The sequence below is a fragment of the Mycobacterium paraseoulense genome (genome assembly GCF_010731655.1).
GTDB classification, from domain to species: Bacteria; Actinomycetota; Actinomycetes; order Mycobacteriales; family Mycobacteriaceae; genus Mycobacterium; species Mycobacterium paraseoulense.
Genome location: NZ_AP022619.1, coordinates 4,918,714 through 5,030,417, shown reverse-complemented (window position 1 = coordinate 5,030,417; position 111,704 = coordinate 4,918,714). Strand labels below are relative to the sequence as shown.

At 68.3% G+C, this 111,704-nt stretch carries 118 protein-coding genes, 3 tRNA genes and 4 pseudogenes (1 of these 125 running past the window's edge); 33 read left to right on the top strand and 92 right to left on the bottom strand.

Annotated features, from left to right (window positions below; all coding sequences use genetic code 11):
- Positions 1-80 precede the first annotated feature (80 nt).
- Entirely contained in the window at positions 81-2,480 is a 2,400-nt protein-coding gene (locus G6N51_RS23500) for an ABC transporter permease (RefSeq protein ID WP_232078584.1), read from the top strand.
- Here G6N51_RS23500 and G6N51_RS23495 read toward each other — a convergent pair.
- From G6N51_RS23495 to secY, 8 genes are all read right to left on the bottom strand, one after another.
- Positions 2,467-3,093, bottom strand: coding sequence for a class I SAM-dependent methyltransferase (locus tag G6N51_RS23495; RefSeq protein WP_083174645.1), 627 nt, complete (start codon positions 3,091-3,093; stop codon positions 2,467-2,469). The genes G6N51_RS23500 and G6N51_RS23495 overlap by 14 nt on opposite strands.
- Positions 3,090-3,656: a DUF4389 domain-containing protein gene (locus tag G6N51_RS23490; RefSeq protein WP_083174743.1), complete on the bottom strand. Its 567-nt coding sequence runs from the start codon at positions 3,654-3,656 to the stop codon at positions 3,090-3,092. Before G6N51_RS23490 ends, G6N51_RS23495 begins: the two co-directional genes overlap by 4 nt.
- 23 nt (positions 3,657-3,679) lie before the next feature.
- On the bottom strand, positions 3,680-4,882 hold the full coding sequence (locus G6N51_RS23485; RefSeq protein WP_083174648.1) for an FAD-dependent oxidoreductase: 1,203 nt from the start codon (positions 4,880-4,882) through the stop codon (positions 3,680-3,682).
- A 9-nt stretch (positions 4,883-4,891) separates the two neighbouring features.
- Complete coding sequence (locus G6N51_RS23480; protein WP_083174746.1) at positions 4,892-5,611, bottom strand: anti-sigma factor family protein; 720 nt, start codon at positions 5,609-5,611, stop codon at positions 4,892-4,894.
- A gap of 40 nt (positions 5,612-5,651) precedes the next feature.
- The gene (locus G6N51_RS23475; RefSeq protein ID WP_083174651.1) at positions 5,652-6,197 is read right to left on the bottom strand and encodes a sigma-70 family RNA polymerase sigma factor; all 546 of its coding nucleotides are present in this window, start codon (positions 6,195-6,197) and stop codon (positions 5,652-5,654) included.
- Between the two features lie 213 nt (positions 6,198-6,410).
- A complete protein-coding gene (map, locus tag G6N51_RS23470) occupies positions 6,411-7,211 on the bottom strand; it encodes a type I methionyl aminopeptidase (protein ID WP_083174658.1) in 801 nt (266 codons plus the stop codon).
- Between the two features lie 2 nt (positions 7,212-7,213).
- Complete coding sequence (locus G6N51_RS23465; protein WP_083174662.1) at positions 7,214-7,759, bottom strand: adenylate kinase; 546 nt, start codon at positions 7,757-7,759, stop codon at positions 7,214-7,216.
- Positions 7,756-9,081, bottom strand: coding sequence for a preprotein translocase subunit SecY (secY, locus tag G6N51_RS23460; RefSeq protein WP_083174664.1), 1,326 nt, complete (start codon positions 9,079-9,081; stop codon positions 7,756-7,758). Before secY ends, G6N51_RS23465 begins: the two co-directional genes overlap by 4 nt.
- A gap of 221 nt (positions 9,082-9,302) precedes the next feature.
- Here secY and G6N51_RS23455 point away from each other — a divergent pair, with 221 nt between their 5' ends.
- Complete coding sequence (locus tag G6N51_RS23455) at positions 9,303-10,208, top strand: SAM-dependent methyltransferase (protein WP_083174667.1); 906 nt, start codon at positions 9,303-9,305, stop codon at positions 10,206-10,208.
- Between the two features lie 41 nt (positions 10,209-10,249).
- Here G6N51_RS23455 and G6N51_RS23450 read toward each other — a convergent pair whose 3' ends face one another.
- Together G6N51_RS23450 and G6N51_RS23445 are read right to left on the bottom strand one after the other, a co-directional pair.
- On the bottom strand, positions 10,250-10,915 hold the full coding sequence (locus tag G6N51_RS23450) for a GNAT family N-acetyltransferase (protein ID WP_083174670.1): 666 nt from the start codon (positions 10,913-10,915) through the stop codon (positions 10,250-10,252).
- Positions 10,912-12,282, bottom strand: coding sequence for a xylulokinase (locus G6N51_RS23445; protein ID WP_083174749.1), 1,371 nt, complete (start codon positions 12,280-12,282; stop codon positions 10,912-10,914). The genes G6N51_RS23450 and G6N51_RS23445 overlap by 4 nt, the downstream gene beginning before the upstream one ends.
- Positions 12,283-12,312: 30 nt before the next feature.
- On the opposite strand from G6N51_RS23445, the gene G6N51_RS23440 reads away from it, so the two are divergent.
- The 3 genes from G6N51_RS23440 to G6N51_RS23430 are packed head-to-tail and all read left to right on the top strand — an operon-like array spanning position 12,313 to position 14,827.
- Entirely contained in the window at positions 12,313-13,293 is a 981-nt protein-coding gene (locus G6N51_RS23440) for an NAD(P)-dependent oxidoreductase (protein ID WP_083174672.1), read from the top strand.
- The gene (locus tag G6N51_RS23435; protein WP_083174675.1) at positions 13,290-13,943 is read left to right on the top strand and encodes an L-fuculose-phosphate aldolase; all 654 of its coding nucleotides are present in this window, start codon (positions 13,290-13,292) and stop codon (positions 13,941-13,943) included. The genes G6N51_RS23440 and G6N51_RS23435 overlap by 4 nt, the downstream gene beginning before the upstream one ends.
- Entirely contained in the window at positions 13,943-14,827 is an 885-nt protein-coding gene (locus G6N51_RS23430; RefSeq protein WP_083174678.1) for an MBL fold metallo-hydrolase, read from the top strand. The genes G6N51_RS23435 and G6N51_RS23430 overlap by 1 nt, the downstream gene beginning before the upstream one ends.
- On the opposite strand, the gene G6N51_RS23425 is transcribed toward G6N51_RS23430, so the two are convergent.
- Positions 14,824-15,687 (bottom strand): helix-turn-helix transcriptional regulator, encoded by an 864-nt coding sequence (locus G6N51_RS23425; RefSeq protein WP_083174681.1) that lies wholly within the window; start codon positions 15,685-15,687, stop codon positions 14,824-14,826. The two genes, G6N51_RS23430 and G6N51_RS23425, sit on opposite strands and share 4 nt — an antisense overlap.
- 75 nt (positions 15,688-15,762) lie before the next feature.
- On the opposite strand from G6N51_RS23425, the gene G6N51_RS23420 reads away from it, so the two are divergent.
- Positions 15,763-16,401 carry a class I SAM-dependent methyltransferase gene (locus G6N51_RS23420; protein WP_372510091.1) on the top strand — a complete coding sequence of 213 codons (639 nt, stop codon included), beginning with the start codon at positions 15,763-15,765 and terminating at the stop codon, positions 16,399-16,401.
- Here the strand turns inward: G6N51_RS23420 and G6N51_RS23415 are convergent.
- Both G6N51_RS23415 and G6N51_RS23410 read right to left on the bottom strand, forming a co-directional pair.
- On the bottom strand, positions 16,398-17,630 hold the full coding sequence (locus G6N51_RS23415; RefSeq protein ID WP_083174687.1) for a cytochrome P450: 1,233 nt from the start codon (positions 17,628-17,630) through the stop codon (positions 16,398-16,400). The two genes, G6N51_RS23420 and G6N51_RS23415, sit on opposite strands and share 4 nt — an antisense overlap.
- Positions 17,631-18,203, bottom strand: a complete 573-nt coding sequence (locus tag G6N51_RS23410) for a TetR/AcrR family transcriptional regulator (protein WP_232078461.1) — start codon at positions 18,201-18,203, stop codon at positions 17,631-17,633. It abuts the gene before it with no gap.
- Positions 18,204-18,312: 109 nt separating this feature from the next.
- Between G6N51_RS23410 and G6N51_RS23405 the strand changes: the two genes are divergently transcribed.
- Positions 18,313-19,347 (top strand): NAD(P)H-dependent amine dehydrogenase family protein, encoded by a 1,035-nt coding sequence (locus G6N51_RS23405; protein WP_083174692.1) that lies wholly within the window; start codon positions 18,313-18,315, stop codon positions 19,345-19,347.
- On the opposite strand, the gene G6N51_RS23400 is transcribed toward G6N51_RS23405, so the two are convergent.
- Positions 19,344-20,588 (bottom strand): zinc-dependent alcohol dehydrogenase, encoded by a 1,245-nt coding sequence (locus G6N51_RS23400; RefSeq protein ID WP_083174695.1) that lies wholly within the window; start codon positions 20,586-20,588, stop codon positions 19,344-19,346. The two genes, G6N51_RS23405 and G6N51_RS23400, sit on opposite strands and share 4 nt — an antisense overlap.
- Positions 20,585-21,361, bottom strand: coding sequence for an SDR family NAD(P)-dependent oxidoreductase (locus G6N51_RS23395; RefSeq protein WP_083174698.1), 777 nt, complete (start codon positions 21,359-21,361; stop codon positions 20,585-20,587). The genes G6N51_RS23400 and G6N51_RS23395 overlap by 4 nt, the downstream gene beginning before the upstream one ends.
- A gap of 96 nt (positions 21,362-21,457) precedes the next feature.
- Between G6N51_RS23395 and G6N51_RS23390 the strand changes: the two genes are divergently transcribed.
- From G6N51_RS23390 to G6N51_RS23380, 3 genes are read left to right on the top strand one after another with little or no spacing between them, the layout of a single operon-like run.
- Complete coding sequence (locus G6N51_RS23390; RefSeq protein ID WP_083174701.1) at positions 21,458-22,408, top strand: class I SAM-dependent methyltransferase; 951 nt, start codon at positions 21,458-21,460, stop codon at positions 22,406-22,408.
- Between the two features lie 10 nt (positions 22,409-22,418).
- Positions 22,419-23,333: a class I SAM-dependent methyltransferase gene (locus G6N51_RS23385; protein WP_083174704.1), complete on the top strand. Its 915-nt coding sequence runs from the start codon at positions 22,419-22,421 to the stop codon at positions 23,331-23,333.
- 22 nt (positions 23,334-23,355) lie between these two features.
- The gene (locus G6N51_RS23380; RefSeq protein WP_083174707.1) at positions 23,356-24,270 is read left to right on the top strand and encodes a class I SAM-dependent methyltransferase; all 915 of its coding nucleotides are present in this window, start codon (positions 23,356-23,358) and stop codon (positions 24,268-24,270) included.
- A gap of 4 nt (positions 24,271-24,274) precedes the next feature.
- Here the strand turns inward: G6N51_RS23380 and sppA are convergent, their stop codons facing one another.
- Positions 24,275-26,044 (bottom strand): signal peptide peptidase SppA, encoded by a 1,770-nt coding sequence (sppA, locus tag G6N51_RS23375; protein ID WP_083174710.1) that lies wholly within the window; start codon positions 26,042-26,044, stop codon positions 24,275-24,277.
- Positions 26,045-26,083: 39 nt separating this feature from the next.
- Here sppA and G6N51_RS23370 point away from each other — a divergent pair, with 39 nt between their 5' ends.
- Entirely contained in the window at positions 26,084-27,010 is a 927-nt protein-coding gene (locus G6N51_RS23370; RefSeq protein ID WP_083174714.1) for an LLM class flavin-dependent oxidoreductase, read from the top strand.
- Here G6N51_RS23370 and rplO read toward each other — a convergent pair whose 3' ends face one another.
- The 14 genes and pseudogenes from rplO to G6N51_RS23300 all read right to left on the bottom strand — a co-directional run bounded on the left by rplO (position 27,011) and on the right by G6N51_RS23300 (position 33,596).
- Positions 27,011-27,451, bottom strand: coding sequence for a 50S ribosomal protein L15 (rplO, locus tag G6N51_RS23365; protein WP_083174717.1), 441 nt, complete (start codon positions 27,449-27,451; stop codon positions 27,011-27,013). It lies immediately after the preceding gene.
- On the bottom strand, positions 27,448-27,630 hold the full coding sequence (rpmD, locus tag G6N51_RS23360) for a 50S ribosomal protein L30 (protein WP_083174720.1): 183 nt from the start codon (positions 27,628-27,630) through the stop codon (positions 27,448-27,450). The genes rplO and rpmD overlap by 4 nt, the downstream gene beginning before the upstream one ends.
- Entirely contained in the window at positions 27,627-28,298 is a 672-nt protein-coding gene (gene rpsE / locus G6N51_RS23355; protein WP_083174723.1) for a 30S ribosomal protein S5, read from the bottom strand. Before rpsE ends, rpmD begins: the two co-directional genes overlap by 4 nt.
- A 41-nt stretch (positions 28,299-28,339) precedes the next feature.
- Complete coding sequence (gene rplR / locus G6N51_RS23350) at positions 28,340-28,708, bottom strand: 50S ribosomal protein L18 (RefSeq protein ID WP_083174752.1); 369 nt, start codon at positions 28,706-28,708, stop codon at positions 28,340-28,342.
- Between the two features lie 41 nt (positions 28,709-28,749).
- Positions 28,750-29,289, bottom strand: a complete 540-nt coding sequence (rplF, locus tag G6N51_RS23345; RefSeq protein WP_083174725.1) for a 50S ribosomal protein L6 — start codon at positions 29,287-29,289, stop codon at positions 28,750-28,752.
- Between the two features lie 21 nt (positions 29,290-29,310).
- Entirely contained in the window at positions 29,311-29,709 is a 399-nt protein-coding gene (rpsH, locus tag G6N51_RS23340; RefSeq protein WP_055401845.1) for a 30S ribosomal protein S8, read from the bottom strand.
- A gap of 67 nt (positions 29,710-29,776) precedes the next feature.
- Positions 29,777-29,962, bottom strand: coding sequence for a type Z 30S ribosomal protein S14 (locus G6N51_RS23335; protein ID WP_007167851.1), 186 nt, complete (start codon positions 29,960-29,962; stop codon positions 29,777-29,779).
- Between the two features lie 4 nt (positions 29,963-29,966).
- On the bottom strand, positions 29,967-30,530 hold the full coding sequence (gene rplE / locus G6N51_RS23330; protein WP_083174728.1) for a 50S ribosomal protein L5: 564 nt from the start codon (positions 30,528-30,530) through the stop codon (positions 29,967-29,969).
- 1 nt (position 30,531) lies between these two features.
- Positions 30,532-30,849, bottom strand: coding sequence for a 50S ribosomal protein L24 (gene rplX, locus G6N51_RS23325; protein WP_083174731.1), 318 nt, complete (start codon positions 30,847-30,849; stop codon positions 30,532-30,534).
- Entirely contained in the window at positions 30,850-31,218 is a 369-nt protein-coding gene (rplN, locus tag G6N51_RS23320) for a 50S ribosomal protein L14 (RefSeq protein WP_003403649.1), read from the bottom strand.
- A 189-nt stretch (positions 31,219-31,407) separates the two neighbouring features.
- The gene (locus G6N51_RS23315; protein ID WP_083174734.1) at positions 31,408-31,944 is read right to left on the bottom strand and encodes a DinB family protein; all 537 of its coding nucleotides are present in this window, start codon (positions 31,942-31,944) and stop codon (positions 31,408-31,410) included.
- Between the two features lie 54 nt (positions 31,945-31,998).
- Positions 31,999-32,319, bottom strand: coding sequence for a hypothetical protein (locus tag G6N51_RS23310; protein WP_083174737.1), 321 nt, complete (start codon positions 32,317-32,319; stop codon positions 31,999-32,001).
- A gap of 163 nt (positions 32,320-32,482) precedes the next feature.
- Positions 32,483-32,839, bottom strand: a pseudogene (locus tag G6N51_RS23305) (hypothetical protein); the annotation flags it as partial.
- A 73-nt stretch (positions 32,840-32,912) separates the two neighbouring features.
- A complete protein-coding gene (locus G6N51_RS23300) occupies positions 32,913-33,596 on the bottom strand; it encodes a TetR family transcriptional regulator (RefSeq protein WP_083171565.1) in 684 nt (227 codons plus the stop codon).
- 299 nt (positions 33,597-33,895) lie between these two features.
- On the opposite strand from G6N51_RS23300, the gene G6N51_RS23295 reads away from it, so the two are divergent.
- Positions 33,896-35,098, top strand: coding sequence for a cytochrome P450 (locus G6N51_RS23295; protein WP_083171566.1), 1,203 nt, complete (start codon positions 33,896-33,898; stop codon positions 35,096-35,098).
- A 1-nt stretch (position 35,099) separates the two neighbouring features.
- Here the strand turns inward: G6N51_RS23295 and G6N51_RS29310 are convergent, their stop codons facing one another.
- Positions 35,100-35,231, bottom strand: coding sequence for a cytochrome P450 (locus tag G6N51_RS29310; protein ID WP_232078460.1), 132 nt, complete (start codon positions 35,229-35,231; stop codon positions 35,100-35,102).
- 339 nt (positions 35,232-35,570) lie between these two features.
- Here G6N51_RS29310 and G6N51_RS23290 point away from each other — a divergent pair.
- Positions 35,571-35,969, top strand: a pseudogene (locus G6N51_RS23290) (enoyl-CoA hydratase-related protein); the annotation flags it as partial.
- On the opposite strand, the pseudogene G6N51_RS29305 reads toward G6N51_RS23290, so the two are convergent.
- From G6N51_RS29305 to G6N51_RS23275, 3 genes and pseudogenes are all read right to left on the bottom strand, one after another.
- Positions 35,959-36,219, bottom strand: a pseudogene (locus tag G6N51_RS29305) (hypothetical protein); the annotation flags it as partial. The pseudogenes G6N51_RS23290 and G6N51_RS29305 sit on opposite strands and share 11 nt — an antisense overlap.
- Before the next feature lie 106 nt (positions 36,220-36,325).
- A complete protein-coding gene (locus tag G6N51_RS23280; RefSeq protein WP_083171568.1) occupies positions 36,326-37,303 on the bottom strand; it encodes a DUF4436 domain-containing protein in 978 nt (325 codons plus the stop codon).
- Between the two features lie 228 nt (positions 37,304-37,531).
- Positions 37,532-38,422: a formylglycine-generating enzyme family protein gene (locus tag G6N51_RS23275; protein WP_083171705.1), complete on the bottom strand. Its 891-nt coding sequence runs from the start codon at positions 38,420-38,422 to the stop codon at positions 37,532-37,534.
- A gap of 291 nt (positions 38,423-38,713) precedes the next feature.
- Here G6N51_RS23275 and pstS point away from each other — a divergent pair, with 291 nt between their 5' ends.
- Entirely contained in the window at positions 38,714-39,841 is a 1,128-nt protein-coding gene (gene pstS, locus G6N51_RS23270; RefSeq protein WP_083171569.1) for a phosphate ABC transporter substrate-binding protein PstS, read from the top strand.
- Positions 39,842-39,854: 13 nt separating this feature from the next.
- Here the strand turns inward: pstS and G6N51_RS23265 are convergent, their stop codons facing one another.
- The 15 genes from G6N51_RS23265 to G6N51_RS23195 form a co-directional block, all read right to left on the bottom strand.
- Positions 39,855-40,790: a DUF4436 domain-containing protein gene (locus tag G6N51_RS23265; protein WP_083171570.1), complete on the bottom strand. Its 936-nt coding sequence runs from the start codon at positions 40,788-40,790 to the stop codon at positions 39,855-39,857.
- Between the two features lie 43 nt (positions 40,791-40,833).
- Positions 40,834-41,463 (bottom strand): hypothetical protein, encoded by a 630-nt coding sequence (locus G6N51_RS28920; RefSeq protein ID WP_232078459.1) that lies wholly within the window; start codon positions 41,461-41,463, stop codon positions 40,834-40,836.
- A 19-nt stretch (positions 41,464-41,482) separates the two neighbouring features.
- Complete coding sequence (locus G6N51_RS23255; RefSeq protein WP_083171571.1) at positions 41,483-43,843, bottom strand: arylsulfatase; 2,361 nt, start codon at positions 43,841-43,843, stop codon at positions 41,483-41,485.
- 116 nt (positions 43,844-43,959) lie between these two features.
- On the bottom strand, positions 43,960-44,307 hold the full coding sequence (rpsQ, locus tag G6N51_RS23250) for a 30S ribosomal protein S17 (protein ID WP_163750803.1): 348 nt from the start codon (positions 44,305-44,307) through the stop codon (positions 43,960-43,962).
- Positions 44,307-44,540 (bottom strand): 50S ribosomal protein L29, encoded by a 234-nt coding sequence (rpmC, locus tag G6N51_RS23245; RefSeq protein WP_067274850.1) that lies wholly within the window; start codon positions 44,538-44,540, stop codon positions 44,307-44,309. The genes rpsQ and rpmC overlap by 1 nt, the downstream gene beginning before the upstream one ends.
- On the bottom strand, positions 44,540-44,956 hold the full coding sequence (gene rplP / locus G6N51_RS23240; protein ID WP_007167840.1) for a 50S ribosomal protein L16: 417 nt from the start codon (positions 44,954-44,956) through the stop codon (positions 44,540-44,542). The genes rpmC and rplP overlap by 1 nt, the downstream gene beginning before the upstream one ends.
- A 3-nt stretch (positions 44,957-44,959) precedes the next feature.
- On the bottom strand, positions 44,960-45,799 hold the full coding sequence (gene rpsC / locus G6N51_RS23235; protein ID WP_083171572.1) for a 30S ribosomal protein S3: 840 nt from the start codon (positions 45,797-45,799) through the stop codon (positions 44,960-44,962).
- Positions 45,799-46,365, bottom strand: a complete 567-nt coding sequence (gene rplV / locus G6N51_RS23230) for a 50S ribosomal protein L22 (RefSeq protein WP_083171573.1) — start codon at positions 46,363-46,365, stop codon at positions 45,799-45,801. Before rplV ends, rpsC begins: the two co-directional genes overlap by 1 nt.
- Positions 46,362-46,643 carry a 30S ribosomal protein S19 gene (rpsS, locus tag G6N51_RS23225; RefSeq protein WP_010908582.1) on the bottom strand — a complete coding sequence of 94 codons (282 nt, stop codon included), beginning with the start codon at positions 46,641-46,643 and terminating at the stop codon, positions 46,362-46,364. Before rpsS ends, rplV begins: the two co-directional genes overlap by 4 nt.
- Positions 46,644-46,664: 21 nt before the next feature.
- Positions 46,665-47,507, bottom strand: a complete 843-nt coding sequence (gene rplB / locus G6N51_RS23220; protein ID WP_083171574.1) for a 50S ribosomal protein L2 — start codon at positions 47,505-47,507, stop codon at positions 46,665-46,667.
- Between the two features lie 29 nt (positions 47,508-47,536).
- Positions 47,537-47,839: a 50S ribosomal protein L23 gene (gene rplW / locus G6N51_RS23215; protein ID WP_065441075.1), complete on the bottom strand. Its 303-nt coding sequence runs from the start codon at positions 47,837-47,839 to the stop codon at positions 47,537-47,539.
- Positions 47,840-48,493 (bottom strand): 50S ribosomal protein L4, encoded by a 654-nt coding sequence (gene rplD, locus G6N51_RS23210; protein ID WP_083171575.1) that lies wholly within the window; start codon positions 48,491-48,493, stop codon positions 47,840-47,842. It lies immediately after the preceding gene.
- Positions 48,493-49,146: a 50S ribosomal protein L3 gene (gene rplC, locus G6N51_RS23205; RefSeq protein ID WP_083171576.1), complete on the bottom strand. Its 654-nt coding sequence runs from the start codon at positions 49,144-49,146 to the stop codon at positions 48,493-48,495. Before rplC ends, rplD begins: the two co-directional genes overlap by 1 nt.
- Positions 49,147-49,161: 15 nt before the next feature.
- Positions 49,162-49,467, bottom strand: a complete 306-nt coding sequence (gene rpsJ / locus G6N51_RS23200; protein ID WP_003873519.1) for a 30S ribosomal protein S10 — start codon at positions 49,465-49,467, stop codon at positions 49,162-49,164.
- Between the two features lie 366 nt (positions 49,468-49,833).
- Positions 49,834-50,490, bottom strand: coding sequence for a TetR/AcrR family transcriptional regulator (locus tag G6N51_RS23195; RefSeq protein WP_083171577.1), 657 nt, complete (start codon positions 50,488-50,490; stop codon positions 49,834-49,836).
- Between the two features lie 98 nt (positions 50,491-50,588).
- Here G6N51_RS23195 and G6N51_RS23190 point away from each other — a divergent pair, with 98 nt between their 5' ends.
- Entirely contained in the window at positions 50,589-52,184 is a 1,596-nt protein-coding gene (locus G6N51_RS23190) for an MFS transporter (protein ID WP_083171578.1), read from the top strand.
- A gap of 501 nt (positions 52,185-52,685) precedes the next feature.
- Here G6N51_RS23190 and mftG read toward each other — a convergent pair.
- From mftG to mftA, 7 genes are all read right to left on the bottom strand, one after another.
- Entirely contained in the window at positions 52,686-54,122 is a 1,437-nt protein-coding gene (gene mftG, locus G6N51_RS23185) for a mycofactocin dehydrogenase MftG (RefSeq protein WP_083171579.1), read from the bottom strand.
- 22 nt (positions 54,123-54,144) lie between these two features.
- Positions 54,145-55,557: a mycofactocin biosynthesis glycosyltransferase MftF gene (gene mftF / locus G6N51_RS23180; protein ID WP_142274931.1), complete on the bottom strand. Its 1,413-nt coding sequence runs from the start codon at positions 55,555-55,557 to the stop codon at positions 54,145-54,147.
- Positions 55,558-55,571: 14 nt separating this feature from the next.
- On the bottom strand, positions 55,572-56,303 hold the full coding sequence (gene mftE / locus G6N51_RS23175; protein ID WP_083171580.1) for a mycofactocin biosynthesis peptidyl-dipeptidase MftE: 732 nt from the start codon (positions 56,301-56,303) through the stop codon (positions 55,572-55,574).
- Positions 56,304-56,467: 164 nt separating this feature from the next.
- Positions 56,468-57,658, bottom strand: coding sequence for a pre-mycofactocin synthase MftD (gene mftD, locus G6N51_RS23170; protein ID WP_083171581.1), 1,191 nt, complete (start codon positions 57,656-57,658; stop codon positions 56,468-56,470).
- Positions 57,659-57,661: 3 nt separating this feature from the next.
- The gene (gene mftC / locus G6N51_RS23165) at positions 57,662-58,858 is read right to left on the bottom strand and encodes a mycofactocin radical SAM maturase (protein ID WP_083171582.1); all 1,197 of its coding nucleotides are present in this window, start codon (positions 58,856-58,858) and stop codon (positions 57,662-57,664) included.
- On the bottom strand, positions 58,855-59,148 hold the full coding sequence (gene mftB / locus G6N51_RS23160; protein ID WP_142274923.1) for a mycofactocin biosynthesis chaperone MftB: 294 nt from the start codon (positions 59,146-59,148) through the stop codon (positions 58,855-58,857). The genes mftC and mftB overlap by 4 nt, the downstream gene beginning before the upstream one ends.
- A complete protein-coding gene (gene mftA / locus G6N51_RS23155; RefSeq protein WP_040621348.1) occupies positions 59,133-59,222 on the bottom strand; it encodes a mycofactocin precursor MftA in 90 nt (29 codons plus the stop codon). The genes mftB and mftA overlap by 16 nt, the downstream gene beginning before the upstream one ends.
- A gap of 99 nt (positions 59,223-59,321) precedes the next feature.
- Here mftA and mftR point away from each other — a divergent pair, with 99 nt between their 5' ends.
- Both mftR and G6N51_RS23145 read left to right on the top strand, forming a co-directional pair.
- Positions 59,322-59,918, top strand: a complete 597-nt coding sequence (gene mftR / locus G6N51_RS23150) for a mycofactocin system transcriptional regulator (RefSeq protein ID WP_083171584.1) — start codon at positions 59,322-59,324, stop codon at positions 59,916-59,918.
- A complete protein-coding gene (locus tag G6N51_RS23145) occupies positions 59,915-60,961 on the top strand; it encodes a DUF2332 domain-containing protein (protein WP_083171585.1) in 1,047 nt (348 codons plus the stop codon). The genes mftR and G6N51_RS23145 overlap by 4 nt, the downstream gene beginning before the upstream one ends.
- Positions 60,962-60,964: 3 nt before the next feature.
- Here G6N51_RS23145 and G6N51_RS23140 read toward each other — a convergent pair whose 3' ends face one another.
- From G6N51_RS23140 to rpsL, 8 genes are all read right to left on the bottom strand, one after another.
- On the bottom strand, positions 60,965-62,140 hold the full coding sequence (locus G6N51_RS23140) for an NAD(P)/FAD-dependent oxidoreductase (protein ID WP_083171586.1): 1,176 nt from the start codon (positions 62,138-62,140) through the stop codon (positions 60,965-60,967).
- Positions 62,141-62,165: 25 nt separating this feature from the next.
- On the bottom strand, positions 62,166-62,984 hold the full coding sequence (locus tag G6N51_RS23135) for a mycofactocin-coupled SDR family oxidoreductase (RefSeq protein ID WP_083171587.1): 819 nt from the start codon (positions 62,982-62,984) through the stop codon (positions 62,166-62,168).
- A gap of 49 nt (positions 62,985-63,033) precedes the next feature.
- Positions 63,034-63,864 (bottom strand): SHOCT domain-containing protein, encoded by an 831-nt coding sequence (locus G6N51_RS23130; RefSeq protein ID WP_083171588.1) that lies wholly within the window; start codon positions 63,862-63,864, stop codon positions 63,034-63,036.
- Between the two features lie 89 nt (positions 63,865-63,953).
- Positions 63,954-64,706, bottom strand: a complete 753-nt coding sequence (locus tag G6N51_RS23125) for a PE family protein (protein WP_083171589.1) — start codon at positions 64,704-64,706, stop codon at positions 63,954-63,956.
- A 134-nt stretch (positions 64,707-64,840) separates the two neighbouring features.
- On the bottom strand, positions 64,841-66,031 hold the full coding sequence (tuf, locus tag G6N51_RS23120) for an elongation factor Tu (protein WP_083171590.1): 1,191 nt from the start codon (positions 66,029-66,031) through the stop codon (positions 64,841-64,843).
- Positions 66,032-66,197: 166 nt separating this feature from the next.
- Positions 66,198-68,303 (bottom strand): elongation factor G, encoded by a 2,106-nt coding sequence (fusA, locus tag G6N51_RS23115; RefSeq protein WP_083171591.1) that lies wholly within the window; start codon positions 68,301-68,303, stop codon positions 66,198-66,200.
- An 81-nt stretch (positions 68,304-68,384) separates the two neighbouring features.
- The gene (rpsG, locus tag G6N51_RS23110) at positions 68,385-68,855 is read right to left on the bottom strand and encodes a 30S ribosomal protein S7 (RefSeq protein WP_007167813.1); all 471 of its coding nucleotides are present in this window, start codon (positions 68,853-68,855) and stop codon (positions 68,385-68,387) included.
- Entirely contained in the window at positions 68,855-69,229 is a 375-nt protein-coding gene (rpsL, locus tag G6N51_RS23105; RefSeq protein ID WP_007167812.1) for a 30S ribosomal protein S12, read from the bottom strand. Before rpsL ends, rpsG begins: the two co-directional genes overlap by 1 nt.
- Positions 69,230-69,474: 245 nt before the next feature.
- Here rpsL and G6N51_RS29725 point away from each other — a divergent pair.
- Positions 69,475-69,574: pseudogene (locus tag G6N51_RS29725) on the top strand (hypothetical protein); the annotation flags it as partial.
- A gap of 117 nt (positions 69,575-69,691) precedes the next feature.
- Here the strand turns inward: G6N51_RS29725 and G6N51_RS23095 are convergent.
- The gene (locus tag G6N51_RS23095) at positions 69,692-70,336 is read right to left on the bottom strand and encodes a TetR/AcrR family transcriptional regulator (RefSeq protein WP_083171592.1); all 645 of its coding nucleotides are present in this window, start codon (positions 70,334-70,336) and stop codon (positions 69,692-69,694) included.
- Positions 70,337-70,473: 137 nt separating this feature from the next.
- Between G6N51_RS23095 and G6N51_RS23090 the strand changes: the two genes are divergently transcribed.
- From G6N51_RS23090 to G6N51_RS23080, 3 genes are all read left to right on the top strand, one after another.
- Positions 70,474-70,842 carry a DUF3060 domain-containing protein gene (locus G6N51_RS23090; RefSeq protein ID WP_083171593.1) on the top strand — a complete coding sequence of 123 codons (369 nt, stop codon included), beginning with the start codon at positions 70,474-70,476 and terminating at the stop codon, positions 70,840-70,842.
- A gap of 44 nt (positions 70,843-70,886) precedes the next feature.
- A complete protein-coding gene (locus G6N51_RS23085) occupies positions 70,887-71,366 on the top strand; it encodes a DUF3060 domain-containing protein (protein ID WP_083171594.1) in 480 nt (159 codons plus the stop codon).
- Positions 71,367-71,479: 113 nt separating this feature from the next.
- Positions 71,480-72,214 carry a DUF732 domain-containing protein gene (locus G6N51_RS23080; protein ID WP_083171595.1) on the top strand — a complete coding sequence of 245 codons (735 nt, stop codon included), beginning with the start codon at positions 71,480-71,482 and terminating at the stop codon, positions 72,212-72,214.
- Between the two features lie 21 nt (positions 72,215-72,235).
- Here G6N51_RS23080 and G6N51_RS23075 read toward each other — a convergent pair whose 3' ends face one another.
- The 10 genes from G6N51_RS23075 to G6N51_RS23030 all read right to left on the bottom strand — a co-directional run bounded on the left by G6N51_RS23075 (position 72,236) and on the right by G6N51_RS23030 (position 88,631).
- Positions 72,236-73,003 (bottom strand): crotonase/enoyl-CoA hydratase family protein, encoded by a 768-nt coding sequence (locus G6N51_RS23075; RefSeq protein ID WP_083171596.1) that lies wholly within the window; start codon positions 73,001-73,003, stop codon positions 72,236-72,238.
- Positions 73,000-73,719 carry a PaaX family transcriptional regulator C-terminal domain-containing protein gene (locus G6N51_RS23070; protein WP_083171597.1) on the bottom strand — a complete coding sequence of 240 codons (720 nt, stop codon included), beginning with the start codon at positions 73,717-73,719 and terminating at the stop codon, positions 73,000-73,002. Before G6N51_RS23070 ends, G6N51_RS23075 begins: the two co-directional genes overlap by 4 nt.
- 3 nt (positions 73,720-73,722) lie before the next feature.
- Positions 73,723-74,661 (bottom strand): crotonase/enoyl-CoA hydratase family protein, encoded by a 939-nt coding sequence (locus G6N51_RS23065; RefSeq protein ID WP_083171598.1) that lies wholly within the window; start codon positions 74,659-74,661, stop codon positions 73,723-73,725.
- A gap of 4 nt (positions 74,662-74,665) precedes the next feature.
- Entirely contained in the window at positions 74,666-76,294 is a 1,629-nt protein-coding gene (locus tag G6N51_RS23060; RefSeq protein WP_083171599.1) for an acyl-CoA dehydrogenase family protein, read from the bottom strand.
- 54 nt (positions 76,295-76,348) lie between these two features.
- Positions 76,349-77,182, bottom strand: a complete 834-nt coding sequence (locus G6N51_RS23055; protein ID WP_083171600.1) for an alpha/beta hydrolase family esterase — start codon at positions 77,180-77,182, stop codon at positions 76,349-76,351.
- A gap of 9 nt (positions 77,183-77,191) precedes the next feature.
- Entirely contained in the window at positions 77,192-77,947 is a 756-nt protein-coding gene (locus tag G6N51_RS23050) for a deoxyribonuclease IV (protein ID WP_083171601.1), read from the bottom strand.
- Between the two features lie 113 nt (positions 77,948-78,060).
- Positions 78,061-82,011 (bottom strand): DNA-directed RNA polymerase subunit beta', encoded by a 3,951-nt coding sequence (locus G6N51_RS23045; protein ID WP_083171602.1) that lies wholly within the window; start codon positions 82,009-82,011, stop codon positions 78,061-78,063.
- A gap of 41 nt (positions 82,012-82,052) precedes the next feature.
- Entirely contained in the window at positions 82,053-85,574 is a 3,522-nt protein-coding gene (rpoB, locus tag G6N51_RS23040; RefSeq protein ID WP_142274924.1) for a DNA-directed RNA polymerase subunit beta, read from the bottom strand.
- 395 nt (positions 85,575-85,969) lie between these two features.
- A complete protein-coding gene (locus G6N51_RS23035) occupies positions 85,970-86,980 on the bottom strand; it encodes an ABC transporter ATP-binding protein (RefSeq protein WP_083171604.1) in 1,011 nt (336 codons plus the stop codon).
- A 169-nt stretch (positions 86,981-87,149) separates the two neighbouring features.
- Positions 87,150-88,631, bottom strand: a complete 1,482-nt coding sequence (locus G6N51_RS23030) for a carotenoid oxygenase family protein (RefSeq protein WP_083171605.1) — start codon at positions 88,629-88,631, stop codon at positions 87,150-87,152.
- A 62-nt stretch (positions 88,632-88,693) separates the two neighbouring features.
- Between G6N51_RS23030 and G6N51_RS23025 the strand changes: the two genes are divergently transcribed.
- A complete protein-coding gene (locus tag G6N51_RS23025) occupies positions 88,694-89,401 on the top strand; it encodes a TetR/AcrR family transcriptional regulator (RefSeq protein ID WP_372510084.1) in 708 nt (235 codons plus the stop codon).
- Between the two features lie 55 nt (positions 89,402-89,456).
- Here the strand turns inward: G6N51_RS23025 and rplL are convergent, their stop codons facing one another.
- From rplL to G6N51_RS23000, 5 genes are all read right to left on the bottom strand, one after another.
- Positions 89,457-89,849 carry a 50S ribosomal protein L7/L12 gene (gene rplL, locus G6N51_RS23020; protein WP_007167798.1) on the bottom strand — a complete coding sequence of 131 codons (393 nt, stop codon included), beginning with the start codon at positions 89,847-89,849 and terminating at the stop codon, positions 89,457-89,459.
- Between the two features lie 35 nt (positions 89,850-89,884).
- Positions 89,885-90,505, bottom strand: coding sequence for a 50S ribosomal protein L10 (gene rplJ, locus G6N51_RS23015; RefSeq protein WP_083171606.1), 621 nt, complete (start codon positions 90,503-90,505; stop codon positions 89,885-89,887).
- A 288-nt stretch (positions 90,506-90,793) separates the two neighbouring features.
- A complete protein-coding gene (locus G6N51_RS23010) occupies positions 90,794-91,702 on the bottom strand; it encodes an ROK family protein (protein WP_083171607.1) in 909 nt (302 codons plus the stop codon).
- A 5-nt stretch (positions 91,703-91,707) separates the two neighbouring features.
- Positions 91,708-92,316: a DUF7158 domain-containing protein gene (locus G6N51_RS23005; RefSeq protein ID WP_083171608.1), complete on the bottom strand. Its 609-nt coding sequence runs from the start codon at positions 92,314-92,316 to the stop codon at positions 91,708-91,710.
- Entirely contained in the window at positions 92,313-96,485 is a 4,173-nt protein-coding gene (locus tag G6N51_RS23000) for a glycoside hydrolase family 38 N-terminal domain-containing protein (protein ID WP_083171609.1), read from the bottom strand. The genes G6N51_RS23005 and G6N51_RS23000 overlap by 4 nt, the downstream gene beginning before the upstream one ends.
- A gap of 59 nt (positions 96,486-96,544) precedes the next feature.
- Here G6N51_RS23000 and G6N51_RS22995 point away from each other — a divergent pair, with 59 nt between their 5' ends.
- From G6N51_RS22995 to G6N51_RS22960, 8 genes are all read left to right on the top strand, one after another.
- Positions 96,545-97,129 carry a DinB family protein gene (locus G6N51_RS22995; RefSeq protein WP_083171610.1) on the top strand — a complete coding sequence of 195 codons (585 nt, stop codon included), beginning with the start codon at positions 96,545-96,547 and terminating at the stop codon, positions 97,127-97,129.
- Between the two features lie 54 nt (positions 97,130-97,183).
- Positions 97,184-98,530, top strand: a complete 1,347-nt coding sequence (locus G6N51_RS22990; protein WP_083171611.1) for an ABC1 kinase family protein — start codon at positions 97,184-97,186, stop codon at positions 98,528-98,530.
- Between the two features lie 8 nt (positions 98,531-98,538).
- Complete coding sequence (locus G6N51_RS22985) at positions 98,539-99,456, top strand: alpha/beta fold hydrolase (protein WP_083171612.1); 918 nt, start codon at positions 98,539-98,541, stop codon at positions 99,454-99,456.
- A gap of 87 nt (positions 99,457-99,543) precedes the next feature.
- Entirely contained in the window at positions 99,544-100,404 is an 861-nt protein-coding gene (locus G6N51_RS22980) for a cyclopropane mycolic acid synthase family methyltransferase (protein WP_083171613.1), read from the top strand.
- 144 nt (positions 100,405-100,548) lie between these two features.
- A complete protein-coding gene (locus G6N51_RS22975) occupies positions 100,549-101,430 on the top strand; it encodes a cyclopropane mycolic acid synthase family methyltransferase (protein ID WP_083171614.1) in 882 nt (293 codons plus the stop codon).
- 84 nt (positions 101,431-101,514) lie between these two features.
- Positions 101,515-102,411, top strand: coding sequence for a hydroxymycolate synthase MmaA4 (mmaA4, locus tag G6N51_RS22970; RefSeq protein ID WP_083171710.1), 897 nt, complete (start codon positions 101,515-101,517; stop codon positions 102,409-102,411).
- A gap of 92 nt (positions 102,412-102,503) precedes the next feature.
- Positions 102,504-103,202, top strand: coding sequence for a YciI family protein (locus tag G6N51_RS22965; RefSeq protein ID WP_083171709.1), 699 nt, complete (start codon positions 102,504-102,506; stop codon positions 103,200-103,202).
- A gap of 9 nt (positions 103,203-103,211) precedes the next feature.
- Positions 103,212-104,429, top strand: coding sequence for an RNA polymerase sigma factor (locus G6N51_RS22960; protein WP_083171615.1), 1,218 nt, complete (start codon positions 103,212-103,214; stop codon positions 104,427-104,429).
- 15 nt (positions 104,430-104,444) lie between these two features.
- On the opposite strand, the gene rplA is transcribed toward G6N51_RS22960, so the two are convergent.
- The 12 genes from rplA to G6N51_RS22900 form a co-directional block, all read right to left on the bottom strand.
- Positions 104,445-105,152 carry a 50S ribosomal protein L1 gene (gene rplA, locus G6N51_RS22955; protein WP_083171616.1) on the bottom strand — a complete coding sequence of 236 codons (708 nt, stop codon included), beginning with the start codon at positions 105,150-105,152 and terminating at the stop codon, positions 104,445-104,447.
- Between the two features lie 84 nt (positions 105,153-105,236).
- On the bottom strand, positions 105,237-105,665 hold the full coding sequence (gene rplK, locus G6N51_RS22950) for a 50S ribosomal protein L11 (protein ID WP_068087268.1): 429 nt from the start codon (positions 105,663-105,665) through the stop codon (positions 105,237-105,239).
- Between the two features lie 42 nt (positions 105,666-105,707).
- The gene (gene nusG, locus G6N51_RS22945) at positions 105,708-106,469 is read right to left on the bottom strand and encodes a transcription termination/antitermination protein NusG (protein ID WP_083171617.1); all 762 of its coding nucleotides are present in this window, start codon (positions 106,467-106,469) and stop codon (positions 105,708-105,710) included.
- A gap of 26 nt (positions 106,470-106,495) precedes the next feature.
- Positions 106,496-106,951 (bottom strand): preprotein translocase subunit SecE, encoded by a 456-nt coding sequence (secE, locus tag G6N51_RS22940; protein ID WP_083171618.1) that lies wholly within the window; start codon positions 106,949-106,951, stop codon positions 106,496-106,498.
- A 93-nt stretch (positions 106,952-107,044) separates the two neighbouring features.
- A tRNA-Trp gene (locus G6N51_RS22935) sits at positions 107,045-107,117 on the bottom strand.
- 149 nt (positions 107,118-107,266) lie between these two features.
- Positions 107,267-107,767 carry a (3R)-hydroxyacyl-ACP dehydratase subunit HadC gene (hadC, locus tag G6N51_RS22930; RefSeq protein ID WP_083171619.1) on the bottom strand — a complete coding sequence of 167 codons (501 nt, stop codon included), beginning with the start codon at positions 107,765-107,767 and terminating at the stop codon, positions 107,267-107,269.
- Between the two features lie 3 nt (positions 107,768-107,770).
- Entirely contained in the window at positions 107,771-108,199 is a 429-nt protein-coding gene (hadB, locus tag G6N51_RS22925) for a (3R)-hydroxyacyl-ACP dehydratase subunit HadB (RefSeq protein WP_083171620.1), read from the bottom strand.
- Positions 108,186-108,665 carry a (3R)-hydroxyacyl-ACP dehydratase subunit HadA gene (gene hadA, locus G6N51_RS22920; RefSeq protein ID WP_083171621.1) on the bottom strand — a complete coding sequence of 160 codons (480 nt, stop codon included), beginning with the start codon at positions 108,663-108,665 and terminating at the stop codon, positions 108,186-108,188. The genes hadB and hadA overlap by 14 nt, the downstream gene beginning before the upstream one ends.
- Before the next feature lie 48 nt (positions 108,666-108,713).
- Positions 108,714-108,881 carry a 50S ribosomal protein L33 gene (gene rpmG, locus G6N51_RS22915; protein WP_007167776.1) on the bottom strand — a complete coding sequence of 56 codons (168 nt, stop codon included), beginning with the start codon at positions 108,879-108,881 and terminating at the stop codon, positions 108,714-108,716.
- Positions 108,882-108,925: 44 nt separating this feature from the next.
- A tRNA-Met gene (locus tag G6N51_RS22910) sits at positions 108,926-108,999 on the bottom strand.
- A 52-nt stretch (positions 109,000-109,051) separates the two neighbouring features.
- A tRNA-Thr gene (locus G6N51_RS22905) sits at positions 109,052-109,124 on the bottom strand.
- A gap of 76 nt (positions 109,125-109,200) precedes the next feature.
- Complete coding sequence (locus G6N51_RS22900; protein ID WP_083171622.1) at positions 109,201-109,410, bottom strand: type II toxin-antitoxin system VapB family antitoxin; 210 nt, start codon at positions 109,408-109,410, stop codon at positions 109,201-109,203.
- A gap of 110 nt (positions 109,411-109,520) precedes the next feature.
- Here G6N51_RS22900 and G6N51_RS22895 point away from each other — a divergent pair, with 110 nt between their 5' ends.
- From G6N51_RS22895 to G6N51_RS22885, 3 genes are all read left to right on the top strand, one after another.
- A complete protein-coding gene (locus tag G6N51_RS22895) occupies positions 109,521-110,234 on the top strand; it encodes an MBL fold metallo-hydrolase (RefSeq protein WP_083171623.1) in 714 nt (237 codons plus the stop codon).
- Positions 110,235-110,304: 70 nt separating this feature from the next.
- Positions 110,305-111,162, top strand: coding sequence for a hypothetical protein (locus G6N51_RS22890; protein ID WP_083171624.1), 858 nt, complete (start codon positions 110,305-110,307; stop codon positions 111,160-111,162).
- Positions 111,159-111,704, top strand: partial view of a crotonase/enoyl-CoA hydratase family protein gene (locus tag G6N51_RS22885; RefSeq protein WP_083171625.1) — the 5' portion only. The gene runs 150 nt beyond the window's last position; the window shows 546 of its 696 coding nt (coding positions 1-546); it begins with the start codon at positions 111,159-111,161; its stop codon lies off the right edge, out of view. Before G6N51_RS22890 ends, G6N51_RS22885 begins: the two co-directional genes overlap by 4 nt.

The window sequence follows — 111,704 nt, the reverse complement described above, 5'->3', positions numbered from 1 at the left end:
CGGCGGCGAGCCGACTGCGCGTGTTCAGCCTGCGTGAGCTCGCCGTGCATCGCCGCCGGACGCTCGCGTCGATCGCCGTGATGGCCGTCTCCGCAACGTATCTGGTCGCAATATTCGGCATCTTCGGCTCGATCACCGGATCGGTCGACCGGCTGGCCGACGGGATAGCCGGCGTGGCGGCGCTGGAGGTGTCGGGCATCACCGACGCCGGATTCCCCGACACGATCCTGTCGGACGTCGCCGCGGTTCCCGGCGTCGCCACCGCGGCGCCGATGATCCGGACCTCGGCATCCACGCCGACGGGGCCGGTGCTGCTGCTCGGCGCGGATGCGAGCACCGCCGCGCTGGGCGGCGTGCTGAAGGACGCGGTCACCCGGCCGGTGCAGGCGCTGTCCTCGACGCCCAACGATGTCCAGGTCGGGCCGAAGGTCGGCTTTGCGAAAGGCCAGACGCTGCAACTGGGCTCGGGTTCGGTCACGGTCGGCGAGGTGCTGGCGGGCAAGCAGTTCGCCGGCCTCAACGGCGGGCATTACGTCCTTGCCCCGCTTGCGCTGGCGCAGACCGTCACCGGGCGCCCCGGTCAACTCGACTCGATACTGATCACCACCAAACCGGGCGCCGACCAAGCCGCCGTCCGGGCCGCCGTCACCGCCGCGGTGAACGGCCGCGCGATCGTCGCCGCTCCCAGTCTGCGGGCGGCCCGGGCCGGCGATGGCGTCAAGCTGATGAACTACATGGCCCTGCTGGGCGCGGCGGTCGCGATGGTGGTCGGCGCGTTTCTGATCTACACCACGACGACCATGGCGATCACGCAGCGACGGCCGGTCATCTCCATGCTGCGTGCGATCGGCGGCCGGCGCGTCACCATCGTCGGCGACGTGCTCGGCGAGGCGGCGATCCTGGGACTTGTCGGCGGGGCCATCGGGTCGGGCATCGGAATCCTCGCGGGGCGCATGGCGATTGGCCGGCTGCCCCCGGCGATGACCCAGGGCCTCGAGGCACGCATCGAGTACGGGCTGCCCGGCTACGCCATCCCCGTGGCCCTCGCGGCCACGGCGCTCACCACCGTGGCCGCGGCGGCGATGGCCGCGCGGCAGGTGTACAAGGTCGCGCCGATCGAGGCGCTGGCACCGGTCGGGGCCTCGGCGGCGGACTCCGTGCCGCGATGGCTGCGGGTCGCCGCCGGGGTGGGGGCCGTCGCGGTATTCGCGGTGTCGACCTGGGTGGTCATCGGCCAACGCGGCACCTTCGCCTTCGTCGCGATGGCCGCCCTCCTGAGCGCCGAGATCGCGCTGGGCTTCGCGCTCACCGCACCCATCGTCAAGGCCACGGCCGCGACGGCGCGCTTGTTCGGCTCTTGCGGGGCACTTGCGGCCGCCACCATTCGACGTGCGCCGCGACGAGTCTGGGCCACAGTGATGACCGTGCTGATCGGGGTGGTCACCACCGTGGTGATCACCGGAACCAACGCCGACATGATCCGGTCGGCCCGTGCCATCTTCTCCCCCGCCGCCGAGGCCGACGTGTGGGTGAGCGCGGATCCCCCGGACAGCTATCCCACCGACGTTCTGCCGCAAGGACTTTCCGAACGCGTGGCGGCGGTGCCCGGCGTGGCTCGGGTTACCGAGGGCGCATTCGGGTTCGCCGTCATCGGCGGCACGCGCGTGCTGCTCGACGGCTTCTCCGCCGGAACCCACGACTCACTGTTCCGCGCGCTCGACGAGCACCTGCGCGCCGACGTCCTGGCCGGCCGCGGCGTGGTGCTGACGCAGAACCTAGGCGCCACTCTGCATGTCCGCGCCGGCGATCGGCTGCAGCTGCAGACGCCACACGGTCCCCGCCAGACCACCGTGCTGGCCCTGGTGCCGTTCTTCTCCACCGTCATCGGCACGGTCGGAATCGATCTCGACCACCTGCGGGCGTGGTTCGATCGCCCGGCGGCGACAACCCTGCAGATCGCCGCCGCCCCCGGGACGGATCCGAAACGCCTGCTGGCAGAGATCCGCAGGGTGGTGCCGGCGCCGAACCACGTATACGACGGCCGCGCGGCGCTGGCCGGGCTCGAAGCCCCGCTGCATCAGAGCATGTTCATCGCCAACGCGGTGTGGATCATCGTCGTGGCCGTGGCGGCGGTCGCGCTGCTCAACACGCTCACGCTCTCGGTGCTGGAGCGCCGCCGGGAGATCGGTGTGCTGCGCGCCATGGGATCCAGTCGCCTGTTCATCCTGCGGATGGTCCTGGCCGAGGCCGCCGGAATCGGTTTCGTCGGAGGACTTTTGGGACTGTTGTTCGGCCTGACCGACCAGTGGCTGTTCAGCCTCATCAGCGGGGACATGATGAATTTCCAGGTCGGCTTCCGCCTGAGTCCGATGGCCCTGGCGTTCACCGCGGGGGCGCTCGCGGTCTGCCTGCTCGGCTCGCTGCCGCCCGCGCGGCGGGCGGCGCGGCTGAACATCATCGAGGCCGTCAGCGTGGAATGAGGACGGCGAACCCTTGCAGGTGGGGCTTGCACGGGAACGGCACCGGAGTGCGCGGGATGCTACGAAGCGCGGTGGTGTCGAATCCGGCCGCGGCGATGGAATCCAGGGTTCGCCGGTTCGGCTCACAACCGGCGGCCAGCCAGGACCACGGCTTGGAGACCAGATCCTGCAGCCGGCCCGTCGCGCCCGCCCCGCGCACATGCTCGAGGACGACCAGCCTGCCTCCGGGCGTGAGGACGCGCCGGATCTCGCCGAGGGTGGCGGCCACGTCGTCGACCGAGCACAACACCAGGCCGATGTGCACCGAGTCGAAGCTGTTGTCCGGGAAGGGAATCGACTCACCTGTCCCCTCGACGATGTCGACGGCGATGCCGTGCCGATCGGCAAGCCGGGACGCCATCCGACGAAACGGGGCCTCGGGCTCCACGGCGGCGACCGACGTCACCGCGGGGGGCAGGAACCGCAAGTCGGTGCCGGGCCCCAGGCCGAGCATCAGCAGCCGGCCGGTCGCGTTGCTCAGCGCCGCACGCCGATACCGGTGATAGAACAGCCGGTCGAAGATCGGCTGACCGAACCGATACACATACGGGAACAAGGGATTCCGACGCGTCACCGGCTACCCAGATCCATTCGGAACGGCGGGTATTCGTCGCGCATCAGTGACACGTACACGGCCACCCGGTAGCGCCAGCGGACGATGCCCAGCAGGAGATCGAACATACCCGCCGGGATGGTCCCGGTGCACAACAACGACACCGCGGCGATCACGCACAGCACCTGCAGCAGGGGCTCCATCGACCAGCACAACAGGATGTGCGGGACGGCGAGCAGCCACTTCACCAGCACGGCCCAGTTCCTCAGCCGCTGCGGATACTCGACCTGCAGGTCACCGGGGTAGTCGGGCCGCGACGCGAGGGTGAAAGGCGGATAGGCGTCCGTGCTGTTCATCGGGAACCGGAAATTCATCACCCGCCACGACCAGCGCAGTACGCCGACGTTGAAGTCGAAGATGGGCCGCGGATACCGCCCGCTGCACAAGATGACCACGCCGGCGACCACGGTCGACAAGGGATAGACCAGATAGAGCCCGATCAATATCGGGTAGTGCGGAACGGCCAGCACGCACCACTTCACCAGCCAGCGCCACCGCGAGGGCGCGTCGAAATCACCCCGCACCGTGACGAATTCGCCCGAGGCGTTCATGGACTGGCTCGACCGGCCGTCGCTGCCCCCACTTCTCGGCTGATCTCCCCCGACATCCGGCGGTGACTCGTCCAACGCAGAAACAGTGTCAGCGCGCGAGCCTGCAGCCGGTCGGGAATCAGCGCCGCCGGTCGCAGGACGACCTCTCCGTGCGAGACGGGCAGCGACGCCACCCGGGACACGGCCATCACCTTGCGCCGGCGGGTCTTCTCATACCAGCGCAGGGCACTCGCGACGTCGCCGTCGCCGTACAGATCCGACAGCGCCTTGCACAGCACCATCGTGTCGAGCAGAGCCTGGTTGGCGCCCTGCGCCAGGGTGGGCGGCATCGTATGTGCGGCATCCCCGAGCAACGTGACCGAACCCCGGCCCGCCGGGGCCCTCGGATGCCGGAAATGCGGGTACGGCGACGGTGCCAGATCGTCGTCGGTCAATGCCGCCAACACCCGATCGACGGCGTCCGACCAGCCGGTGAAATGGGACCGGAGCGTCTGGATCGGGCGTTGCGGCCGCACGAAGTCGCACGACCACGGCAGGTCGAACCACCACTGCACCTCGGAGCTACCAGCCGGCCACAGGCCGAGGTTTCCGCGCTCGCCGATGACCATGAGCGCGGTGTCCTTGTCCGGGATCTCGGCAAGTGTGGAGAGCCCCTGCCAACTGCACCAGCCGGTGGGCTTCGCCGCCGGCCCGCCGACGCTGCCCCGGACCATCGAGTGCAGGCCGTCGGCTCCGATCAACAGATCCCCCTCGGCCGAGCTGCCGTCGCCGAACTCGACCCGCACCCCGTCGGGCGTGGGCGCCAACGCGATCGCGTGGGAGTCGCACCGGATGCGGTCGGCCGGAAGCCCGTCCAGCAACCGTTCCAGCAGGACCCGGCGCGGCACCATGCGAACGGGCGCGCCCAGCCGATCCGCGATCGCGGACACGTCCAGCGTGGCGAGCGGGCGCCCCGTGGACGTCAGCGCCCGCACGGTGGACAGCAGCTGACCGGCCCCGTCCATCTCCACGCCGAGTTGCCGAAGCACCATTTCGCCGTTGGACCAGATCGTCACGGCGCCGCCGGGCGCCCGCACCTGCGGTCGCCGCTCGAAGACGGTGACGTCATGCCCGTCGCGCAACAACCCCCGGGCCACCGAAATGCCGCCGACCCCGGCGCCCACCACCAAGGCCCGGAGCGGACGCTGGTGGCCGGACATCTCAGTGGCCTATAGCGAACGCTGCAGCAGAACCTGGCCGCTGTCGGCGGCCACCACCTGCACGGCGGCGATCTGTTCGACGGGCGTCGAGATGCTGCCCGCGGGCGTCGCGGTGTGGCCGGGTACGGCCACCCAGGTGGCCAGCCGGGTCTGGCTGCCGTCGCGGCCCACCACGACCATTGCCAGCGTGTCGTGGTGCGCGTTGAGCGGGGCCAGGCACACGCACCGCAGGTTGATTGACGTCCCCCAATGCTCGCTGGACAGCTGCACCGTCGAGGCCAGCAGGGTGGTGCCCACCTGCGCCATCGGCGCCGACGACGCGGCCACCTGCGGCGCCGGGGACGACAGGTACCCCTGCACGCCGACGAACACGCCGACGGCGAGCACCACGGCGGCCGCCGACGAGGCCACCCAGGTCACTATCCGGGTGCGGCGACGACGCCAGCTCACCTTGGCCAGCAACGACGGCAACAGCTGCGGCGACAGCTCCGGCGTCACCGATCCGGGGCCGGACTCGGCTATCGCGGCCACCTCGTAGCGGCCGAGCTGCGACAGCAGGGCCGGCACCCCACTCAGGTCGGCGACGGCCTCCCGGCAGGCCGGGCAGTGCGCCAGATGCGCCTCGAATTCGCGTCGCTCGGCGGCCGACAACGAGCCCAACACGTATGCGGCATCCCACATCACGTAGGGATCGTCCGGCGGGCCGAGGGCCCGCAGCGGCGTCTTCATGTCATCCATTTCCTTCGCACCCTTCAAGCATTTGAGGCCCTCAACGGGTGACCCCAAGTTCCTGCAGAGTGAGCCGCAGCGCCCGCACGGCGTAGTGTAATCGCGACTTCACGGTCCCCTCGGCGATCCCGAGGTCAGCAGCAGTTTGCGCGGTGGTCCATCCGCGGTAGTAGGAGCGGTCGATCACGGCCCGGTGCTCGTCGGACAGTTGCACCATCGCCTCCGCGATCAACAGCCTGTCCAGCGCGGCGTTCACCTCGTCCGGCGTGGACCGTTCCGGCGCGCCCGCCTCGTCCGTCGAACCGACGACGTTGCGGAACCGCGCGCTGCGCCGGTCGTCGATGATCATGTTGCGGGCAACGGTGAACAGCCAGGCCCGCGCCGAACGCTCAGTGTCCCCGACGACCTCCGGATGCTGCCAGGCCCGCAGCAATGTCTCCTGCACGACGTCCTCGGACTGGCTCGCGTCCCCGGTCAACCGGAGCGCGTAACGCCACAAGACCGCCGCGTGCTCGTCGTAGAGCGCCTTCATCAGGGCGGCTTCGGCAGCCCCGGACGCCCTCGAAGCACCTGCCACACGGGCCACTCGATCACCTCCGATTACTGAAACGAGTGGAAGGGGTGCTGGGTTCAATTTCCACGACCCGCCACGCCCGGCTCCGCCGCGCTCGCGATCGCGGCCGGTTCAATTTCCACGACCCGCCACGCCCGGCTCCGCCGCGCTCGCGATCGCGGCCGGTTCAATTTCCACGACCCGCCACGCCCGGCTCCGCCGCGCTCGCGATCGCGGCCGGTTCACCTAAGGCAGGGTCAGAATGCGCGGTCCTGCCTCGGTGACCGCGACCGTGTGTTCCCAGTGTGCCGCCCGGGATCCGTCGGCGGTGGTGACGGTCCACTCGTCGTCGAGCACCACGGTCTTGCCCGTCCCGAGGGTCAGCATCGGTTCGATGGCCAGCACCGACCCGGGGGCCAGCAGCGGGCCCCGCCCGGGCGAACCTTCGTTGGGCAGGAACGGGTCCATGTGCATGTGCCGGCCGATGCCGTGGCCGCCGTAGCCCTCCACGATCCCGAACCCGCGCCCGTGCCGGTCCGCGGCCGCTCGCGTTCCAGTCTCGATGGCGTGCGAGACGTCGGTCAGCCGGTTGCCCGGGACCATCGCCGCGATACCGGCTTCCAGCGATTCCCTGGTGGCGTCGCAGAGCGCCTGGTCGGCGGGGTCGAGGGTGCCGATGCCGAACGTGACCGCGGCGTCGCCGTGCCAGCCGTCGAGCACCGCTCCGCAGTCGATGGACACCAGGTCACCGGGCGCCAGGATCTCTGCGGCCGAGGGGATCCCGTGCACCACCCGCTCGTTGACCGACGCGCAGATCGACGCGGGGTATCCGTGATAGCCCAGGAACGACGGGATCGCGCCCGCCTCCCGAATTACCGACTCGGCGATGTGGTCGAGGCCCAGCGTCGAGACCCCGGGAACCGCGGCCGCCCGTACGGCCTGTAGCGCGGCCGCGACCACGGCGCCCGCCGCCGCCATCGCGTCCAGTTCCTCGGCGGTGCGCTGCGGCACGACTTTGCGACTCCGCAGCCGCGCCAGCGGATTCACGGTTACCTGCCCAGCGCTCGCAGGGCACGGGCGAACACTTCGTCCATCGTGCCGACCGCGTCAACCGTCTTCAGCTCGTCCCGGTAGTACTCCAGCAGCGGCGCCGTCTCGTCGCGGTAGATCTTCATCCGGTTCAAGATGACCTCGTCGGTGTCGTCGGCGCGGCCGCGCGACTTGAGCCGCTCCAGCAACTCCTCCTGCGAGACGCGGAACTCCAAAACGGCGTCGATGTCGGTGCCGCGGTTCTCGAGCATCTGGTGCAGCGCTTTGGCCTGCTCCGTCGACCGCGGATAGCCGTCCAGGATGAAGCCGTTGGCCGCATCGGGATCGCTCAGGCGGTCGTCGACGAGTTGGTTGGTCAGTTCCGAGGGCACCAGGTCGCCGGCGTCCAGGTAGCGCTTGGCCTCCAGGCCGAGTTTGGTCCCGTTCTCGATATTGCTGCGGAACAGCTCACCGGTGGAGATCTGCGGGATCCCGAGCTTCTCGGAGAGCTTCTGGGCCTGCGTCCCCTTACCCGCCCCCGGCGGTCCCAGCAAAACGACTCTCACTTGAGGAACCCTTCATAGTTGCGCTGCATCAGCTGGCTCTCGATCTGCTTGACCGTATCCAAGCCGACGCCAATCATGATCAAAACCGCGGTACCGCCGAACGGCAAATTCTGAACCGCTCCGCCATTGCCTATCTGCAAGAACAGGTTGGGCAGCACCGAGATCGCGCCGAGGTAGATCGAGCCCGGCAGGGTGATCCGGCTCAGCACATAACGCAGGTAGTCGGCGGTGGGCTTGCCCGGCCGAATACCGGGGATGAACCCGCCGAACTTCTTCATCTCGTCGGCGCGCTCGTCGGGGTTGAACGTGATCGACACGTAGAAGTACGTGAAGAAGATGATGAGGCCGAAGTAGATGCTGATGTAGATCGGGTCGCTCGGATCGGACAGGTAACTGCCGACGAACTTGTCCCACCAGCTGTTGCCCACACCACCGCTGCCGCTGCGGATCAGCTGCGTGATCAGGTGCGGGATGTAGATGAGCGACGACGCGAAGATGACCGGGATGACGCCGGCCTGGTTGACCTTCAGGGGCAGGTAGGTCGACGTCCCGCCGTACATCCGCCGGCCCACCATGCGCTTGGCGTACTGCACGGGGATGCGGCGCTGGCCCTGCTCGACGAACACCACGCCGACGATGATGGCCAGGGCGGCGACGCAGACGGCGGCGAAGATGGCCCCGCCGCGGCTGTCCAGGATGGTCTTGCCCTCGGACGGGATGCGGGCCGCGATGCCGACGAAGATCAGCAGCGACATGCCGTTGCCGATGCCGCGCTCGGTGATCAGCTCACCCATCCACATCACCAGCGCCGCGCCGGCCGTCATCACCATCACGATGACCACCAGCGTGAAGATGCTCTGGTCGGCGATGATGTCCAGCGAGCAGCCCTGGAGCAGCCCGCCGTTGGCCGCCAGCGCCACGATGCTGGTCGCCTGCAGGACGGCCAGGGCGATGGCCAGGTACCGGGTGTACTGCGTCATCTTGGCCTGGCCGGATTGACCTTCCTTGCGCAGCTCCTCGAACCGCGGGATGACCACCGTGAGCAGCTGCACGATGATGCTGGCGGTGATGTAGGGCATCACCCCGACCGCGAACACCGTCAACTTCAGCAGCGCACCGCCGGAGAACAGGTTGATCAGCGAATAGATCTGCCCGGCCGCGCCGCCGCTGGCCTCCTTGATGCACTGCTGGACGTTCGGGAAGTTGACGCCGGGGGACGGCAAAGCGGCGCCCAGCCGATAGAGAACGACGATGCCCAGCGTGAAGAGGATCTTCCGTCTCAGGTCGACTGTCCGCAGCGATGAGATGAAAGCCGAAAGCACTCTTCCTCCTGCGAGCCGGGGGTCTCCTGCATTACGCGCCCAACACCCCGCAGGCCAGGACGTACGGCGTCGCGCGTCAAACCGTGTACGAGACTAACAGCTGATCGGGGTCAGCCGGTCCAGGGCCGTCATCCGACGACCGATAAACGCACAGGAAGCCGTCAGCGGTGGCGCGTAGAGTGCCCTTGACTCGTTGCATTTGCTAAGTAAATGGGAGCACCATGACACGCAGTGAGCAAGACAGCTGGGACCTGGCCTCCAGCGTCGGCGCGACGGCCACGATGGTCGCCGCGGCGCGCGCGCTGGCCAGCGCGGGCGCCGACCCGATCATCGACGACCCGTTCGCGGCGCCTCTGGTGCGGGCCGTCGGCCTGGAATTCTTCCGCCGCCTGGTCGACGGCGAGGTGGCCCCCGGTGATGCGCAGGAGGGCGAACGGGACCTGCAGCTGGAAACGGATTCGATCGCCGTGCGCACCCGATTCTTCGACGACTTCTTTCTCAACGCCGCCCGGGACGGAATCCGCCAGTCGGTGATCCTGGCCGCCGGCCTCGACGCCCGCGCCTACCGGCTGAGCTGGCCGCCCGGGAGCGTGGTCTACGAGGTCGATCAGCCCAGGGTCGTCGAGTTCAAGACCGCCGCGATGGCGCAGCTGGGCGCCACCCCCACCGCCGACCGGCGCACCGTCAGCGTCGACCTGCGCGACGACTGGCCGGAAGCGTTGTGGCGCAGCGGCTTCGACCCGACGCGGCCGACATCGTGGAGCGCCGAGGGCCTGCTGATGTACCTGCCGCCCGAAGCCCAGGACCGGCTCTTCGACAACATCACCGAGCTCAGCGCGCCCGCAAGCTTGCTGGCCACCGAATTCCACGGCGACTCCGGGCGGACGATGACCGAACGCGCGCAGCAGTTCAACGAGCGGTGGGCCAACGTGGGCTGCGACATCGACCTCTCGGGATTGTTCTTCGACGGCGAGCGCAGCAATGTCGTGGACTACCTGACCGGTCGGGGCTGGCACGTGACCAGGCGGGAACGGAGGGAGTACTTCGCCGACTACGGGCTCGTCTTCCCCGACGACGAGACATCGCAGCTGCGCAACATCGTCGCCGTCACCGCGACGCTCAGTTAGCAGCCGCGAGAGCCTCACGCCGCCAACGGCTTTGCCCTTGCTCAGGCGGGCCTGGCGGACGGTGCGCGCACCACCATCGGCACGGCCGGGAAGCACCACGCCATCTCGGTGCGCGACTTGCGCAGCGCGGCGGTGCCGTAACCCTTCTTGCGGTGCTCGGGGTGAATCCAGATCCGCACGTTCACCTCGCCGCCGAGCAACTCGCCGAAGACCATCCCCACCTTCTCACCCGAGTCGACGGCCACGAACCAGGCGGCCTCCTCGTCGTCGAGGCGTCCGAGCGCGGCGCTGATCTCGTCGTCGACGTTGCCGGCCGGCCCGCCGGAGCCGTCCCCGGCGGCGCCCATGTCCTCGGTGCGGGCGGCGAAGATGTCGCGGTCCTTCTCGGCGGAGAAGGGCCGCAGCTCGAGGGTCTCCCCCGAGCTGGCCGGGCGCTCGCCGAGGGTGAAGCTGAGCTGCTTGTTGAGGTCCTCGAGTTCGGCCAGGATCTTGCGGCGCGAGTCGATGGTGAGCTGATCGAACGACATCCCCATGACCGCCTCGGCGGCCACGTGCGAGGTGTCGAGCAGGCGGACGATCGCCTCGACCGCGGCCGCCTTGTTCTCGGAGTCCACCACGACATCGGCGATTTCATGCCGCCGCTCAAGGGCTTTCAACAAGGCATCGGCGATCTCGCGGCGGGCGGCTTTACGGTCGTGGTCGGTCATTGCACCAGCCTAGAAGCCGGGGGTGGCAGCGCGCTACAACGGCGGTTTCCCAGTTCCAGGAATCGCTGGTAGCGGTCCTGGACCGCGACCGCCCAGCCGGGGTCCGGTTCGACGACGCGTTCGGTGCAGGCCCAGCGGGCGGCGTCGGCGATCGAGGTCTCCAATCCGGCGGCCATGCGCGCGAGGAAGGCCGCACCCAGCGCCGCGCCCTCGGGCACACCGGACACCTCGACGGGCCGCCCGGTGGCGTCGGCGATGGCCTGCATCCACGGCCCGACGCGGGTGCCGCCGCCGGTGGCGACGATGCGCGCCACCGGCGCCCCGCTGAGCTCGATCAGCTGGCGGACCACGAAGCCCGATGCCTCGTAGGCGGCGCGGCGCAGGGCGGCCGCGTCATGGGTGAGGTCCAGGGCGTCGAGCACCGCGCGGCGATGCGGGTCGTGGAACGGGGTGCGCTCCCCGCGGATGTAGGGCGACCACACCGGCACCCGTCCGGGCTGCGCTGCTGCTGGGTCGCCAGGCGCCACCACGCGGTCCACCCAGCCGAGGAACAGGCCGCCGGCATTGCTGGCCCCGCCGATCAGGCTCTTGCCCGCGGCCGTGTGCGGGATGGTCCACAGGCCCGGCACCTGCCGGGCCTCTCCGATGGTGGTCCACACGATCAAGGTGGTGCCGCACAGCACGAGCACGTCGCCGTCGCGGTCGGCGCCGGCCACGATCTGCTCGCAGAGCGCGTCGATCGCGCCGATCGCCAGCGCTGCGCCGCTGTCGCGCACCTGCCCCACCGCGGCTCCCATGCTCTCCACGCGCGGCATCTGGTCGGGCCGCGCGCCGCGTTCGGTGCACGCCTCGGGGTTCCAGCCGGTCCCGTCGAACAAGGGGTACGCGGTCGCGGCGGTGGCGAGGTCGATCACCGCCTCCCCCGCCAGCGCGTGGTTGGCCACCGCCGGTGCCGGCCAGTACCCGGAGGCGCCAGGCGCCGCCGCCGCCGTCCAGCGCAGAAACTCGGCGGCCTCACCCAGGGCCGGCAGTGGCTGCGCGTGCGGTTCCGCGGTGCGGCCCCGTTCGTCGCCGTACAGCAGCCCCGGTGTCACCGGCACACCGGCGGCGTCGACGGCCGTGAGCGAGGGCACCATCGCCGAGACGGCCACCGCCCTCGCGTCGGGGCGGTCCAGCCGCGCAAGCGCCGCCACGGGGCCCCGCCGCCACGCCTCGTCGGCGTCGTGCTCGAGCCGCTCGGGCGTCGGCACCCGCAACTGGTGCGGGATCCGCGTCCGCGCAGTCACCCGGCCGTCGGCGTCGGCGGCGACCGCCTTGACCGCGGTGCTGCCGACGTCGATGCCGATTGTGACGTCTTCGCGTGACACGGGCGTCACCGTACGCCAGCATTGACCTTCGTGACGTCAAGACCGCGCGCCTTGGTGACCGCCCCGCTGCGGGGGCCGGGTTTCGCCAAGCTCCGGGAACTGGCCGACGTGGTCTACGACCCCTGGATCGAGCAGACCCCGCTGCGGATCTACAGCGCCGAGCAACTGGCCGACCGCATCGCGACCGAGACCGCCGATGTCCTTGTGGTGGAAGGCGACTCGGTGGCCGGGCCGGTGCTCGAGCAGCGGCTGCGCGCGATCGCGTCCACCCGCGGTGACCCCAACAACGTCGACATCGCCGCGGCCACCGCGGCCGGTGTCCCGGTGCTGAACACCCCGGGCCGCAACGCCGACGCCGTCGCCGAGATGACGGTGGCACTGCTGCTGGCCGCCACCCGCCAGCTGCTGCCCGCGGACGCGGATGTCCGCAGCGGCAACATCTTCCGCGACGGCAGCATCCCGTATCAGCGATTCCGCGCCTGGGAGATCGCCGGGCGCACCGCCGGGTTGGTCGGCCTCGGCGCCGTCGGCCGCGCCACCCGGTGGCGGCTGGCCGGGCTGGGCATGCGGGTCATCGCCCACGACCCGTATAACGACGAGGCGCGGCACGAACTCGACGAGCTGCTGGCCGAGGCGGACGTCGTCTCGGTGCACGCACCCGTCACCGACGACACGGTCGGCATGATCGCGACACCGCAGTTCGCCGCCATGCGCGACGGCGTGGTCTTCCTCAACACCGCGCGCGCCCAGCTGCACGACACCGACGCGCTCGTCGACGCGCTGCGCGGCGGCAAGGTGGCGGCCGCCGGCCTGGACCACTTCGCCGGCGAATGGCTGCCCACCGACCACCCGCTGGTCGGCATGCCCAATGTCGTGCTGACGCCGCACATCGGCGGCGCCACATGGAACACTGAGGCTCGGCAGGCGCAAATGGTGGCCGACGACCTCGAGGCGCTGCTGTCCGGCCAAACGCCCGCCCACATCGTCAACCCGGAGGTGCTGGCGTCATGAAATTTGTGGACAACCCGGAGAACGCGGTGCTGGACGCGGCCAAGGACATGTTGCGGAGGGGCCTGGTCGAGGGAACCGCCGGCAACATCTCCGCGCGGCGCCCCGACGGCAACATCGTCATCACGCCGTCGTCGGTCGACTACCGCGACATGCAGCTCGACGACCTCGTCCTGATCGACCCGGACGGCGCCGTGCTGCGCGCCGCCGACGGCCGCTCGCCGTCGTCGGAGCTGCAGCTGCACCTGGCCTGCTACCGCGCGTTCGACGACATCGGCAGCGTCATCCACAGCCATCCGGTGTGGGCGACGATGTTCGCCATTGCGCACCAATCGATTCCGGCCTGCATCGACGAGTTCGCGGTGTACTGCGGCGGGGACGTGCGGTGCACCGAGTACGCCGCGTCCGGCACGCCCGACGTCGGCGCCAACGCCGTCAGGGCGCTCGACGGCCGGGGCGCCGCGCTGATCGCCAACCACGGCCTGGTGGCCGTGGGCCCGCGGCCGGACAAGGCGCTGCACATCACCGCCCTGGTGGAGCGGACCGCCCAAATTGTCTGGGGCGCACGGGCGCTCGGCGGCCCGGTGCCCATCCCCGAGGACGTGAACCGCAATTTCGCCGGCGTCTACGGCTACCTGCGCGCGAACGCCTGATGCGCAGGGTCCGGTTAGGCCGCGCGAGCGTGGCGCGGGTGCTGGAGCTTCAATTCGACCTGCCGACAAGCTCCTTCCCGCACACCCCGCCCTCGGGGTGGCGGGACAACGCCGACCTGCTGGTGCCTGACTTCTTCGACCCCGGAACCGATCAGTGGCATATCGCGATCCAGAGCTGGGTCATCGAGGTCGACGGGCTGACCGTCGTCGTGGACACCGGGGTCGGCAACGATCGCGAGCGCCCACACATGCCACCCCTGGACCACCTGAGCACCGGGTTCCTGGCGGCGCTGGGGTCGGCCGGCGTCGAGCGCAACGCGGTGGATGTGGTGGTCAACACCCACATCCACTCCGACCACGTCGGGTGGAACACCATGCGCGAGAACGACTCCTGGGTCCCGACCTTTCCCAACGCCCGGTACCTGGTGCCGGTCGCCGACTACCGCCACTTCTCGCCCGACGGACCCGCGGGCCAGCAGCCCGGCGACCGGCTCGTGTTCGACGACAGCGTCGCTCCCGTCGACCAGGCGGGGCAGCTCGTCGGATGGTCCGACGACTACCAGATCAGCCCCTCGCTGCGGCTGCGGCCCGCCCCCGGCCACACACCGGGCTCCTCGGTGCTGTGGCTGGATGCGGGCGTGCCGGCCGTCTTCGTCGGCGATCTCACCCACAGCCCGCTGCAGCTACGCCGCACCGGCGACGCCTGCGCGTTCGACGTCGACCCGTCGGCCGCCGCGGCGACCCGCCGCCGGATCTTCACCGAGGCCGTCCAGGCGAAGGCCGCGGTGATACCCGCGCACTATCCCGGCTGCGGCGGCGCCACGATCCGCGCCGACGAGGACCAATTCGAGGTCGACCGCTGGCTGGACTTCGAGCGCCTTTAGCGAAGAACCATTCGGCGCCCGCGCCATTCGCGGGGCGAGGCGCCGTGGGCGCGGCCGAACAGCCGACTGAAATAGCCCGGATCGGACATCCCGACCCGCCTGGCGACCTCCGCGACCGGCAGGTCCGTTTCGGCCAGCAAGGCGCGAGCCGCGGCCATGCGGCGGTCGGTGATCCACTCCCCGACGGTGCGTCCGGTGCGGCGCCGCACCACGGTGGTCAGGTGCCCTGGCGTGATGCCGAGTTCGGCGGCCACGTCGCGCAGCGACAACGGTTCGCGGTGACGCCGGTCGATCACCTCGAAGACCCCGGCCAGCAGCGGTTCCCCACTGCGGCGTAGCTCGGCCACCACCGGGCCCGCCAGCCGCGCGAGATCGATCAGCAACAGCGTGAGATGCGCCAGGGCCGCCTGCCGATAGCCGTCCTGCCGCTCGCGCAGTTCCGCTTCGATGGAAGCGATCGCGGCGCCCCACGCCGGCCGTCGTTCGTCGGGCACCTGTAGGCGCAGGATCCCGCCGGCGTGCCCGTGCAGGAACGGGAACAGCAGCGGGTGGGCCCGCCACGCAGGCCACGGCGATCGCCCGTCCTCACCGAGCGCGGCGGGGTCGAAGAAAACCGCAACGCCGGCGTCGCGATGCTCCAGCCATCTCGGGTCGAGCACCTGGCCCGCGGCCGCCACGTGGACCAGACCGGCCTGCGGCAGGTACCACAGCGCCGGAAAGTCGTGGATGTGGCGGCCCCGTTCGACGAAATCCTCGGGGCCCGAGCGCACCACCGTGACCGGGGGCGTATCCGGGTCGCTTCGGTATTCGTAGATCGGCACGCCCGCGCGCTGCCTGACCATCCGAGTCGGTCGCGTCATAGGTACCAAAAATAATCTAGGTTTCACCGATGATCACCCAATTCTCGGACTGGTCAGCGGTTCACCATGGATGACGTGACGAAACATCATCCACATGATTACCTGCCCGCCGCCGGCCACGACGCGCTGCTGCCCGCGTACGACCTGATGTCTCGCCTGCTGGGCATGAAAAGGGTGCAAGAGGCCCTCATCGCGCAGGCTCAACTCGCCGACTGCCGTCGCGTCCTTGAGATCGGCTGCGGCACAGGTAATCTCACAATCATGGCCAAGCGCGCCCATCCCCACCTCGAGGTGATCGGATGTGATCCCGACCCGAGGGCGCTCGAGCGGGCACGGCGAAAGACCGACGGGGTCCGCTTCGAACAGGGCTACGCCGAACGGCTCCCCTACGCCGACGGCGAATTCGACCGGGTGCTGTCGTCGATGATGCTGCACCATGTCAACGACGACGCGAAAGCCGCGGCCGCGGCCGAGATTTTCCGGGTCCTTCGCCCCGGTGGCAGGCTGCACCTGGTCGACATCGGCGGTGACGCGACCGACGACCACGGCGTGGCGGCCCGGCTCATCCGGCGCAGCCATCACGCGGCCGGCAACCTCGGCGACGCGATCCCCCGACTGCTCACCGCGGCCGGGTTCGAGTGCACACAGGTCGCCACGCACAAGCAGCGCGTGGTGGGACGGCTCACCTATTACTGCGCCACCCGTCCGGCCTAGCCCCGGCCGAGGCGGACCGGGAGTGATTCGTACACGGTCATGTTGTTGCACAGGTCGGGAAGCGTCATTCTGGGCTCGCCGAGTTCGATGTCGCCGGATTTGAGCAAGACCTCGTCCAGGGCGGCCCGGACTTCCGCCCGGGCCAGCATGGCGCCCAGACAGTGGTGGGCGCCACCACCTCCGAAGGACTGGTGGGGGTTGGGATCACGGCGAATGTCGAACCGGTATGGATCCTCGAAGACGTCTTCGTCGCGATTGGCCGAGCGCAACATCGTCACCACGCGCGCACCCTCGGGGATCGTTACGTCGGCGAGCACCACGTCACGGATTGCTCCGCGCACCCAGAACATGATCGGTGTGGAATAGCGGATCACCTCCTCGACCGCCGTGCGCCTGGCATCCGGATCGGATCGGTAGACCGCAATCTGATCCGGGTTGGCGACGAAGGCACGAAGCCCGTCGCACAGGGCGTTTCGGGTCGTATCCGCCCCGGCCAACCCGAGGATGAAGAAGAAAATCTCCAGCTCGTTGGCGGGTAGCAAGAAACTCTGCCCCGATTCCGACGTGATCTCGGTGGTGCAAAGCGCACTCCAAATGTCGTCCACGGGATGTTCGCGCTTGTAAGCGGTCAGCTCGCTGGCGTACTCGAACAGCTCCATGAAGGGCAACAGGTCATCACCGTCGGGAACGGACATCTGTGCGCCGGCGGTCTTCAGCACCCGGTCGATCAAGCCGAACACACGCGGGCGGTCAGCGTCGGGAATCCCCACGATGTCGCCGATCACCGAGATCGGTAACCCCGCGGCCAGATCGACGAACTCACCGCCACCGGATTCACGCAACGTAGCGGCCATCGCCCTGGCCCGATCCCGAATGCCGGCTTCCAACTTGGCCACGGCGCGTGGGGTGAAAGCCCGAGCGATGACCTTGCGGCGAATCGTGTGATCCGGCGGGTCCATGCTCACGATCGCCGGATAGGCGTCGAACAACGGCACATCCTGAATCAGCGGTCCACGGGTCGCCGTGAACGACTCGTGATCGCGATGCACCCGCGCGACGTCGGCATGTTTTGTGCACACCCAGAATTCGCGACCCACAGTGGATCTCACGTCGTCGGTGAGTCGTTGGTGAAATACCGGCGTGCGGGCGCGCAGCTCGGCGAACAGATCCTCGGGAAACCGCGACCCCCAAATCGCCGGCCCGGCGAGATCGATCGTCGTACCTGTCACTCAACCGTCCTCAAGCTCTTTGCGCAGACCGGTCAGGATCAGGCGCAACCCGTATGCGAACGCCTCGTCACTTGGCTCGCCGGCAGTGGCACCGGCGCGGCGGATGTGCTCGAGCTGAACCGAACCGAGCAGGTGGACGTACAGCGTGGCGTGCGCAGCATCGAAACGCTCCGCGGTCAAACCGGATTCGTGCAGAATTGCGCGGGAGGCGCGGTCCATATCGGCAGCCGCCGCGGTGTGCGCATGCTCCTGGAGCAACGCCGCGATCCCGGGTACCTCCACCAGCACCTTCCAGGCGTTCATGTAGAGCACGACCAGCCGCGATTCCCAGTCGCCCTCTTCTGGCACCTCGATCTGCGCCAGCACCGACTCGATCAGCAGATCGAGCAGTTCGCGTTTGTCACGCACGTGGTAGTAGACGGATGATGCCGCCGTGCCGGCCTCTGCCGCCAGCTCCCGCATCGTGACCCGGCCGACGCCGACGCGCTTTGCCAGCCGCCACAGGTGCTTCGTCAGGTGCGCGCGGTCGAGCGCCCCGTAGCGCAGCACCGGCGCATCGGCCACAGCCTCCACGACCACCCCCAATTTCGAACAGCATTCGAATTCGAACGGTATTCAGATTAGAACAATGTCCGCTTACGATGTCAACGGTCCAGCGTCCGATGCGCGACGGAGGAAGAGCATGGCGCCCTACCGCGTGGTTCAGTGGTCAACCGGCAACATCGGCAAGCGGGCGCTGGGCATCCTGCTCGACCGCGACCACTTCGACGTGGTGGGCGTCCACGCCCTGGGCGCGGAGAAAGTGGGGCGCGACGCGGGGGCACTCGCGGACCGGCCCCCGATCGGGGTCGCCGCGACCAGCGATGTCGACGCGTTGCTCGACCTCGCACCGGACTGCGTGAACTACATGCCGCGCGCCATCGACTACGAGCTGGTGGAAAGGATGCTGCGCCGCGGCATCAACGTGGTCACCACCGGAGATTTCCTCACCGGCACCCACCATCCGGCCGAACTGCCGGCGCTCGAGGAGGCGGCGCAAGAGGGGGGCGCGACCTTCCTGGGAACGGGATTCGAGCCGGGTTTCATCAACGTCGTCGCCGGATTCCTCACCGGCGCCTGCCGCACGGTCCGCAGCGTCAAGCTGGTCGAAACGTTGGACTGCACCACGTATCCCATACCGGACGTGTGGAAGGTGCTCGGATTCGGCAAAACACCCCGTGAGCCGGTGACGCACCTCGACCCGGCGACGCAACGCTACGGCCTCGGCTACTTCGAGACGCTGGACATGATCGCCGCCATGCTGGGTACCGAGCTCGACTCCAAGGAGGCATTCGTCGAGCCCGCGGTGCTGACCCGGGATCTGGATCTCGGCTGGGTGAACTACGCCGCCGGCACCGCCGGAGGCCAGCGCCGCACCTATCGCGGTTATCGTGGCGGCCGCCCGGTGATCGAGCTCGCCATCTGCTGGACGATGAGCGACGACGCGCTGGACCCCCAGTGGACCGACCCCAAGGGTTTCAGCGTGGTGATCGACGGCGAGCCACGCGTCGACGCGACGATCCGGTTCGGCAACCCCGGCGAGGACGTGATGACCGTGCTGATGGACAGCACCGCCGTCGCGGCGGTCAACGCCATACCCTTCCTGTGCGACGCCGCACCGGGCGTCATCACGCCGATCGATCTGCCCCTCGTAGGGTCCCGGGGCGCCCTGCTCTAGCGCTGATCGAACGCGACCTTGACCGCGCCGCTGTCGGCCTGGTTGGCGATCGCCAAGAAGGCGTCGCGCCACCGCTCGAGTCCGAAGGTGTGGGTCAGCATGGGGCGCAGGTCCACCCGGTGGGCGGCGGCCATCTCCAGGTAGTGGGCGATGGCGTGCCTGCGCCGGCCCTCGACCTCCTCGACGCCGAAGGCGTTCGACCCCACGAGGGCGATCTCCTTGAAATACAACGGACTCCACTCCCAGCGGCCGGGCGCGTGCACACCGGCCTTCACCAGCGTCCCGCGGGCGCGCAGCACCCGGACCCCGACTTCGAACGTCTCCGGCTTGCCGATCGTGTCGTACACGACGTCGACCGCGCCCGGATAGGCCATCGGCAGGCCCAGCAGCGGCTGCCGCAGCCGGCCACCACCCCACGCCACCAGTTCCTCGATGACGGCCAGGCGGGGTTCGTGCTCCAGCACCAATTCGGCCCCGAAGCGGCGGGCCAGGTCCGCCTGGGCGTCGAAGCGCGCCACCACCGCGATGGCCACATCCGGATACAGCGCCCGCAGGATCGCCACCGCGCACAGCCCCAGGGATCCGGCGCCGTAGACCAGGACCCGGCCCGAGCGGGGCGGCGGGTGGCGGGTGATGGCGTGCAGGGAGACCGAAAACGGATCGGCGAACACCGCCAGCTCGTCGGGCACGGAATCCGGCACCGCGAAGAGCATGCTGTCGTGGGCCGGCATCAGCTCGGCGTAGCCGCCGGTCACGTCGGCCGAGACCCCGGTGTGAATGCCGGGCTTGATGTCGCCGTCGGTGAAGCTCCAGCACAGGCTGTAGTCGCCGGTTTCGCAAGCGGGACAGGGCGGCTCGATCCCGCGCGGCCCGCAGGACAGCCACGGGTTGAGCACCACCCGCTGGCCGATCCGCAGCCCCCGGGCCTTGGGCCCCAGCGCGACCACGTCGGCGACCACCTCGTGCCCCATGACTTGGGGAAAGGAGCAGAAGGCGGACATGGCGTTGTCGGCGTCGGCCTCGCCGAAATCCATCAGGATCTGCTTGGAGTCCGACCCGCAGATTCCGGTCAGCCGCGGCCGGGTGATCACCCAATCCTCATGCGGTAGTTGCGGATCCGGCACCTCTCGCATCGCGGTCGGGGTGCGGGCCAGGTTCTGGGTCAGCGTGTTGGCTGTCCCATCGTCCAAACCGGGTGCCTCGTAAGGCTCCGGCGGCACGCCGTAGACGAGCGCCCTCATCGCGACGCCATCCCGGCGACACCGGCGATGAACGCATCGATGTCCGCGTTCTTGGCGTCGACGACGGCTTTCATGTCGGGGACGTAGTGCTCGAACGTGCCCGTGCCCAGCGCCGCGATGACCCCTTCGGCCACCTCGTCGGCGGGCACCTTGGGGCCCTGATAGAGGGGTTCCTCGCTGCCCGGGTGGTCCCAGATCTCGGTGTCGACGGGCCCCGGTTCGATGAGCTTCACCGCGACCCCGCTGCCGTGCAGGTCCACGGCCATCGCCTCGCTCCAGCCGCATAGCGCGAACTTGCTTGCACAGTAAGCCGTTTCGTGGATAATCCCGAGCCGGCCGCCGACGCTCGACACGTTGACGATCAGGCCCGACCCGCGCGCCAGCATCCGCGGCAACAGCGCCAGCGTCAGCCGCATCGGCGCGAAGAAGTTCACCCGCATGACGTCCTCGACCTCGTCGGGCGCCAGGGCGGCGACGGGACGCCGCTTCGGCATCGCGGCGTTGTTGACCAGCACGTCGACGCCGCCGAGCGCCTCCCATGCCCGCAGCGCCAGCTCGGGCAGCGACGCGGTGTCCGCCAGGTCGGCCACCCACATCGCCGATCCCGGGGAGGCCCGCCGGCAGTCGGCCAGCACCTCGGCCAGGCGGTCCCGCCGCCGGGCGACCAGCCCCACCACCGCCCCTCGCGCCGCCAGCTGCCGCGCCAGGGCCGCCCCCAGACCCGACGAGGCACCCGTGATCAGCACCCGTTTGCCCGCCGCCGCGTACGCCATCCGTCAAGGTTGCCGCTAAACGCGGGGGGCGTACAGTGGCAGAAGCTTGTTATATCGGCTAAATATTAGATTAACTAGATCCGAACAGGGGCAACTATGACTTCCACCAGGTATGAGGGCGACACCTGGGACCTGGCGTCCAGCGTCGGGGTGACCGCGACCATGGTGGCCGCCGCCCGGGCCGTGGCCACCCGCGCCGACCGTCCGCTGATCGACGACCCGTTCGCCGAGCCGCTGGTCCGGGCCGTCGGCGTGGACCTGCTCACCCGGCTGGCAACAGGCGAGGTCAATCCGGACGACCTGAACGACGTGCACGACGGGGCCACCGGGTCCACCGGCGCGATGTCCCGGATGGCCGACAACATGGCGGTGCGCACCAAGTTCTTCGACGAGTTCTTCCTGGACGCGACCCACGCGGGAATCACGCAGGCGGTGATCCTGGCCTCTGGGCTGGACGCCCGCGCCTACCGGCTGGCCTGGCCCGCCGGGACCGTCGTCTACGAGGTCGATCAGCCGCAGGTCGTCGACTTCAAGTCGCGCACCCTCACCGAACTGGGCGCCGCGCCCACCGCCGACCGGCGCGTGGTGACCGTCGACCTGCGCGACGACTGGCCCACCGCATTGCGGGCCGCCGGCTTCGACCCGGCCAGGCCGAGCGCATGGAGCGCCGAGGGTCTGCTCGGCTACCTGCCCCCGGAGGCGCAGGACCGACTGCTGGACACCATTACCGAACTCAGCGCACCGGGCAGCCGGTTGGCCGTCGAAAGCGCGCCCAATCGCGAGCCCGGCGACGAGGACAAGATGAGGGAGCGCATGCAGCAGATCTCCGAACGCTGGCGTGCGCACGGCTTCGACCTCGACATGGCGGGGCTGGTGTACTTCGGGGAACGCAACGAGGCGGCCCCCTACCTGCGCGACCGGGGCTGGGCGCTGAACGGCGTCACCATCCGGGAGTTGTTCTCGGCCAATGGGCTTCCGCCGCTCGAGGACGACGACATGCGCATGGGCGAAATGCTCTACGTCAGCGGCACTTTGGAGAAGAAATAGGAGCCATTGCATGACGGTGGAATCGGGACGCACGGAAGGCGACAGTTGGGGACCCGGGCACAGCGTGGGGGCGACGGCCACCATGGTGGCGGCGTCCCGCGCGGTGGCGTCGCAGGGACCCGACCCGCTGCTCGACGATCCGCTGGCCGAACCGCTGGTCCGCGCCGTCGGCCTGGAGCCCTTCATCCGCATCGTCGACGGGCAGGTCGATTTCGAGGACGACCCGCTGTTCAACCGCAAGGCCCGCACCGAGCAGATCACGGTTCGGACGCGGTTCTTCGACGACTTCTTCATCGGCGCCACCAAAGACGGTGTGCGACAAGCGGTGATCCTGGCTTCCGGCCTGGACACCAGGGCCTACCGGCTGGCCTGGCCCGCCGGGACCGTCGTCTACGAGATCGACCAGCCACAGGTGATCGCGTTCAAGACGGACACCCTCGCCGGGCTCGGGGCCGCCCCGACGGCCGAGCGCCGGACGATCGCCATCGATCTGCGCGATGACTGGCCGACGGCGTTGCGCGACGGCGGATTCGACACAACGCAGCCGACCGCGTGGAGCGCGGAAGGGCTGCTCCCCTACCTGCCGCCCGAGGCCCAGGACCGGCTGTTCGACAACATCACCGCGCTCAGCGCGCCGGGCAGCCGGCTGGCCACCGAACATGTGCCCGACCCCAACGCGTTCTCCGACGAGCGGTTGCAGCGCATCAGCGAACGGTGGCAGCGATTCGGCCTCAACCTCAACGCGGCCGACTTGTTCTACCGCGGGGAACGCAACGTCGTCGCCGACTACCTCAATGCCCTCGGCTGGCGGGTGACGGCGCATCCGGCGCGGGAGTTGTACGCGCAGAACGGGTTCGAATTCCCCGAGGACGAGATGTCGGCCACCTTCGGCGAGTTGAGCTACGTCGCCGCGACGCTGGCGTAGCGGATTGGCTAGGGTTTCGGCTATGTCACGCGCTCACGACGACGAGTGGGATCTGGCGTCCAGTGTGGGCGCGACGGCGACCATGGTGGCCGCCGGTCGCGCCATGGCGACGAAGGATCCCCGCGGCCTCATCCACGACCCGTTCGCCGAGCCGCTGGTTCGCGCGGTCGGCGTGGCCTTCTTCACCAAGATGATGGACGGCGAGCTCGACCTCGACGCGATCGAGAACGCATCCCTGGTCCGCATGCAGGCCATGGTCGACGGAATGGCCGTGCGCACCAAGTATTTCGACGACTACTTCGTCAAGGCGACCCAGGGCGGAATCCGGCAGGTGGTGATCCTCGCATCGGGGCTGGACTCGCGCGCCTACCGGTTGCCATGGCCGGACGGCACGGTGGTCTACGAGATCGACCAGCCACGCGTGATCGAGTTCAAGACCGCCACGTTGGCCGGGATCCCGGCCGAACCCACCGCGACGCGGCGCACGGTCCCGATCGACCTGCGCGCCGACTGGCCGACGGCGCTGAAGGCGGCCGGATTCGATGCGACGGCGCCCACCGCGTGGCTGGCCGAGGGTCTGCTGATCTACCTGCCACCCGAGGCCCAGGACCGGTTGTTCGACAACATCACCACACTCAGCGCGCCCGGCAGCACGATCGCCACCGAGTTCGTGCCCGGCATCGTCGATTTCGACGCCGACAAGGTGCGGGAGATGTCGGGTTCCTTCCGCGAACACGGGGTGGATATCGACATGGCGTCGCTGGTCTACGCCGGCGAGCGCAACCACGTCGTGGACTATCTGCGGTCCAAGAGGTGGGACGTCGAAGGGACCACCCGGACGGAATTGTTCCGGCGCCAAGGCATCGAGGCGCCACCCCCGGAAAACGACGACCCGCTCGGCGAGATCATCTTCATCAGCGGCGAGCTCACCGGGTAGTTCGTCAGAACCGCGACCGCCCGGGCCACAACACGGTGGCGCCGTTCAGCGTCTGCTCGACGTTGTCCAGGATGCCGCCGACGGTGCGGCCGAGCAGCGCCGCCAGCGCGTCCGGCAGCGACGCGGCCGGCTGGGACGAGGCCCGGGGCCGCAGCATGTCCAGCAGCGAGGAACCCGGGTAGCTGACCACGCGCACTTCGCTGTCCTCGTCCAGGCCGGCCAGCACCTTGGCACGGCGCACCGCGGTGCGCAAGCCGCCGAGTTCGTCGACCAGGCCGTGCTTGAGGGCGTCGGCGCCGGTCCAAATTCGCCCCTGCGCAACGCGTTCGACCGCGTCGGCGGTCAGGTTGCGCGCCTCGGCGACGCGCCGGACGAAGTCCGCGTAGAACAGGTCAGCCTCGGCCTCGCGGTGAGCCTGCTGCTCCGGGGTGAACGGCGCGTCCATCGACCACGCGTCGGCATTGGCGTTGGTGCGCACGGTATCCGACCCGACCCCCAACCGCTCCAACAGGTCTCGGATCACCAGCTTACCGGTGATCACCCCGATCGACCCGGTGACGGTCGCCGGGTTGGCGACGATCGCGTCGGCCCCCATCGAGACGTAGTAGCCCCCGGAGGCGGCGACCGCACCCATGGACGCCACCACCGGCTTGCCGCGGGTGCGGGCCCTGGTCACCTCGCGCCAGATGCTCTCCGACGCGGTGATCGTGCCGCCGGGGCTGTTGACCCGCAGCACGATCGCGGACACCGACTCGTCGGCGGCCGCCTCCCGCAGCGCCGCCCCGATGGTGTCGCCGCCGGCGGTGGAGGCGCCGAACGGCAGGAAACCGGGACCACCGCGTCCGTCGACGATCATGCCGTCGAGCGTGACGACGGCCAGGGTCGGCTTGGGCCGCCGGCCGGGCACCGGCGGTCTGGGCGGCGCCAACCGGGAGCGGGCCGCGCCGGCATACCGGGTCAAATACAGCCGCGGCGGTTCGGTCTCATCCGAAACATCCTTTACGCCAACAAGTTCCGCTATGCGCGCGTAGGCCTCGTCGCGGAACCCGATCCGGTCGAGCAGGCCGGCCGCCACAGCGTCGTCCCGCAACAGCGGTGCGCGGTCGGCCAGCGCGTCGAGCGCATCGATGTCGAGCTTGCGCGACTCGGCGATCGCCCGCCACGCCTGCTCCTGCAGGCTTTCCAGCATCCCGGTGACGGCCTCGCGATGGGCCGTCGTGAAGCCGTGCTCGGTGAATCGGTTAGCCGCGGACTTGTATTGGCCGCGCGCCACGAACTGCGGTTCGATGCCCGCCTTGTCGAACGCGTCGCGCAGGAAGGTGGCGTTGCTGGCGAAGCCGATCAGCCCGACGCTTCCCGACGGCTGCATCCACACCTCGCCGAAGGCCGAGGCCAGGTAGTAGGACAGCGTGCCCGGGTAGGTCTCGGCCCACGCCAGCGTCGGCTTGGCGGCGCTGAACGCGGCGATGGCCTCGCGCAGTTCCTGCACCGCCGCCGGCGCTGAGGCGGCTAGTTGCACCCGGGCGATCAGGCCGGCGACCCGCGGGTCCTCGGCCGCGCGGTGGATGGCGGCGACCGCGTCGCGAAGCGCCATCGGCTTCCCGCCGGTGAAGATCGCCAGTGGGTCGAACCCCGCCGACTCCGGCGGTGCCGAACGCAGGTCGAGCTCGAGCACGCAGCCGTTGGGTACGCCGTGGTGGCGGGCGGTGTCGACGCGGCCGGCCAGCGCGCGGACGTCGTCGACACCGGGGATCGAGGGCAGGAAGGCGAACATGTCTGCAGCGTACCGACAGCGCCGCCGTACGGTGGTGGGGTGAGGTTCTCGATCGCCATCCCCCAGTTCGACGACGACGGGTTCGACGCCGACGGGCTGCGCGGTTACCTGGCCCGCGCCGAGGAACTCGGGTTTGAGGGCGGCTGGGTGCTCGAGCAGATCATCGGCGAGGCGCCGCTGCTGGCGCCGCTGGAGCTGCTGGCCTACTGCGCGGCCTGCACCGAACGCCTGCGCCTGGGGGTCGCCGTGCTGGTGACGTCGCTACACGACCCGCTACAGCTGGCCTCTTCGGTCACCGCGGTCGACAGGCTGAGCCACGGCAGGCTGGACGTCGGTGTGGGGACCGGCGGCGGATTCCGCAAATTCGCGGCATTCGGCGTCGAGAAGGAAACGTACATCTCATATTTCACTGAGGGCCTCAAGTTGATGAAGGCCGCCTGGTCCGACGAGCCCCGGGTCACCTTCCACGGCCGGTTCCGCGACGTCGACGACCTCCCGATCGCGCCCAAACCGGTGCAGCGTCCGCACCCGCCCATCTGGTTCGGCGGCCTGGCGCCCAAGGCCCTGGCCCGCGCGGTTCGCCACGGCGACTCGTTCCTGGGCGCCGGTTCGTCGACCACCGAGGCCTTCGCCGGAGCCGTCACCGTGGTGCGCCGTGAACTCGACGAACAGCAAAGGGACCCGGCGCATTTCACCATCGGCAAGCGCGTCTACCTCATGGTGGACGACGGTGCGGCACGGGCCCGTGAGCGGGTGCTCGCCGGGCTGCGGCGGATCTACGGCAAGATGCCGGGCGTCGAGGATGTACCGGTCTCGGGCACGCCCGACGACGTCGCGCACGGGCTGCAACAGGTGATCGATGCCGGCGCGGAGTACCTGTTGCTCAACCCGGTCGGCGTCGACGTCGCAGAGAACCGCGAGCAGATGGAACGCCTTGCCGCGGAGGTCATTCCGCGGTTGGGCTGATCAGAGCTCGGTGGCCGAGCCGCCGGCGGCGGTGATCTTCTCGCGGGCGCTGCCGCTGAACTTGTGCGCGGAGACCTCGACCTTGACGGTCAGCTTGCCGTCGCCGAGGACCTTGACCAACGCGTTCTTGCGAACAGCGCCCTTGGCCACCAGGTCGTCGACGCCGATGGAGCCGCCCTTCGGGAACAGCCGGTTGATGTCGCCGACGTTGACGATCTCGTATTCGGTGCGGAACCGGTTGCGGAATCCCTTGAGTTTGGGCAGCCGCATGTGAATCGGCATCTGCCCACCCTCGAAGGTGGCCGGCACGTTCTTGCGGGCCTTGGTGCCCTTGGTACCGCGGCCGGCCGTCTTGCCCTTCGAGCCCTCACCGCGACCGACCCGGGTCCGGGCGGTCTTCGAGCCGGGGGCCGGCTTCAGGTCGTGCAGCTTGATGGTCACTTGGCCTCCTCCACCACGACCAGGTGGTTGACCACCGCGATCAGGCCGCGGGTTTGTGGGTTGTCCTCACGGATCACCGAGTGGCGGATCCGTCGCAGGCCCAGGGTGCGCAGGCTTTCCCGCTGCTTCCAGCGGGCCCCGATGGTGCTGCGGACCTGGGTGATCTTCAGTTGGCTCATTGCGGTGCCGTTCCCTCTCGCGCGGCACTTGCGGCCAGCGCTTCACTTTCCCGCCGGGCCCTGAGCATTCCGGCCGGGGCGACGTCCTCGATGGGCAGGCCGCGCCGGGCAGCCACCTCCTCGGGACGCTGCAGCAGCTTGAGCGCGGTAACCGTGGCGTGCACCACGTTGATCGCGTTGTCGCTGCCCAATGATTTGGCCAGGATGTCGCGCACACCAGCGCATTCCAGCACCGCACGCACCGCGCCGCCGGCGATCACACCGGTACCGGGGCTGGCCGGGCGCAGCAGCACCACGCCCGCGGCCGCCTCACCCTGCACCGGGTGCGTGATGGTGCCGCCGATCAGCGGCACCCGGAAGAAGCCCTTGCGCGCCTCCTCCACGCCCTTGGCGATGGCGGCCGGGACTTCCTTGGCCTTGCCGTAGCCGACGCCGACCATTCCGTTGCCGTCACCCACGATGACCAACGCGGTGAAGCTGAAGCGCCTACCGCCCTTGACCACCTTGGAGACGCGGTTGATGGCGACGACCCGCTCGAGGTAGTTGCTCTTGTCGCCGTCGCGATCGCGGCCACGGCCGCGGTCACCGTCGCGCCGACCGCGGCTGTCGCGGTCACCGCGCGAGTCACGGCTGTCTGGGCCTTGCCCGCCGGCCGACTGTTCCGCCATTATGCGGTCCTTCCAGGCTTGTTCGAGGTCTCGATCATCATCTAGAAACTCAATCCGTTCTCGCGTGCGGCATCGGCCAGCGCCGCGATCCGTCCGCCGTAGGTATACCCACCGCGGTCGAAGACCGCGGTGTCGATACCGGCGGCCTTGGCGCGCTCGGCAATCAACTGGCCTACCCGCACGCTGCGGGCCTTCTTGTCGCCTTGCAGGCCACGCACGTCGTCCTCGATGGAGGACGCGGCGGCCACGGTGGTGCCGTTCTCGTCGTTGACCAGCTGCACGTGGATGTGCCGCGCGGACCGGTTGACGACGAGCCGCGGACGCTCCGGGGTGCCCGTGATCTTCTTGCGCAGCCGCGCATGCCGGCGCAGCCGGGAGACCCGACGAGTCGCGGATACGCTCTGCCCCACCGGCTTCCGCGCGGCGGTGTCAGCTTGTTTTTGCGCCATGGCTACTTACCTGTCTTTCCGACCTTGCGGCGGATCTGCTCACCCTCGTAGCGCACGCCCTTGCCCTTGTACGGGTCGGGACGGCGCAGACGGCGGATGTTCGCCGAGATCTGGCCGACCTTCTGCTTGTCGATCCCGGAGATCGAGAACTTCGTCGGTGACTGCACCGCGAACGTGATGCCCTCGGGCGCCTCGATGACCACCGGGTGGCTGTAGCCCAGCGCGAACTCGAGGTTGGCGCCCTTGAGCTGCACGCGGTAACCGACCCCGAAGATCTCCATCTTGGTGGTGTACCCCTCGGTCACGCCGGTGACCAGGTTGGACACCAGGGTGCGCGACAGCCCGTGCAGCGAGCGGTTGCGCCGCTCGTCGTTGGGACGGGCGACCACGATCGCGCCATCTTCGTTGCGCGCGACCGTAATCGGTTCGGCGACGGTCAGATTCAGGCTGCCCTTGGGGCCCTTCACCGAGACGTTCTGACCCTCGATCGTTACGTCGACTCCGGATGGAACCGGAACCGGCTGCTTACCAATGCGCGACATAATCTATTGCTGCCTCTCCCGCTACCACACGTACGCGAGGACTTCGCCGCCCACGCCCTGTCTGGCCGCCTGACGATCGGTCAGCAGGCCCGAGGAGGTCGAGATGATCGCCACGCCCAGGCCGCCGAGCACGCGCGGCAGGTTGGTGGATTTCGCATACACCCGCAGACCGGGCTTGGACACTCGCCGCAAGCCGGCGATGCTGCGCTCCCGGCTCGGGCCGTACTTGAGCTGGACGACGAGCGACTTGCCGACCCGGGCGTCTTCGGTCCGGTAGTCGGTGATGTAGCCCTCGGCCTTGAGGATCTGGGCGATGTTGGCCTTGATCTTCGAGTGCGGCAACGTCACCTCGTCGTGATACGCCGAATTGGCGTTGCGCAGACGTGTCAAGAAGTCTGCGATCGGGTCCGTCATGGTCATGACAGGCGTGTCACCTTCCTCGCGGCGGTTCCCGTCCCGGGCCTACCGCGCAACTGTTTGGGGCTTGTTACCAACTGCTCTTTTGCACGCCGGGCAGTTCGCCCGCGTGCGCCATCTCGCGCAGGCAGATCCTGCACAGCCCGAATTTGCGGAAGACCGCGCGCGGGCGGCCGCACCTGTTGCAGCGCGTGTAGCCGCGCACCGCGAACTTCGGCTTACGTGCGGCCTTGTTGACCAGTGCCTTCTTCGCCATCTGCTCAGTTCTCCTTGAAGGGAAAGCCGAGGGCCCGCAACAGCGCTCGTCCTTCGTCGTCGGTCGTCGCCGAGGTGACGACGTTGATGTCCATGCCGCGGACCCGGTCGATCTTGTCCACGTCGATCTCGTGGAACACCGACTGCTCAGCCAGCCCGAAGGTGTAGTTGCCGACACCGTCGAACTGCTTGGGCGACAGCCCCCGGAAGTCGCGGATACGCGGCAGCGCGATCGAGGTGAGACGGTCCAGGAACTCCCACATCCGGTCCCCACGCAGGGTGACCCGGGCGCCGATCGGCATGCCCTCGCGCAGCTTGAACTGGGCGATGGACTTGCGCGCCCGGCGGATCTCGGGCCGCTGCCCGGTGATCAGCGCCAGGTCGTTGACCGCGCCGTTGATCAGCTTCGCGTCTCGCGCCGCGTCGCCGACGCCCATGTTGACGACGACCTTCGTCACGGTCGGGATCTGCATGACGTTGGAGTAGCCGAACTGCTGCTGCAACGAATCACGAATCTCGTTGCGGTAGCGCTCCTTCAGGCGCGGCTGCACCTTCTCTGCTGTGGTCATGCTAGATGTCCTTACCGTTGCGCTTGGAGATGCGGACCCGCTTGCCGGTCTCCTCGTCGACCCGGTAACCGACCCGAGCGGGCTTGCCGTCAGCGTCGACCACCATCACGTTGGAGACGTGGATCGGGGCTTCCTGCGTGACGATTCCGCCCGACTGGGCTCCGCGCTGGTTGCTCGAGATCGCGGTGTGCTTCTTGATCCGGTTGACGCCCTCGACCAGCACCCGATTGCGCTCCGGGTAGGCCTGCAGCACCTTGCCTTTGGCGCCTTTGTCCTTGCCCGCGATGACCAAGACGGTGTCGCCTTTGCGGACCTTCATCTACAACACCTCCGGGGCAAGCGAGATGATCTTCATGAACCGCTTCTCACGCAGTTCGCGGCCGACCGGCCCGAAAATGCGCGTGCCACGCGGGTCGTTGTCGGGCTTGATGATCACCGCGGCGTTCTCGTCGAACTTGATGTAGCTGCCGTCGGGGCGGCGGCGCTCCTTGACCGTGCGTACCACGACGGCCTTGACGACATCCCCACGCTTGACGTTGCCGCCGGGGATGGCGTCCTTGACGGTGGCGACGATGACGTCTCCGATGCCGGCGTAGCGTCGCGACGAACCGCCGAGCACCCGGATGCACAAGATCTCCTTGGCGCCGGTGTTGTCGGCGACCTTCAGCCGCGATTCCTGCTGAATCACTCGATCTCCTGACCTGGTTGCGTGTGCACGGCAGGAGGCAAGCCACAGCCCACCGAATAACCTGACATGCGCGGTCTTTGTCACCGAAGGGCACGCGGGGCCGATTCGCACCGGCCGAGGTCTGCCCAAGGCAACCCCTAGAGTCTAGGGGACGACCAGCTCAGAGCCAAATTCGCGGCCGAGGCCGATTCAACGAGCGGTTTCCCCGATGTTGCGGATATCGCCGAGATGATGCACGCCTTCGTGCATGGCCTGGCGCACGAGCCAGCGGGCGGTGCGCTGCTCGCCCGGTAACCGGGTGCCGGTGCGGTCCCAGCCCCGATCATCGGTGCGCGCGACCTCGTCGCGGAACCCCGCGGCGGCGGCCGCCAGCTCGTCGAGGGTGGCGTCGATGTCGCAAGCGTTGTAGCGGAAGCGGCGGGCCCGCAGATCGTTGAGCATCGGGTCCCAGGCGGGCTGCTGCTCGGTGCGGACGCGGTGCAGCCGGATGGTGAAGCTGACGTAGACGTCGCGCAGGTGGCAGAGGTACTCGGCGACCGACCACACTTCCGGGCTGGGCCGCACCCGCCGCGCGTCAGGCGAGATCGCGGAAAGCGCCTCCCGAGCGGCGTCCGGCAGGCCGGCGATGACGGCGACCGCGTCCTCGACCCGAGTGTCCTGGTAACTCACCGCACAGGCGGCGCAGACGTGGTCTTCGGCGGCCAACGGGGGCAGCGAAGCGGGCATTGTGCAATCGTGCACCCAGAACGGATGTGGGTCTTCGGAGGACCCGATCGCTTCCTAGGCTTTTTGTGCGCCCACCAACCAGGCTGTGATGTCGTAGGCAGGCCCGTCAGTGGCGATTATTCGTCTGCACGAGACAAAGCTCGACTCGGCGGGCGCGAGGTTGTAGACGTATTGATCGTTGAACTGCTCGGCACCTTTTGTGCGTTGGACCGCCACGGTCGCGCGGATCGGAGCGTCTTTGGAGCCGTTGATCACATGCCAGGAGAAGAAGCCGCCGCAAGCGTTGTCCGGCCAGCTCTCCACCGAGGCCAGGTGGCTGGGGCCAGCTGTGTCGGCCGACGCGAATCCCGGCGGCCCGACGAACGGAACGCACACGATGAGTAACGCAACACCTTTAGCGACGCATCTCACGATCATGTTCTCCAGAATTAGACACACGAAGCGTACCGCCGCAGCGCGTCGAAGCGCTGCTTAATCGGGCGCATTTATCGGCCGTCGCCCAGGTCAGCGCTTCTTCGGCGGTCACCGGCGCACATATCTAGAACGGCGGTGGATCGTTATCGCCAGGTGGCGCGGGGCCGGTTTTCGCGGTTCGGCGGGCGAGCCGGGCCTGGCGGTTGTGTCGGCGTTCGGTGGCGATGCGGGTGGCGCGGTGTTGGGTGCGGGTGCGGGTGCGGCGGGGCATCATGGCGGTGCGTTGGGCGTGGGAGTCGTGTGGGGGGTCGGCTTCGGGGGCGGGCATGCCGCCCACGGCGCGGCACAGGCTGGGAAACAGCAGGGCGCTGCCCGGGGTGGTGACGCAGGTGCGCCGGGCCGGGGAGGTCCAGATCAGCGTGCCGTCGGGCAGCTGCTGGTCGCGCCAGCCCCAAAACGTTTTCACCAAATGATGGGTGCGACTGGCTGAAGAACGCTTCAGCTACGGGGGTTTGGTCGGGGGTTGGAGCTCCGGGTGGCTGGATGCGCTCTGGTCACGCCAATTTGACTGATCCGCGAGCGCTGGAAGCCAGTTGGCTGGCATGCGTGAGAGCGGTTAGTGCATCGATGTCGCGGGTCAGCTGGTGGTAGAGGACGGCCGGTCCAAGCCATCTGCCCACGAGACTGCGGAGTGCCACTGGGTTGAGTGGCCGCTCGGGAGGATCGAGCAGAACCGACTGGAGTGTGCGTACAGCGAGTTCGATGAGGTCGTCCATCGCAGCGTGGTCGAAGCCATGGGAGGCCCAGTCGACGTCATATCGTCGGAACATTTCTCGTCCGAGAGCAAATGCCGCACCGGCGGTGAACGAGGCCGACGCGCCACCCGGTAACCGTGCCTCTAGGACGCGCGCCATCAGCGGGTCGTCGGCGAACTCCTCGGCCGCGAATGCTACGCCCTCGACGACGGCAGCCGCCGGATTTGTCCACCCACCCAGGTGATCGGCTAAACGATCGAGAAAGCCGTTAGCCGAACGCATCTGGCTGCCGACCACAAGCGCTTCCCCCCCAGGGAAGTAACGGTAGATGGTCTGGCGGCTCACTCCCAGAACGCGGGCCACGTCGCTGACACGGATGGCGGATCCGCCTTCGGCAACCAGGGAGTCAACCGCGTCCAGAATCCTGTTGACGGCTTCCTCATCGGAGGCCGGCGTGCGGCCCGACCATCCATGGCTACGCAAGGGTAAGGCCCATCATCGTGCTCCAGTTCGGTATGACGTAACAACCTGTAGCTAGAAGTATTGCGACCTGGGGCCGAGGTCAACGGCATCTTGTCGCTTCACACGTGCCAGTTCGTACGAAATCTCAAGAACAGTTGCGCGACTGCCGCGCAGAAGTTCCTCTTCACCACACCACGCGAATCCGCAACAGTCAACGATGACGCGACATTCTGCTCTGATTTGTCTTGTCAGTTGGTGCCAGGTCTGCTGTGATACATCAAGGAAGCGCGGCAGGTTCCACTGCACCAGGAGGACGGACCATGACCGTAACTGAGGTCAACGACATTCGGTACGACCCCTACGATGTGGAACTTCTGGCCGATCCCTACCCAGTGTTCCGGCGGCTGCGCGAGGAGTCGCCGCTGTACTACAACGAGCAATACGATTTCTATGCGCTCAGTCGGTTCCAGGACGTCAGTCGTGCGCTTGTCGACACCGGCACGTTCAGTTCAGCCCGCGGAATGATCCTTGAAGTGATCAAGGCCAACATCGAGATACCGCCCGGCATCATCGTTTTCGAAGACCCACCGGTTCATGACATCCATCGTAAATTGCTCGCGCGGATGTTCACCCCCCGCAAGATCGCCGAACTCGAGGACAAGATTCGCGCGTTTTGCGCACAATGTCTCGACCCCCTCGTCGGCACCGGCCGTTTCGATTTCATCGCCGATCTCGGCGCTCAGATGCCGATGAGAGTCATCGGAATGCTGGTCGGCATTCCCGAAGACGACCAAGAACATGTCCGGGATCGCTCGAATGCGTTCTTGCTCACCGAGGCCGGCCAACCCATGACCCTGGCCTCGGAGGGCATCAACAACTACGACGAGGTGTTTTCCGCCTATCTCGACTGGCGCGCCGAACACCCCTCCGACGACATCACAACTGAGCTCCTCAACGTCGAATTCGACGATGAGACAGGAGTCCGCCGAACCCTGACCCGCGACGAAATCCTGTTTTACATCAGCCTCGTCGCCTCCGCAGGCAACGAGACCACCACCCGACTGCTCGGCTGGGCCGGAAAAGTTCTCGCCGACCATCCCGACCAGCGGCGCGAAATCGCAGCCGACCATCGGTTGATTCCGCAGACGATCGAGGAACTGCTGCGCTACGAATCCCCCTTACCGCACCTCGCCCGCTACGTCACCCGTGATACCGAGTGGTACGGCCACACCGTGCCCGAAGGCAGCGTCATGATGCCGCTGATCGCATCAGCTTGCCGCGACCATCGCCAATTCCCGCCTGACGGAGACACGTTCGACATCCATCGCCAGCCGCGTCAGCACCTGGCATTCAGCGTCGGAGCTCACTTCTGCCTAGGAGCGGCGCTCGCCAGGTTGGAGGCACGAATCGCGCTCGAGGAAATCCTCAAGCGCTTCCCCGAATGGGACATCGACACCCAGAACGCACACTTATCATCAGCGTCGGCTGTCCGAGGCTGGGAATCGATGCCCGCGTTCATCTAGCTCAGACGATCGGCAGGGATTCCAGGCCCCGGAGCGACCCGATGGGGCGCAGTCGCAGGCTGTTCCGGGGGACGGTGATCTCCAGATTGTCGAACCCCTGCAGCGATTGGGTGATCGCGATGCGGCCCTCCAATCGCGCCAGCTGATGGCCGAGGCAATAGTGGTGCCCGAAGCGAAGGCAGATGCTTGTTCGGTGCGCGGGCGAGGTCCAGTGCGTCGGCGTCGGCGAAAACAGACTCCTCTCGATTGGCGGAGATCAGCGTTGGCTAAAGAACAATCTGAGAGTGTTCAACGGTCAGATCCGCTACAGGCGCAGCGGGCACGTCGCAGGAAATCTACCGGTAGACCCGGGTGGTGCGGGTAACGTCGAGGTCGTGGGCACGACGACTGAACCCAAGGGCGTCGGCGGTGTTCGGGTCGAGAAGAACGGCCCCGTCACCACTGTGATCATGAATCGTCCGGAGGCCCGGCGGATGCCGTCTTCGGCGTGTTCTGCCGACGCTGGGGATTGCCGCTGATCGACGGCGGCACCGTCCGACTGCCCCGACTGATCGGACACAGTCGGGCAATGGATCTGACCCTCACCGGACGTTCTGTCGACGCGACCGAGGCGCTAGCTATCGGGTTGGCGAATCGCGTCGTACCAACTGGCACAGCCCGCGAGGCAGCAGAGGAGCTAGCTGCTGAACTCTCGGCGCTGCCGCAGATGCGCCTGCGCTCGGACCGCCTGTCGACGCTGTACCAATGGGGTCGAAGCGAGGCCGAGGCCATGGACTTCGAGTTCAACAGTCTGTCGCGTTTGACATCCGAATTGCAGTCAGGCGCGAAGCGGTTCGCCGACGGTGCGGGCCGACACGGCTCCAGAACGTGATGGTCCGACAGTGGGTGCGGCACAAGCATTTGAGGTTGGCGGCGTGGGTGGGCCCACCTTGGGCATAGGCGATGGTGTGGTCGAGGTCGCAGGCCAGCGCCGGCTGATCACAACCGGGCCAGCGGCAGGTCAGATCGCGGCACCGCACGAAATCGGCCAACGCCGGCGAGGGCAGATAGCCCGGCTCGGGTGGGGCGTGGCCGGGGTGGATCAGCGCCATCCGCCTGGCCGCGGCGGCCAACTCGGATAGCGCCGCTCGAAAAGCTCATCGAACGCCGCGATCACCTCCACCGACGACACCCTCGAATCGAACATAAATTCGACTATGTCACCCCGGACCGACGAAGATCGACGCGCTAGTCCCCTTGCCGGATCCAGGCAAAGATGTACAAGCTCATCGCCGTCACCAGGGCCAGTAGCACCCATTGCACCAGGGCTTGGTCGATCCATGAACCGGGCGGTGGGCTGCCGGGAAGGATGGTGCGCAGCGGCACGACGGCAAACAACATCGCGGCGTACCACGTGCCGAACGGCGGCACGAACTTCCGCCTGCCCATCGCCATCGGGATGGCCACCAACAGCGCCACGGTCGGCAGCGCCATCAGGACAAGGCAGATAACCAGATCGAAGACGAGCGGCCCGTCGGCCCTTTCCAGGGTGATAACCACGTTGCCGGTATCCATGGACCGCGACGTCCGAAGGCCGCTCGGGTCGCGGACGCGCTCGACATTGATGCTCCAACCGTCCAATGATCCTGTTACCTCGACGATGGCCGGCACCTTCTTGCGGTTGTCACCGGAGCCCACGAACGCGTCGGCCGCGATCGGCTCGGTCTTGTACTTGTCGAATGGCCAGTTCCGGGGATTGCCGTGCGCCTCGATGGTGGTGGTGAGCTGCGCCGGAGCTTTCCCCCTGGGGTAGTTCAGATCCCCCAGGTCGCTCGTCGGATACAGCCGCACGGCGACGTCGTTGCCCAATACGTCGAATCGTGGGTCGTACTGGGCAACCCCCGGATAGACAAGCACGTTCACGGTGAGGCGATTCGCGACGGGTTTCAGCTCCTCGACGCGTAACTGCACGATGGTCGCGTCGCCCCCGCCCTGGCTCAGATCCAGAGGAGGGAGCGGACCCGATTCCCGCTGCAGCGCGTGGACGCCGAGCAGCGAGAGCGCATAGGTGATGAAGACGGTGACCAGAATGGCCACACCGATCTCGATCTGTGACTTCTTCAGCTTCGGTGGCTTTACCTGGCCCGCCGATTTTTTCCTCTTCTTTGCCGCCACGGCCGGCGCGCCGACCGGTGATTGGGGCGCCGCCGGCGCCTCAGACGTCATCGGTCGACCGCCGGGACCGCTTGCTGGGGCCGCGCGGGGATGGCTGCCGAGGTCCACTGTGTCGGGGCGCCACGTGGTGGGATGCTAGCGAACGGCCATGCTGATCGCGCGGCGAATTCCCATGTCCGCGTGCGCCCGGCGGTTCCGTCATCCGTTGGACATCATGGGTTCACCCGCCGGACGACGGCCCGGAAAGGCACCCCGGAGCGCGCCAGGGCGAACCGTTTGCTAGGGGGTCGCCGGGTCGGCCGCGCAGCGAAACCCGATGTGGGAGGTCGACGAGTCCTGCGACTGCGGCGACCGGGCCGCCGGGCGGTAGCGGTGGCAATACTCCGGCGCGCACAGGTGCGATCCGCCCTTGAGGACTTGGTTGACCGAGGGGTTCGGGGGTCCCGTTGGGGCGCAACAGGCTTTCGGCGGCTGATCGAGCCGGTGGTGTGCGGAGAACTCGGTGGCGGTCCACTCCCAGACGTTGCCGATCATGTCGAGCAGTCCGAACCCGTTGGGCGGAAACGCCCCCACCGGAGATGTCCCCACCCAGCCGAGCGCACCTTCGTTGCGGTAGGGAAAGTCGCCTTGCCAGGTGTTGGCCATCAGCCTGCCATCGGGCATGGCCTCGTCACCCCAGGAGTAGGTCGTCACGCTTCCGGCGCGCGCCGCATACTCCCATTCGGCTTCACTGGGCAGGCGCCGGCCCGACCAGCGGGCGTAGGCCGCGGCGTCCGGATAGGCCACCTGCACCACCGGATGGTCGGGACGGTCTGCGATGTCGCTGTCAGGTCCGAACGGATGGCACCAGCTCGACCCCGGCACCCAGTGCCACCATTGGCGCCAGTCACGCAGGTCCACCGGCCCAGGCGTCGGGCGAAAGACCATGGCACCCGGGCACAGATCATTGGGATCGGCCCCGGGGTAGAGCGCAGGGTCGATCGGTTGCTCGGCAACCGTCACATAGCCTGTGGCGGCGACGAATTCGGCGAACTGCGCATTGGTCACCGGGTGCCGCTCCATCGCGAACGGGCCCACGGTGACGGTGTGAATGGGCGCCTCTTCGGGGTAGAAGCTCGTCGAGCCCATGCGGAAAGACCCGCCAGGCAAATCGACCAGCTCGGTAAGCACCACCTCAGCGTAGGACTACCGCGAACCGCCGGTGCCGCGACCAGAGCAACGCGCGCATGCGCGGATAACTGTCGGGAGCCTCACGACCAAACGCGTCGTTCGCGGGACGAGATGAATCCCCTTACGCTCGAAGGGATTACCGCCGAACGACATCCGCTGTTCGCTTGGGCAAACCAGCCAGTTCACCTGAATTTGGTTTGCTTGCGCGTTCGATGACGGTAAGTCTCGACATGTGCCTCGTCGCCGCCGACGTCACACCCCCGGATCTATTGCCCGCAAGGAAATCATCAAGTGACGCGCAATCGATTGGCTGTCATCACGAGCACGCTGGCTGCGGGCGCCCTGGCGCTTACGGCATGCAGCAACGCTCCCGCGACGCTGCCGTATACCGCTGGGGCGAAGGTCAACTGCGGCGGTGACCAGAACTTGTTGGCCAGCGGATCGACCGCGCAAGCCAATGCGATGACCCGGTTCATCGCCGCCTACACCAAGGCCTGCCCCGGGCAGAACCTCAACTACACGGCCAACGGGTCCGGTGCCGGGGTCAGCGATTTCCTGGCCGGCAAAACCGATTTCGCCGGGTCCGACATACCGCTGACGCCCGACCAATACGCTGCCGCGAAGCGGCGATGCGGCGGTGCCGATGCGTGGAACCTGCCGGTGGTGTTCGGCCCGCTGGCCATCACCTACAACCTCGCCGCCGCCGATTCGTTGGTGCTCGACGGTCCCACGCTGGCCAAGATCTTCAACGGGGCCATCACGCGCTGGGACGATCCGGCCCTCACCGCGCTCAACGCCTCCATGCCGGCCGAGGACATCCACGTCATCTACCGCAGCGACGCCTCGGGCACCACCGACAACTTCCAGTCCTATTTGCAGGCCGCGGCCGGCGGGGCGTGGAACAAGGGCACGGGCAAGGCGTTCAACGGCGGTGTGGGAACCGGTGCCGCGGGCAACGCCGGCACCGCGGCGCTGGTGCGGACCACCGAGGGCGCGATCAGCTACAACGAGCTGTCGTTCGCGCTCAAGGAAGGACTTTTCGCCGCGGAGATCAAGACGCCGGCCAGCCGCAGGTCGTTACGGCCAGTCCGGATCGGCGCCGACGCGGTCGGCAAGACGATCTCCGGCGCCAAAGTCGTCGGCGACGGCAACAACCTCGTACTCGACCTCTCGTCGTTCTACAACCCGGCCCAACCCGACGTCTACCCGATCGTGTTGGCCACGTACGAGATCGTCTGTTCGACCTATCCCAGCGCCGACGTGGCCAAGGCGGTCAGGGCGTTCCTGCAGGCAGCGATCGGTCCCGGCCAGGTCGACCTCGCGAAGATCGGATACATCCCGCTGTCGGTCGACTTCCGGGCACGGGTCTCGAGCGCCGTCGACGCGATCGGCCCCGGCGACACATCGAACTCCGAGTAGCCGAGGGGCCTCGCTAGGCCCTCTTCGGCGTCTTCTTCTCGCGCGAACGCCACCAGGCGACGATGAACAGGGACATCGCGGTGACCAGTCCGATCAATACCCACAGCACGATGGCCTGGTCGATCCACGAACCCGGCGGCGGCGAACCGGGGAGGAAGTTGCGCAGCGGGACGACTGCGAACAGCAGCGCCGCGAACCACGTTCCCAACGGAGGCAGGAACGTCGTGCGGCCCAACGCCATTGGGATCGCCACCCACAACGCCAGCACCGGCAAGGCGATGAGGACCAGGCAGATGCCGACGTCGAAGATCAGCGGACCCTTGGACCGCTCCAACGTGATGATCACGTTGTCCTGGACGTCCGGGTTCGGGTCCTCCGGGTCGTGGACGCGGGTCACGGTGGCGTCCCACCCGTCGAGCTTTCCGGTCACCTCCACGCGGGCCGGAACTTTTTCGCGATTCTGACCAGAACCGGTGAACACATCGGCGGCAATGACTTCCGTCTTGTACGAGTCGAACGGCCAGTTACCGGGATCGCCGTGGGCCACCAGGCCCGTGCTGACTTGCGCGGGCGCCTTCCCGACCGGGTACTGCAAGTCCCCCAGGTCGTTCTCCGGGTACAGGCGGACGGCCGCGTCGGTGGTCAGCACACCGAAGTTCTTGTCGTACAGCGAGTCCTTCGGGTACACAAGCACGTTCACCGTCAGCCGGTTCGCGACCGTATCCAGCTTCTCGAGGTGCACCTGCACGACGCTGTCGTCGGCCTCGAGCTTGCTGAAATCCACCGGGGGCAGCGCGGGCGCCGACTTTGCCAGCAGGTGCACGGCGATCAGCGACAGCACGTAGATGACGATGACGGCCACAACGATGCCGAAAGCTATCGCGATTTGCCGGCCCCGGGGGGCGGCGTGCGCCGGCGGCGCGGGGGGCGCCGGAGTCCCGGCGGTCATTGAAGCATCACGGCCCAGATGCTAGCAGGGACAACGACAATTTTCATGGGATCGTGACGGCGAATTCCTGCATTACCGTGGATTTAGCCGCATCGAAACCCGGCGCTTTGCCGGGCCCCTGCAGATGGACGACCACGAGATATGTGTGGGTGTTGGTCCAGACATGGGTGATGCGGTCGGCGAATTCGTTTGCTGCCGCCCCGCCACCGGTACCGCTGAGCAACTGGCTGCTGTAGCCGCAGAACTGGGCCGCCGTGACGGTGACCTTGACCCCCGGGTCTGCCGTTCGCAGCTCGGCGGCGTAGCGCAGAAACGCCCCGCCGGGTTCGAGGTCGGTGCGGGCGATGGTCACCCGCACGGACATGCCGTCGGGCCCGGCCGACGTCAGCGCCACGTCACCGGTGCCCGGGGCCGAACTCCAGCCGTCCGGCAGCGCAACGGTGAGCACGGGCGCGACCGGGTCCGCCACCGAGGCCTTCGTCATGGAGCCGCTGGCGGGCGGCGGGAAGCACACCAGTGCATTGGGCGGAATGTGGTCGGGCAGCGTGGTTTCGACGCCGGGCACCGGCTCGGCCGGATCGGGCACCCGCGTGGTCGAGGTCGTCGACGACGCGGCCCCACCCGTCGCGGTGCCGGCGGTGGTCTTCTCGCAGCCCACCGCCGCGATCGCCAACGAGCACAGCGCTAAGACCTCAATCGCGCGAAAAGGCAAGCGCAATTTCGGCTTCCACGTCTACATAGGGCCGGCCGGACAGGTCGATGGTGACCTGGGTGATGGTGCCACCGGTGAACGAGAACGGCGCCTTGTAGCGGCTGCATACCCCCGACCCGCCGTTGCGCCCGACGGTGATGCCGGCGCCCGCGATCCCGAACGTTCCGGGATGCGTCTGCACGTCGGCGAGGGTGCCGACCACTTCGTCGTCGATGAACAGGGTGACGTCGCCGAGCGGCGTGTGGCTGTCCGGCACGGTTCCGGTCCGCGAATAGCTGACGCCGAACAGATGCTTGCCCAACGGCACCGCGCCCGACGAGGACACGGCCTGCTGCCGCTCGCCGAGGAAGTTGTAGACGTAGTGCAGGCGGCCGTCCTGGATGAACAGCACGTGCCCGCCGTGGGCGCCGCCCTGCTTGAAGAGCACGCCCTCCGCGCCGGTGGTATCCACGCTCACCTCGGCCAGCACCGAGAACGATCTGCCGCGGATTTCGGCGCCGGCGCCGATGCTCACGTCCGCACAGTCGGGATAGTAGATGTAGCTTGACCTTTCACCGACGAGGTACGGGCGGAACCGCGTCATCGTCTCCAGGATGTTGAGGTCCGAGAGCGGCAGCCCGTTGTATTTCTCGGCTTCGGAGAACCACAGCGCCTTGAGTTCCTCGAGTTTGTCCGGGTGCTCGGCGGCCAAGTCGTGGCACTGGCTGCGGTCGGCCTCGATGTGGAACAGCTCCCAGCGGTCGGCGTCGAAATGCGACCACCCGGCCGGGGTGGCCGCATGGATGGTGTTGGCGAACCAGCCCTGATGCCATATCCCCCGGGTGCCGAGCATGGAGTAGAACTGGGTCTGCTTCCCGGTGTCCGCCGACGGATCGGCAAGGGCCGCTCTGAAACTCACACCGTCCAGTGGTTTTTGGGCGATGCCCCGGACGGTTTCGGGCGGTGTCATGCCCAGCAGGTCGTAGACCGTGGGCGTGATGTCGCAGACGTTGACGTAGTTGTCCCGGATTTCCCCATGTGCCGCAACAGCGTTGGGCCACGAGATGATCGCCGTATCGGCGATTCCGCCCTCGTGCGACGCGTACCGCTTGTACAGCTTGTACGGGGTGTTGAAGGCCATTGCCCAGCCGATGGGGTAATGGTTGTAGGTCTGCGGGCCGCCGAGGTGGTCGAACAGCTTCATGCTCTCTTCGACGGTGTCGATGTAGCCGTTGAAGAACTTGCCCTCGTTCACCGATCCGTTCGGGCCGCCCTCCCCGCTGGCGCCGTTGTCGGAGATCACGACGATGAGGGTGTTGTCCAGCTGACCGGAATCCGCCAAATAGTCCAGGATCCGGCCGATCTGGGCGTCGGTGTAGCTCAAGAAGCCGGCGAACACCTCCGCCATCCGGGAGAACAGCTTCTTCTCGTCATCGTTCAGCGAATCCCACGGCCGCACGGTGTCCTGCAGCGGCCACGGCTCCCCCTGCGGCCCCTTGACGCCGGCGTAGGGGTTGACCGGCGACAGCTCGGTGTCGGGCGGCACGATGCCCATCGACTTCTGCTTTTCCAGCACGATCTCGCGGTAGGCCTCGTAGCCCATGTCGAACTTGCCGGCGTAGCGGTCGGCCCATTCTTTGAAGACGTGGTGCGGCGCGTGCCCGGCGCCCGGGCACACGTAACTGAACCACGGCTTGTCCGGCGCGATCACCTTGGCGTCGCGGATGAACTCGATCGTCTTGTCGGCGATGTCCTTCGAGAGGTGATAGCCGTCTTCCGGTGTGCCCGGCGGATTGACCGGGTGGTTGTCGTAGACCAGATCGGGGTACCACTGGTCGGTCTCGCCGCCCAGGAATCCGTAGAACCGCTCGAAGCCGCGCGAGGTCGGCCAATGTCGTTTCGTCGACGCCAGATTGGACTCTTCGAGCGGCGTCAGGTGCCACTTGCCGACGCAGTACGTGTTGTAGCCACGCTCGGCGAGCACTTCGGAGAGCAGGGCGGTGTCGAACGGGATGCGACCGTTGGCGTTGGGGAACGCGTCGGTGAACTCCTCGATGGTGGCCATGCCGACCGTGGTGGCGTTGCGACCGGTCAGCAGCGACGCCCGGGTCGGCGAGCAGAGCGCGGTGGTGTGGAATTGCGACAGCCGAACCCCACGCTCGGCGATGCGGGTCATCGCGGGCATCTCGACCAGGCCGCCGAAGCAGTCCCACGTCGCGATACCGGTGTCGTCCCAGACCAGGTACAGGATGTTCGGCGAGTTCTCCGGCGCGGTCGGCGCGGCGTACGGACCCCAGTCCGGCTCGGAGTCCCGGATATCCAGCTCGATCTTGCCCTGAAAGGCTTGGGAGTCAGTCGGCATGCGCCGAGCGTAGCGGCACGGTGAGCATTCCGATCCCTTTTCGCCGCCCCGTCACGCGGGGTAAAGCAAAACGCCCGAGACCATGGGGTCTCGGGCGTTTCGACGTCGCTTCGGGGCTACTTGGCCTTCTCCAGAATTTCGACGAGCCGCCACCGCTTGGTCGCCGACGTCGGCCGCGTCTCCATCAGGGAGACGCGGTCGCCGATGCCCGCGGTGCTGTTCTCGTCGTGCGCCTTCACCTTCGTGGTGGTACGAATGATCTTGCCGTACAGCGGGTGGCGCACGCGGTCTTCCAGCTCGACCACGATGGTCTTCTGCATCTTGTCACTCACCACGTAGCCGATGCGCGTCTTACGCCGCCCACGCACCTTCGGGTTGGCCGGCGTGTGCTTGGGACCCTTCTCTTTCGAGCCGGTGTCCTTCGCGGCCGCCGCCTTCGGAGTCGCCTTCTTCGCTTCTGCCATCACGATTCCTTACCATCCGGCCCGGAAGCCAGGCCCAGTTCTCGTTCGCGCAGCACGGTGTAGACCCGCGCGATCTCCTGCCGCACCGTGCGCAGCCGGCGGTTGTTGGACAGCTGCCCCGTCGCCATCTGGAAACGAAGGTTGAACAGCTCTTCCTTCGATTCGCGCAGACGCTCGGTCAGCTCCTCATCGGTGAGCTCACGCAGTTCGCCAGGCGAAATTCCCACTGCCATCAGAACTGATCCTCTCGGGTCACGATGCGTGCCTTGATCGGCAACTTGTGGATTGCGCGGGTGAGGGCCGCCCGGGCCACCTGCTCGTTGGGGTAGCTCAGCTCGAAGAGCACCCGGCCGGGCTTGACGTTGACCACCCACCATTCCGGCGAGCCCTTACCCGAACCCATCCGGGTCTCGGCGGGCTTCTTGGTCAGCGGCCGGTCCGGGAAGACGTTGATCCACACCTTGCCGCCACGCTTGATGTGGCGGTTGATGGCGATACGCGCGGACTCGATCTGCCGGTTGGTGACGTAGGCGTGCTCCAGGGCCTGGATGCCGTAGTCGCCGAAGTTCACCGCCGTACCGCCGCTGGCGATGCCGCGCTGGCGGGGGTGGTGTTGCTTGCGGTGTTTAACCCTGCGGGGGATCAACATGATTCAGCTCTCCGTGCTTTGCGGTTCTGCGGCGGGCGCGGTCTCCGCCGGCGCGGCCGCAGTGCTTTCTTCGGCGCCAGCGGCGGCGCGGCCGGCCTCGGTGCTGGTCGCCGTGGTGCCCGATGCACCGCTGCGCCGGGGACGGGTACCCGTCGGGCGCTCGCGGCGCGGACGGTCAGCGCCCGCCGGAGCGGCGGCGGCCAATTCACGCTTGCCGCCGACGATGTCGCCCTTGTAGATCCACACCTTCACGCCGATCCGGCCGAAGGTGGTCTTGGCCTCGTACAAGCCGTAGTCGATGTCGGCGCGCAGCGTGTGCAGCGGCACCCGGCCCTCGCGGTAGAACTCCGAGCGGCTCATCTCCGCACCGCCCAGACGACCCGAGCACTGCACCCGGATGCCCTTGACGTTGGGCTGACGCATCGCCGACTGGATGGCCTTGCGCATGGCGCGGCGGAACGCCACGCGGTTGCTCAGCTGCTCGGCGACGCCCTGGGCCACCAATTGCGCCTGAGACTCGGGGTTACGGACTTCGAGGATGTTGAGCTGAACCTGCTTGCCGGTCAGCTTTTCCAGGTCCGCCCGGATGCGGTCGGCCTCGGTGCCGCGGCGGCCGATGACGATGCCGGGGCGCGCGGTGTGGATGTCGACCCGGACCCGGTCGCGGGTGCGCTCGATCTCCACGTCGGCGATGCCGGCGCGCTCGAGGCCGGTGGACAGCAGCCGCCGGATCGCGACGTCTTCCTTGACGTAGTCCGCGTACTGCTTGTCCGCGTACCAGCGGGACTTCCAGTCCGTGGTGATGCCCAGCCGGAAGCCGTGCGGATTGATCTTCTGGCCCACTAGTCTGAGCCTCCCTTCGCCTCCGAGGTCTCAGCAGTTGCCTGAGAAGTCTTCGCCTCAGCGGTTTTCGCCGAAGCCTTCTTCGCAGGTGCCTTCTTGGCCGGCGCCTTGGCGGGCGCCTTGGAACCGGCCTTCTTCGCGGGCGCCTTCGCGGCGGCCTTGCTGGCTTCGGCGCGGCGGGCCCTCGTCGACTTCGCCGAACGCTCGTCCTTGGCCGGCCGGCTCTCCACCACGACCGTGATGTGGCTGGTGCGCTTGCGGATCCGGAACGCGCGCCCCTGGGCGCGCGGGCGGATCCGCTTGGCGGTCGGGCCCTCGTCGGCGTACACCGTGGCGACCACCAGCGTGGCCGGGTCCAGCCCGTTGTTGTTCTGCGCATTCGCGGCGGCACTGGCGATCGCCTTGGCCACCGGCTCGCTGGCCGCCTGCGGCGCCCAGCGCAGGATGTCCAGCGCGTCGGCCACCGACCGGCCGCGCACCAGGTCGATCACCCGGCGCGCCTTCGTCGGTGACACCCGCACGAACCGCGCCTTGGCGACCGCCGACGGGAATTCAGTTGAGGTCATCGCCGTTTGGCCTTCCGGTCGTCCTTGATGTGTCCCTTGAAGGTGCGCGTCGGCGCGAATTCACCAAGCTTGTGACCGACCATCGCCTCGGTGACGAACACCGGGACGTGCTTGCGTCCGTCGTGCACGGCGAAGGTGTGGCCGATGAAGTCCGGAATGATCGTCGAACGCCGCGACCAGGTCTTGATGACCTGCTTGGTGTTCTTCTCGTTCTGCACGTCCACCTTCTTCAGCAGGTGGTCGTCGACGAACGGGCCCTTCTTCAGGCTGCGTGGCATTGTTGGCTACTCCTCGAGTTCCTAGCGACCGTGCTTCTTGCCGGTGCGCCGGCGCCGGACGATGAGTTTGTTGCTGGCCTTGTTCGGGTGGCGGGTGCGGCCCTCCGGCTTGCCCCACGGGCTCACCGGGTGCCGACCACCGGAGGTCTTACCCTCACCACCACCGTGCGGGTGGTCCACCGGGTTCATGACCACACCACGGACCGAGGGGCGCTTGCCCTTCCACCGCATCCGGCCGGCCTTGCCCCAGTTGATGTTCGCCTGCTCGGCGTTGCCCACCTCGCCGACCGTGGCGCGGCAGCGCACGTCGACGCGGCGGATCTCGCCGCTGGGCATGCGCAGCGACGCGTAGGTGCCCTCCTTGCCGAGCAACTGGATGCTCGAGCCGGCGGACCGCGCCAGCTTGGCGCCACCGCCGGGCCGCAGCTCCACCGCGTGGATCACGGTACCGGCCGGGATGTTGCGCAGCGGCAGGTTGTTACCCGGCTTGATGTCGGCGTTGGCGCCCGACTCCACCACGTCGCCCTGCGAAAGGCCCTGCGGCGCAATGATGTACCGCTTCTCGCCGTCGAGGTAATGCAGCAACGCGATGTTGGCCGTCCGGTTGGGGTCGTACTCGATGTGGGCGACCTTGGCGTTGACCCCGTCCTTGTCGTTTCGACGGAAGTCGATCACCCGGTAGGAGCGTTTGTGGCCGCCACCCTTGTGGCGGGTGGTGATGCGGCCGTGCGCGTTACGGCCGCCGTGACCATGCAGCGGGCGCACCAAGGACTTTTCCGGCTCCGACCGGGTGACCTCGGCGAAGTCGGACACGCTGGAGCCGCGGCGGCCCGGGCTCGTCGGCTTGTACTTACGAATTGCCATGTCTAATCAGGTCTCTCTCTCGCGCGCGGCTAGGCCGGGGCCCCGAACAGGTCGATCGGCTTGCTCCCCGGTGCCAGCGTGACGATGGCCCGCTTGGTGCTCTTGCGCTTTCCGTATCCGGTCCGGGTGCGCTTGCGCTTGCCCTGCCGGTTCGCGGTGTTCACCGACGCGACCTTGACGGAGAAGATCTTCTCGATGGCGATCTTGATCTGCGTCTTGTTCGAATCGGGGTGCACCACAAAGGTGTACACGTTCTCATCCAGCAGCCCGTAGGACTTCTCCGAGATGACCGGGGCCAGGATGATGTCGCGGGGGTCGGTGATGGTCGCCATCTACGCCGAAACCTCCTCGGTGCTTGCCGTGTTGCCCCCGATGTAGGCGTTGAGCGCCTCGACGCTGAACACCACGTCGTCGGAGCGCAACACGTCATAGGTGTTGAGCTGGTCGGGCGTCAGGATGTGCACACCGGGCAGGTTGCGCACGCTCTTGGCGCCGGCCTCGTCACTGCGGCCGATCACGATCAGCACCTTCTTGCGGTCGGTCAGCGTGCCCAGAAAAGCCGCGGCGCTCTTCGTGGAAGGGGTTTGGCCGGCGACAATTTCGGTGACCGCGTGGATGCGGCCGTTGCGCGCCCGGTCCGACAACGCGCCGCGCAACGCCGCGACGATCATCTTCTTCGGGGTGCGCTGGGCATAGTCGCGCGGCTTCGGGCCGTGCACGACGCCACCGCCGGTGAACTGCGGGGCCCGCGTCGAACCCTGGCGGGCACGGCCGGTCCCCTTCTGCCGGTACGGCTTCCGCCCACCGCCGCTGACCTCGCCGCGGGTCTTCGTCGAGTGGGTGCCCTGGCGTGCCGCCGCCCGCTGAGCGGTGACCACCTGGTGCATCAGCGCGATATTCGCCGGGGCGTCGAACAATTCGGCCGGCAGCTCCACGGAGCCCTCGACCTTGCCGTCCGGCGTCTTCACGTCAATTTTGAGCGCCATTAGTTCCCACCTCGTTTGATCGCGCTGCGGACCACCACGAGCCCACCGGTGCGGCCGGGGACCGCGCCCTTGATCAGCAGCACGCCGTTCTCGGTATCGACCTTGTGCACCACCAGGTTCTGGACCGTCACCCGGTCATTGCCCATCCGGCCCGCCATCCGGGTGCCCTTGAAGACCCGGGCGGGAGTGGCGCAGCCACCGATGGAGCCCGGCCGGCGGTGCACCGCCTGCGCACCGTGACTGGCGCCCTGGCCGCGGAAGCCGTGGCGCTTCATGGTGCCGGCGAAGCCCTTCCCCTTGGAGGTTCCGGTCACGTCGACGTAGGCGCCGTCGGCGAAGATGTCCGCCGTCAGCTCCTGGCCGACCTCGTATTCGCTCGCCGCGGCCTCGTCATCCAGGCGCAGCTCGGCGAGGTGCCGGCGCGGGTTCACGCCCGCGGCGCTGTACTGACCGGTCACCGGCTTGTTCACCTTGCGGGGGCTGATCTCGCCGTAGGCCAGTTGAACGGCGCTGTAGCCGTCGCGCTCGGGGGTGCGGATGCGGGTGACCACATTGGGCCCCGCCTTGACCACGGTCACCGGGACAACCCGGTTGTTCTCGTCGAACACCTGCGTCATGCCCAGCTTGGTACCCAGAATGCCTTTTCTTGCCATGAGTTCACCAAGCCCCTACTGGATGTTGACGTCGACACTGGCCGGCAGGTCGATGCGCATCAGCGCGTCGACGGTCTTCGGCGTCGGGTCGAGGATGTCGATCAACCGCTTGTGAGTGCGCATCTCGAAGTGCTCGCGCGAGTCCTTGTACTTATGCGGAGAGCGGATCACGCAGTACACGTTCTTCTCAGTCGGCAGCGGCACCGGACCTACGACACTGGCACCCGTGCGGACGACGGTCTCGACGATTTTGCGCGCCGATGCGTCGATGGCCTCATGGTCGTAGGCCTTGAGCCTGATGCGGATCTTCTGTCCCGCCACGCTTCTCCTACCCTCACTCCACTTACAAAATCCGTGTCCGGACTTCGAATTTCTCAATCCTCAAGTGCTCCCGGCGCGCTGATCGTGCCCGAACCTGGGCCGATCGAGCGTCGCGCCGGATACTGCGCCGCTGTTTACCTGTCGTGGTCCACCGGCCCCCGCGGTCGGGCGTGTCACCCTCACGCAGCCTGGACCGCGGCGAAAATATGTCGCGCTCCAAGGATGGGACCGGACGCGCCCGTTTTGGGCGCTGGTCGTATGCCCGACCAGGCGCAAACCCGGCCCAAGGCAACCTGAACAGTATGCCCTAGATCGTGTGTTTGGCCAAATCTTGGCCGAGGCCCGCCGACCTGCCCTTTTGGGGCCTCAGGCGCCCGCCGATTCGACGCTCGCGCCGTCGGCCCGACTGTGTGCGCGCTGAACATAAAGGAAACCGTCGACCGCCGCGAGCGCGCACTCGCGGTAATCGAAGTCGGGAAGCGTGGACAGGCGCCCCAGCACCAGCGGGCCGATGAGCAGCGCGATGGCCCTGGACCGGTCCACCTCGCCCAGTTCGGCGGCCGCCGGGCTGTCGAAAATGGCGTCGAACGGGGCCGCGTACTGCTGGGCGATGCGCTCGCGCAGCGTGGTGATCGCAGCGCTGTCGGCGGAGTGACTGTCGCGAGGTTCAGGCATCTCCTCGAGATCCCGGCCCAGGGACAGCCACGACATGGCGGTCATGAGGGCGGGCGCCTGGGCCACCGACTCGGCCTGGGCCAACACCACCGCCACCAAACGGTCGCGCAACGACCCCTCAGCCGGCGGGCTGGGCGACGGCGGGATGAGGCTGTTGAAAGCCGCTGCGAGCAAATCGTTTCCGCTGGGGAAGTGGCGATACAGCGTGGCCCTGGCTACGTTGGCGGTGCGGGTGACCGCGTCGACGGTCACCGCGCTGGGCCCCCCGGAACGCAGTAACGACGCGGCGGCCTCGAGTAAGCGGGCACGCGAGCGCGCTGGACGCGGATCGGTAGTAGCGCCGGTAATTGTGACCCACCTCCCACGTTTGGGAACAAGACTATCGGTCTACCTACAAGACTATTGGTCTCGAAACTTCCCAACGCCACCGTGAGGAGGCGCATCACATGGTCGAAACCCTGGTCCGGCCCGACCAGCGTACTGATGCAGTCAGCATCGGCGGTAGCCCCCGAGCGCGAAACTGGACGTTGGCCGTCGCCTGCATGGGCGTCGCGCTGGTCGTCGCGTCGATGACGGCGTTGAACACCGCGCTGGGGGACCTCGCGGTGGCCACCTCGGCCACCCAGTCGCAGCTGAACTGGATCGTCGACGGATACACCGTGGCGCTGGCGTGCCTGCTGCTGCCGGCCGGCGCGATCGGCGACCGCTACGGCAGGCGCGGCGCGCTGCTGATCGGGCTGGTCGTCTTCTCGCTCGGCTCGATGGCGCCGGCGATGCTGCACAGCCCGGCGCAGATCATCGCCGGCCGCGCGATCGCCGGGATCGGCGCCGCCTTCGTGATGCCGGCGACGCTGTCGCTGCTCACGGTGGCCCATCACAAGGACGACCGGACCAAGGCGGTCGGGATCTGGGCCGGCACGGCCGGCTCCGGTGGCGTGCTGGGCATGCTCGGTTCCGGCCTGCTGCTGCGCTTTTGGGACTGGCACGCGATCTTCTGGTCCCTGGGCGCCGCCGGGCTGGTGATCTTCGCGCTGGCGTGCACCGTCGCCTCGTCCCGCGACGGTCGCGCACCGCGGATCGACTGGGTGGGCGCGGCCCTGATCGGGGCCGCCGTCGCGATCGCGGTGGCCGCCATCCTCGAGGCCCCGACCCGCGGGTGGAGTGAACCCCCGGTCTGGGGCGGGCTCGTCGCGGGCGCGGCGCTCGCCGCCGTGTTCGGTGTCGTCGAATTCCGGCTCGCCCGGCGCAACAGGCAGCCGCTGCTGGACGTCCGGTTGTTCGCCGACGCGAATTTCGCCACCGGGGTCGCCGCGATCGTCATCCTGTTCGGCGCGACGTTCGGGTTCTTCTATGTCGGCATGCAGTACGTGCAACAGATCATGGGCTACTCGGCCCTGGCGACGGCGATCTCCTTCGGCCCGTTCATGGTGCCGCTGGGCATTTTCTCGGCGCTGTCGTTCTGGTACGTGCCCAAGCTGGGCCTGCGGCTCGTGTTGTTCGTCGGCACGCTGCTGATGGCGGCCGGCTTCGCCTGCATGTACCGGCTGAACCTGCATTCGTCCTATACCGAGTTTGCCTGGCCGACAATGATATTGGCTACCGGCATCGGAATCTGCACCGCGCCGACGACGTCGGCGATCATGGGAGCGGTTCCCGACGAGAAGCAGGGCGTCGCCTCCGCGGTGAACGACACGTCGCGGGAGATGGGCGGCGCGCTGGGGATCGCGGTGGCGGGTTCCATTCTGGCCGGCCGCTATTCGCACGAACTTGCCCCGAAGCTGGGCGACTTCCCCGGGCCGGTGCGCGGCCCGGCGACCGATTCGCTGGCCAAAGCCGTCGAGGTGGCGAGCCGACTGGGGCCCCGGGGCCGCGAGCTGGCGGACATCAGCAAGACCGCGTTCCTGGCGGCCCTGCACGCCTCGACCGTCACGATGGCAGTGATCGTCGCGGTCGCCGCGGTGCTGATCGGGGTCTGGGCGCCCGGCCGCGACGGCAGGCAGCTACGGCCGGTACGTCGGATGTTGTCCCGGCGCCGTAGCTGACCCTGCCGCGTCCAATGCCGTTGTCCGACAGCGCCTTCACTGTGCATGTCGGCATCCCGGATGCTTGAAATCCCCCGCCGCTTCTGGTATCAGAAATATATATCGACAGGTACAGGTCATCTCTGCGAGGCGAGGTGCGATGTGGTGTTGATGGGCGCGACGAGCGTGGCCGAGCCGGCATGCCCCGCGCTGAGCAGAGCCCGATGGCCGGTGTCCCCGGTGTGGGCGCGGCAGCGTTCACCTCCGACCCGGGTGTGACTGCCTACGGTTTTCGGCTTAGGGCGAAAGGAGGTGCCGACCGAGGAAGCCAAGTGCATGTGAACCGCGAGCCGGCGCTCGTGCCGTCCACGAATATTGCGACGCATTGTCCGCGCGACGCACAGGCCTGCGCGCGCACCGCCACTTGTCGTGGCCATCTACGTGGAACGCATGAACATTCGCCGCTCGTTGGGGGCGGGTCCCACGCCGCACGCTGGGGCCCGCCCCCCACGCGTAACGCCATCACCGGACGAACGCCGCCGCCCGGTGCCCGAGCATCACGATGGTGGCGTGCGGCCCCCGGCTGGTGATGGTGGGCAGGATCGAACCGTCGATCACCCACAGGTTGTCCACGCCGTGCACCCGGCAACGGGGATCGACGACGGCCCGCGGGTCGGCGTCGGCACCCATCGGCGCCGTGCCGCACAGATGTTGCGACGTCGACCACACGGGGGCCCCGACATGTGTTGCGGTGCCGCCTATTTCGCGGGCCAGTTCGGCCCCGCGGCGTAGCGCGGCGACGTCGTCGGGCACACTGTCGTAGCGGTGCTCGATGCGGGGCGCCACGTCGGGATCCGCAGACACCAGCGTGATGCGCCCACGCGCGCGCGGCTGCATCAGCGCCACGCCGATATGCGGCCAGTCGGCGTGCCCGGCGGTGCCGTCCCCGGTCATCGCGACGAACCCTCCTGTGTAGGGCCTGATCTCGAGATCGTCGCCGGTGCTGAGCACCACCTCGAGCACCGGCCGGCCGGGTGCCACCGCCCAATCGGTCGGCAACACCCATTCGGGGTGATCGCTGAACGACTCCCCCACCGGCAGGGGCATTACGACGGGCACACCGAGGGCCCGCAGCCCTTCCTCTGGCCCGATGCCGGAGAGCATGAGCAGCTGCGCCGTTTGAATGGCGCCGGCGCACAACACGATCCGGTCGGCGGTCAGGGTCATGCGGCCGCGCGGGCCGATCACGTCGACACCGACCGTGGCGGTCCCGGTGAACCGCAATCGCGCCGCGCGCGTCCGCGCGTGCAACGTCAGATTCGGCCGGCCCAGGGCCGGCAGCAGAAAGCCCGCGCCGGGTCCGGTGCGCACGCCGTCGACGATGTTGAGTGGAACGGCCCCCATCCCCGAGACAGGTTCCGGCCCGGCGTCATTGAGGTCATCGATCCAGCCGAATCCGGCACGCCGCGCCGCAGCGATGAAACGCTGGGTGGTTCCGGTCATTTCGCGGGTACGACGCACCCGGATGGGTCCGCTGCGGCCATGGGCCGGGCCATCGAAATCCAGGTCGGTCTCGATGGCCCGGAAGCTGTCGAGGACGTCGGACCAGGACCAGCCCGGTAGCGACAGGCGATCGAAGTCGCGCGCCAATCCGCGGCAGAAGTAGCCGCCGTTGACCGCACCCGACCCGCCGACCGTTGCCCCGCGCACGATCGGATGCCGACGGGCGGGCCGGGCGGTCAGGCTGGTCTGGTAGCGGCGCACCAGTGGGCTGCCGGCCCCGATCGGCAGCTGCAACCCGTTGGCGGTCTGGGCAAGCAAGGCCGGATCGTCGAGGGCCGGCCCCGCCTCGAGGACGGTCACCGCGCAGCCGGAATCGACGGAAAGACGTTCGGCAACAACCGATCCAGCGCTGCCGGCACCGACGATCAGCACATCGCTGTGCGCGGCGGCCTCCATCAAGGGCGAGTCAAGGTTGGGGCTAGCTCCGAATCTGCGGTTTCAGCGCGCGCAGGTTGCGCTCCCGCAGCACGCCCCACCACAACCCGAGGCCGTACGCCAGGTCGTCGACACGCTTGAGCAGCAAATAGGTCAGCAGGCCGATCGGCTCGGCGTCGTCACCGATGGCGTCCCGGCGGCGCAGCCAGTCCACCACGCCGTCCATGACCGCGGCGACCAGCAGGACTCGGCGGAAATGTCGCGACGCCATGGCGGCCAGCAGTGCCAGCGGCCAGTAGTGGCGGCACAGGGCCGACGCCAGCTGCAGCGCCGCCGACCACAGGCCGCGGGCCGCGATCACCACCACGTCGGTGATCGACGTATCGGAGCCGCGCATCGCCCTGGCGATCCGGCGACCGGTCAGAACGGCGAAGACGACTGACGCCAGCCGCGAGAGGCTGGTGCCGAATGCCATCATGATCCACGTCATGAGCGCCCAGCCGGAGATCACCACCGGCGCCGTCTTGTCCGGGTGGCGGACCGAGAGCGGGGCCGCCGAACCACCGTAAAAGGCCTTGCGCGCGAGCCAATCCCGCAGCTCAGTGCGGTGATCGTGGGCGACCAGCGCGATGGGCTCGTAGCGCAGCCGGGCGCCGGCCTCGATCAGCCGCCAGCACAGGTCGACGTCTTCCCCGGACTGCAGCGTCTCGTCGAATCCGCCGACTGCGCGGAGGGCCGAGCAACGACAGATGATCGCCGCGCTGGGCACGTAGGACACCGTGCTGTGCGGCAGCACCGGCGCTTCGCGCTCGCCGAGGTCGAGCGAGGAGTGCACGGCCTCGTAACGCGCCACCACGTTCTCGCTGTGCGACAAGCCGACGATGCGCGGCGCGGCCAGGGCGACGGTCGGATCGCAGAAATGCCCGAGCAGCGCCTCCAGCCACCCGCGCCGGGGCGCGACGTCGGAATCCAGGAACGCGACGTAGTCGGTGGTGCAGGCGGCCAGCCCGGTGTTGCGGGCGGCGGCCGGTCCCCTGCTGCGCGAGTGGCGCAACACTTCGACGTCGCAGTGCGCGCCGACGAAGTCGGCCGGCTCGATCGGTGGGAACGACCCGTCGTCCACCACGACGACCCGCAGGCCGCGCAGCGAGCTCACCAGACGCCGCACTCCGGAAAGGTTGTCCCGCACCGGAATTACCACGGTAACGTCGCGGTGCGAGGGACCACCGGCCGGACGCGGATGGGCCACCGTGGCGTCCAGCAACGTGCGGGCCAGCTGCGCGCTGACGTCGTCGCGGACCTTCAGCCGGCCGTCGCACAGCATGTCCTGGGCGGCCGGCGCCAGCTTCAGCAGCCGGGTCGGCGAACCTCCGAGCAGTGCCGAGCCGTCACCGAGCACCCGCACGCGGCGGTCGACCTGGACGGCGAAGCCATCCGGCAGCCTGGGCGCCGGCACCGTCATGTCAGCGGTCATGTCAGCAGCCCGTCGCGCCCGGGTGACCACCGGTCCACGCGGCGCACGCAGCCGTCGACCATCTCGGCCAGGATGCGCTCGCCCTCGGCGGCGGTCGCGGTGGTCGGGTCCCCGAGGACGCCCACCGGGCTGACGGCGGCGACTCCCCCGCGGCGCATCGAGGGGAGCAGTTCGGACACCGGCGCGCGGTTGCCGGCGAGCCACCGATCGGCCAGCACGGCACCGGGCGAGATGTGCAGCAACAGCGACGTTTCGGTGTGTCCGGCGTGGGCGTCGCCCCCGCAGGCCAGGCATGGGCACCAGCCGGCGTCGCGCCCCTCGGCCCGCAGCCGGGTCACCGCGGCACTCAGCGCGCCCACATTGCCCCCGTGGCCGTTGACGAAGACCAGGCGGCGGGCCCAGCCGGCGGCCGACCGGCCGTACTCCACCAGCAGCATGGTCAGGGCTTCGGTACCGATAGAGATCGTCCCGGCGAAGCTCTGGTGCTCGCCGCTGGCGCCGTACGCGACGGCCGGCGCCACCAGCCAGTCGCCGTCGAGACGGGCCCGCGCCCCGCGAGCAACCGCGATTGCGATCCGGGTGTCGGTATCCAACGGCAGGTGCGGACCGTGCTGTTCGGTCGACCCCAGCGGGACCAATATCGACGGCGAAGTGCCCGACAGCTGGCTTGACGTCGCCATTGCCAATTCGCCGAGTACGGGCACTCGGTGATGGTAGGACGAATTCACCTGGCGTGCACCAATTGTTGTCCGTTGAAAATGATTTTTTTCTGGCTGGTTCATCGGGCGTTCGAAATATGTGCTCGTCCGTCACGGGTACCACGCGTGCACCACCGGGCGCGGCGGCGGATCATTCCCGAGAAATCCGCCCGGGATACCGGCAATTAAGCCGCTCAGGTGTCTCCGGCGGACGGCACACCCAGCGCGCGGGTGAAGCCGGGCGGCACCAGGATGTCACCCGGGCCGAGGTCGTGGACGCTGCTGAGTCCGAGACCCATCAGCGCCGAGTCGATGCCCCCGCGCAGGATGTCGAGCACGTTCTCCACGCCCGCCTGCCCGGCGGCGGCCAGGCCCCACAGGTACGCGCGGCCGATCATCACCGCGCGCGCCCCGAGCGCCACCGCCTTCACGACGTCGCTGCCGCGGCGGATGCCACCGTCGAGCAGCACCTCGACCTGGTCGCCGACCGCGGCGGCCACCGCGGGCAGCGCGCGGATCGACGCCGGCGTCCCGTCCAGATTGTTGCCGCCGTGGTTCGACACGGAGATCGCCGAAACCCCGGCGTCCACAGCCCTTTTCGCGTCGTCGACGCGCATCACGCCCTTGAGCATGAACGGCCCGCCCCACAACTCCCGCAGCCAGGCGATGTCCTCCCAGGTGGGGGGCGGCGTGCCCATCCACTCCCCGTAGGCCGCGAAGAAGGGCGGACCCGGCTCGCCGCGTCGGCCCTGGTTGGGCACCCGCAGGTCCGGCGGGCGCAGGGTCTTGCCGTACTTCCACAGCCAGCGGGGCTTGAAGACGGCCTCCGGCGACTGCCGCAGGATGGTCCGCAGGTTCATCTCCTCGGGGATCTTGGGACTGCCCCAGTCGCGACCGTGCGAGAACGACCAGTCGGTGGTGACGATCAAACCGACCGCGCCGGCCTGACGCGCGCGTTCCACCCGCTCGGCGATCGCGTCGCGCCCGCCCAGCCAGTAGACCTGGAAGAAGACCTTGGGGTTGGCGGCGATGACCTCCTCGATCGGTTTGCTCGCGAAGGAGGACAGTCCCATCGCCGTTCCACGCGCCGCGGCGGCCCGCGCCACGGCCACTTCCCCGTCCGGATCGACCGCCTGGACACCGGTGGGCGAAATGATCACCGGTAATGAAATGTCCTGTCCCATAACGGTGGTCGCCAGGTCGCGCTTTTCCTGCGCGCCGACGACGTGGGGGGCGAACCCGAGTTCGCTGAACGCCTCGACGTTGTTGGAGACGGTGATCCCCTTTTCACTCCCCGCGACCAGCGCCGAGTAAACGGATTTCGGGAGCCGTCGTTTCGCGCGCTGCTGCGCGATGGCGACGGTTTCAAACCATTGGTCGGCCATGGCCTAGACCGGGCTCTCGTTGCACAGGCGCGCGGGCGCTGTGTCCGGCGGTCGCACGGACAGCGTCAAGGGCACCGGCTGACGACCGCGGCGACCGCGGGAATGGTCGGCGCGGGGGCGGGGCGTCTCGCGCCGCCGGGCCAGCGCCGACGCGCTGTGCCCCTGGACGCATTCGGGATCCGGCCCGTCCATCGGCAGGCCGGTGAAGAACTTGGCCGCCATGCAGCCGCCACGGCAGGCGTCGTAGTGCCCGCAGCTGCCGCAGGCGCCCGCGGACTGCGGTTCGCGCAGCTCACGGAACAGCGGGGCGTTCTTCCAGACGTTGTCGAATCCGCCGTCCGTCAACACGTTTCCGGCCAGGAAACGGTCGTGGATGGCGAAGGGGCAGGCGTACACGTCACCCACCGGGTCGATCAGGCACACCACCCGGCCGGCGCCGCACATGTTCAGGCCGGCCAGCGCGCCCGACGAGCCGAGCGGCGACAGGTGGAAGAAGGAGTCGCCGGTGAGCACCCGCTCACCCTTGGCCACCAGCCAGTCGTAGAGCTGGACCTGCTGGGCGGCGGTGGGGTGCAGGTCCTCCCAGACGTCGGCGCCCCGCCCCGAGGGACGCAACCGGGTGATCCGCAGTGTGGCGCCGTAACGGCTTGCAAGAGAAGCGAATTCGTCGAGCTGGTCAACGTTGTGCCGGGTGACCACGACCGAGATCTTCGCGTCCGCAAAGCCCGCGTTGGCCAGGTTCTCCAGCGCCCGCACCGCCATGTCGAAGGACCCGGGGCCGCGGACCGCGTCGTTGACCTCCGCGGTGGCGCCGTCGAGCGAGATCTGGACGTCGACGTAGTCGCTGGCGGCCAGCCGGGCGGCGACCTCTTCGGTGATGCGGACCCCGTTGGTCGAGAACTTCACCCCGACGTGGTGTTCGGTCGCGTAGTCCACGAGCTCCCAGAAGTCCGGGCGCACGGTCGGTTCGCCGCCGCCGATGTTGACGTAGAACACCTGCATGCGTTCCAGCTCGTCGATGATGTCCATGCACTGCCGGGTGGACAGCTCCCGCGGATCGCGCTTGCCCGACGACGAAAGGCAGTGCACGCACGCCAGATTGCAGGCGTACGTCAGCTCCCACGTCAGGCAGATGGGCGCGTCCAGCCCGCTCTCGAACTGCTCGATGAGCCGCGGCACTCTGGCCAGTCCGGCGGTCATGGGGCCTCCTGAGGAACCAACATCTTCGAATCGGCCAGCACGCCCAGCGCGTGCAAGTACGGCGCCTCACCCGAGTCGTCCACACCGGCCGCGCGGCAGGCGGAACGAACATCGGGATGGTCGGCCAGGGACCGCACCACCGTGAGGATGGTGCGGTTCTTCAGAAAGGACAGCTTGCGGGTGCCGAAGTGATACAGCAGCGCCCCGAACGGTTCGGGTCGAACCGCCACCTGCGGGTGCAACCGCCAGCCGCGGTCGGGATCGAACACGCGGGTCAGTAGACCCCGCACATGCCGTCGATGGACACCTCTTCGACCAGGGTCTCGGCGACGAGCTGGGTCTCGGTCTCGGTTTCGTGGTCCACGGGTCATTGCCTTTCGTCGGTTCTTGACAACGATGGGGATCGAGTCACAAGCTTCGTCAGAATATGGCATCGAGTGCCGAAATGGAAGGGCGGGGTCTCATGGGGCCGCAGCCGCGAGTGGGCCGTCGCCGCTCGACCACGCCGCACCACATCACCGCCGTCGCCATCGAGCTGTTCAGCGCCCGCGGTTTCGCCGACGTCAGCGTCGACGACGTCGCGCGGGCCGCCGGCATCTCGCGGCGGACGCTGTTCCGCTACTACGCGTCCAAGAACGCCATCCCGTGGGGCGACTTCGACACCCACCTCGCGCACCTGCGCGACCTGCTCGACCAGGTCGATCCGCGGGTGCCGCTGGGCCAGGCGCTGCGCGATGCGCTGTTGGCGTTCAACACCTTTGACGAATCCGAGACCGCGCGGCACCGCCAGCGTATGCGCGTCATCCTGCAAACCGCCGAACTGCAGGCCTACTCGATGACGATGTACGCCGGCTGGCGGGAGGTGATCGCCGGCTTCGTGGCCCGCCGGTCGGACTGCAAGACGACCGACCTGCTGCCTCAGACCGTCGCCTGGACCATGCTGGGGGTGGCGTTGTCGGCCTACGAGCACTGGCTCGGCGACGAGTCCGTCCCGCTGCCGGCCGCGCTGGGCCACGCGTTCGACGTCGTGGGGACCGGGCTGGACGGGCTGGACCGGTGAGCGGCGATCACCTGCTGCACACCCTGCGCGCGCAGGGGCGCTTCTGCGCCGTCTCGGGTTCGCCGATGTATGGCGAGCTTTTCGAGCTGGTGGCCCGTGACGTCGAGGCCGGCGGCGTGTTCGCGGCCATCCTGTCCGGCCACGAGGACGACCCCTCGCGCCTTGCGGTGCCGCTGCGACTGCTCGGCGGCCTGCACCGGCTGGTGCTCGACGGGCGGGCAGCGCACCTGCGCCGGTGGTATCCCAGCACCGGGGGCAGCTGGAACGCCGAATCGGCGTGGCCCGAAATCCGGGACGCCGCGGCCGTCCACTCCGACGCGCTGCGGGCGGCGTTGCGGCAACCGCCGCAGACCAACGAGGTGGGCAGATCAGCAGCGCTGATCGGCGCCCTGTTGCGCGTCAACAGTGAATTCAGCTTGCCGGTAAGGCTTTTCGAGATCGGGACCAGCGCGGGACTGAACCTGCGCGCGGACCACTACCGGTACCGGTTCGGCGAGGGACACTGGGGACCCAGCGATTCGCCGGTGACCATCACCGACGCGTGGCGCGGCGCGCTGCCGCCCGGCGGCGGGCTGCGCATCGTCGAGCGGCGCGGATATGACATCGCGCCCATCGACGTCACCGGGGCCGATGGGGAGCTCACCGTGTTGAGCTACGTCTGGCCCGATCAGGCGGCCCGGCTCGAGCGGCTGCGCGGCGCCATCGACGTCGCCAGGCGGGTGCCCGCGCGGCTGGAGCGCCAGACGGCGGCCGACGCCGTCGCCGGCCTGACGCTCGCCGACGGTGCCCTGACGGTGTTGTGGCACTCGATCACCTGGCAGTACCTGTCCGGCGAGGAGCGCGAGACGGTGCGCGCCCGGGTTCGCGCGCTGGGCGGACGGGCGGACGAGCGATCGCCGTTCGTGCACCTCACGCTGGAGCCGGCGCGCGGGGGCCACGACTCGCCGATCCGGTTCCTGGTGCGCGCTCGCCGGTGGCCCGGCGGCGAGCTGGAGATTCTCGGCGAATGCCACCCGCACGGCCCTCCCGTGCAGTGGCACTGAGGTTCAGCCCAGCACGTCGGAAATGGGCGCGCCGGCGGCGATCTTGGCGCGGACCTTCATGACCTTGCCGGGCATCCCGCCGCCGACCACCCCGACCAGCACCCCGTCGCGCTCGTAATACGCCAGGAACTTGCGGCCGTCGTCTTCGATGAGGTGGACGGTGTCGGTGGCTTCGGGCTCTCCGAGGCACTGGATCTTGACGTCGTATTGGTCGCTCCAGAAGTACGGGACGACCACGGCCGACGACACGTCCTGCCCCAGCATCGCGGGCACCACGACTCGGGTCTGGTCGGCGACGTTGCTCCAATGTTCCACGCGGGCTTGGTGTCCCGTCGCGTCGCGCCAGGAGGCGACGTCACCGAGCGCCCACACGTGTGGCGCGCTGGTCCGGCCGGCCTCGTCGCAGAGCACGCCGTTGTCCACCTCGATGCCGCTGCCCTCGAGCCAGCCCGTCGCCGGGCGCGACCCGATGCCGATGACCACCAGGTCGGCCGCCAGCTCCGAGCCGTCGGTCAGCACCACGGTGTCCACCCGTCCGTCGCCGCGCACCTCGGTCACCCCGACACCGAGGCGGACGTCGACCCCCTCCGCACGGTGCAGCCGCGCGACGAGCTCACCGATCCGCTCGCCGAGCACCGACGCCAGGGGCGTGGGCTGCGGCTCGACCAACACCACGTCCACCCCCAGGCTGCGCAGGCTGGCCGCCACCTCGCAGCCGATGAACCCGGCGCCGATGACGACGGCGCGCTGGGCGGCGGACGCGTGCTCACGCAGCGCCATGCTCTCGTCGAACGTGCGCAGCACCCGGATGCCCTCCAGGTCCGGCAGCGTCGGGATGCGCCGCGGCACCAAGCCGGTCGCGATGACGAGTTCCTCGTAGCCGATGACCGACCCGTCGGCCAGGGTCACCGTCTGCGCCGCGGTGTCCAGGCCGGTGGCCGCCGCGCCCAGCCGCAGGGTGATGTCGTTCTCGTCGTACCACTCGCGGGGTTTGAGGGCCACGTCGTCGACCTCTTTGCGCAGCACCTCTTTTGACAGCGGCGGGCGATCGTACGGCACGTGCGCCTCGTCGCTGATGATCGTGACGCGGCCCGCGTACTCCGATCGGCGAAGTTGTTCCGCGGTCCGGGCGGCGGCCAGCCCGCCGCCGACGATCACGATTCCTTTGCTAGCGGTCACGTGGAGTTCATACCACGATCCGCGATCAGTACTTCAAGGCGCCCTTGTCCACGGGAACCTGCGTCCCGGTGATCGTGCCCGACCCATCTCCAGCTAGCCACGCCACCACATCGGCCACCTCGTCGGGCGTCATGAACCCGTTGGGCTGCAAGGGCATCGGAGGGAAGCTGTGCACGAAGCTGGGGTGGCGGGCAAATATCTCCATCATCGCCTCCGGCTCGATCATCGGGGTGTCGACCGAGTAGGGGTGGATGGAGTTGACGCGGATGTGGTATTCGCCGAGCTCGATGGCCAGCGTATTGGTCAGCGCGGTCAGCCCGTGCTTGCTGGCCGAGTAATGCCCGTTGCCCGGGGTGGCTTTCAGGCCCGCTGACGAGCTCACCACCACGATTGAGCCCCCGTTACCGGCGTCGATCATCGCGGGCACGGCGGCGCGCAGCGTGCGCCAGGTGCCGGTCAGGTTCACCCCGATCACGGTGTCCCACTGCTCGTCGGTGAGTTCCCACAGCCGGCCCCAGCTCAAGACCCCGGCGTTGGCCACCACGACGTCGAGCCGGCCGAACTGTTCGACGCCGTCGGCCACGAGTTGGCGCAGCGCGGCGTCGTCCCGGATGTCCGCTTCGCGGGCCAGGACCTTGCGGCCCTCGGCTTCCACCAGCCGGACGGTCTCGCTGAGGTCCTCAGGCGTGGCCGGCGTGTAGGTCAGGCACTTCGACGCCGGCGCGCAGATGTCGAGCGCGATGATGTCGGCGCCTTCCCGAGCCAGCCGCACCGCGTGAGAACGGCCCTGTGCGCGGGCGGCGCCGGTGACGAATGCGACCCGCCCCTGCAGTGATCCAGCCACTGGGACAGGCTAGCAGCGAAACTGAAACCTGTTCTAACTCGCCCCGCGTTCAGATCTCGGAGATGATCTGGGCCCGCCGGCTGTTGTATTCCTCGTCGGTCAGTGCGCCGCTGGCCCGCAGCGTCTCGAGCTCCTGCAGCCGCTGCGCGATCGACGGCTGCGGCGGCGTGACCACCGGCGCGGGCCCGCCGGCAGTCGCCGGCTGGGCGGCCGGCGCTTGTTGTTGCGCCGCCCGGCGCACCACCGCCTGAATCTGCTGGCGCAGCACCGGGTTCGACCGGATGTCGACCATCCGGTTCAGCGGAACGTGGTTCGCCTTGAGGATCTGCAGGATCTCCATCAACGGGCCGGACTGCCCGCTCAGGTCGTAGGTCTGGTTGTCTTCGGCCACGGTGAACTGCGCGGGCACCAGGCCGTTAACCAAAGCGCTTCGCTCCCAGTCGATTCGGTATTCGTTGGTGGTGGGGTTGACCAGTACCACCAGCTTGCGGGCGTTGAGGTTGCCGAGCCGGGTCACGCTGGCGATCACCCGGTCTTCGCTGTCGAACGGCAGTAACCCGGGCCCGGCGATGTGCAGGTGCACCTTGACCACCTGCTGGTTGTTGATCCACGTCCCCGTCTCGGTGACACCGGTGATCTGAGCGAGCGCCAGCACGCCGTGCTGTTCGAGCTCCGCGGTCTGGGCCGAGGACTTCGCGCCGTAGTTGGCCAGTGCGAGTGCAATCAGCACGTCGGCCACGGTGATGAGCAGGCCGACGTAGAACATCCACTGCAGCAGGCTGCCCAGCCCGAGGGTGAAGTAGACGATCAGGAAAATCGGCCCGACCAGGCCGCCGCACAGCAAAACCACCAACTGTGCCTTCAGGTAGCGCGCCAACACGAGTGTCTCCTTACCCTGGCTGGGATTTTTCGTGTCAGATTAGCTGTCGCGGTCTTACCGCGAGCCGCATACGCGCAACCGGGCCGCCGTCAGTCCACCTTGGGAATCAGCGTCGGCGCGGGCCGGGCCGAAGAGTCCGCGTGGGTCCCCGCGGCGGGCGCATGGGCCGACACCATCTTCACCGGCGTGCCGGTCGACACCGGCATCGCGGGGGACGCGGCCGCCGGGGGTGTCTCGACCTGGGCGGGCGCCGACACCAGCGAACTGGCCGGAGCCGGTGTCGGTGTCGCGGGCTGCGGGGCGGCCGGGGTGTAGGCGGGCGTGACCATCCGCACCGGCGTTGCCGGTGTGGCGGCCGGCGCGACCGCGGCCGGTGCCGTGGTGGCCGCGGCCACCGTCGGACTTGCCGGTGCCGGGGCGCCCGCGAGCGCCGAAGCCGGCGCGACGGCCGACATCAGGGGGGCCGCCGGGACGCCTGGCGCCGAACCACCCGCCGCGGTTGCCGCCGGCAGCTGCGCCGCCATCGAGGCGGGTGCCGCCGCGCTCTGCAACGGCGTGGTGTTGGCGGCCTCGGTGGCGAGATACTGCATCGAGCCGCCGTTCATCAGCTGCACGAACTGGTTGTGAAACGCCGCGGCCTGCGCGCTGAGCGCCTGGTACACCTGGGAGTGCGCGCCGAACAGCGCCGCGATGCTGGTCGACACCTCGTCGGCACCCGGCGCCAGCACGCTGGACGTCGGGCCCATCGCCATCGAGTTCGCCGACGTGATCGTCCACCCGATCCTGGCTAGATCCGACGCCGCAGCCTCGACGTACTCAGGCGTCGCGAATACGAAGGACATCCGAACCTCCCGGCCACTTCCGCCCCCGACTCCCTTACCGAGGAATCCTAGCGGAGCCGGCCGCGTTCGGCCCGGTAAAACGCATAAAGCCCGGATTGCCGCGATCGGCAATCCGGGCTTTAGCGCTGAGGAACTTACTTGATGATCTTGACGACCCGGCCGGCGCCGACGGTGCGGCCACCCTCGCGGATCGCGAACCGCAGGCCCTCGTCCATGGCGACGGGCTGGATCAGCTTGACCGAGATGTTGGTGTTGTCACCGGGCATCACCATTTCGGTGCCCTCCGGCAGCGTCACCACACCGGTCACGTCGGTGGTGCGGAAGTAGAACTGCGGACGGTAGTTGTTGAAGAACGGCGTGTGCCGGCCACCCTCGTCCTTGGACAGAATGTAGACCGAGCCCTCGAACTCCGTGTGCGGCGTGGTGGTGCCGGGCTTGGTGACGACCTGGCCCCGCTCGACGTCCTCACGCTTGATACCGCGCAGCAACAGGCCGACGTTGTCCCCCGCCTGGCCCTGGTCGAGCAGCTTGCGGAACATCTCCACACCGGTGACCGTGGTCTTGGTGCTGGTCGGCTTGATGCCGACGATCTCGACTTCCTCGTTCACGTTGATCACGCCGCGCTCGACGCGGCCGGTGACCACGGTGCCACGACCGGTGATGGTGAACACGTCCTCCACCGGCATCAGGAACGGCTTCTCGGTCTCGCGGACGGGGTCCGGGATCGACTCGTCGACGGCCTCCATCAGCTGCTCGACGGACTCCACCCACTTGGCGTCGCCCTCGAGCGCCTTGAGCGCCGAGACCCGGACCACCGGGGCGTCCTCGTCGAACTCCTGGGCGGCCAGCAGCTCGCGGACCTCCATCTCGACGAGCTCCAGCAGTTCCTCGTCGTCGACCATGTCGGCCTTGTTCAGCGCGACCAGGATGTAGGGCACGCCGACCTGACGCGCCAACAGCACGTGCTCGCGGGTCTGCGGCATCGGGCCGTCGGTCGCGGCGACCACCAGGATCGCGCCGTCCATCTGGGCGGCGCCGGTGATCATGTTCTTGATGTAGTCGGCGTGACCGGGGGCGTCGACGTGGGCGTAGTGCCGCTTGTCGGTCTGGTACTCCACGTGGGAGATGTTGATGGTGATACCGCGCTGACGCTCCTCGGGCGCGTTGTCGATCTGGTCGAACGCACGGGACTCGTTCAGGTCCGGGTACTTGTCGTGCAGAACCTTGGTGATAGCCGCGGTCAGCGTCGTCTTGCCGTGGTCAACGTGACCGATGGTCCCAATGTTGACGTGCGGCTTCGTCCGCTCGAACTTCGCCTTCGCCACTTCGTTGTCCTCCTGGACTTGTTGGTGCTCGTTAAAGCAGTGTTGGTGTTTTCAGTTGTGCCGCGCCCAAGGCTTTGCAATGACCCGGCAAGATTACTCCGAGGGTGTCTGCGTTTACCGCTCGACTCCTTGCTCGTAAGCTTCGCTTACTCGCCGTCGTCTTCGGTCACTGACCCGTCGCCTTCGCGATGATCTCCTTCGACACGTTCGCCGGCACTTCGGCGTAGGAGTCGAACACCATGGAGTAGTTCGCCCGGCCTTGGGTCTTGGACCTCAGGTCGCCGACGTAGCCGAACATCTCCGACAGCGGCACGTGCGCCCTGACGACGCGTGCACCGCTCCGCTCCTCCATGGCCTGGATCTGGCCACGGCGAGAGTTCAGGTCGCCGATCACGTCGCCCATGTAGTCCTCGGGCGTGGTGACCTCGACGGCCATGATCGGTTCCAGGATCACCGGCTGTGCTTGCTGCGCAGCCTTTTTCAGGACCTGCGAACCGGCGATCTTGAACGCCATCTCCGAGGAGTCGACCTCGTGGAAGGCGCCGTCGAGCAGCGTGACCTTGAGGTTCACCAGCGGGTAGCCGGCCAGCACGCCGTACTGCATCGCGTCCTGCGCGCCCGCGTCCACCGACGGGATGTACTCCCGGGGGATGCGGCCACCGGTGACCTTGTTCTCGAACTCGTAGGTGGCACCGTCCTCGCCGGTGAACGGCTCGAGGTTGATGATCACCTTCGCGAACTGGCCCGAGCCACCCGTCTGCTTCTTGTGGGTGAACTCGACGTTGTTCGCGGCCCGCTTGATGGTCTCCTTGTAGGCGACCTGCGGCTTACCGACGTTGGCCTCGACCTTGAACTCGCGGCGCATGCGGTCCACCAGGATGTCCAGGTGCAGCTCGCCCATCCCGCCGATGACGGTCTGGCCGGTCTCCTGGTCCAGGTGCACCTTGAACGTCGGGTCCTCTTCGGCGAGCTTCTGGATCGACAGCGACAGCTTCTCCTGGTCGCTCTTCGTCTTGGGCTCGATCGCCACCTCGATGACCGGATCGGGGAAGGTCATGGACTCCAGCACGACCTGGTCGTTGGGGTCGCACAAGGTGTCGCCGGTAGTGGTGTCCTTCAGGCCGATCACCGCGTAGATGTGACCCGCCGAGGCGGTCTCCACCGGGTTCTCCTTGTTGGAGTGCATCTGGAACAGCTTGCCCAGCCGCTCCTTCTTGCCCTTGGTGGCGTTGATGACCTGGCTGCCGGAATCGACCTTGCCCGAGTACACCCGGACGTAGGTCAGCTTCCCGAAGAACGGGTGCGTGGCGACCTTGAACGCCAGCGCGGCGAACGGCTCGTCGGTGGACGGCTTGCGGATGACCTCGACGTCCTCCTTGCCGGGCGCGTGGCCGACGGCCGGCGGCACGTCCAGCGGCGAGGGCAGGTAGTCGATGACCGCGTCCAGCATCGGCTGCACGCCCTTGTTCTTGAAGGCGCTCCCGCACAGCACCGGGTACGCCTCCGAGCTGATGGTCAGCTTGCGGATCGCGCCCTTGATCTCCTCGACGGTGAGCTCCTCGCCGCCCAGGTACTTCTCCAGCAGCGCCTCGTCGGTCTCGGCGACGGCCTCGAGCAGCTTGGTGCGGTACTCGTCGGCCTTCTCCTGCAGGTCGGCCGGGATGTCGACGACGTCGTACTTCTCGCCGAGCTTGGCCTCGGCGCTCCATACCTTGGCCTTCATCTCGACCAGGTCGACGACGCCCTCGAAGTCACCCTCGGAGCCGACGGGCAGCTGGATCGGGATGACGTTGGCGCCCAGCCGCTCTTCCATGGTCTTCACCGAGAAGTAGAAGTCGGCGCCGATCTTGTCCATCTTGTTGACGAAGCAGATACGCGGGACGTCGTATTTGTCGGCCTGCCGCCACACCTGCTCGGACTGCGGCTCGACACCCTCCTTGCCGTCGAAGACGGCCACGGCACCGTCGAGCACGCGCAGGCTGCGCTCCACCTCGACGGTGAAGTCGACGTGGCCGGGGGTGTCGATGATGTTGATCTGGTTGTCGTTCCAGAAGCAGGTGGTCGCGGCGGAGGTGATGGTGATCCCCCGCTCCTGCTCCTGCTCCATCCAGTCCATGGTGGCGGCGCCGTCGTGCACCTCACCGATCTTGTAGCTGATACCGGTGTAGTAGAGGATGCGCTCCGTCGTCGTCGTCTTGCCGGCGTCGATGTGCGCCATGATGCCGATGTTGCGGACCTTGGTCAGGTCGGTCAGCACGTCCTTCTGTGCCACAGAAGTCTTCCCACTCTTTCGATTGCTTGGTTGCTGTCTGTCCGGCCTCCGGCAGCTCCGCCAGTCGGAGCCGGGCGGCTCCTACCAGCGATAGTGCGCGAAGGCGCGGTTGGCCTCGGCCATCTTGTGGGTGTCCTCACGCCGCTTGACGGAGGCTCCCAGGCCGTTGCTGGCGTCCAGGATCTCGTTCGCCAGCCGCTCGACCATCGTCTTTTCCCGGCGTTGCCGCGAGAAGCTGACAAGCCAGCGCAGCGCCAGCGTGGTGGACCGGTCCGGACGGACCTCGACCGGAACCTGGTAGGTCGCACCGCCGACGCGGCGGCTGCGCACCTCCAGCGCGGGCTTGACGTTGTCGAGAGCGCGCTTGAGCGTGATCACGGGATCGGTGCCGGTCTTGTCCCGGGCATTCTCGAGCGCACCATAAACAATGCGCTCGGCCAGCGATTTCTTCCCCTGCAGGAGAACTTTGTTCACCAGCTGGGTGACCAGCTGCGACCCGTAGACGGGGTCGTTGACCAACGGACGCTTCGGCGCGGGCCCCTTGCGCGGCATCAGCTCTTCTCCTTCTTGGCGCCGTAACGGCTGCGGGCCTGCTTGCGGTTCTTGACCCCCTGGGTGTCGAGCGAACCGCGGATGATCTTGTACCGCACGCCGGGCAGGTCCTTGACTCGGCCACCGCGCACCAGGACCATCGAGTGCTCCTGCAGGTTGTGGCCCTCGCCCGGGATGTAGGCGGTGACCTCGACCTGGCTCGTCAGCTTCACGCGCGCGACCTTCCGAAGCGCCGAGTTCGGCTTCTTCGGGGTGGTGGTGTACACGCGAGTGCATACGCCACGGCGCTGCGGGCTGCCCTTCAGGGCCGCGGTCTTGACCTTGGCGATCTTGTCGCGGCGACCCTTGCGGACCAGCTGCTGAATCGTTGGCATCTACCGGCTTTCTGTGTTCGTGTTTGGTGTCTGTCGGCGGTTCTCAAGTCTTCGTACTGCAGTTTTGTCCGTCCGCGTTACCCCGCGGCCGGGTGTGTCGCACGCGCTACGCACCGGAGAAGATCCGATGCATCGTGGACATGCGAATTTGCCCGGCATCCACTTCCTTACGGTTAGGCGCCGTAAGCCGCCAGGCACGAGCCTCCACAATACCCGCCGCCGGTCTCGCAGGTCAAAGCGGACTAGTGGCGATCGCGAGCGCGGCGCAGCCGGGCGAAGCGGGTCGCCACCATCGGACTAGTGGCGATCGCGAGCGCGGCGCAGCCGGGCGAAGCGGGTCGCCACCATCGGACTAGTGGCGATCGCGAGCGCGGCGCAGCCGGGCGAAGCGGGTCGCCACCATCGGACTAGTGGCGATCGCGAGCGCGGCGCAGCCGGGCGAAGCGGGTCGCCACCATCGCATCAGAACCTGGCGCCGTGGTGCGCGACGCGGCGCTCGAGGCCCGCCGCCAGCCGCAGCACCATGTCCGAGAACAACGCGTCGGTGTCGATGTCGTCCATGACGCCGGTCATCTCCAGCAGCACGAAGCCGTGCAGCGCGGACCAGAACTCCAGCGCCGCGTAGAAGGCCTCGTCGCCGTCGAGACCGTAGGAGGACAGCACCGAGATCACCGGCGCGGCCGCTCCCCGGGTCGCCGCCGTGTACTCAGGGTCGTCGCCGCCCAGCGGCATCCGGGTGAAGGCCGAGTACCGGCCGGGGTGGTGATGGGCGTAGCTGCGGTAGGCGCCCGCCATGACCAGCACCGCGTCGTCGCGGGCGCGGCCCTCGCCGACCCGGTTCAGCATCGTGATGATGTCGTCGATCACGCGGATCCGCACCGAGCGGCGCAGGTCCTCGAGGCTGTCCACGTGGTTGTACAGCGACGGCCCCTTGGTGCCCAGTTGCGTGGCCAGCGCGTTGATGGTGAGGGCGTCCCAGCCCTCCCGGTCCAGGAAGGTCAGCGCCCCGTCGATGATGCCTTCGCGGCTCAGCTTGGCGGGGCGCGAGCCCGTCCTCCCCGAGCGTGGACGCCCGGCCGCCGACGGCGTATCCGGGTGAGCTGCCATGGCGGGGCCCTTCGCTTGCGTTCATCGTGGTGCTTAACTAATGACTCTAGTTGACGCCGGGCGCGAAACTATTTCAGCCATGGCCGGATGGACGTAATCTCATCGAGCAGATCCACCCGTCACAAAGGGGGCCCGCAGTGAAGTGGACAACCGTCGCCGGGTCGCTGGCAACCTGTGTCATCGCCGTCGCCGCAAGCCCCTTTCCCGCGGCGCACGCGAAGAATGGCGACACCCACGTCGTCGGGCAGGGCATCGAGCAGACGCTGGACTGCAACGACGCCACCCTGTTCGTCAACGGCTCCTTCAACAACGTCACCGCGCTGGGCAACTGCTACGCGGTGACCGTGATGGGCTCGTCCAACACCGTCGTCGCCGACTCCGTCTCGCACGACATCACCGTGTACGGCTATGACCAGACGGTCTTCTACCACAACGGCTCGCCGTTCCTGTGGGACCGCGGCCGCGAGCTGGGCATGACCAACCGGCTCCAGCAGGTGCCGGGCTGAGTCCGGCACCACACCGCCATCCGACCGAGGGGAATCGAGGAACATTGTCTGCCCACATCTTTGACCGGCCCGCCGGGCTGACCGCGCTCGCCGTTGCGCCCGCCATCGCGGCCGTGTTGGTGGCCGGCTGCAGTTCGACGGCCAACCCGCCCGGGGCGACCACGACGACGACGAAGAGCACGACGACGACGACGAGCGCCGGGGCGGCACCCACGACCGGCGGGGCGAGCACGACCGCGTCGGTCGAGATCGGCAACACGCTCAACTACGGCTCGATGGGCACCACCGCGACGCTTGACTGCGCCAACGGCAAGTCGCTGAACGTCGGCGGTTCGGACAACACCCTGACCATCACCGGCACCTGCGTGACGGTCAGCGTCGGTGGCACCAACAACAAGATCACCCTGGACAAGGTCGACACCCGCATCAGCGTGGTGGGGCTGAACAACACCATCACCTACAAGGACGGCGAGCCCAAGGTCGACAACCTTGGCTCGGGCAACACCATCACCAAGGGCGGCTGACCGGCCGGCGTTGCGGGTGAAGCCTTGCCGTTGTGCCGCAACTAGTTTCCAAGCGCCGAGGTGCTGCGGGCAGATCTGGGGCATATGATTCTGCCAGCAGAAGGAATCCAGCCATGTCCAGCAGTACCACTCACCGCGCCGGCGCACTGATTACGGCCTTCCTGGTACTCACCGGCGTCGTCATGCTGCCCCACGGTGCAGCGGCGGCCGACCCCAACCCCGACGACCAGTTCGTGGCGCTGCTCGACCAGAAGGGAATCCCCGCCCTCGAGAACGTGCCAAGTCTCATCGCCACCGCCCACCGGATTTGTCGCCAACTCGATGGCGGAATGCCGGTGGACGGCGTAGTCGCCGACATGCGGGAAAGAGCGTTCAATGCCAACGGGCCCGCCGGCCAATACCCTCCCGACCGTGTCGCGCGGACCATTGCGCGATTCATCTCCGCCGCGGTCGAGGCCTACTGCCCGAACAACCAACCGAAGATCGCTTCCCTCGAGGCCATGGGGTACCAGGGGAGCGCCTCGAACACGCACGCCGCCGCTCGCACGACAAGCGATCTTTTGCAGCCGGAATCGGCTGCGCACGTGATCCTCGTGGGAGAAACGGGCCAGCCGGACCCACCGCAACTTCCGCCGCCACCGCCGCCGACGGCACAGATCATGATGCCACCGCCGCCGGTCGCGACACCGTCTCCGCGGCAACAACCCCCGCCACCGGTGCAGGAGCCGTTACCGGGAACGCAACAGGGGCCGCCTGCCGCTCCCGCGCCGGGCACCTCTCCCGGCAGTGGCGGCGTTACGCCGGAGCCGCCCCCCATGCCACCCGGCAGGGTAAGGCTCGCACCCTAAGGCGCCGAGCGGAGGCGCCGGTTAACCGGCCGGCGCACCGTGTCGGCCCGCCCCGGCCGCGAAGCGGCCGGCCCCCTCGTTCGCCTCCGCGGCGACGCGCGAAATGCTGGCGAACTCGAAGTCGATCGCCTCGGATTCCGTTGACCCCCATTGGTGCAGCGCCGAAAGTCGGTCGGATCGCAGGCACTGCTGCGGCAGCGCGGCCAGTTGCGCGGCCAGCTCCTCGGCCGCCTGCCGCGCCTGACCGTTGGGCACGACGCGATTGGCCAACCCCATCGCGAGCGCTTCGTCGGCCTTGACCCCGCGGCCGGTGAGGATCATGTCCATCGCGCGGCTGTGGCCGATCAGCCGCGGCAGCCGCACGGTGCCGCCGTCGATCAGCGGCACCCCCCACCGGCGGCAGAACACCCCGAACACGGCGTCCTCCTCGGCCACCCGCAGGTCGCACCAGACGGCCAGCTCGAGGCCCCCGGCGACGGCATAGCCGCTCACCGCGGCGATCACGGGTTTGGACAACACCATTCGGGTCGGCCCCATCGGGCCCGGCCCCGTCCGGTGCACGGCGTTGGCTTCGAGCGTGCCGAAGGCCTTCAAATCGGCTCCGGCGCAGAAGGTTCCGCCCTCGCCCCACAACACGGCGACCGATGCGGTGTCGTCGCGGTCGAATGCGTCGAATGCCGCGTACAGCGCGGCGGCGGTGGGGCCGTTGACCGCGTTGCGCGCCGCCGGCCGGTTCAGGATGACCGTCGTCACCGCGCCGTTGCGCTCGATACGCACTGGGTCGCTCATTGTGCCTCCGCAAATAGTGGTTCGCGCCGCTGCAGCAACTCGGTGGCGAAGTCGTGGTAGGCCGCACGCAGCCGGGCGCCGGGCCAGTCGGCCGGCAGCAGTTCGTCGGGCAGCACCGGGTCGGTGAGTAGGTGTCGCACCGTGGCCGCCGCTACCACGAAATGGCCCGGAATTCCCGACGCGGCGGCCATCTCGTCGAGCAACTCGTGGCCGGCCCGCGCCCACGCGGGCAGGTCCCACAACTGGGCGGCCAGCCCGGCGGGGTCGTCGTCGCGTGCCCGCAAGACCCGCACCCGGGCGGCGATCTCGGGGTCCAGGTCGAGCTCGAGGTTGTCGGGCCGCATCCAGACGCCTTCGCGCAGCTCACCGAAGCGCTTGGCGTGCAGGGCGGTCCGCAGCGTGGCCCGGGTACGGGCGTCGCTGCCCACGCTGGTCACCACGAGCGTGACCCACTCCCCGCCCCACGGCCGCAGCCGCGGGTCGATGGCGTCGTCCTGCCGCCGCTGGCGGACCAGCAGGCGATCCGAGAGCCGGTAGCCCTCCGCGGACCGGATGAGGTCACCCGCGCCGACCATGCGGGTGAGCGCCACCCGCAGGGCCGTCTCCTTGATGCCGAAATCGGAAGTGAGCCTGACCAATTCACTCGCGGTGGCGCAGGCCGGGTGGGCCCCCAGCAGCACGCTGAGAACCACCGACCGGGCCGTCATGGTGGGCATGGGCTATACCGGTGAAGCGCGGCGGCCGTAGTCGCCGAAGGGCTCGTCGCGATGCCGCACGGCGTCCCGGAATCCGTGCTCGGTGGCGTCGGCGACGAACGCGTGGCCTTCGGGGGTGTGCCGGGCGACCCCGTCGAACACGGTGCTCACCATCCTGCTGGTGGCCACACCCTGTTGCAGCAGAGCCGAATTCAGCGCGAGCTTCACCATGATCAGCTGGTTGACTGGCACCGCGGCGATCCGTTGCACGAGCCGCTCAGTGCGCTCGTCGAGCTCGGCGGCGTCCGGCGCCTCGACCGCCAGCCCCCATTCCGCGGCCTGCGCGCCGGTGATGCAGTCGCCGGTGAACAGCAGGCGCTTGGCGCGCTGGTCACCGAGCCGGTGCGCCCACAGCCCCGCCGCCGGGACGCCCCACACCCGCGTGGGCGGGTAGCCGATCTTGGCGTCGGCGGCGGCGATCAACTGGTCGGCGTGCAGCGCGATGTCGGTGCCCCCGGCCACGCAGTAGCCGTGGATCTTGACCACCGTCGGCTTGTCGGCGTGCATCAGGCTGGAGAAGCCGCGCACGAAGCGGCTCATCATCTGATAGTCGATCATGGGGTCCCACGGCCGGTCGGGTAAGTGGTTGACCGCCTGGGTTTTTCCGTCCAGCACGGTGCCCTGGTACGCGCCGGTGCCGCCGGCCGACCCGGTGCGGTCGGCGTAGGCGCTGAGGTCGAACCCCGCGCAGAATCCCTCGCCGCGACCGGACACCAGGATGACGTGGACGCTGGGGTCGAGGTCGGCGCGCTCAACCAATGCCGAGAGCTCCAGCGGGGTGTCGGCGACGATCGCGTTGCCCTTCTCCGGCCGGTTGAAGGTGATCCGGGCAACCCGATCGGTGACCTCGTAGGTCATCGTCTTGAGGTTGTCGAAGTCGACCGGCCTGATCGCGTGCGTCACCCGCTCAGCCCTTTACCAGGGCCCGCTCGAGGATCGGCGCGAGGTCCAGCCCGGCGGGCATGGTGCCGTAGGCGCCACCCCACCGGCCGTCGAGGCGGGTGGTCAGGAATGCCTCGGCGACCGCGGGGTGGCCGTGGCGCACCAGCAGCGAGCCCTGCAATGCCAGGCAGATGTCCTCGGCGACCTTGCGGGCGCGGTGCGCGATGGTGTCCAGGTCGGTCAGGTCGCGCCGCAGCCGCTCGACGTGTGCGGCCAGGCGCGGGTCGGCGCCGGCGCTCTCGGTCAGTTCGTCGAACAGCACCTCGACGCATTCGGGACGGGTGGCCATGGCGCGCAACGCGTCCAGCGCGCTGACGTTGCCCGAGCCCTCCCAGATGCCCATCAGCGGGGCCTCCCGGAACAGCCGCGGCATGCCCGAGTCCTCGACGTAGCCATTGCCGCCCAGGCATTCCAGCGCCTCGGCGGCGTGCGGGGTGGCGCGCTTGCAGACCCAGTACTTGCTGGCGGCCAATCCGATGCGGCGCAGCAGCGCCTCCCGATCGTCGCCGCGCAACGCCTTGTCGGTGGCGCCGGCCATCCGCATTGCGACGATGGTGGCGGCCTCGGCCTCGACGGCCAGGTCGGCCAGCACGTTGCGCATCAGCGGCTGGTCGATCAGATAGGCGCCGAACGCCTTTCGGTGCTGGGCGTGGTGGATGGCCCGGGTCAGTCCGGTGCGCATGCTGGTGGCGCTGCCCAGCGTGCAGTCCAGCCGGGTGAGGTTGACCATCTCGATGATGGTGGGGACGCCGCGGCCCTCCTCGCCGACCAACCACGCTGTGGCGCCGTCGTATTCCACCTCGCTCGACGCGTTGGCGTGGTTGCCGAGCTTGTCCTTGAGCCGCTGCAGGAACATCCGGTTGCGCGTGCCGTCGGGCAGCACCCGCGGCAGCAGGAAACAGGACAGCCCGCCGGGGGCCTGGGCGAGGACCAGGAAGATGTCGCACATCGGCGCCGAGGTGAACCACTTGTGCCCGGTAAGGCTGTAGCTGCCATCGCCGTTGGGGGTCGCCTGCGTGGTTCCGGCGCGCACGTCGGACCCGCCCTGCTTCTCGGTCATCGACATGCCGGCGGTGATGCCGCGCTTGGTGGTGGCCAGCTTGAGTTCGGGGTCGTATTCGCGGCTGGTGAGCAGGGGCTCATAGACCGCCGCGAGTTCGGGGTTGTAGCGCAGCGCGGGGACGACGGCGTAGGTCATCGAGATCGGGCAGGTGTGGCCCGGCTCGACGTTCCAGACCGACATCTTCGCGGCCCGCACCACGTGCGCGCCCGGGCGGTCGTCGGCCCACGGCGCGGCGTGGATGCCGGTGGCGATCGCCGTGCGCATCAGCTCGTGGTAGGCCGGGTCGTACTCGACCTCGTCGACCCGGTGGCCGTACTTGTCGTGCGTGTGCAGGATCGGCCGGTTGCGGTCGGCGAGCTCACCCCACCGCTGGGCTTCGCGGCCGCCCGCGATCGCGCCCACCTCGTTCACCTCTTCCACGCCCCATTGCCCGCCCTCACGGATCAAGGCCTCGACGAGCACCGCGGACGTCGCGGGGTTGTAGTTCTCCAGCGGAGGAACCTGGTTGGTGACGACATGCGTATCCGACATGCCCCTCATGTTACATTTTCCCGACAGCCGCACAAGAGCTGTAATGTCGATTTGTCAGCGGGCGTGCGCGCTGAAGAACGCCCACAACACCCGGCTGGCGAACGGCGGCCACTCGTGACCGCCCTGGTCGATCGTGATGAGCGTGACGCCGCGGTTGCCCGCGCATTCCGCGGTCGACGTGCTGACCGGGCCATCGATCGTGGTGGCCGGGCTCGCACACCGATCGACGTTGCGCCAGAAGGCATTCACGCTGGGCACCGGCGGGCCGTTGATGACGCTGAAGCCCTGCCCGCCGCCGTAGGGGACGAGCCGGTCCGCGGTGCCGTGAATGTGCATGATCGACACGGGATGCGGGGTCGGGCATTCGTTCAGCAAGGTGCCGGCCACCGGGCCGATCGCCGCGAAGATGTCGGTGGTGCACGCCAGCGTGTAGGACATGATGCCGCCGTTGCTCATGCCGGTGACGTAGACCCTGGCCGGATCGGTGCCGACATTCTTGGCGATGTCGGCCACCGCCGCCGCGATGAAGGCGACGTCGTCCACACCCTCTCGCCCGGGCCGGCCGCAGCACGATTCCCCGTCGACGTTCCAGGCCCGGTCGAGTCCGTCGGGGTAGGTGACGACGAACCGGCCCGAATCGGCCAATTGGTCCCAGCCGTAATCCCTTTCGACTTGCCGCCCGCTGCCGGAATAGCCGTGCAGCGCCACCACGAGCGGCGCGGAAGCCGGTGTCCCCGCGGGCTTGTAGAGCCGATAGGTGCGATCGTGTCCGCCCACAGTGATGTGGTGCAGGCTGGTGCCGGTGACGAAGCCCGACGGTGGCTGCGGCGCGCAGCCCGCCGCGACCAGGAGGACGACCCCGAGGAGCGTGGCGAGCCGACCGAGCACGGCCGTGACTCAGCCGTTGGTCTTTTCCCGCAGGAACGCGATGTCGTCCTTGCGGCCCTCGTCGGCGGTTTCGCAGATGACCGGCGCTCCGGCGGCGTTGACGACCGCCGCCAGCAGTTCGGGGTCGATCTGGCCGGTGCCGAAGTTGGCGTGCCGGTCGGCGCCCGAGCCGGCCGCGTCCCTCGAGTCGTTGCAGTGCACCAGGTCGATGCGCCCGGTCAGCGCCTTGATCCGGTCCACCGCGTCGATCAGCTGCTCCCCCGCGGCCCAGGCGTGGCAGGTGTCCAGGCAGAACCCGATCCCCTTGGCGCCGATGTGATCCCACAGCCTGCCGATGGTGTCGAAGTGGCGGGCCATCGCGTGGTCGCCGCCGGCGGTGTTCTCCAGATACACCTGCACGTCGGTTTCCAGGTAGTCCAGCGCCTTGACCCACCGCTCGAAGCCGGCCTCCATGTCGTCGTCGTCGGCGTGGCCGCCGTGCACGATCACCGCGGTCGCGTCGATCTCCGCCGCGGCGTCGCAGGTGTCCTGCAGGATCTTGCGCGACGGGATCCGGATGCGGTTGTTGGCCGACGCCACGTTGATCAGATACGGCGCGTGCACGTAGAGCGGGATGGTGGACGCCTTCAGCGCCTCGGCGTCCTCGCGGGGCTTCGGTTTCTTCCAGCTCTGCGGGTTGGACAGGAAGAACTGGACCACGTCGGCGCCGTCGGTCTGCGCGGCGGCCAGCGGGTCGTCGTTGCGGACGTGCGAGCCGATGAGCACGTGGCCAGTGTAGTGCGGGGCGCGGACACGCCCCGCCGAACGTGAAGCTGGCCGCACACTCGGGGAACCAAACGAAAAAGCCCCGGGCGAACCCGGGGCTTTTTCGTTCTTGGTTAGCGGTAGTCGCTGTAGCCGTAGTCGTCCAGCGGAACCGCGGCGCCGGTCGCCTGGCCGAAGTCCGGGCTGTAGTACTGATCCTCGTAGGACGGGATCGTGTACGCGGCGGCCCGGGCCTCCTCGGTCGGCTGCACCTGGATGTTGCGGTACCGGTTGATGCCGGTACCGGCCGGGATCAGCTTTCCGATGATCACGTTCTCCTTCAGACCGTTGAGCTTGTCGCTGCGGCAGTTGATGGCTGCATCGGTCAGCACTCGCGTGGTCTCCTGGAACGACGCCGCACTCAGCCACGAGTCGGTGGCGAGGCTCGCCTTCGTGATACCCATCAGCACCGGACGTCCGGCGGCGGGCTCGCCGCCCTCGGCCACCACCCGGCGGTTCTCGGCCTCGAACTCCGCGCGGTCGATCAGCGAGCCGGGCAGGAACTCCGTCGCACCCGAGTCGATGATGGTGACGCGGCGCAGCATCTGGCGAACGATCACCTCGATGTGCTTGTCGTGGATCGACACACCCTGGGCGCGGTAGACCTCCTGGACCTCGCGGACCAGGTGGATCTGCACCTCGCGGGGACCCTGCACGCGCAGCACCTCGTGCGGGTCGGCCGAGCCTTCCATCAGCTGCTGGCCCACCTCGACGTGGTCGCCGTCGGACAGCACCCGCTCGGAGCCGTCCTCGTGCTTGAACACGCGCAGCCGCTGGCGCTTGGACAGCTTGTCGTACACGACCTCCTCGCTCCCGTCGTCGGGAACGATGGTGATCTTGTAGAACCGCTCGCCCTCCTCCAGCTGCACCCGCCCGGTGACGTCGGCGATCGGCGCCTTACCGCGCGGCACGCGGGCCTCGAACAGCTCCTGCACCCGCGGCAGACCGCCGGTGATGTCCTCACCGACACCACCCTGGTGGAAGGTACGCATGGTCAGCTGCGTGCCGGGCTCACCGATGGACTGGGCCGCGACGATGCCGACGGCCTCGCCGATGTCGACCAGCTTTCCGGTCGCCATGGAGCGCCCGTAGCAGGTCGCGCACACGCCGGTGCCGGTGGTGCACGTCAGCACCGAGCGCACCTTGACCTGCGTGATACCGGCCGCCAGCAGGGCGTCGATCTCCGGGTCACCCAGGTCCTCGCCGCGCGCGACGACGACGTTGCCGGCCTCGTCGACCGCGTCGGTACCCAAAGTCCGCGCGTACGCCGAGGTTTCGATGTACGGGTCGCGGATCAGGGTGCCGTCCGGCTGGCGCTCGGCCAGCTCGACGACGATGCCCCGCTCGGTCTCGCAGTCGTGCTCGCGGACGATGACGTCCTGGCTCACGTCCACCAGACGACGGGTCAGGTAACCCGAGTCGGCGGTGCGCAACGCGGTGTCCGCCAAGCCCTTTCGGGCGCCGTGCGTGTTGATGAAGTACTCCAGCACGGTCAGGCCCTCGCGGAACGACGACTTGACCGGACGCGGGATGAACTCACCCTTCGGGTTGGTCACCAGGCCCTTCATGCCGGCCAGCGTCCGGGTCTGGGTGAAGTTACCCGTGGCACCCGAGTCGACGATCGTGATGATCGGGTTGTCGCTGGGGTAGTGCTCGCGCAGCGCCTGACCGACCTCGTCGGTGGCTTCCTTCCAGATCTCCACCAGCGCCTCGTTGCGCTCGTCGTGGTTCAAAGCGCCACGCTGGAACTGCTTTTCGACCTTCTCCGCCCGCTCCTCGTAGTGGTCGAGGATCTCCTTCTTGCGCGGCGGGACCAGCACGTCGGCCATCGACACGGTGACACCGCTGCGGGTCGCCCAGTAGAAGCCGGCGTCCTTCAGCTTGTCCACGGTCTGCGCGACCACGATCATCGGGTAGCGCTCGGCCAGGTCGTTGATGATGGCGGCCTGCACCTTCTTGTGCATCTGCTTGTTCACGAACGGGTAGCCCACCGGCAGCAGCTCGTTGAACAGCACCCGGCCCAGCGTGGTCTCGGCCATCCAGGCGTCGCCCGGCTGCCAGCCGTTTGCACCGAACAGCTCCGCCTCGATCTCGGCGGGCGGACGCAGCTGCGTCAGCCGCACCTTGATCTTGGCCCGCACCGACAGCACGCCGCGGTCGGCGGCCATGATCGCCTCGGACGGCGAGGAGTACACGCCAACCTCCGGCTGATCCTTGGCGGCCGCCCGGAATTCGCCCTTGTCGCCGTCCACCTCGGTGGTCAGGAAGTACAGCCCGGTCACCATGTCCAGACGCGGCATGGCCAGCGGACGGCCGGACGCCGGCGACAGGATGTTGTTGCTCGACAGCATCAGGATGCGCGCCTCGGCCTGCGCCTCCGCGGAGAGCGGCAGGTGCACCGCCATCTGGTCACCGTCGAAGTCGGCGTTGAACGCCTCACACACCAACGGGTGCAGCTGAATTGCCTTGCCCTCCACCAGCATCGGCTCGAAGGCCTGGATGCCCAGCCGGTGCAGGGTGGGTGCGCGGTTCAGCAGCACCGGGTGCTCGGCGATGACCTCTTCGAGGACGTCCCACACCTGGGGACGCTGCCGCTCCACCATTCGCTTGGCGCTCTTGATGTTCTGCGCGTGGTTGAGGTCGACGAGCCGCTTCATCACGAACGGCTTGAACAGCTCCAGCGCCATCAGCTTGGGCAGGCCGCACTGGTGCAGCTTGAGCTGCGGGCCGACCACGATGACGCTGCGGCCCGAGTAGTCGACGCGCTTACCGAGCAGGTTCTGGCGGAACCGGCCCTGCTTGCCCTTGAGCAGATCCGACAGCGACTTCAGCGGACGGTTGCCCGGCCCCGTGACCGGGCGGCCACGGCGGCCGTTGTCGAACAGCGCGTCGACGGACTCCTGCAGCATCCGCTTCTCGTTGTTGACGATGATCTCGGGCGCACCGAGGTCGATCAGCCTCTTGAGGCGGTTGTTGCGGTTGATCACGCGGCGGTACAGGTCATTCAGGTCGGACGTGGCGAACCGGCCACCGTCGAGCTGCACCATCGGACGCAGCTCCGGCGGGATGACCGGCACCGCGTCGAGCACCATACCCATCGGCGAGTTGCCCGACTGCTGGAAGGCCGCGACCACCTTGAGCCGCTTGAGCGCACGAAGCTTCTTCTGCCCCTTGCCGTTTCGGATGACGTCACGCAGGATCTCGGCCTCGGCGTCGATGTCGAAGTTCTCGATCAGCTTCTGGATCGACTCCGCGCCCATCGCGCCGGTGAAGTACTCACCGTAGCGGTCGACGAGCTCGCGGTAGAGGTTCTCGTCGACGATCAGCTGCTTGGGGGCCAGCTTGGTGAAGGTGCTCCAGATGTCCTCCAGCCGGTCCAGCTCACGCTGGGCCCGGTCACGGAGCTGGCGCATCTCCCGCTCGCCGCCGTCGCGCACCTTGCGGCGGGCGTCGGCCTTGGCGCCCTCGGCCTCCAGCTCGGCCAGGTCGGCCTCGAGCTTCTGCGCGCGGGCCTCCAGGTCGGCATCGCGCTGGTCCTCAACGGCCTTGCGCTCCACCATCATTTCGGCCTCGAGCGTGGACAGCTCGTTGTGCCGCATCTCGTCGTCGACCGACGTGATCACGTACGCCGCGAAGTAGATGATCTTCTCGAGATCCTTCGGGGCCAGGTCGAGCAGGTAACCGAGCCGGCTCGGCACACCCTTGAAGTACCAGATGTGCGTGACGGGCGCGGCCAGCTCGATGTGACCCATCCGCTCGCGGCGGACCTTGGCGCGGGTCACCTCGACGCCGCAGCGCTCACAGATGATGCCCTTGAAGCGGACGCGCTTGTACTTGCCGCAGTAGCACTCCCAGTCGCGAGTCGGTCCGAAGATCTTCTCGCAGAACAGGCCGTCCTTCTCCGGCTTCAGCGTGCGGTAGTTGATCGTCTCCGGCTTCTTGACCTCGCCGTAAGACCATTGCCTGATGTCCTCCGCGGTGGCCAGGCCAATGCGAAGTTCATCGAAGAAGTTGACGTCGAGCACGTAACTCCCTTTCCCCTTGCGGGTTTAGTAACTAAAACTGATTAAGCCAGGTCCTCAACAGAGGCGGATTCGTTGCGCGACAGGTTGATTCCCAAGTTGGCCGCAGCCCGCTCGAGGTCCTCGTCCTCGCCTTCGCGCAATTCGATCGCCGCCCCGTCCGACGAGAGCACCTCGACGTTCAGGCACAGCGACTGCAGCTCCTTGAGCAACACCTTGAACGACTCGGGGATGCCCGGCTCCGGGATGTTCTCGCCCTTGACGATCGCCTCGTACACCTTGACCCGGCCGACCGTGTCGTCGGACTTGATGGTCAACAGCTCCTGCAGTGTGTACGCGGCGCCGTAGGCCTGCATGGCCCAGCACTCCATCTCACCGAACCGCTGGCCACCGAACTGCGCCTTACCACCCAGCGGCTGCTGGGTGATCATCGAGTACGGGCCGGTGGAGCGGGCGTGGATCTTGTCGTCCACCAGGTGGTGCAGCTTCATGATGTACATGTAGCCGACGGTCACCGGGTACGGGAACGGCTCACCGCTGCGGCCGTCGAAGAGCACCGCCTTGCCGTCACCGTCCACCATGACCTCGCCGTCGCGGTTGGGCAGCGTGCACGACAGCATGCCCTGCAGCTCCTCCTCCTTGGCGCCGTCGAACACCGGTGTCGACACGATCTGGTTCGGCTGCGCGTGCAGCAGATCCTCGGGCAGGTTGGCCGCCCACTCGGGTGAACCGTCGATGTTCCAGCCGGACTTGGCCACCCATCCGAGGTGGGTCTCCAGGATCTGGCCGATGTTCATCCGTCGCGGCACACCGTGCGTGTTCAGGATGATGTCCACCGGGGTCCCGTCCGGAAGGAACGGCATGTCCTCGACGGGCAGGATCTTGCCGATCACGCCCTTGTTCCCGTGCCGGCCGGCGAGCTTGTCGCCGTCGGAGATCTTCCGCTTCTGGGCCACGTACACGCGGACCAGCTCGTTGACACCGGCGGGCAGCTCGTCGTCGTCCTCGCGGGAGAACACCCGGATGCCGATGACCTTGCCGGACTCGCCGTGCGGCACCTTCAGCGAGGTGTCGCGCACCTCGCGGGCCTTCTCGCCGAAGATGGCGCGCAGTAGCCGCTCCTCCGGGGTCAGCTCGGTCTCACCCTTCGGGGTGACCTTGCCGACCAGGATGTCGCCGTCGCGGACCTCGGCGCCGATGCGGACGATGCCGCGCTCGTCGAGGTCGGCGAGCACCTCGTCGGAGACGTTCGGGATGTCCCGGGTGATCTCCTCGGCGCCCAGCTTGGTGTCGCGGGCGTCGATCTCGTGCTCCTCGATGTGGATCGAGGTGAGCACGTCCTCCTCAACCAGGCGGTTGGACAGGATGATCGCGTCCTCGTAGTTGTGGCCCTCCCACGGCATGATCGCCACGAGCAGGTTCTTGCCCAGCGCCATCTCACCGTTCTCGGTGCACGGCCCGTCGGCGATCACCTGGCCCGCCTCGACCCGGTCGCCCGCGTCGACGATCGGCGACTGGTTGGCGCACGTGCCGTGGTTGGAGCGCTCGAACTTGCGCATCCGGTAGGTGTGCCGGGTGCCGTCGTCGGCCATCACGGTGATGTAGTCGGCGGACACCTCCTCGATCACCCCGGCCTTGTCGGCCACCACCACGTCGCCGGCGTCGATCGCGGCGCGCAGCTCCATCCCGGTACCCACCAGCGGCGCCTCGCTGCGCACCAGCGGAACCGCCTGGCGCTGCATGTTGGCGCCCATCAGGGCACGGTTGGCGTCGTCGTGCTCGAGGAACGGGATCATGGCCGTGGCCACCGACACCATCTGGCGCGGCGACACGTCCATGTAGTCCACCTCGGACGACGGCACGTACTCGACCTCGCCCGCCTTGCGGCGGACCAGGACGCGGGCCTCCGCGAACCGGCCGTCTTCGGCGAGCGGCGAGTTGGCCTGCGCCACGACGTGGCGGTCCTCCTCGTCGGCGGTCAGGTAGTGGATCTCGTCGGTGACCACACCGTCGACCACCTTGCGGTAGGGCGTCTCGATGAAGCCGAACGGGTTGACCCGCGCGTATACCGACAGGGAGCCGATCAGACCGATGTTGGGACCCTCGGGGGTCTCGATCGGGCACATCCGGCCGTAGTGCGACGGGTGCACGTCACGGACCTCCAGGCCGGCCCGCTCACGGGACAGACCACCCGGGCCCAGCGCCGACAGGCGGCGCTTGTGGGTGAGCCCCGACAGCGGGTTGTTCTGGTCCATGAACTGCGAGAGCTGGCTGGTGCCGAAGAACTCCTTGATCGCGGCGACCACCGGGCGGATGTTGATCAGCGTCTGCGGCGTGATCGCCTCGACGTCCTGAGTGGTCATCCGCTCGCGGACCACCCGCTCCATCCGGGACATGCCGACCCGAATCTGGTTCTGGATCAACTCGCCGACGGTACGCAGCCGGCGGTTGCCGAAGTGGTCGATGTCGTCGGTCTCCACCGGCACCTCGATGCCACCGGGGACAGTCATGACAGCGGCCTGGCCATCCGTACGGGCGTGGTGCAGGCGCACCAGGTATTCGATGGTGGCGACGACGTCTTCCTCGGTCAGCGTCGACGACGTGATCGGCTCGCCGGCGTGCAGGCCCAGCTTCTTGTTGACCTTGTAGCGGCCGACGCGAGCCAGGTCGTAGCGCTTCTCCTTGAAGAACAGGTTCTCCAGCAGCGTCTGCGCGGACTCCTTGGTCGGCGGTTCGCCCGGACGCAGCTTGCGGTAGATGTCCAGCAGCGCCTCGTCGGTGCCGGCGGTGTTGTCCTTTTCCAGCGTCCCCATCATGATCTCGGAGAAGCCGAACCGCTCGTGGATCCGCTCGTTGGTCCAGCCGAGCGCCTTGAGCAGCACGGTGACCGGCTGCCGGCGCTTGCGGTCGATGCGCACGCCGACGGTGTCGCGCTTGTCGACGTCGAACTCCAGCCACGCACCGCGGCTGGGGATCACCTTGACGCTGTGCAACAGCTTCTCGGTGGACTTGTCGATGGTCTCGTCGAAGTACACGCCGGGCGAGCGCACCAGCTGGCTGACGACCACGCGCTCGGTGCCGTTGATGATGAAGGTGCCCTTCTCCGTCATCATCGGGAAGTCACCCATGAACACCGTCTGGCTCTTGATCTCGCCGGTGTTGTTGTTGATGAACTCGGCCGTGACGAACAACGGGGCCGCGTACGTCATGTCCTTGTCTTTGCACTCGTCGACCGGCGCCTTGACCTCGTCGAAGCGGGGGTCGGAGAACGACAGCGACATCGAGCCGGAGAAGTCCTCGATCGGCGAGAGCTCGTAGAGCACCTCTTCGAGGCCGCCGACCGGGCTGGGCTCGCCACGATCGGTGGCGGCCGCACGCCAACGCGGCGAGCCGATCAACCACTCGAAGGAGTCGATCTGCACGTCGAGCAGGCCGGGAACCTCGAGCGGTTCGCGGAGCTTGGCGAAGGAAACTCGGTTGGGCGCTCCGGGCACGGAGCCGTTTAAGGAACTTCCATGAGAGGAACTTTGTGGGCGATCCGTTTTGCTCTGGCGAGAATCAGCCAAGATGCATCCTTCCAGCACCTCGTGCGACTCACGAAGACCGGAACCACCGGTTGCGTTCGCCGCGAATTGTGTCGGTTCGGCCGGCGAACGATCTGTCCGAATCTCACGCGCACAACTAAAGAACTAAGCCGCTAGAGGGGGCTCAGGCTTAGACCACAGTGTCAAGTGGCGGGTGAGGTGGGCAGGAGGTAGCCAGCGCAACGTCCAACAATAGCGTAGGACGGCGCATTCCTCAACTGTCCAGCACAGGCAGTCCAGGGACATCGGCGCTGGCTGGCACTTCGACTCTCCACTGGATACATGCTGCCCAACAGACTGACCCGTTTACGCGCCGTCGTCAAGAGGACGGGCCGCCAAGTTACGCGAAGTTATCGCGAAACCCCGGGCCGGTCGGGCTAGTCGCCGACCTCGTGCGCCCGGTACTTGTGGGTTCCCTCCATGTCGTCGATGATCGCGGCCTGCGCCTTTTGCGGCAGGGTGTGCAGAATCTCACGCACCCGCGCCTGGCGCCGGGCGACGGCCTTGCGCTCCGGCATCCCCGGCGACGCGACGATCTGCGGCGGCACCCCTTCGATCTCCTCCACACCACCGGCGTGCTGGCCGGCCTCGAGGGCGGCCTGCTCTTCGGCCATGGTCGACTCGTCCTTCTCCTCGGACATGCCGATCGGCCCGATGCGGCGGCCGTTGAGGAATTGCCGCACGACCGGCTCGTCGCTGGTCAGCAGCACCTCGCGCGGGCCGAACATGACCAGCTTGCGGCGGAAGAGCATGCCCATGTTGTCCGGCACGGTGCGGGCGATGTTGATGTTGTGCGTGACGATCAGGACGGTGGCGTCGATCTGGGCGTTGATGTCGAGGATCAGCTGGCTCAGGTAGGCGGTGCGTACGGGGTCCAGACCCGAGTCCGGCTCGTCGCAGAGGATGATCTGCGGGTCCATCACCAGGGCGCGGGCCAGGCTGGCGCGCTTGCGCATACCGCCGGAGATCTCACCGGGGAACTTCTTCTCGTCGCCCCCCAGACCGACCATGGTCAGCTTCTCCATGACGATGTCACGGATCTCGCCTTCCTTCTTCTTGGTGTGCTCGCGCAGCGGGAAGGCGGCGTTGTCGAAGAGGTTCATCGAACCGAACAGGGCGCCGTCCTGGAACATCACGCCGAACAGCGTGCGGATCTCGTAGAGCTCCTTGGCCGAGCACTGCAGGATGTCGGTGCCGTCGATGACGACCGAGCCGCGCTCCGGGCGCAGCAGACCGATCAGGGACTTCAGGAACACCGATTTGCCGGTACCCGACGGCCCCAGCAGGACGCTGACCTCGCCCGCGGGGACCTCCAGCGTCACGTCTTCCCAAATCCTCGACGACCCGAAGGACTTCGTGAGGCCGTTCACCTCAATAGCGACACCCATGGGAGATCCTTCCGTCGACGCTCAAGCCCGCCACCTGCCCTTTTATGTGGCATGAGTCACTGTAGCGCACGCTTGCTGCGCGGCATCAGGGTTGCGCGGCACAGCCGGCAAAAATTGGCTGACCTGAGATCCCGCCGCCGCGGGCGGCGGGCGTCCTATTCAACGCGCGTTAGCCAATGGGCGCCCAATTGCCGTGGAAGCCCATCGGCACCCGTTGCGGCAGATGCACGGTAGCCACCGACTCGAGCGTCGCGGCGTCCAGCAACACCAGCTGGCCTTCGTCGCGGCCGCGGTGATAGCCGTAGCCCATCAAGATGCCGTCGTCCTCGGAGCCGGCGCCGGGGTTGGGCACAAAGGACATCTCGCCGAGCAAAAGGTCGGGGTCGAGCGGCGCGACCGCGCGGCCGCCCGTCGCGTAGTCGTGCTTGTACAGCGCGGAGGCGCCTCCGGCGAAGTACGCGCCGACGGTGTAGCCGAACCGGTGCGCCCCGCCGAGCCGGTGCTCGTTGATCCGGGGAAATTCCTGCGGCTGATCGTCGCGGCATTCGGCGCTCACCGCGCCCGTCGCCAGGTTGACGGTCCAGCGGTCCAGCGTCGGCGAGGTCTCGCCGGGCCCGCGCCGGTCGCGGTCGAACATCCGCGAGTAGCGCACCACGTCGAGCACCAAAACCTCGGCCCCGCTCCGCATCTCGGAGTAGGCGTTGAGCGGGTGGTAGACGTAGCAGGGCTCGATGGCGAACCAGCGGACGTCGGAGTTGCCGCCCTCGCGGGGCATCACCCCGATGCGCGCCGGGTAGTCGGGGTCCCACGCGTACGGCATCCGGTCGGAATGCTTCGGGCTGCGGTTCATCATCGCGCTGATCGGGCCAGGGACCCGCACGCGCCCGATCAGCGACTGCATCGCCAGCCGGGCCGGCAGGCCGAGCCAACGGGGGATTGAGACCGGCAGCACCTGCATCGGGTCGAACGTCACCGGCAGGTCGTAGACGACGACGTAGGAGTCGGTCAGCGAGAAGTCGTGCATCATCGGCGACCCGGAGACCTCGATGTCGACCGTGCGACGGGCGCGGCCCTCGGTGTCGATCACCGAGTACTGCACGGTCCGCCCGCGGGCGAATGAGTAAGAGACGGCGTGCAATTCGCCGGTGCGCGGATCGCGGTGCGGGTGAGCGGTGTAGCCGCCGGCCAGGGTGCCGTCGAAGTCGCACGTCCCGATGGTTTCCAGCTCGTCGGTCAACTCGTAGTTGGCCACCCCGCCCTCGACCAGCGCCAAGGTGCGTCCGGCGTGGGTCAGGGCGTTGGTGTTGGCGCCCAGCGAGAGCATGCCCGCCCGCGGATCGAGCCGCCCCGGCACCGGCTCGCCGAGGGCGGCGCACACCGACAGGCTGCGCACCCAGCGGTTGCGGTACCACCGGGCCTTGCCGTCGCGCAGCGCGACGCCGTGCACCATCCCGTCGCCGCTGAACCAGTGATAGGTCGCCGGGTCGACCTCCTCGGCCGGGTTGGGCCCGTTGCGCAGATAGCGCCCGTCGAGGTGCTCCGGAAGGTGCCCGGTGACCGGCAGATCGGTGGCGGTCACTTCGGCGCTCACCGGCGCCAGCAAGCCCTCCAGATAAGGATTCGAGGTTTCGGCGGTTTGCAGCGAGGTCATTTCTGAGCTCCTATAACATCGTTATGACGTTGTTATTGGTACCGTACGCCGCGGATGAGAGGATGGCAACGATGACTTCAGAAGCGAGCTCGCGTGCGGCGCCCGCCGGGCAGCGCGGCGTCCGCGAGGAGATGCTGTCCGCCGCGGTCGACCTGCTGAACGAGCACGGGCCCGACGCGCTGCAGACCCGCAAGGTCGCCGGCGCGGCCGGAACGTCGACCATGGCCGTGTACACGCATTTCGGCGGGATGCGCGGGCTGATCGCCGAGGTGGCCGCGGAGGGGCTGCGGCAGTTCGACACCGCGCTGACGGTGCCGCAGACCGCCGACCCGGTCGCCGACCTGTTCGCGACCGGCGCGGCCTACCGGCGCTACGCCATCAAGCACCGGCACATGTACCGGCTGATGTTCGGCAGCACGAGCGCGCACGGCATCAACGCCCCGGCCGGCAACGTGTTGACGCTGACGGTCGCCGAGATCGACCAGCACATTCCCAGCTTCGCGCACGTGGTGCGGGGGGTGCGTCGGTGCATGCTGGCGGGCCGGATCGACGCGGGCTCGGCGCACGACGACGCGGCGGTGGTGGCCACCGCCGCCCAGTTCTGGGCCATGGTCCACGGGTTCGTGATGCTGGAGCTGGCCGGTTACTACGGTCACGACGGCGCCGCCGTGCTGCCGCTGCTGGCGTCGATGAATTCGAACCTGCTTGTGGCGCTGGGCGACTCACCCGAGCGGGTGGCGCAATCGCTGCAATCGGCGATGCGGGGCTGAGCACGCGAAAACCCCCGGGAGTTGCAGGTCGGTCCCGGGGGTTTTCGACATAGAGCTACTTGACGGTGACGGTGGCGCCGGCGGCTTCCAGCTTGGCCTTGGCCTCGTCGGCGGCCTCCTTGGCGACCTTCTCCAGCAGCGGCTTGGGAGCGCCGTCGACCAAGTCCTTGGCCTCCTTGAGGCCCAGGCCGGAGACGATCTCGCGGACCACCTTGATGACGCCGATCTTCTTGTCGCCGGCGGCCTCGAGGATGACGTCGAACTCGGACTGTTCCTCGGCGGCCTCGGCGGGGGCGCCACCGGCGGCCGGGCCGGCCGCGGCGACGGCGACCGGAGCGGCCGCGGTGACCTCGAAGGTCTCCTCGAACTTCTTGACGAAGTCGGAGAGCTCCAACAGGGTCATTTCCTTGAAGGCGTCGAGCAGGTCGTCGGTAGACATTTTCGCCATGGTGTGTGGGTCCTTCCTGATTTCCGGGGTTAGGGTTATTCGGCTTCGGCCGGGGCTTCCGGAGCCTCAGTGGGTGTTTCCGAAGCTGGTTCCGGGGCGGCTTCCGCCGCTGGTGCGGGTTCTGCGGCAGGGGCGGGGCCTTCCGCGGCCTTCTTCTCCTGCAGCGCGGCCGCGAGGCGCGCGACCTGCGAGGCGGGGGCGTTGAACAGGCCGGCCGCCTTGGCGAGGTTGCCCTTCATCGCGCCGGCCAGCTTGGCCAGCAGCACCTCGCGCGATTCCAGGTCGGCGATGCGCTCGACCTCGGCCACCGTAAGGGCGCGGCCGTCCATGTAGCCGCCCTTGATGACCAGCGCCTTGTTGTCCTTGGCGAAGGTCTTGATGGCCTTGGCGGCGTCGACCGGCTCCCCGGTGACGAACGCGATGGCGGTGGGCCCGGCGAACAGTTCGTCGAGACCTTCGACGCCCGCCTCGGACGCCGCCCGCTTGATCAGCGTGTTCTTGGCCACCGAGTAGGTGGCCGATCCGCTGAGCGACCGGCGCAGCTCGGCCAGGTTGGCCACGGTCAGACCGCGGTACTCGGTGATCAGGGTCGCGGTCGCCTCCCTGAACTGCTCGGCGATGTCGGCAACGGCGGTGGCTTTGTCAGCCCTGGCCATGCATACCTCCTGAAGTGAAAGCCATGCGACGTGTCGTCTGCGATCACCAGAGGAACGCCTGGAAACGAAGTACGCCCCGGCGCAGGAAGCGGCCGGGGCGTGAAAAACGCCGGCGCGTGCCGGCGCTGCTGCCTCGTCCTCCTGCGTGGGCCGCCGGGATGCTCCCGGACCTTCAACCGATTTCTCGGTGACCGACGGTCTTCGGTGGATCGGCCACCAGGATAGCCTGGCCCGCCCCAGTCAACCAAAACGGCGGCCGTGGGGTGGCGGCCGAGCTGACCGCGGTGGTCAGCCGAGGCCTGCCAGCCGGGCAGCGCCGACCAGCCCGGCGTCGCCGCCGAGTTCGGCGGGCACCACCCGCAGACCGGCCAGAAAGTCCAGCCTGGCGTACTCGGCCAGCTTCTCTCGCAACGAGTCGAAGAGCAGGTTTCCGGCATTGGCCACGCCACCCCCGATGATGACGAGGTCAAGGTCGCAGACGGCGCCGACCGACGCGATCATGGCCCCGAGCGCAGTAGCCCCCCGGCGGAAGGCCTGCGCCGCCACCCGATCCCCGGCCGCCGCCGCGGCGGCCAGCTCCCGGGCGCCCGCGGCGGGCGGCGCGGACCAGCCGTTGGCCCGCGCCCAGCGCACCATCGACGGTCCCGACGCGATGGCCTCGACACAGCCGCGACCGCCGCACACGCAGGGCGGACCGCCGTCCTCCACCACCACGTGCCCGACGTGACCGGCGTTGCCGGTGCGGCCGGTGTAGGGGACGCCGCCGAGCACCAGTCCGCCGCCCACGCCGGTGGACACCACCATGCCCAGCAGGAAGTCCGCGCCGCGCCCCGCGCCGCGCCAGTGCTCACCCAGCGCCATGCACACGCCGTCGCCGCCGAGCCGTACGGGCACGCCCGGCACCGCGGCCGCCACCCGGTCGCGCAGCGGAAAGCCTTGCCATCCCCCGATGTTGATGGGGCTGACGGTTCCGCGGTGCAGGTCGATCGGACCGGCCGAGCCGATGCCCACCGCGGCGACCGCGCCGCCGGCCGCGCGCAGCGCGTCGGCGATCGTCGCGGCGACCGCGGCCCAGACTTCCTCCGCCGTGCCGCCGCGCGGCGTCGGGCGGATCGCGGTGTGCACCAGCGCGCCGTCGGGATCGGCGAGGCCGGCGGCGATCTTGGTGCCGCCGATGTCCAGGCAGAGGGTGAGCATCGCGATCAGTGCCGGTGGACGTTGTCGGGTTGGCGGGGGTCACCGGGATGCTCGTAGCCCGGAGCGAGCCGCACCAGCTCGGCCCGCCGCGCGTCCAGCCAGACGCGGAAGGCGCGTCGGCGCGCGGCGCCTAGCAGATGGTCGGCGATCGCCGGCCGCACGTCGTCCAGCGGCGGGGCGACCGGCGGGACCCGCCAGCCGTGCCCCTCGCGGCGCGGTTCGGCGAATCGCAGCGGGTTGCGGGCGTGGTAGGCGGCCACCTCGTCGTCGGGGACCCGCACCCCGGCGGTGACATCGGCGAACAGCGCCCGCGCGCGGGGGTCGGCCAGCGCCGCCGCGGCGACGCTGCCGAGCTCCAGGCGGGCCGTCGCATCGGGCAGCAGCTCGGCCTCGCTCGGCGCGCCCCGCCCGCTCAGGCCGCGCGCGTCGGCCTCGGCGGCGACGACCCGCTCGGTCACCATCAGCTGGGTCAGCCAGCGCCGCAGCTGGCGTCCCTCCCCGGTGCCGCGGGCCGGCAACGCGGCCGCGCCCGGTCGGGCGCGCAAACGCGCCTCGGCCGCGTCGACCTCGTCGACCCGGAGCGCGATCCCGGCAACCGTCGCGATGACGCTCATGTCACGCTCACCTGCACGGCCGGGGTGTAGAGCAGGCGACCGGCGCAGCCGACCCGGATCAGGGCCCACCACCGTCCCGGCTCCAGCCAGTCCGGGGGAGCCACCTCGAAGCTGAGGTCGGCCGCGCCGCGGGCGGGCAGCACCCCGCCCACCGCGGCCGGGCCCAGCCACTCCCACGTGCCCCACGGGCTGATCAGATGCGCCTCGAGCGCCAGCTCCGCCCCGGCGTGGCTGCCCACCCGGACGGTCAGCGCGCCCGTTTCGCCGGCGGTCAGCTCCACGTCGGCCGGCCCGTCGACGAGGTAGATCGGCTCCGCCTCCTCGCACGCGCCGACCTCGACCAGGCACACATCCTCGACCGTCTGTCGCCACGCCGCCGGGAGCCCCTCCCCGGTGACGCGGAGCTGGGCCCGGACCGGGTACAGGCCCGGCGTGGCGCGGGCGGGCACCGAAACGGCCACGTCGGCCTCCCGGTAGTCGCCGCGGCGCAGCGTGAGGGGCAGCTCGTCGGGCTTGGCCGACCACCCCGGCGGGCAGACCAGGGTGACCGTCCCGGTCAGGATGGCGTCGGTGCAGTCGCTGGCCGCGGTGAGCCGCATCGCGACCTCGTCGCCCGGCTCGGCGCTCACGCGCGCGGGATGCAGATGGGCGACGGCGGGCAGCCCGCCGAGCGGCGCGGGGCCCCGGTTGTGCAGCCAGTACCGCGCGTACAGGGGCTGAGCGGGTTCGGCGTGCGGGGCCGGCGCGTGCGGCGCCGCCGGCGCGCGGGGCACCTCGATGCGGGCCAGCACGGTGGCCACCTCATACCCATGCAGCTCGAGCGGGCGCGCGGCGTCGCGCGGGTTTTCGAGTAGGTCGGCGCCGCCCAAGCGGCCGACCGTGCCGACGTCGGAGCCGATCACGACGCTGGCGCCCGCCCCCGCGGTTTCCACCAGGCGCAGCGCCACCGTGTCGGGGTCGACCGGCCGGGCGCGGCCCGCCGCGAGTGGGTTGCCCGCAGCCTTGAGCGCGGCCAGCTGCACCCCGTCGGCGGGCTCCACGGTTAACAGCGACCCGGACGCGGGCAGCCCGCCCGCCGCCCGGTCGGCGGCGACGGCGAGCAGCGGGTGGGAGAACTGCGCGCTGCGGGAGGGGATGCCGGCGCGCCGCCAGTCGCCCGGCCCGCCGATCAGCGCGTAGTCGAAGGCGTGGGTCCAGTGCTGGAGCTGGAAGTTCGAGCCGTCCGGGGCGGTGCGCCGCGGTTCGTCGATCCAGATGCCCGACGGCCAACCGGTGCAGGAGCGCAGCAGCGCGGTGTGCAGGGTGCCCTCGGCGTCGACGGCGAAGCTGGGCACCCCGCGGTTGAGCAGGGCGACGGTGCGGTCCTCGAATTCGCCGGTTTCCGCCGGGGCCCGCTGGGTCACGACGACTTCGGCGTCGCCGAGGTCGTCGGCCACCGCGGCGATGGCTGCGGCCAGGCTGTCCTCGTCGCGTCCGGCGATCACCAGCACCGGCAAGGCCCGCACCGCGCGCAGGTCGGCGCCGGGCACCCACGCCGCGGTCAACGGGGTCGCGGCCGGCACCCAGACCCTGGCCCGGCCCTCCGCCGCCAGCTGGCGGTCGAGCTCTTCGGCGTACACCGGGTCGGCCTGCGCCAGCACGGCGCTGGTGAAGGCGTTGCGGGCCGGCCCGCCCAGCGCGATGCGGGCGTCGGGCAGGTTGGAGTCGACGTCGAGGTCGCCGTAGCGCGGCCTGTCCGCGCCGCTGCAGGTGGCCGTCACCCCGGCCCGGACCAGCGCCACCATCAGCCCGCGCGCCAGCGGCGCCGACACCGCCTCGTCCGGCGACACCACCTCGGCCACCGAGACCGCCCGCACGGCTCGGCTGTGCGGGGTGCCCACCCGGACCCGCACCGCCGACGACAGCCCGAACCAGCCGTAGGCGGGATTGTCCAGTGTCCACGGGTGCTGCGCGGTGTCCACCGATTCGGGCCCGTCATGCAGCAGCGCGAATCCCCGCCCGATAACGGCGTCACCGACCTCGCTGACCGGCATGGCGCCGGGCACGGGGCACGGCCAGCGCAGCCGCACCAGGCGGTCGGCCCCGGTGAAGTCGTCGATGGTGGTGCGGCAGTCCACCCGGGGCACGCCCCGCCAGAGCGTCAGGGTCTGGGTGTAGCGCAGCACCGTACCGATCCGCCCGGTGACGACGAGCCGCTGCCCCAGCGGGCCGTGGTAGGCGCGCGCCTGGGCCCTCGACCCCGACGAGCACACCACCGGCCCATTGGGCAGCAGGTGCCATGGGCCCTCGGCCTGCGTCGGGTGGGCGGCGTATTCCTCGTAGACGGCCAGCTCGTTGCCCACCCGGCCGTCGGCGATCAGCTCGCGACCGTCGGAGACCAGGGATACGACTCCCCCGCCGCGCGCCGGGTCGACCTCGAGGCGATAGTGCTCGTTCGCGATCGCCGGGCCGGGCGCGGGTTCCCAGCCGGTCGGCCGGGCGTCGGGAACCAGCCGGTAGGCCCGCCAGCCCAACGACGGCACGTCGCGCGCCAGCCAGGTGACCGACCGGCCGTCGTGCTCGACGTGCGCGGGCAGCTCGCGCCCGTCCGCGTCCAGCACCCGCACCCCGGCGCCCGGCGGCGGGTCGAGCCGCGCGGTCACGATGTCGGTGCGCGGCTGCGCCAGCGGGTTCCACACGATCACGTCACCGCCGACCGCGCTGGACAACAGCGCCAGCGCGGCGTCGCGGGTGGCGCGGCCCAGCTCCCACGCGTCGCGCCACCCGGTCAGCAGGTCGAGGTAGACCTGGTCGGACTCCGAGCCCGTGATCCCGTCGTGGTGCGCCCCGTAGGCCAGCTGGACCCACGCCTTGGCCAGCGCCGCCTGTGGGTATTCGGCGCCGGTCAGCAGCCCGGCGAACACGGCGAACCGCTCGGCCTCCAGCGCGGCGTTCTCCGCCGCGCGGTTGGCCTGTTTGGTGTCGATGTAGGACACGTCCTTGCCGGTGTAGATCGGGTTCATGTCGCGGGTCTGCGGCGACGGCGCCCGGCCGCGCTCGGCCAGCTCGGCGCGCACGGCGGCGAAGAACTCCCGCGGCAGCGCGCACACGAAGCGCGGCCACGTGTAGCGCGCGGCCCAGTCGCGGTGGATGGCGGTGACCCACTTGTTCGGCGGCGTGTAGTCGGTGCCGACGGGCAGCAGCACGTTGCGCGTCAGCGCGACCTTCTTGAGCTGTTCGAACAGCTCGAGCGTGGCATCCTCGGCCTCGGCCACCGACGTCGCCGAGTCCATCCACCAGCCCGCCGAGTAGTGCGCGGGCATGTAGTGGGTGAGCAGGCCGCGGCCCGACGGCGCGATCCATTCGAACTCGCTGCTGAACTGCATCCGCTCGACGTCCCCGCCGCCCAGCGCCGGGCCCCACTGGTGGTGCGGGCCCCGGGCCCACGAGCTCGACGTCAGCCCGGCGTCGGCTGCCAGCCCGGGGAATTGCGGATCGTGCCCGAACACGTCCAGCTGCCAGGCCGTGGCCGGATCGGCGCCCAGCACGTCACGCTGAAAACCCATGCCGTGCACCAGGTTTCGAATGGTCGTTTCCGGGCTGGTCAGGTTGGTGTTGGGTTCGTTGTATGTGCCGCCCATCACCTCGACGCGACCCTGCGCGATGAACCGGCGCAGGTCGGCGCGGTCCTCGGGGCGGGTGTCCCAATAGGGCTTGAGGTAGTCGACCTCGGCCAGCACGAACTTGTACTCGGACTCGCGGCGGGCCATTTCCAGGTGGGCGTGCACCAGCTCGAAGCCGTTCGTCTGCCGGGCGCGCCCCGGCGGGTCCTCGGTCCACTCGCTGGTGTAGGCGCCCTGGGTGTTCCACCACACCGGGTCGTAGTGGAAGTGGCTGACCATGAACATGGTCCAGCCGGGCTCGGCCACGACGAACGCGAACGGCTGGGCGGCGCCGCCGGCCAGCGCCCGCGCCGCCCGCCGCTGCCCGGCGACCGGCCGGTCCACCCTGACGGGGACCTCGACGACCTCCTCGCCGGCCCCGGCCACCGCCGTCCCGCTCAAACCGTCCCCTTCGACGCGGACCGGCGTCGGCCCGGCCGCCGCGGAAACCGTGACGCGGGCCAGCTGCAACGGCGCATCCGGCGGCCCGACGAACAGCTCGGTCGAGTGTGCCGAAACCAGCTGCATCCCCGCACTTTACGACCCGGAGGACCTAATATCCGAGAATGCCCGCTCTTGCCCGGCCCGTGGCCGACGAACGCAGCGCTCTGCGCGAATTCCTGGAGTTTCATCAGAGCGCGTACTTCGCCGTCAGCTACGGCCTCACCGATGAACAGGCCCGATCCACCCCCTCGGTCAGCGCGCTGTCCATCGGGGGGCTCATCAAGCACGCCACCGGGATGCAACGCAGCTGGATGGCGCGGGTCGCCGCCGCACCGGACGCCCCGCCGAAAGACACCCGCCCGTTCGAGCAGATCGCGAGCGAGTTCGCGGATCAGCACGTGATGCGGCCCGACGAGACGCTGGACGGGCTGCTGCGGGCGTTCAGGGAACAGAACGCGGCGACGCTGCGCCTGGCCGAGACCGCGGACCTCGACGCCGCGGTGCCGGTTCCCCAGGACATCCCCTGGTTTCCCAAGGATCAGAAGGCCTGGTCGGTGCGCTGGGTGATCCTGCACGTGATCAACGAGCTGGCCCGGCACGCGGGGCATGCCGACATCATTCGCGAGACCATCGACGGCGCCACCATGTACGAACTGATCGCGGGGCTGGAGGGCTGGGAGATCCAGGGCTGGGTGCAGCCATGGAAAGGCGGGGCTCGCTCCAGCTAGAGCGCTCCAGCTAGAGAATTGGGACTGATTCCGCCGATTTGGCAGACTGCTGGGATGAGTTCCACCAAGCACCGGGAGGGTGCCAGGCTGGACCGGGTGCCGCTGCCGGTCGAAGCGGCCCGGGTAGCCGTCACCGGCTGGCAGGTCACCCGCACCGCCGCTCGCGTCGCCAGCAAGCTGCCCGGCAGGGGCCCGTGGCAGCAAAAGGTGATCAAGCAGCTCCCCCAGACCTTCGCCGACCTCGGCCCGACGTACGTGAAATTCGGCCAGATCATCGCGTCCAGCCCCGGCGCGTTCGGCGAATCCCTGTCCCGCGAATTCCGCGGCCTGCTCGACCGGGTGCCACCCGCGGACAACGACGAGGTGCACAAGCTCGTCGTCGAGGAGCTCGGCGGCGACCCGACCGAGCTGTTCGCCAAATGGGAAGAGGAGCCATTCGCGTCGGCCTCCATCGCGCAGGTGCACTACGCGACCCTGCACACCGGGGAAGAGGTGGTCGTCAAGATCCAGCGCCCGGGCATCCGCCGCCGGGTCGCGGCCGACCTGCAGATCCTCAAGCGCTTCGCCCAGGCCGTCGAACTGGCCAAGCTCGGCCGCCGGCTCTCCGCGCAGGACGTGGTCGCCGACTTCTCCGACAACCTGGCCGAGGAGCTGAACTTCCGGCTCGAGGCGCAGTCGATGGAGGCTTGGGTGTCGCACCTGCACGCCTCCCCGCTGGGCCGCAACATCCGTGTGCCGCAGGTGTTCTGGGACTTCACCAGCGACCGGGTGCTGACCATGGAGCGCGTGCAGGGCATCCGCATCGACGACGTCGCCGCCATCCGCAAGGCCGGGTTCGACGGCACCGAGCTGGTGAAGGCCCTGCTGTTCTCGCTGTTCGAGGGCGGGCTGCGGCATGGGCTGTTCCACGGCGACCTGCACGCCGGCAACCTCTACGTCGACGACGCGGGCCGCATCGTGTTCTTCGACTTCGGGATCATGGGCCGCATCGACCCGCGCACCCGCTGGCTGCTGCGCGAGCTGGTGTACGCGCTGCTGGTCAAGAAGGACCACGCCGCGGCGGGCAAGATCGTGGTGCTGATGGGCGCGGTCGGCACCGTGAAGCCCGAGGCCCAGGCCGCCAAGGACCTGGAACGCTTCGCCGCCCCACTGACCATGCAGACCCTGGGCGACATGTCCTACGCCGACATCGGGCGGCAGCTGTCGGCCCTGGCCGACGCCTACGACGTCAAGCTGCCCCGCGAGCTGGTGCTGATCGGCAAGCAGTTCCTCTACGTCGAGCGGTACATGAAATTGCTCGCGCCCAAGTGGCAGATGATGTCCGACCCGCAGCTGACCGGCTACTTCGCCAACTTCATGGTCGAGGTCAGCCGGGAGTACGAGTCCGACCTGGAGGTGTAGGCGCTCTGATGGAGGTCCGCACCGGCCACGCCACCGTCTTTCATCCCGACGGGGACCTGAAGCTGTACTACGAGGACATGGGCGACATCGACGACCCGCCCGTGCTGCTGATCATGGGGCTGGGCGCCCAGCTGCTGCTGTGGCGCACCGCGTTCTGCGAGCGGCTGGTCGCCCACGGGCTTCGCGTGATCCGGTACGACAACCGGGACGTCGGCCTGTCGAGCAAGACCCGGCATCGCAGCCCGGGGCAGCCGCTGGTGACGCGGCTGGCGCGGTCCTGGCTGGGCCTGCCGAGCAAAGCCGCGTACCAGCTCGAGGACATGGCCGACGACGCCGCGACCCTGCTGGATCACCTGGGCATCGGGGACGCGCACATCGTGGGTGCGTCGATGGGCGGCATGATCGCCCAGATTTTCGCCGCAAAATTCCGCGAGCGGACCAAGACCCTCGGAGTCATCTTCTCCAGCAACAATTCGGCGTTTCTGCCGCCGCCCGGTCCCCGCCAGTTGCTGGCGCTCATCAAGGGACCGTCGCCGAGCTCGCCGCGCGACGTGATCGTCGACAACTCGATTCGGGTAAGCAAGATCATCGGCAGCAAGCGGTACCTGGCGCCCGAGGAGCAGCTTCGGGCCGAGGCCATCGAAAGCTACGAACGCAGCCATTACCCTTGGGGCGTCGCCAGGCACTTCGACGCCGTGCTGGGCAGCGGCAGCCTGAAGCCCTACAACCGGCGGACCGCCGCGCCGACCGTCGTGATCCACGGCAACGCGGACAAGCTGATGCGCCCCTTCGGTGGCCGCGCGGTGGCCAGGGCCATCGACGGCGCTCGATTGGTGTTATTCGACGGGATGGGACATGATCTGCCACAGCAGTTGTGGGACCACGTGATCGGTGTGCTGACGAGCAACTTCGCCAAGGCGGCCTGAGCAAAAACCACTCGAAAGAAACGCTTCCCCTGCGATCTCAGTCCATCTCGCGGGGTTGTACGGTTGTCCAAGGAGGTGGGTGTACCAATGGCCAAGCTGAAGCCGTATTACGAAGAGTCGCAGGCGACCTACGACATTTCAGACGACTTCTTCGCGCTGTTCCTCGACCCCAACATGGTGTACACCTGCGCCTACTTCGAGAACGACGACATGACGCTGGAAGAGGCCCAGCTCGCCAAACTCGATCTGGCGCTGGACAAGCTGAACCTCGAGCCGGGAATGACGGTGCTGGACGTCGGGTGCGGCTGGGGCGGGGCCGTGGTCCGGGCGCTGGAGAAATACGACGTCAACGTCATCGGCATCACGCTCAGCCGCAACCACTACGCGCGCACCAAGGCAAGGCTGGCCGCGATCCCGACGACGCGCCGGGCCGAGGCCCGGCTGCAGGGCTGGGAAGAGTTCGACGAGCAAGTCGATCGAATCATGAGCTTCGAGGCCTTCGACGCCTTCAAGAAGGAACGCTGGCCGGCGTTCTGGGATTGGGCATACGAGACCCTGCCCGCCGACAGCCGGATGCTGATGCACAGCATCTTCACGTATCCGCAGTCGGAGTGGAAGCAGCGCGGCGTGCAGATCACGATGTCGGATCTGCGTTTCTTCCACTTCCTGGGCAAGGAAATCTTTCCCGGCGGCCAGATGTGCGGCGAACCCGATATCGTCGACAATGCGAAAACCAGCGGCTTCTCAGTCGAGCAGATCGAATACCTGCAGCCGCATTACGCGCGGACCCTGGACACGTGGGCGGCCAATCTGGAGGCCAATCGGGAACGCGCGATCGCCATCCAGTCCCAAGAGGCGTACGACCGCTTCATGCGCTATCTGACCGGCTGCGCGGACCTGTTCCGCAAAGGCATCTCCAACGTGGCGCAGTACACGCTCACCAAATAGCGACCCCGCGGCCCCGTACGCCGCCGGAAAGTAGAACGGCACGATCTCCGCCGCACGCGCATCCAAATGCTCCGTTTTTGATGCCCGGCGAGTAGATTCCCCCGGGTGGGCACCCCTATGGTGTGCATCACGTGGGGAGGGTAGATGCCTGACAACCCGGTCGGCGCTGTGCGTACGCGGTCCAATTCGGACGACGTACGGGCGCATTACGACCTGTCCAACGAATTCTTCGCGCTCTTTGTGGATCCGACCCGCACCTACAGCTGCGCGTATTTCCCCCGCGAGGGCATGACCTTGCACGAAGCGCAGGTCGCCAAGCTCGACCTGACACTGGACAAGCTCGGCCTCGAGCCGGGGATGACCTTGCTCGACGTCGGCTGCGGCTGGGGTTCGGGGCTGAAGCGCGCCGTCGAGCGCTACGACGTCAACGTCGTCGGCCTGACCCTGTCCAGGAATCAACACGCCTATTGCCGGCAGGTGCTCGACGCGATGGACACCGAGCGGTCGCGGCGGGTGCTGCTGCGCGACTGGGCCGAGTTCGACGAACCGGTGGACCGGATCGTCGTCATCGAAGCGTTGGAGCACTTCGGCTTTCACCGCTACGACGACTTCTTCGAGTTCGCCTACGAAGCGCTGCCCGACGAGGGCGTGATGCTGCTGCATTCCATCACCGGGCTGCACGTCAAGCAGGTGATGGAGCGCGGCATCCCGTTGACGATGGAGATGGCGAAATTTATGAGGTTCATCGTCACCGACATCTTCCCGGGCGGCCGGCTGCCGATGATCGAGACGGTCGAGGAGCACGCGACGAAGGTCGGGTTCAGGGTGTCCCGCATCCAGTCTCTGCAGTCGGACTTCGCCAAGACCCTGGACTTCTGGTCCGACGCGCTGAAGGCCCACAGGGACGAGGCCATCGCCATTCAGTCCGAAGCGGTCTACGAGCGCTACATGAAGTACCTGACCGGCTGCGCCAAGGTGTTCCGCATGGGCTATGTCGACTGCAACCAATTCACGCTGAAAAAGTAGGGTTGGGTATCGTTGCCCGTCACACCCGCCGAGCAAGTCCGCGGATCATAAGCAGTGACCTTCATCCAGGAGAACAAGACGAAAATGGCTGATCAACCGGCTAGCCCGACGAAGACGCGGACGGCTCCCGAGGACATTCAGGCGCACTACGACGTCTCCGACGACTTTTTCGCCCTGTTCCAGGATCCGACACGGATCTACAGCTGCGCCTACTTCGAGCGTGACGACATGACGCTGGAAGAGGCGCAGTACGCCAAGATCGACCTGAACCTGGACAAGCTGGACCTCAAGCCGGGCATGACCCTGCTCGACATCGGGTGCGGCTGGGGCACCACGATGAAGCGCGCTGTCGAGCGGTTCGACGTCAACGTCATCGGCCTGACGCTGTCCAAGAACCAGCACGCCCGCTGCGAGCAGCTGTTGGCTTCGATCGACACCAACCGCTCGCGTGAGGTGCGGCTGCAGAACTGGGAGGACTTCAGCGAGCCCGTCGACCGGATCGTGTCGATCGAGGCCTTCGAGCACTTCGGGCACGAGAACTACGACGACTTCTTCAAGAGGTGCTACGACATCATGCCCGAGGACGGCCGGATGACCGTCCAGAGCAGCGTGAGCTACCACCCCTACGAGATGGCTGCCCGCGGTAAGAAGCTGACTTTCGAGACGGCCCGGTTCATCAAGTTCATCGTCACGGAGATCTTCCCGGGCGGCCGGCTGCCGTCCACACAGATGATGGTCGACCATGGCGAAAAGGCGGGTTTCATTGTGCCCGAGCCGCTTTCGCTGCGTCCGCACTACATCAAGACGCTGCACATCTGGGGCGACAACCTGGAGGCCAACAAGGACAAGGCCATCGAGGTCACCTCCGAAGAGGTCTACAACCGCTACATCAAATATCTGCGCGGCTGCGAGCACTACTTCACCGACGAAATGCTGGACGTCAGCCTGGTGACCTACCTGAAGCCGGGGGCGGCCGCCTAGTTGGGCCCCAGCTGTCGGATCAGGGCTGCGTCGTTCGTCGGATAGATAGAGAGTGGAGCAGGAGGCTTCGCTCACTACCGGAGGTGACGAACATGCAATATTTCGCCCTGCTGATCGCCAAGGAGCAAGACCGCACGCCTGAAGAGTGGGCGGCCGGCATGGCCGCGTGGGAGAACTTCCACGCCAAAGCCGGCGCGGCGATCAAGGCCGGTGACGCGCTGGCGCCCGCCGCGGCCGCGGTGGTCATCAGCGGCGGCCCCGACGCGCCGATCACGACCGACGGCCCCTTCGCCGAGGCCGCCGAGGTGGCCTGCGGCTACTACGTGTTCGAGGCCGAAAACCTGGACGAGGCGCTGGCGCTGGCGCGCGAGGTACCGGTCGCCCAGTTCGGCGCCGTGGAGCTGTGGCCGGTGGTCCACTCGATCGAACCTTCGCGCAAACTCACCGGTAACGACTGGCTGGCGCTGCTGCTCGAGCCCCCCGCTTCGGCCCACACGCCGGGCACCCCGGAGTGGGAGGCCGTGGCGGCGCGGCACGCAGATCTGCACGCGGCCGCGGGCGACCACATCATCGGCGGCGCCGCATTGCACGACAGGTCCACCGCCACCACCGTGCGGGTGCGCGACGGCGAGGTCCTCATCACCGACGGGCCATACGTGGAGGGCGCCGAAATCGCCACGGGCGTCTACCTGCTCGCCGCGGGGGATCGCGACGAGGCCGTCAAGCTGGCGTCGATGATCCCCGCTTCGACCGTGCAGGTGCGCCAACTGGCTGGAGTCTCGGGACTCTAGGCATCCGCGATGTCCGACCTGGACGGCGTCTTCCGGAGGGAATGGGGACCCGCCGTCGCCGCGCTCGCGCGGTGGTCCGGGGACCTCACCATCGCCGAGGACGCCGTCCAGGAAGCCTGCGCCGAGGCGCTTGGAAGCTGGGACCGCGACGGCGTGCCGGACAGTCCCGGCGGATGGCTGGTGACCGTCGCCCGCAACCGCGCGCGCGATCGTCTGCGCCGCGAATCCGTCCGTCCCGGAAAGGAATTGGCGGCCGTGATCGACGAAATCCGGGCGCGCACCGATCACACCGACCCGTCCCCCGTTCGTGACGACGAACTGCGGATGATGTTTACCTGCGCGCACCCCGCCCTGGACCGCCAATCGCAATTGGCGCTCACCCTGCGGCTGGTGTCGGGGTTGACCGTCGCCGAGATCGCCCGCGCGCTGCTGCAGACCGAAGCGGCGATCGGCCAGCGAATCACGCGCGCCAAGAACAAGGTTCGGCACGCCAATATCCCGCTGCGGGTGCCACCCGCCGAGCTCCTGCCCGAGCGCACCCCACACGTGCTGAGTTGCGTCTACTCGGTCTTCACCGAGGGGTATTGGTCGACCGCCGGCCCGTCGGCGATCCGCGACGAACTGTGCGACGAAGCGATCCGGCTGGCCGGCGAGCTGTGCGCGCTGATGCCGCACGAGCCCGAGACCCACGCGCTGGCCGCCCTGATGCTGCTGCACGATTCGCGGCGAACCACCCGGGTCGACGACACCGGGATGTTGGTGCCGCTCGACGAGCAGGACCGCCGCCGGTGGGACCGCGGCCGCATCGCCAGGGGCCTGGACCGGCTACGCCGCGCCGAGGGCTCGACGGGCCCCTACCTGCCGCAGGCGGTGATCGCCGCGGTGCATGCGACGGCGCCGTCCTGGGACCAGACCGACTGGGTCACCATCTGCGCGGCCTACGACCGGTTGCTGCGGCTGACCGACTCACCGGTGGTGCGTACCAACCGCGCCCTCGCGGTCGGCTTCCGCGACGGCCCCGATGCCGGGCTCGCCGCGCTGGACGAGGCGGCGCACGACCCCCGGCTGGCCCGCTCCAATTTGGTCGCGACAGTGCGCGCCGACCTGCTTCGGCGCGCGGGCAGGCCGGCCGATGCCGTCACCTGGTACCGGAAAGCGTTGCAAGCCAACGGTCCCGAGCCCGGTCGCGAGTTCCTGCGGCGCCGCATCGCCGAGTGCGGCGGCTAGTCCGCCAGAGGAAGGCTACGCCTCGGCGAAGTTGCGGGTGACGGACGGGTCGACCGGGATGCCCGGGCCCGTGGTCGTCGACACGGTGATCTTCTTCAGGTAGCGGCCCTTCGAGGCGGACGGCTTGAGCCGCAGCACCTCATCGAGCGCGGCGCCGTAGTTCTCCGCGAGGGCCTTCTCGTCGAAAGACGCCTTACCGATCACGAAGTGCAGGTTGGCCTGCTTGTCGATGCGGAAGTTGATCTTGCCGCCCTTGATGTCGGCCACGGCCTTGGCGACGTCCGGGGTGACGGTGCCCGTCTTGGGGTTCGGCATCAAACCGCGCGGACCCAGCACGCGGGCGATGCGGCCCACCTTCGCCATCTGGTCGGGGGTGGCGATCGCGGCGTCGAAGTCCAGGAAACCGCCCTGGATCTTCTCGATCAGGTCGTCGCTGCCGACGATGTCGGCGCCGGCGGCCTGCGCCTGCTCGGCTTTGTCGCCGACGGCGAACACCGCGACGCGGGCCGTCTTACCGGTGCCGTGCGGCAGATTGACCGTGCCGCGGACCATCTGGTCCGCCTTGCGGGGGTCGACGCCGAGGCGGATTGCCACCTCGACGGTCGCGTCCTGCTTGGTCGACGCGGTCTCCTTGGCGAGCTTGGCCGCCTCCAGCGGGCTGTACAGGCTGTTGCGGTCCACCTTCTCGGCGGCGGCGCGGTATGCCTTGCTGTTCTTGCTCATTGATTCATCCAATCTGGTGTTGGGTCGTGGTTCAGAGCGGGCCGAAGCTGGCCCTCCCACGGGTTGGGGTCGAGCTGTGCGGACCTATTCGACGGTGATCCCCATCGACCGGGCGGTGCCGGCGATGATCTTGGCGGCCGCGTCGATGTCGTTGGCGTTGAGATCGGTCTTCTTCGTCTCGGCGATCTCACGAACCTGGTCCCAGGTCACCTTGGCGACCTTGGTCTTGTGCGGCTCGGCCGAGCCCTTGCCCACGCCGGCGGCCTTGAGCAGCAGCTTGGCGGCGGGCGGCGTCTTGAGCGCGAAGGTGAAGCTGCGGTCCTCGTAGACCGTGATCTCCACCGGGATGACCTGGCCGCGCTGGTTCTCCGTGGCGGCGTTGTAGGCCTTGCAGAACTCCATGATGTTGACGCCGTGCTGGCCGAGTGCGGGTCCGACCGGCGGCGCCGGGTTGGCCTGCCCCGCCACGATCTGCAGCTTGATCAGCCCAGCGACTTTCTTCTTCGGGGCCATGAGTTGTTGGTGTTCCTTCCTGGACTGGGCTTGATTGCCCGGTTAGATCTTGGAGACTTGGCCGAACGTCAATTCCACGGGCGTCTCGCGACCGAAGATCGACACCAGCACCTTGAGCTTCTGCTGTTCGCCGTTGACCTCGCTGATGGTCGCCGGCAGCGTGGCGAACGGCCCGTCCATGACCGTCACCGATTCGCCGACCTCGTAGTCGACCTCGACGGCCGGGCGCTCCAGCCCGCCGGCCTCGGCGGCGGCGGCGGTGGTGGCCGCGCCCTTGGCGGCTTTCTTGGCGGCGCCCCGCGGCAGCAGGAACTTCACCACGTCGTCGAGCGTCAGCGCAGACGGTCGCGACGTCGCGCCGACGAACCCGGTGACGCCCGGCGTGTTGCGCACCGCGGCCCACGAGTCGTCGGTCAAATCCATGCGCACCAGGATGTAGCCGGGCAGCACCTTGCGATTGACCTGCTTGCGCTGGCCGTTCTTGATCTCGGTGACCTCTTCGGTGGGCACCTCGACCTGGAAGATGTAGTCGCCGACGTCCAGGTTTTGCACGCGCGTCTCGAGATTGGCTTTGACCTTGTTCTCGTACCCCGCGTAGGAGTGGATGACGTACCAGTCGCCCGGCTTGCTGCGCAGCTCAGCTTTGAGCGCGGCCGCCGGGTCGACCTCCTCGGCCGACTCCTCGGGAGCCTCGGTCGCTGAGGTTTCCGGGGCCTCGGTGGCCTCGGTGGCCTCGGTGGCCTCGGTGCGCTCCTCTACGTCGACCGCTTCACCCGCGGACGTGTCACCGTCGTAGGTAGTCACGGTTTTCAGTCCTCTCTATCTCTCGCTCAGCCGAACACCAGCAGCACAAGCTTGGTGAGACCGAAATCCGCGAGGCCGACCAGCGCCACCATGAAGGCCAGGAACGCCAGCACCACCGATGTGTAGGTGAACATCTGCTTGCGGTTGGGCCAGATAACCTTCCGCATCTCCGCAACCACCTGCTTGAGGTAGTTGTAGACGAACATGAGCGGGTTGGCCGAACGGTCCCCGGGCTTCTTCGGTTTCTTGGCCTTCTTGGCTTTGGCGCCCTTGCCGGCCTTGTCCTTCTTGGCGACCTCGGCCTCGTCCGCCGACTCTACGTCGGCGTCCTCGCCGGCATCGGCCGCTCGCTGCCGAGATCGTTTGCCGGTGGGGCGCTGCGGCCGGGTCACCACAGCGGTCCGACCGCCGCTCGCGCGGCCGTCCTCCCTGTCGGCGCCGTCGCTTGCGGCGTCGTTGGCAGCGTCGCCTTCGTCGCTCACCGCATGCTCCTTAAGTTTGCTCGTATCCGTGGGCCGTCCCATCGTGGTGGGCCATTCTTCCAGTGTCCACCATGGCACGCCTGAAGTGTTCAGCAGGGGCGACAGGACTTGAACCTGCAACCTGCGGTTTTGGAGACCGCTGCTCTGCCAGTTGAGCTACGCCCCTTCGCGGTTGGCAGGCCAACCTGCGCTTACCTACCGGGGCTTACATGACACGCGCGCTCCCCGTTCTTTCGACTCACGGAAAGCGCGCTGATGCTGGGAAAACCCCGACGTCCGAGTGTACTCGATTCCCCTTATACGCAGGAAATCCGATTACGCCGTCCTGACGACCTGGCCGGACTCGGGGTCCCATTTGAGATTCTCCGCCTGCTCGGCGTACTGGCTCATCAGCGTGGTGTACGCCTCCAGCACCAGTTCGCCCTCTTCGTTGGTGCAGATGTTCTTGGTGACGACGATGTCGGCGCCGAAGCGCTCGTCCACCGACAGGATGTCCATCCGGGCCCACAGCTTGTCGCCGGCCTTGATCGGCTGGGCGAACACAAAGCGCTGGTCGACCTGGACGATGACCATGGTCTCCATGCCGATGTCGACATGCCGGAAGAAGTCCAGCTGGACCAGCTTGGCGAAGATGGTCGCGAAGGTCAGCGGTGCCAGGATCGCGTCGTGGCCGAGTGCGGCGGCCGCGTCTTCGTTGTAGTGGGCCGGGTGGCGGTCCTTCACGGCCTGCGCGAACTGGCGGAGTTGCTCCCGCCCCACCACGAAGTAGTCCGGGTAGCGCCAGATCATTCCCCTGATGTCTGTTTTGAGCGCCATGGGCTAGGCGAGCGTTGCGGACGCGATCGCCCTGCCGAAGATCTTCTTGCCGCCCGTGGTGGCCGTCAGGGCGATCGTCACTGACTTGGTCTCGGGATCGACGGACTTGACCCGGCCGCTGAAGACGAGTTCGGCGCCCTTGCCGTCGTTGGGGACCGGCACCACCGCGGTGAACCGCACGTTGTACTCGGTGACCGCACCGGGGTCACCGATCCACGAGGTGACGTAGCCGCCGCCGATGCCCATGGTCAGCATGCCGTGCGCGATCGCGGTATCCAGCCCGACGACCTTGGCGATCTCGTCGTCCCAGTGGATCGGGTTCAAGTCGCCGGACACCCCGGCATAATTCACCAGGTCCTGCCGGGTCAGAGGGTAGGTCCTCTCGGGAAGCTGGTCGCCCACCTTTACCGAGCTGAACTCACGCAGTGGCATCAGAAAATCCCTCTTCTCCATCCTCACCCGCACGGCCCGCCAGGGTCGTGAAGGTCTCCTGAACGACATCACCGGCTTCGTTGGTGATGATGTTCTTGGTCACGATGATCTGGGTACCGTGCGACGTCCGCACCGAGTCCACATAGACGTCGCAGTACAGCTTGTCGCCGGCGACGATCGGCCCCTTGAACTTCAGCACCTGGTCGACCTGAACGACCTGCGCGTCCTGGACGGCGATGTTCGCGTGCTTGAAAAACGACGTCTGCGCCTTGTAGCCGAATACGCAGATGAACGTCAACGGGGCCAGCAGCCCGGGGTAGCCGAGCTCGGCCGCCGCCTTCTCCTCGAGAAATGCGGCGTCGTCGTTCTGGACGGCGACGGCGTGCTCGCGGATCTTCTCCCGCTCCACGACGTAATAATCGGGATAGCGGTAGTGCATCCCGACGATGCTTTCGGATAACGGCACGGCTCTGAAATCTACCTAGTCGGTCTGAGTAACGTTCGCCGGGAGCGGCTAGCGCGTCTCTCGATGCGCCTGGTGCTTGCCGCAGTTCGGGCAGAACTTCTTCAGCTCCATGCGGTCCGGGTCGTTCCGGCGGTTCTTCTTGGTGATGTAGTTACGGTGCTTGCACACCTCGCATGCCAAGGTGATCTTCGGCCGCACGTCGGTACTGGAAGCCATGACGGTTCTCTCTCAAATCTCTCAAAGTGCATTGTGTTGTGTTGTAGCGATGGCCGGACTCGAACCGGCGACCTAACGATTATGAGTCGTTCGCTCTAACCGACTGAGCTACATCGCCTCTGGCCGCCCCGGTTCGGGGTCGGGCCGCCACGCCTGCTCGGCGTCCGCCGAGCCCCCTAACGGAATCGAACCGTTGACCTTTTCCTTACCATGGAAACGCTCTACCGACTGAGCTAAGGGGGCCGTTCACCCGAATCGGCAGTGCCGTGGGCCTAAAAGAGGGTACAACCTGGCTCGCAACGGGACCAAACCACGGGCTTTACGGGACGCTGTCGCCGCCGCGGCGGGGCTGCCACGCGCTGAGGTCGCTGAACTCGTCGTATTCTTCGTCGGCCACCCCGGCATCGGCCTCGGCCAGCAGGGTGCGCAGCGCGAGATTGACGGCCTCGCGGGCATCGGCCAGATGGAAGCGGCGTATCGCCTCGTCGATCAGATCGACGTCGATCTCGATTTCGACCTTCTTCCTCATGCGCCAACAATACCCACCGGGCAGCGGGCCAATCGCTGCTCGCGGGCGGTGCCGGGCGGACTTCGCGGCGGCACTGCGGGCCCGTTACGGGCAGGCCCTAGTCTGGTCACGTGCCAACGGACCGGCTGTACTTTCGCCAACTGCTCTCCGGTCGCGACTTCGCCGCCGGCGACATGTTCGCGACGCAGATGCGCAACTTCGCCTACCTGATCGGCGACCGTGAGACGGGCGACTGCGTGGTGGTCGATCCCGCGTACGCCGCCGGCGAGTTGCTCGACACGCTCGAGGCCGACGGCATGCACCTGTCCGGGGTGCTGGTCACCCACCATCATCCCGACCATGTGGGCGGATCGATGATGGGCTTCTCGCTGCAGGGCCTGGCCGAACTGCTGGAGCGGGCCGCCGTGCCCGTACACGTCAATACCCATGAGGCGCAATGGGTTTCGCGAGTCACCGGGATCAGCCTCGGCGACCTCACCGCTCATGAGAATCATGACAAGGTCAGCATCGGCGATATCGAGGTCGAGTTGCTGCACACGCCCGGCCACACGCCCGGCAGCCAGTGCTTTCTGCTCGACGGCCGCCTGGTGGCCGGTGACACGCTGTTCCTGGAGGGCTGCGGCCGCACCGACTTTCCCGGCGGCGACTCCGACGAGATGTACCGCAGCCTGCGGCAACTCGCCGCGCTGCCCGGCGACCCGACGGTTTTTCCCGGCCACTGGTATTCGGCGGAGCCGAGCGCCTCGCTGTCAGAAGTCAAGCGCTCCAACTATGTGTATCGGGCCGCCGACCTTGCCCAGTGGCGAATGCTGATGGGCGGCTGAGGCGGGCGGGCGATCGCTCGAGCGCGACTCACCGGCAACCGGCCTGTGATATAAGCGGAAGGTGGATTCCATGGGGTGGGTCCAGGACAGCTGGCACGGAATCACGCACGTTGGGTCCAGCACCTGGATCGCGTGGGCGGCCTGGGCGGCGATCGCGCTCGCCGTCGCGACCCTGATCTTCACCAACCGGCAGATCGCCCGCAACCGCCGGCTGGCCGCCGAGCAGACGCGGCCGCAGGTCGCGATGTTCATGGAACCGCATCCCGCCGACTGGCACGTGATCGAGCTGGTGGTGCGGAATTTCGGGAAGACCGCGGCCTACGACATCACGTTCTCGTTCATGAATCCGCCGACGGTGGCCGAATACGAGAACGCCACCGACGGCTACGCCGACGTCGCCGAACTGCGCCTCCCCCGCGAGTTGCCGGTGCTGGCGCCCGGCCAGGAATGGCGCATGGTGTGGGACTCGGCGCTCGACCGCGCGGAGATCGGCAGCGGCATCGAGTCCCGCTTCACCGGCACCATCAACTACTACGACCGGCCTGCGCACCCGCACGGGCGGCGGTTCTGGGAGCGTGAGCGCGTCCCGCTGGAGACCCAGGTCGTGCTGGACTGGGACTCCTTGCCGCCCGTCCAGCGCATCGAGCTGATGACCACCCACGACCTGGCGAAGCGGGAGAAGCAGAAGCTGGAGCTGCTGCGCGGGCTGCTGACCTACTTCCACTACGCGAGCAAGGAGACCCGGCCCGAGGTGTTCCGCAGCGAGATCGAGCGAATCAACGCCGCGGTGCGGGAAACGCAGGACCGATGGCGCAGCCGCCAGCTGGACGAGCCCACCGATGTCAGCCTGCGCTGGGGCGAGGCCGAGGACGACCTGGGCAAACACCACAGCCAGCCCGCGGGACGGCAAGGAGCTGGCAACCAATGAGCGGCCCGGTCCACTACACCCTCAAGGACTCCATCGCCGTCATCCGGATGGACGACGGCAAGGTCAACGCGCTGGGTCCGACCATGCAGCAGGCGCTGGGCGAGGCGATCGACCGGGCCGACGCCGACAACGCCGGGGCGTTGGTGATCACCGGCAACGAGCGGGTGTTCAGCGGCGGGTTCGACCTGAAGATCCTCACCTCCGGCGAGGCGCAGCCGGCGATCGACATGCTGCGCGGCGGCTTCGAGCTGGCCTACCGGCTGTTGTCCCACCCCAAGCCGGTGGTGATGGCCTGCACCGGCCACGCCATCGCGATGGGGGCGTTCCTGCTGTCGTCCGGTGACCACCGGGTGGCCGCGCACGGCTACAACATCCAGGCCAACGAGGTGGCGATCGGCATGGTCATCCCCTACGCGGCCCTGGAGATCATGAAGCTGCGCCTCACGCGGTCGGCCTACCAGCAGGCCGCGGGGCTGGCCAAGACGTTCTTTGGCGAGACCGCGTTGGCCGCCGGCTTCGTCGACGAGATCGTGCTACCGGAC

What these genes read in the sequence shown, in the direction of transcription:
- rplC (WP_083171576.1), bottom strand. Translation starts at nt 49,146, where the DNA reads ATGGCAAGAAAAGGCATTCTGGGTACCAAGCTGGGCATGACGCAGGTG.
- rpmC (WP_067274850.1), bottom strand. Translation starts at nt 44,540, where the DNA reads ATGGCAGTGGGAATTTCGCCTGGCGAACTGCGTGAGCTCACCGATGAG.
- G6N51_RS23315 (WP_083174734.1), bottom strand. Translation starts at nt 31,944, where the DNA reads ATGCCCGCTTCGCTGCCCCCGTTGGCCGCCGAAGACCACGTCTGCGCC.
- G6N51_RS23480 (WP_083174746.1), bottom strand. Translation starts at nt 5,611, where the DNA reads ATGAAGACGCCGCTGCGGGCCCTCGGCCCGCCGGACGATCCCTACGTG.
- G6N51_RS23395 (WP_083174698.1), bottom strand. Translation starts at nt 21,361, where the DNA reads ATGGCGTACGCGGCGGCGGGCAAACGGGTGCTGATCACGGGTGCCTCG.
- G6N51_RS23385 (WP_083174704.1), top strand. Translation starts at nt 22,419, where the DNA reads ATGACGGTGGAATCGGGACGCACGGAAGGCGACAGTTGGGGACCCGGG.
- rplL (WP_007167798.1), bottom strand. Translation starts at nt 89,849, where the DNA reads ATGGCGAAAATGTCTACCGACGACCTGCTCGACGCCTTCAAGGAAATG.
- mmaA4 (WP_083171710.1), top strand. Translation starts at nt 101,515, where the DNA reads ATGGCTGATCAACCGGCTAGCCCGACGAAGACGCGGACGGCTCCCGAG.
- rpsQ (WP_163750803.1), bottom strand. Translation starts at nt 44,307, where the DNA reads ATGGCAGAAGCGAAGAAGGCGACTCCGAAGGCGGCGGCCGCGAAGGAC.
- G6N51_RS23075 (WP_083171596.1), bottom strand. Translation starts at nt 73,003, where the DNA reads ATGAGCGACCCAGTGCGTATCGAGCGCAACGGCGCGGTGACGACGGTC.
- G6N51_RS23035 (WP_083171604.1), bottom strand. Translation starts at nt 86,980, where the DNA reads ATGGGTGTCGCTATTGAGGTGAACGGCCTCACGAAGTCCTTCGGGTCG.
- G6N51_RS23000 (WP_083171609.1), bottom strand. Translation starts at nt 96,485, where the DNA reads ATGCAGCTGGTTTCGGCACACTCGACCGAGCTGTTCGTCGGGCCGCCG.
- G6N51_RS23455 (WP_083174667.1), top strand. Translation starts at nt 9,303, where the DNA reads ATGACACGCAGTGAGCAAGACAGCTGGGACCTGGCCTCCAGCGTCGGC.
- G6N51_RS23380 (WP_083174707.1), top strand. Translation starts at nt 23,356, where the DNA reads ATGTCACGCGCTCACGACGACGAGTGGGATCTGGCGTCCAGTGTGGGC.
- G6N51_RS23255 (WP_083171571.1), bottom strand. Translation starts at nt 43,843, where the DNA reads ATGCCGACTGACTCCCAAGCCTTTCAGGGCAAGATCGAGCTGGATATC.
- G6N51_RS23005 (WP_083171608.1), bottom strand. Translation starts at nt 92,316, where the DNA reads ATGAGCGTCATCGCGACGGTTGCCGGGATCGCGCTCCGGGTCGACGAG.
- rplV (WP_083171573.1), bottom strand. Translation starts at nt 46,365, where the DNA reads ATGACCTCAACTGAATTCCCGTCGGCGGTCGCCAAGGCGCGGTTCGTG.
- G6N51_RS23425 (WP_083174681.1), bottom strand. Translation starts at nt 15,687, where the DNA reads ATGACGCGACCGACTCGGATGGTCAGGCAGCGCGCGGGCGTGCCGATC.
- mftC (WP_083171582.1), bottom strand. Translation starts at nt 58,858, where the DNA reads ATGACCGCCGGACTGGCCAGAGTGCCGCGGCTCATCGAGCAGTTCGAG.
- rplJ (WP_083171606.1), bottom strand. Translation starts at nt 90,505, where the DNA reads ATGGCCAGGGCTGACAAAGCCACCGCCGTTGCCGACATCGCCGAGCAG.
- rplA (WP_083171616.1), bottom strand. Translation starts at nt 105,152, where the DNA reads ATGAGCAAGAACAGCAAGGCATACCGCGCCGCCGCCGAGAAGGTGGAC.
- G6N51_RS22985 (WP_083171612.1), top strand. Translation starts at nt 98,539, where the DNA reads ATGGAGGTCCGCACCGGCCACGCCACCGTCTTTCATCCCGACGGGGAC.
- rplB (WP_083171574.1), bottom strand. Translation starts at nt 47,507, where the DNA reads ATGGCAATTCGTAAGTACAAGCCGACGAGCCCGGGCCGCCGCGGCTCC.
- G6N51_RS22890 (WP_083171624.1), top strand. Translation starts at nt 110,305, where the DNA reads ATGGGGTGGGTCCAGGACAGCTGGCACGGAATCACGCACGTTGGGTCC.
- G6N51_RS23080 (WP_083171595.1), top strand. Translation starts at nt 71,480, where the DNA reads ATGTCCAGCAGTACCACTCACCGCGCCGGCGCACTGATTACGGCCTTC.
- rplE (WP_083174728.1), bottom strand. Translation starts at nt 30,530, where the DNA reads ATGACCACAGCAGAGAAGGTGCAGCCGCGCCTGAAGGAGCGCTACCGC.
- G6N51_RS22980 (WP_083171613.1), top strand. Translation starts at nt 99,544, where the DNA reads ATGGCCAAGCTGAAGCCGTATTACGAAGAGTCGCAGGCGACCTACGAC.
- rplK (WP_068087268.1), bottom strand. Translation starts at nt 105,665, where the DNA reads ATGGCCCCGAAGAAGAAAGTCGCTGGGCTGATCAAGCTGCAGATCGTG.
- G6N51_RS23390 (WP_083174701.1), top strand. Translation starts at nt 21,458, where the DNA reads ATGACTTCCACCAGGTATGAGGGCGACACCTGGGACCTGGCGTCCAGC.
- G6N51_RS23450 (WP_083174670.1), bottom strand. Translation starts at nt 10,915, where the DNA reads ATGACCGACCACGACCGTAAAGCCGCCCGCCGCGAGATCGCCGATGCC.
- G6N51_RS23265 (WP_083171570.1), bottom strand. Translation starts at nt 40,790, where the DNA reads ATGACCGCCGGGACTCCGGCGCCCCCCGCGCCGCCGGCGCACGCCGCC.
- mftR (WP_083171584.1), top strand. Translation starts at nt 59,322, where the DNA reads ATGGGGCCGCAGCCGCGAGTGGGCCGTCGCCGCTCGACCACGCCGCAC.
- G6N51_RS22900 (WP_083171622.1), bottom strand. Translation starts at nt 109,410, where the DNA reads ATGAGGAAGAAGGTCGAAATCGAGATCGACGTCGATCTGATCGACGAG.
- G6N51_RS23125 (WP_083171589.1), bottom strand. Translation starts at nt 64,706, where the DNA reads ATGTCCTTCGTATTCGCGACGCCTGAGTACGTCGAGGCTGCGGCGTCG.
- G6N51_RS23485 (WP_083174648.1), bottom strand. Translation starts at nt 4,882, where the DNA reads ATGTCCGGCCACCAGCGTCCGCTCCGGGCCTTGGTGGTGGGCGCCGGG.
- G6N51_RS22965 (WP_083171709.1), top strand. Translation starts at nt 102,504, where the DNA reads ATGCAATATTTCGCCCTGCTGATCGCCAAGGAGCAAGACCGCACGCCT.
- G6N51_RS23430 (WP_083174678.1), top strand. Translation starts at nt 13,943, where the DNA reads ATGCGCAGGGTCCGGTTAGGCCGCGCGAGCGTGGCGCGGGTGCTGGAG.
- rplW (WP_065441075.1), bottom strand. Translation starts at nt 47,839, where the DNA reads ATGGCGACCATCACCGACCCCCGCGACATCATCCTGGCCCCGGTCATC.
- G6N51_RS23025 (WP_372510084.1), top strand. Translation starts at nt 88,694, where the DNA reads ATGGCAACGATGACTTCAGAAGCGAGCTCGCGTGCGGCGCCCGCCGGG.
- rplX (WP_083174731.1), bottom strand. Translation starts at nt 30,849, where the DNA reads ATGAAGGTCCGCAAAGGCGACACCGTCTTGGTCATCGCGGGCAAGGAC.
- G6N51_RS23095 (WP_083171592.1), bottom strand. Translation starts at nt 70,336, where the DNA reads ATGGCAGCTCACCCGGATACGCCGTCGGCGGCCGGGCGTCCACGCTCG.
- G6N51_RS23280 (WP_083171568.1), bottom strand. Translation starts at nt 37,303, where the DNA reads ATGACGTCTGAGGCGCCGGCGGCGCCCCAATCACCGGTCGGCGCGCCG.
- rpmD (WP_083174720.1), bottom strand. Translation starts at nt 27,630, where the DNA reads ATGAGCCAACTGAAGATCACCCAGGTCCGCAGCACCATCGGGGCCCGC.
- rpmG (WP_007167776.1), bottom strand. Translation starts at nt 108,881, where the DNA reads ATGGCTTCCAGTACCGACGTGCGGCCGAAGATCACCTTGGCATGCGAG.
- sppA (WP_083174710.1), bottom strand. Translation starts at nt 26,044, where the DNA reads ATGTTCGCCTTCCTGCCCTCGATCCCCGGTGTCGACGACGTCCGCGCG.
- G6N51_RS23010 (WP_083171607.1), bottom strand. Translation starts at nt 91,702, where the DNA reads ATGCTCACCCTCTGCCTGGACATCGGCGGCACCAAGATCGCCGCCGGC.
- hadB (WP_083171620.1), bottom strand. Translation starts at nt 108,199, where the DNA reads ATGCCACTGCGTGAGTTCAGCTCGGTAAAGGTGGGCGACCAGCTTCCC.
- rpsL (WP_007167812.1), bottom strand. Translation starts at nt 69,229, where the DNA reads ATGCCAACGATTCAGCAGCTGGTCCGCAAGGGTCGCCGCGACAAGATC.
- mftD (WP_083171581.1), bottom strand. Translation starts at nt 57,658, where the DNA reads ATGGCCGACCAATGGTTTGAAACCGTCGCCATCGCGCAGCAGCGCGCG.
- rpsG (WP_007167813.1), bottom strand. Translation starts at nt 68,855, where the DNA reads ATGCCGCGCAAGGGGCCCGCGCCGAAGCGTCCGTTGGTCAACGACCCC.
- G6N51_RS23190 (WP_083171578.1), top strand. Translation starts at nt 50,589, where the DNA reads ATGGTCGAAACCCTGGTCCGGCCCGACCAGCGTACTGATGCAGTCAGC.
- G6N51_RS22960 (WP_083171615.1), top strand. Translation starts at nt 103,212, where the DNA reads ATGTCCGACCTGGACGGCGTCTTCCGGAGGGAATGGGGACCCGCCGTC.
- G6N51_RS23070 (WP_083171597.1), bottom strand. Translation starts at nt 73,719, where the DNA reads ATGCCCACCATGACGGCCCGGTCGGTGGTTCTCAGCGTGCTGCTGGGG.
- rpsE (WP_083174723.1), bottom strand. Translation starts at nt 28,298, where the DNA reads ATGGCGGAACAGTCGGCCGGCGGGCAAGGCCCAGACAGCCGTGACTCG.
- G6N51_RS23030 (WP_083171605.1), bottom strand. Translation starts at nt 88,631, where the DNA reads ATGACCTCGCTGCAAACCGCCGAAACCTCGAATCCTTATCTGGAGGGC.
- rpsS (WP_010908582.1), bottom strand. Translation starts at nt 46,643, where the DNA reads ATGCCACGCAGCCTGAAGAAGGGCCCGTTCGTCGACGACCACCTGCTG.
- rplF (WP_083174725.1), bottom strand. Translation starts at nt 29,289, where the DNA reads ATGTCGCGCATTGGTAAGCAGCCGGTTCCGGTTCCATCCGGAGTCGAC.
- G6N51_RS23060 (WP_083171599.1), bottom strand. Translation starts at nt 76,294, where the DNA reads ATGTCGGATACGCATGTCGTCACCAACCAGGTTCCTCCGCTGGAGAAC.
- rplP (WP_007167840.1), bottom strand. Translation starts at nt 44,956, where the DNA reads ATGTTGATCCCCCGCAGGGTTAAACACCGCAAGCAACACCACCCCCGC.
- G6N51_RS23405 (WP_083174692.1), top strand. Translation starts at nt 18,313, where the DNA reads ATGGCGCCCTACCGCGTGGTTCAGTGGTCAACCGGCAACATCGGCAAG.
- G6N51_RS23335 (WP_007167851.1), bottom strand. Translation starts at nt 29,962, where the DNA reads ATGGCGAAGAAGGCACTGGTCAACAAGGCCGCACGTAAGCCGAAGTTC.
- G6N51_RS23435 (WP_083174675.1), top strand. Translation starts at nt 13,290, where the DNA reads ATGAAATTTGTGGACAACCCGGAGAACGCGGTGCTGGACGCGGCCAAG.
- G6N51_RS23400 (WP_083174695.1), bottom strand. Translation starts at nt 20,588, where the DNA reads ATGAGGGCGCTCGTCTACGGCGTGCCGCCGGAGCCTTACGAGGCACCC.
- mftG (WP_083171579.1), bottom strand. Translation starts at nt 54,122, where the DNA reads ATGGAGGCCGCCGCGCACAGCGATGTGCTGATCGTCGGTGCCGGCAGC.
- G6N51_RS22975 (WP_083171614.1), top strand. Translation starts at nt 100,549, where the DNA reads ATGCCTGACAACCCGGTCGGCGCTGTGCGTACGCGGTCCAATTCGGAC.
- rpsH (WP_055401845.1), bottom strand. Translation starts at nt 29,709, where the DNA reads ATGACCATGACGGACCCGATCGCAGACTTCTTGACACGTCTGCGCAAC.
- G6N51_RS23295 (WP_083171566.1), top strand. Translation starts at nt 33,896, where the DNA reads ATGACCGTAACTGAGGTCAACGACATTCGGTACGACCCCTACGATGTG.
- rplD (WP_083171575.1), bottom strand. Translation starts at nt 48,493, where the DNA reads ATGGCGCTCAAAATTGACGTGAAGACGCCGGACGGCAAGGTCGAGGGC.
- hadC (WP_083171619.1), bottom strand. Translation starts at nt 107,767, where the DNA reads ATGGCGCTCAAAACAGACATCAGGGGAATGATCTGGCGCTACCCGGAC.
- G6N51_RS23500 (WP_232078584.1), top strand. Translation starts at nt 81, where the DNA reads ATGGCCGTCTCCGCAACGTATCTGGTCGCAATATTCGGCATCTTCGGC.
- G6N51_RS22990 (WP_083171611.1), top strand. Translation starts at nt 97,184, where the DNA reads ATGAGTTCCACCAAGCACCGGGAGGGTGCCAGGCTGGACCGGGTGCCG.